The organism is Tistrella bauzanensis (genome assembly GCF_014636235.1).
Taxonomy (GTDB): Bacteria; Pseudomonadota; Alphaproteobacteria; order Tistrellales; family Tistrellaceae; genus Tistrella; species Tistrella bauzanensis.
The window spans coordinates 57,672-161,032 of record NZ_BMDZ01000003.1; the positions used below are offsets into that span (position 1 = coordinate 57,672).

A 103,361-nucleotide genomic window follows, 5' to 3' on the forward strand; every position below is an offset into this window, starting at 1 on the left:
GCGAGGTCGATGCCGTCGAGCACCCGCCGTCCCCCCAGATCGGCGGCGATGCCGCTGGCCATCATCTGTGGCGCCCGGTCGGGGCTCACCATGTGCCACGCTCCGCCCGTGCCCGGGTCAGCAGAATGTGCAGGAACACCGGCGCGCCGATCAGCGCGGTGGCGACGCCCACCCGGATCTCGGTGCCGTCGCCGATCAGCCGCCCGGCCAGATCGGCCAGCGGCAGCAATGTGGCGCCGCCAAGCATGCTGGCCGGGACCAGACGGCCGGGGCGATGGCCCACGAACGGCCTGAGCGCATGGGGCACGATCAGGCCCACGAAGCCGATGCCGCCGGCGATCGCCGTGGCGGCACCGACGCCGATGGCGGTCGCCGCCACCACCTGCAGCCGCAGCCGGCCCAGCTTCACACCCATCGACCGGGCGGTGCGTTCACCCAGGCCCAGGGCGTCGAGCCCGGTGCCGCAGCCGATCAGCAGCACCAGCGACAGCGCCGCGAAGGGGCCGAGCAGGGCGGCATCGGCAAGGGTGCGATCGGCGACCGACCCGATCAGCCAGTCGATCATCTCCAGCGTCGCATAGGGGCTGGGTGCGAAGGTCAGGGCCAGCGAGATGAAGGCGGTGGCAAGTGCGCCGACACCCACCCCGGCCAGAATCAGCGACAGCCCGCCGCCCCGGCCCAGCGCCAGCACCAGGCCAAGGCCCAGGCCGGCGCCCAGCAGGCCGGCGGCAGCCGGGGCAGGGCCTGCCCCGGCACTGCCGGCATGGCCGAAATAGATCGCGGCCACAGCCCCCAGGGCGGCGGTCGACGAGGCACCAAGCGTGCCGGGTTCCGCCAGCGGATTGCGGGTCAGACCTTGCAGGGCGGCGCCGCAGGCCCCTAGCACCGCGCCGATCATCATCGCGATCAGGGTGCGTGGCAGGCGCAGTTCCAGCATCACGATGCCCGATGCGGTGTCGGGCGCGCGCAAGCCCAGCAGCACGCTGGCATCGGGCATGATCCAGCCGCTTGGGCCATAGCCCAGCGACAGCCAGCCGACCAACAGCGGCAGCAGGATCAGCATGGCCCAGCTTGCGCGCGCACCCCAACGCGTCCGGCCGCTCACGACTTGGCCTCCTCACGCGTCGCGGCGGCCGGCGGCGGTGCGGCCAGCCGTGCGGCCACCGGCAGCAGGCGTTCGGCGATGTCCAGCGCGTCGGGCAGGCCGCAGACCAGCAGATTGCCCGGCACCTCGATGATGTCGGGCGCCGTGCCGCCCAAGGCCGTCAGCCGGGCCAGAGCCGGATGGCGGGGCAGGCGATGGACCAGCGCCGGTGCGGCGCCGGGCATGGTTTCGACCAGAATCACATCAGGGGCGGCACGGATCGCTGCTTCCAGCTCCACCCGCCAGTCGCCGCCCCGGCGTGCGCGGCCGTCGGGATTGAAGCGCTCGGCCATGATATTGCTGAAGCCGCCCAGGGTGAGCATGGCATGGGCAAGGCCGCCGGGGCCGACCATGCTGCCATCGGCGCGTAGCATCAAGGCCCGCAGCCGGTGGGGCAGGGCGGCGGCCAAGGCTTCCAGCCGTGCGGCATGGGCATCGAGCCGGGCGATTTCGTCGGCGGCGCGCCGTTCGGCCTGTGGCCCCAGCAACTGCCCGGCGCGGATCAGGCCGGCGCGGATCGTGGCAACGCTGTCGGCCGGGCGGAAGCGTTCGACCCGCACGCCCAGCCGTTCCAGCGCCGCCGCCGCCGCTGTGGCGCCGAACCGGCCGGCCAGAACCAGATCGGGCTTGAGTGCGTGGACGGTTTCGGCGCTGGCGCTGACCTGCGGCACCAGGGCGGCGTTTGCGGATTCCACCGACAGCTTCGGATCACGGGCCAGGGGCCCGATGCCGGCCACCTGACCGGGATCGGCCAAACGCAGCAACAACTGGTCGGTGCACAGGTTGATCGAGACGACACGCCCGGGCCGGACGGGCGCCGGCGCGGCCGGGTCTGCGCGCGCAGCCATGACCGGGGTGGCCATGAACAGCCCCGCCATGATCACGACGGCACGGCTGAAGGGCGATGGGCTGGGCCGGAACACGGGTTGTCTGGCATCCTTCGGGCACGAGTCATCCATGCCGCCCTGAAACTGCGCCGGGGCGGAAGGCGCCGATGGTGACGCAAGCCCCCGATCAGCGCAAGCGTGCGGACAGATGCGTAAACTGCTTGACGAGCGGCCCGGCCGCGAATATGAGTACGCCCCGTGGACGGCAGCAACGCCAGACGGCGCAACGCCACCGGCCACGAGGACATACGGTTTTCCAGCTATGCCCCTATCGTCTAGAGGTTAGGACACCGCTCTTTCAAGGCGGAGACACGGGTTCAATTCCCGTTGGGGGTACCATTTCCAGGCGCTGGCACACAGGCGCTTCCGCAGGCCGGTCCGGGTTCGGGCCGGCTTTTTTCATGCCTGGAAACTTTCCTGCCTGGAAGCTCTCGTGTCTGGAAACGGCCGGCGTGACAGCAGGCGATCAGGCGCCGTCGGCGAGGGGATAGACCTCGTTCGGCCCGCGCCCCCTGGTCCGCAGGGTTTCCAGAGACGCAGACACCAGCATGTCATCCCGCCCCCAGACCACGCGGTCACCGGCAATCGAGGCATTGACCATGGCGCCGGTGCGCACCGTCACGGTTGTGGCCGCGGGAAATTCGGCGGTCACGTCATAGGGCAGCCGGAAGGTCGAGATGTCGGTGGCGGTGGTATCCGCCGGCTCCAGGATCTTGTGCCAGCGCCCGGCGGCGGTATAGAGCCACCGGCCCTGATAGTCCGTCTTGGGGAAGGTTGCCGCCACCGTCACTGTGGTGTAGCCGGTGGTGGCGTCATAGCTTGCCGACGAGACGGTGGCGGTCAGCAGGGTGGCGAAGATCGGCAGGCCAAATTCGAACTGCCGAGGATCGAGCCGCACGTCCAGCCCGTGATGGGGCGCATGTTCGACGAAGACGTCATCGTTCACACCCATACCCAAGGCCGAGGCAGTGACACCTGGAAGCGTGTACCAGTGCTCGGTCGTGGTGGTGTAGTCGGTCCAGATGAGGGCACGCCCCGTGTGACCGTTGGTCGCCGACGCGACCGTGCAGCGATTGTCATAGTTGGCACCGGCATTGATGTCGCTGAGGGTGCCGACATGGATGTTCCCGGCCGAGGCAACAGTGACGGTGCCCTTGCGCTTGAGCAGGTTCGGCATCCGGGCGTCGATGAAACAGGTGGCGAACTGGTCGGTGTTGCCGCCCAGATAGCCGATGCCGCCCATCCAGGCGATCTTCGGCCAGGTCGGCCGCAGCGAGGCATAGGTGGCGCCGGTGGTGCCATAGCTGCCCTCCAGCACGATCTGCGGGGCATTGCCGGCGCCACCCATATGGCACGTGCTGTCACCGGTCAGCGATGCTGTGCCCTTCATGATGATGCGCGGGCTGGCAATGCCCGCCAACAGGAAGTTCGACAGCTTGACCGAGCCGCCGTCGATATGGAAGCCGCCTTCCGTGGGAGAGCGTGACGCGTCGCCGAAGCAGTCGATCTTGCCTTCCTGGATGGAGATCTCGGCGCCGCCCGCCACATAGACGCCACAATATCGTGGCTGTTCCAGATGCAGGCCGTCGATATTGAGGTTGTTGGTGCCATTCAGAAAGATGACGGCGGCATCGGTCTGCGGTGTGGGCGTGACAGCAGGGCGTGCCTCCGGCCAATAGATGTCGATATCGGCCCAGTTCATGTCGTAGACGCCATCGACCACGATGGCGGGGCCCTTCTGCGACCAGAAGCGAAGCTTGCGCAGCATCCAGAGATGCGCGCCGTTCTGGATCTCGCCGACCGGATAGGTCAGGCAGATCGCGCCCCTGGTGACGCAGTTCTTGAAACCGACATTCTCGATCAATCCCGAATGTCCGCTTTCGGCATAGAGGATGTAATCTTCGGGAATGTCGGCCTGAAGCGCGCTGCCTGGGCCTGTGCCGATCAGATTGGTGCGGCCGTACATGGTGATGCGCCGGGTCAGCTTGTAGGTGCCGTCGCTGACATGGACCGGGCCATAGAAGCAGGCCGCCTCGAAAGCATCGCTGTCATCGGTGGTGCTGTCGCCCCTGGCGCCGAAACAGCGGACGTTCAGCCGTTCCTTCGCCGCCGCGACCCGGCGCCAGAGACCTGGGCCGCTGGTCTGGCCGGTGGGCACGATGCGGGTGCCGCCGTCATCCGGTGTGGTGTGGCCGGCGATGATCTCGGTGGATTTCCAGGCCGATGCGTCCCACTGGAACAGGCCGCCGGCGCCGTCGCCGGCTGTGTGATAGCCAAGCACCCGGGCCATGGTCCAGGGGCCGGTGGTGGGCAGGCCGCGCAGGTCGGCGATGGTGTCGACGATGGCCAGTTCATCGATGTCGTGGATTGCCATGGATCTGGTTCCCTCATAACGGGCGCCGGCAGGTGGTGCCGGACCGGTTTGCAGGACCAGGGTAGGCAGGCATCCCTGCTCTGTATCCAATGGCGGTGCGGCCGCATTGCGGCCACATCGAGCGCCTTGACCCGACCTCGCCACTTGACCTGTCGCCTGCGAAGCGGTTTGAGTAGGGCCGAGCGCGGGAGCGCGGCCGGAAGACGCCGTGCCCGGCGTCGCGGTCGGTACAGATCGGCGGCAGTTCGTGGCTCCGCCACAGGCGCTGCCCGCTGAACACCCATAGCGGACGCTGACGAGGAACGAACACGGCATGTCTCTGGGCCTGAATGCCGGGCGCCGTCGCGAGAAGCGGCGGCGGCGGCTGATGATGCTGAAATGGCTGGCGGCGCTGGCGATCATTGCCGGCGCCGGCGCCTATGCCTATCGCACCGGCGCGATGCTGGCGGAAGGCGAGGTCCGGCGGCTGGAACAGTCGCTGGCCGATCTGAATGGCCGGCTGTCGACGCTGGGCGCCGAAAACGCCCGGCTGCGCGAGGCGCGGGAAAGCGCGCTGATCGAGGTTGAACAGTGGCGCCAGCGCTATGAAAAGGACGTCCCCACAGGCCAGCTTGCCGAGATCTTCGGTCGTGTGCAGAGCCGTATGGCCGATGGCGTGAAGCCCGAGCGGCTGAATTTCGTGATCGGCGCGGTCAGCAATGAGCGCGATTGCGAGGGCAGCCCGGTTTCGAAGCGCTTCATCCTGCCGACGTCGCTGTCGACCGGCAGCAATGATGCGGTGACCTTTGCCGATGGGCTGATCACCGTCACTGGCCGGGGCGAGACCTCGGTCAACGACAAGGGCGACCGTGAGGCGTGGTTCGACCCCGCGAAGCCAGTGACGATGCGGTTCATAGAGATCGGCGGCCGGGCCACGGAAGCCGTCGGCACATTGCCGCTTCAGCACACCATGGTCATCGGCGACCGCGAATACCGCTTCGCGGTCAGGGCCAGCAATCGCAGCTTCGTGGAAGTGTCGTCCGACGTCTGCGCCTACCCATAACGATATCGGGCCCGTAACGACCCGGACCCGTAACGCCACCGGGCCGCGAGGAACCGTGCGGGTCTATGATCCCGCGTCATGGAACCATCATGACGGGGTCATCCGTCTGACATCGGGCCGCGGCATGGTGATGCCGGCTTCCACGAGCGGCCTCGTCGCCTTAACGGGGGCGGGGCCATCGCGGAAGCGGCGATTGCATTCACGGAAAGGCCGACCTTTGCCCCGGGCTCGCCCCCGGGGCATTTTTTTGCCCGCTGGACGTGATCCATCCGCCCATGCTACCCGCAGGGGGCCGGATGGCGGGCGGCTTTCATAACGGACAGGGCGGGGCGATGATGCGGACAGGCTGGCGGGCATTGACCCTGAATGATCTGCCGCAGGTGGGGGCCCTGGCCAATACGGTGCATCAGGCCTATCCTGAACGGCCTGAGGTGGCGGCCGAACGTCTGCGCCTGTTCCCGGCCGGCTGTTTTGTGGCTGAGGTCGATAGCGCCTTCTGCGGCTATGGCCTGACCCATCCATGGATCGACGGCGCGCCGCCGGCGCTCGACAGCCTGCTCGGAGGATTGCCTGCCGCGCCCGACTGCCTGTATGTCCATGATGTGGCACTCAGCGCGGCCACGCGTGGCCGCGGGCTTGGCCGCGCCCTTGTCGGTCGGCTGAAGGAACTGGCGGCGGCCCAGGGGCTGCCGCGGCTCAGCCTGATCGCGGTCGGCGGATCGGCGCCCGGCTGGCGCGCGATGGGATTTCACGAGGTGCCGGTCGAGCCGGCCTCGGCACTGGCGGCCAAGCTCGCAAGCTATGATGCCGATGCGGTGTACATGACCTGTCCGGTCAATGCGCCGGCCGTCCGGTAACGGTGCTGGATGGAGGGCGTGCCCATGAGTGGCGATGATGCGGCCGAACGGCTGATGGCTCTTGAGGAACGCCTTGCTCATCTGGAGCGGGCGCTCGACGATGCCTCGGCCGAAATCATCCGGCAGGACCGGCTGGTGGGCGCGCTCAGCCTGCGGTTGCGGCGGCTTGAACGGAGCATGGCCGAGGGCGGCGGCGGTCATGATGGCGGCGGCCACGGTGATGATGACCACGACGACGCGCCGTCTCCATTCATGCCGTGAGGCCGCGCTCCGGGTGCACGATGTCGGGAGAACCAGCCGCGGCGATTTGCCGCAGGGCCGTGGGCGGCTGCGGTTCCTCAGCCTCATCTTCTCGTCCATCACGGCGCACCGAACCAGTTTTTCCTTGAAGCGAGGATGTCTGGGCAACAAGTGATTTATATCGGAGCCGGGCGTGATGCGCCGTCGCTTCGGCCGGGGGCGTTCGGCAAGTCTCCGGGTGCACGAGATCGCGGGGCAACCGCGACGATCGCCATCGACCTCTGCGTCTGCCGGCGTTCGACCGAGCCGTGCCCGTGATGAGAGCGATTGCTCGGTCCCGCGCATGACGAACGCGACCCGGCGGCAGGGATCTGGCTGACCCCCGCGACAATCGCTTCAACGGACGGGAAGGGCGATCATGGAGCAGCCCAAAACCTCTTTCGCCAGTCTGATCGAAAAGGATCGTGAGGAACGGACCTCTCACGACTGGTCCGGCACATTCCTCGATTATCTGGAAAAAGTGCGGGACACGCCTGAGATCACGACACTGTCGCATGCCCGTATCTACGACATGATCATGAAAAAAGGTGTGGATCTGATCGGTGGTGCCGATGATCCGCGCCTGCAGCGCCTGTTCGGCGATGAGCCGGTCAAGACCTACCGGTTTTTCTCGGACGAGTTCTTTGGCATGGAACGCACGATCCAGCAGTTCGTGCGTTATTTTCATTCCGCGGCCCTTCAGGGCGAGGAAAGCCGTCAGGTGCTGTACCTGATGGGGCCGGTGGGATCAGGCAAGAGTTCACTGGTCGAGCGGCTGGAGCGCGGGCTTGAGGAAGCGCCGCCGATTTTCGCCATTGATGGCTGCCCGATCCGCGAGGAGCCCCTGCATCTGATCCCGCGTCATCTGCGCCGGGAATTCGAAAAGATGCTGAACGTGCGCATCGACGGCGATCTCTGCCCGGTGTGTCGCTGGCGGTTGAAGGAGGAATTCGGCGGTCGCTACGAGGAAATGCCGGTGCACACCGTTTCAATCTCGAAACGGGCCCGGCGCGGCATTGCTGTCGTGCCGCCGGTCGATCCCAACAACCAGGACACCTCGGTGCTGATCGGATCCGAGGATATCTCCAAGCTCGACCGCTTCTCGGAAGGCGATCCGCGGGTTCTGGACCTGAATGGCGCCTTCAATGCCGGCAATCGCGGCATTGTCGAGTTCATCGAGGTCTTCAAGAACGAGACTGAATACCTGCACGCCATCCTGACTGCAACCCAGGAGAAGTTCGTGCCCGCCCCCGGCCGCCATGGCACGGTTTATGTCGATGAGTGCATCGTCGCCCATTCGAATGAGGCCGAATGGCAGAAGTTCAAGTCCGATCACACCAACGAAGCAATCCTCGACCGCATCGTGATGATCCGGGTGCCATACAATTTGCGCTTGTCGGAAGAGGTGAAGATCTATTCGAAGATCCTCGGCAAGTCGGGATATCGTCATCACATAGCGCCGCATACGCTTGATGTGGCAGCCATGTTCGCCATTCTGTCGCGTCTGGCGCCGACGCCCAAATGCGACCTGATGACCAAGCTCCGGCTCTATAATGGCGAGGAGGTGGTCGAGAAGGGCCGCGCCAAGAAGATGGATGTCGACGAGTTGCGCGACGAGTCGATGTCGGAAGGCATGAGCGGGATCTCGACCCGGTTCATCGTCAAGGCGCTGGACAACGCGCTGGCCGACAGCCCTGAGGGGATCACGCCGATCCACATCCGCGAGGCGCTGATCGCCATGGTCAAGGGCAGCGAGATGCCCGACGACCGCCGCAAGCACTATATGGAACTGCTGCAGGACACGATCCACAAGGCCTATCTCGACATTCTGGAAAAGGAAATCACCCGCGCCTTTGTATACGCGTATGAAGAACAGGCCGAAACCTTGTTCCAGAACTATCTGGACCATGCCGAGGCCTATATCAACCGGACCAAGGTCAAAGACCGGAACACCCGCGAGGAGTTGCAGCCCGACGAAGCCTTCCTGAAATCGATCGAAGAGCAGATCGCGATCATCGGCACCGCCGCCGAAGGCTTCCGTCAGGAGGTGATTGCTTATCTGTGGGCGGCGACCCGGCGCGGCGAGAAGGTGCATTACTCGTCCTATGAGCCGCTGAAGGACGCCATCGAGCGCAAGCTGACCAGTTCGGTGCGCGATATCAGTCGGATCATCACCAAGGCCCGGACGCGCGATGAAGACCAGCGCGAGAAATACGACCAGCTGGTCAAGAACCTGCTCGGCAATGGCTACAACGCCTATTCTGCCGATGTCGTGTTGAAATATGCCGCCAACAATCTGTGGAAGGACTGAGGTTCGCCAGTCTTATCAGACAGCTCATCAAGGACCAGTCTCATCCAGGACCGCGTGGATCAGGCCGGCCGGTCGGACACCGCCACATGGCGGAGGCCGGCCGGTGACCGGTCGTCGGGTACGCGGCAGCACGAGGACGGTACAGCTGAATGGCGACGATTTTCCGGGACTATGCTCAGAGTGAAGGCTTGCGCAGTGACCGCAGCGCCGGCGATCGGCAGCGTCACCGCGAAAAGGTACGCCGGGCGATCCGCGACAATGTCGCCGATCTGGTTGCCGAAGAGGCGATTATCGGCCAGTCGCGCGACAAGACCATCAAGGTGCCGATCCGCGGCATCAAGGAATACCGCTTCATCTTCGGCGAGAATTCCGGCGGCGTCGGGCAGGGCGACGGCGACACCGCCGAAGGCCAGGTCGTCGGCAAGGCCGGTGAGGGGCAACCCAAGCCTGGAACCGGCCCGGCCGGGGACCAGGCCGGCCGCGATGTCTATGAAACCGAGATCACCCTCGATGAACTGATCCAGATCATGTTCGAGGATCTGGAACTGCCCGACATGGAGCGGCGCAAGCTGCGCGAGGTGATCTCGGAACGGACCCACCGCCGCAAGGGCTATCGCAAGAGCGGTATCCGGGTCCATATGTCGAAACGCCGGACGGCGATTGCGCGGGTGCGCCGCAAGATGGCGACCGGTGTGCCGTCGGGCGATGATGACGAGGCTGATGTGGCCCTCGACGATATCGATGATGATGAGGATATGCTCGCGGTCGATGTCGAGGACGATTCGGGCGCCGGTGCCGCCGGCCCGCGCTTCCGGTTCCGCAAGGACGACCTGCGCTATCATCGGATCAGGCCGCAGGTCGAGCCCGAGAGCAACGCGGTCGTGCTGTGCATCATGGACACCTCCGGGTCTATGGACACGATGAAGAAGTATCTGGCACGTAGCTTCTTCTTCATGCTCTATCAGTTTGTCCGCACCCGTTATGACAAGGTGGAGCTGGTCTTCGTGGCGCATGATGCTGTGGCGCGCGAAGTGACCGAGCATGATTTCTTTCACAGAGGCGAGAGTGGCGGCACGCTGATTTCCAGCGGTTATGAAAAGGCTCTGGAAATTATCCGTGAGCGCTATCATCCGACATTGTGGAATATTTATGCCTTCCATTGTTCGGATGGCGATAACTTCCCCTCCGACAATGATCGTACCGTGGCTGCCGCCACCGAGCTGTGCGCGGTTTCCAATCTGTTCGGCTATGGCGAGATCAAGCCGAACGCCTGGCGGTTTCGCGATGCGACCATGCTCGACGTGTTTCGGCGGGTGAAGGCGGCGAACTTTCACATGCTCAGCATCGAACGCAAAGAAGACGTCTGGCCGGCTTTCCGCGCGCTGCTCAGCAAGGAGAAGCAGCCGGAACGCGAGGCCGAGGCGGCCCCTACGCCGGCCTGACGGCGTCGAGCCCCGCGCCGGCCACCGATGGTTTGATGGAAGGGTTTTTGGCCAATGGGCATGAGCTGGACCATGCGTGACCTGGAATACTGGGATGCGCGCATCCGCGACAAGGTCACGGCGTTCGACCTCGATACCTATGATCAGGAATTCGACATCTGCGATCGTGACCAGATGATCGGGTTCATGGCCTATCACGGCATGCCGGCGCATTATCCGCACTGGTCGTTCGGCAAATCCTATGAACGCCAACGCACGCTCAATGATCTGGGTGTGGCCGGTCTGCCTTATGAAATGGTGATCAACAGCAGCCCCAGCATCGCCTATCTGATGCGGGACAATTCGCTCTGTCTCCAGGTTCTGACCATGGCTCATGTCTATGGCCATAACGACTTCTTCAAGAACAATTTCTATTTTGCCCGAGGCACCCGGGCGGAACTGATCCTGGGGCAGGTGAAGATGCATGCCGACCGGGTGCGCAGCTATGCCGAAGACCCGTCGATCGGGCTGGAGGCGGTGGAGCGGGTGCTGGATGCCGCTCACGCCCTGTCGTTCAATATCGGCCGCAACCCCGCGGTGCCGCGGCTGACGCCTGATCAACAGCGCGCGCGGGCGCTGGATCGGGCGCAGGGGACACATGATCCGTATGCCGCCATCCATGCGCGCAAACCGTCGGTGCCGGCGGCCGCGGCTGCCGTCGAGTTGGAGCGGATACCAGCAGATCCCGATCCCGATCTGCTGTTGTTCATCCGCGATCATGGCGGTTATCTGGCCGACTGGCAGCGCGATCTGATCGGTATCGTCGACGAGGAGGCGCGGTATTTCCTGCCCCAGATGGAAACCAAGATCATGAACGAGGGCTGGGCCAGCTTCTGGCACCGCGCGATCATGAACAGCCTGGATTTGCCCCCCGACATCCACATGGAATTCCTGGTGCGCCACAATCAGGTCGTCCGGCGCATTCCCGGTGATGTGAATCCATACTGCCTGGGTCTTGCGATATGGGACAAGCTGGTCGCCGAGGAGGAAGGCGTGTGGGAGCCGGGACGCGGTCTGCCGGGCGCGCCATCGCCGGCCACGCGTCAGAAACTGTTCCAGATTCGCGAAAGCGAGCGCGACAGCAGCTTTCTCAGACGCTTCCTGGACGAGCCGATGATGCGGGATCAGGATCTGTTCGCCTATGAACCGCGCGGCAATGATCTCGTCGTGTCGAAAGTGTCGAACGAAGCCGGCTGGCGCGAGGTCCGCGACCGGTTGATCCGGCAGACCGGCACCAATGCCATGCCGATGATCCGGGTCGTCGACGGGGATTATGGCCGCAGCCGCGGATTGCTGCTGGAACATGTCCATGACGGCCGCGACCTTCAACTGGGCTATGCGGAAAAGACTCTGGATCACGTCTACACACTTTGGTGTCGGGACGTGCATCTAAAGACTGTGGTGAATCGTGAGACGGTCATCTTAAGTCGTGGCGCTGACGGGTTTCGGACACGGGTACTCCGCGACGAGTGACCCCGCATTGACAGACAGTCGCTTTAGTGGTTCAGTTCGCTGTCTACTTCGCGCAGGCGATAAAAAAAATCGGGAACAAACGGCCGGATCATGAGTGGTGATGCAATCGCATCGCCGTGGCATGGTTACGGCCGTTATCACCGGAGATATCCGGCTGGGGGAGGCCGCGGTGGATCGGGTGGGACATGGGGTTCAGCGCGTGGCCTGGGGAGGCTTGCACATCCGGCGCAGGCGTACCGACCGTCAACCGTTTGCCAAGGCGACGGATGAGGCGGCGTATGCCCGCGCATATCTAGGTGTCGGAGACGTGACGGCTGCGGGCTATCCGCTCGATGCCGTTGCGGCCGTTGCGGCGGGCTTGTGCCTTGCGGTTGGTGTGGCAGGGCTGTTCGACCTTCTGGGCGTCGTCACCATTCCGCCGTCGGCGCTGGCGGGCGGTCTGGTCGTGGCCGGTCTGGTTTTCGGGGCGGTGCTGGTCGTGTGGCTGCTGGCGCTGCGGCGCAGTGCCGCAACCCCGCGCAGCCTGATCGATGGCGTCGGACTGTTGTGGGACCGGATCAATGATGGCGTCGTGCTGCTCGACAGCAGCGCGCGGGTGGTGGGCTGGAATGGTGGTGCCGCCCGGATGACCGGCCTGGATGCCGGACGCGTTGACGGCTTCACCATCGATCACGTCCTGGCGGGTGACGATCTGGAGGCACGGCTGGCGATGATCCGCCAGACGGTGCGGCAGATGGGAAGCTGGCGCGGCATGCTGGATTTCCGGCGCCCGGATGGCCGGATCGGCCAGTGCGAGACCTTGGTGATGCAACTGGCGGGGCCGCAGAGCGGTGGCGCGCGGATGATGGCGATTGCCCGCGATATCACGGAGCGCGCCGAGGCCCAGCACGAGGTCACGCTGCGCGACCGCCGGTTGAAGGCCCTGATCGAGAACGTGCTGGATGTCGTGCTGATCCTGGATCGCCACGGCGGCGTCAGTTTTGCCAGTCCGAGCACCGGACGTGTCCTGGGTCTCGATCCGGCTCAGGTGGAGCAGATGGCCTTCGTCACGCTGGTTCACCCTGATGATCGTGCCCGTATCGCCGATGTCTACCGCACGGCGATCGACGATCCGCATCTGACGGCGGTGATCGAGTTCCGGGTCCGCCATCGTCTTGGCCACTGGTTGACGGTGGAGGCCATCGGCCGCAGCCGGTTCGAGGATGCGGCGGTCGGCGGCGTGGTGGTCAATCTGCGCGACGTGACCGGGCGCAAGCGGGTGGAGGTGGCGCTACGCGCCGCCAAGGAGCAGGCCGAGACCGCCAATCAGATCAAATCGCAGTTCCTGGCCAATATGAGCCACGAACTGCGGACGCCGTTGAATGCGGTGATCGGATTTTCCGAGGTTCTGACCGCCGGTTATGCCGGAGAATTGACGGCAAAGCAGCGGGAATATGTCGGTGATATCCGGGTTTCGGGCCAGCATCTGCTGTCGCTGATCAACGACATTCTGGATCTGTCGAAGGCCGAGGCGGGCAAGCTCGATCTGGTGGAAGAGGTCGTGCGTCTACCTGCCGTGATTGCCCAGACCCAGGGCATGCTGCGGGAGCGGGCCGAGGCGGCGGGGGTCGTCGTGGACATCGATCTTGTCGGGGATCTGCCGCCGATGACGGGCGACGGGCGCAAGATCAAGCAGATCGTGCTGAACCTGCTGTCGAATGCCATCAAGTTCACGCCCTCGGGCGGACGGGTGGTCATGCGGGTCGAACGCGAGGCCGGCGGCGCGCTGGTGGTGACGATATCTGATTCCGGCATCGGCATGTCGGCCGATGAACTGTCGGTGGCTCTGGAAGCTTTCGGTCAGGTCGACAGCAATCTGAACCGCCGTTTCGACGGCACCGGGCTTGGTCTGCCACTGGCCCGTATGCTGGCGGAACTGCATGGAGGCACGCTCACTCTGGCGAGCGAGAAGAATGTCGGCACCACGGCGACGCTGATATTGCCAGCGGCCCGCATCATCGCCGCGGGAGGGGACGCGAATGTCGTTTCGCTGCCGGTCACTGGTGCTGCCGGGCTGCCGGGCGGGCTGCTCGGCGGACATGACGGCATGGGTGCGGGCAATTTCGACCGCGCTGTGGCCGGTCCCTCCTGATCGCCGGCCCTCCTGATCGCCGGCCCCTCCTGATCGCCGGCCCCTCCTGATCGCCGGCCCCTCCTGATCGCCGGCCCCTCCTGATCGCGATGCACGACATGACATCTGCCGGTGATCTCTGTCAGCCGGTGCGACGGCGATAGGTCCAGACCGATGCCGGCCACAGATTGAAGGGGACGAAGCGGGTCCGGCGACCATCGATGTCGGCGCGATCGAAGGGGACCGGGCTGTCATACCAATAGGTGAACTGAACGAAGCAGCCGGCGGCCGGACGTGCCAGATCCAGCGCGTCCTGCAACAGCCGGCGGCGCAGCGCGTCGGGGCGGCCGCGCAGGGGCAGGCCGGAGACGACGCCGCGGATGCGGGGCTCGATACCGCCGCCGATTTCGGTGGTGAGCAGTCGGCGCAAATCGAAGGCGGATCCGGTCAGCACGGTGGCGCGTGGAAAGCTGCGCTGGACGTGGTCTGAGAAACTGGGGTTCAACTCGATCAGCACCAGCCGATATTCGTCGATGCCGCGGTCCAGCAGGGCGCGGGTGACGACACCGGTGCCGGGGCCCAGTTCCACCACCGGGTCGGTGCCGTCGGGATCGATCTCGGCGGCCATGGCGGCGCCAAGGGCGCGGCTGGACGGTTGCTGGGCGCCGGTGCGCAAGGGTGCGCGCAGAAATTCACGCAGAAACAGACTATCGGCCATGTACAGATCATCCGTCAGTGGTCGCGGAGACCCGGCATCAAATACCGGTGGCTCCGAACACCAGTGGTCGAAGGCCTGCGGCTCTGCAGGCATGTCCAGACATTATCATAGCGATGGTTGATGAGGGTGATCTATGACATATCTACGGCTTCGGCCGGTGACGCGTTGATGCCTGGTGACGGGTTAATGCCAGGTGACGCGCTAATGAAAGTCGCGGGATCTGAGGCGCAGGGCTGGTGGCTCTGACGGCGCGGTCGGTTCCGCGGTAATGTTCAATGCCGCCAGATGGGCGGCTGTGGCGGCATCATCGGCCCGACTGATGGCCGCGGTCAATGCCGGCTCCGCCGTATCCAGTGCCTCGACCAGCAGATGGATGACCTGCCCGCTGCGCTCGACACGGCCGCGGGCGATCAGGATGCGGCCGGTATGGACCAGCACCCGGTATCGGGCAACCATATCGGGCCGCACGATCAGGTTTGCATGGCCGGTCTCGTCCTCCAATGTGATGAAGATGATGCCCTTGGCGGTGCCCGGACGCTGGCGGGTGGTCACCAGTCCGGCCACGGCCGTGCGGCTGCCGCTTTTCGCATGGGCGAGGGATGCGACCGGCACCACACCCTGCGTGCCCAGTTCCGCCCGGATCAGGGTCATCGGGTGGTGGCGCAGGGTCAGGCCGGTTGCGGCATAATCCTCCACCATCGCCCGTGCCGGCGGGGTGGCTGGCAGAGGGGCCTCGGGCTCGGCCATGCGGCCGTCATCGCCCAATGTCGCAAACAATGGCAGGGGATGTGTCTCCAATCGTCGCAACGCCCACAGCGCCTGCCGCCGGTCCAGCTTCAAGCTGCGGAAGCCATCGGCTTCGGCAATCCGGATCAGGGTGGCAGGCGGCACAGCGGCCGCGCGCAGGGCATGGGCGGGCGAGGCATGACCCGTGGCTGGCCGCGTCGCCACCAGCCGGCGGCCATCGGCTTCGGCCAGGCCCTTCACCAGCCGCAACCCCAGGCGCAGCGCCGGCTGTCCGACCTTCCCGACCTCCCCAGGCTCCAGCGTACAGTCCCAGGCACTGTGATTGATGTCCACCGGCCGGATCTCCACCCCATGGCTGGCCGCATCGCGGATCAGCTGCGCCGGTGCATAGAATCCCATCGGCTGGCTGTTGAGCAGCGCGCAGGTGAAGGCCGCGGGATGGTGGCATTTCATCCAGGCCGAGACATAGACGATCAACGCGAAACTGGCGGCATGGCTTTCGGGAAAACCATATTCGCCAAAGCCTTCCAGTTGCTTGAAGCAACGTTCCGCGAAGACCGGATCATAGCCGTTGGCGATCATGCCGCCGATCAGCTGGTCGTGGAAGCGGTGCATCGATCCACTGCGCCGGAAGGCAGCCATCGACCGGCGCAGGGCATCGGCATCGGCGCCGCTGAATCCGCCGGCGACCATGGCGATCCGCATCGCCTGTTCCTGGAACAACGGCACGCCCAGGGTTTTCTGAAGCACCGCGCGCAGGGCCTCGGACGGGTATTCCACCGGCTCCAGCCCGGCGCGCCGGCGCAGATAGGGATGGACCATGTCGCCCTGGATCGGGCCGGGACGGACGATCGCCACCTCGATCACCAGGTCGTAATAGGTGCGCGGCCGCAGGCGGGGCAGCATGTTCAGCTGGGCGCGACTTTCCACCTGGAATACGCCCACCGCATCCGCCCGGCACAGCATGTCGTACACCGCCGGATCCTCGGGCGGCACCGTCGCCATGGTCCAGTGGCGGCCGGTGGTTTGGGCGATCAGGTCGAACCCCTTGCGCAGCGCGGTCAGCATGCCCAGCGCCAGAATGTCGATCTTCAGGATTCCCAAGGCATCCAGATCGTCCTTATCCCATTCAACGAAGGTCCGGTCGGGCATCGCGGCATTGCCGATCGGCACGGTTTCCTCCAGCGGCCGCCGGGTCAGCACGAAGCCGCCGACATGCTGCGACAGATGCCGTGGAAAGCCGAGCAGGCTGGCGGCCAGCGTCAGCGTTGCCCGGATACGTGGCGCATCCGCATCGAGCCCGGCCTCGATCAGCTGATCCCGCCCGATCGGATCGTCCGACCGGCCCCAGATCAGCCCTGAAAGCCGGCCGGTGGTGTCGTCGTCCAGGCCCAGTGCCCGACCGGCATCACGCAGCGCGCTTTTGGGGCGATAGCTGATCACGGTGGCGGCCAGCGCCGCATGGGCGCGGCCATATTTCGTATAGATATGCTGGATCACCTCCTCGCGGCGCTCATGCTCGAAATCGACATCGATATCGGGCGGCTCGTCGCGGGCCTCGCTGATGAAGCGTTCAAACAGCAGATCCACTTTCGACGGATCGACCGCGGTGATCCCCAGCAGGAAACAGACCACCGAATTCGCCGCCGAACCACGGCCCTGCGCCAGAATGCCCCGATCGCGGGCGAAGCGGACGATCTGATCGACGGTCAGGAAATAGGGCGCATAGCCCATACGGCCGATCAGATCGAGTTCGGTGCGGATACGGGCCTGTATCTCAGACGGCGGACCATCGGGCCAGAGCCGCGCCGGATAGCGCCAGGCCAGCCCCTCGCGGCAGCGCCTTTTCAGCGCGCCTTGCGGGGTTTCGCCATCAAGACCGCCTTCCAGGGGATAGTCATAGGAAAGCTCGTCCAGCCGGAACAGCAGCCGGTCCGAGATCCTGCGGCTGGCGGCGATCGCATCGGGATAGCGGGCGAAGCGGCGGATCATCTCGGCGGGCGGTTTCAGATAGCGGTCGGCATTGCGGGCCAGACGGTACCCGGCCTGATCGATCACCACATGCTCGCGGATGCAGACCAGCAGGTCGGCCAGCACCCGCCGTTCCGGGACATGCATCCGGACATCGCCGGTCGCCACCATGTCGATCCCCAGCCGGCCGGCCAGGGCGTCAATCCGGGCGATGCGGATATCGTCGTCACCGCCCAGAAGATGGCGGGCCGCCAGATGCACCGCATCGGGAAAGGCGGCGGCCAGCCGGGCTGCGGTTGCGGCATGCAGATCCCAGTCGGGGTGAGGGCCGCCGGCCGGGCAGGACATCGGCGGCAGCAGCAGGATTTCATGATCCGGCCCGGCGGCCAGAATATCGGCCAGACGCAGATCGCAGCCGCCCTTTGGCGCCCGCCGCTTGCCCAGGGTCAGCAACCGGCACAGCCGGCCATAGGCCGCCCGGTCGCGTGGATAGACCAGCATCGGCGGCGCATCGGCGGGGTCCAGTCGGGCCCCCACATGCAGCACCATTCCCAGTTTGCGCGCCGCCACATAAGCGCGCACCACCCCGGCCAGACTGGCACGATCGGCGATCGCCATCCGATCGAAGCCATGGGCCGTGGCCGTGGCCACCAGTTCTTCAGGATGCGATGCACCGCGCAGGAAGCTGTAATTGCTGGTGATCTCCAGTTCGACACATCCTGGTGCCTGCATGGGAATTGGGCCCTGATCTGAAGGAAGGGGGCCTGGAACCTCCAGGACCGTTTTGAAAGATCATGGAAAAATTCCATGGACGAACCAGCCGGGCTCTTCTGTCCCGGCCGGCGGGATATCGGCGCCGAGGCCCGGTGCGGTGCCGGCGCGGAAGACCCACAGGCGATCCCCGTCCCAGGTTTCGATGCGATAGTAATCGCGGGTCTCAGTCACCTGCCCCGGCACCTGCCCCGGCACCTGCCCCGGCATCTGCCACCAGGGACCGTGCAGCCGTTCAGGGCCATCGGCCAGTCGCACACGGTGCAGCCGGCCGCGCCAGCGCAGCTGGGCCGGCGGGTCATCGGGCAGGGCGGCGATCACGGTGACCGGTTCGGGTCGTGGCAGCAGCCGTGGCGGTCGGGGGGCGGTGGGCCGGTGCGGCCCGTCAAGCGCCGCGGGGGCGCGTGTGGGCAGATTGTCCAGCCCGATGGCCTGTCCGGTGGCGGAAACCAGCCTGGCCACGGCTTCGGGCAGGACTGCGGCATCGATCTGCACCGCCCGCACCCGGCCGCTGCCCAGCCGGGCATCGATGCGGTCGATCAGCGCGGCGATCGCCACCGGCTGGCCAGCCGGGACTGCCTGTCCGCGGCCGGACAACCCCGGCAGGGCGCAAGAGATCAGGCCCGGCAGGGCGCCAGAGACCAGCCCCGGCAGGGCGCGATCGGCCACGCCCAGCCGTTGCACACGGGGTGCCGACAGCACCATCACCTCGATTCCAAGGCCCGGATCGATCCGGTCCAGACGCTCGGCCAGCAGCCGCATCAGATGCACCGGGTCGCGGCTGGCCATGGCCAGCCCCAACTCGGCCGACCGCACGGCACCATCGACGATATGGGCCGACAGCAGCAACTGCCGGGCCCCCAGACCGGCCGTGGCCAGATCGCCGGCCAGCCTGTCGACCAGAGAGGCGGTGGCGGCGGCAATGTCTTCCGCCCGGCCGATCGGCTCGGCCCAGCTGATCCGTGCTTCCACCGCGGCCGGCGGCCGGCGCGGATGCAGCGGATCGGCCATGCGGCCATACAACCGGTCGAGTGCCGCAATCACATCGGGTCCGAAACGTTCGGCAACCGATTGCCGGGGCAGGGCATTCAGCGCATCGATCCGACGGATGCCCAGCCGCGCCAGCCCCTGCACGGCCTGCGGATGGTCTTCCACGATCGCCTCGATCGGCAGGGGGCCAACCGCATGGGCCAGGGCGGCGGCGGCATCGGCACCATCCGGCGTGATGATCAGCGATGGCTGTCTGTGGCGGGCCAGGACCGAGGCGGCAAGCGGTCCGGGGGCAATGGCGGTTCTGATCGTCAACCGCCCCTGCCGGCTCAGCAGCTGCGCGGCCCGTGCCGCCAAGGCCGCCTCGCCGCCGAACAGATGGGCGACGCCGGTGATGTCGAGCAGCAGCCCCCGGCCGCCATCCAGGGCGACGGCTGGTGAAAAGCGATCGGCCATATCGGCCAGCCGGGCCAGAAGATGGCGGTCTCCACGCGGATCGGCCGGTACCAGGCGGATCGCGGAGAGCCGGGCCCGGGCCTCGGCCAGTGTCATGCCTGGCCGCACGCCCTGGTCGCGGGCGGTCTGGCTGATTGCGGTCAGCACCGGCCCGCGTGGGCCGGAGACATGACAGGCGGCCGGGCCATGGCGCCAGTCGCGGGCCGCCTGATCGTCCCCGGCCGCTGCGGCAAGGGCTGCCTGCCGGTCGAGGGCGAGGTTTGGCAGAGACAGGGCCAGCACGCGTCGGGGCAGGATCTGCCGCCGCCGGGCGGGAACGGGGATGTCTGGCATGGCGGGAACCGGATTGACGAACGGGGGGCGAGAAGCCGGCCGCCGGAGATCCGGTGACCATTCAGCCGGTGGCGCCGGGGCGGATGCCGTTCAGGCCGCCACGTCCAAGCCCGAACCAGCCGCGCCGGGGCAGGGCGTCACCGGTGGCCTGCGGCATCCTGGCCATGGCCGGTTGGGGCGCTGAGGCCGGCGCCATGCCGGCCTCGGGTGATGCCATCGACAGCCGGCCGGGCTGGTCGGCAGACCAGCCGACCATCAGCCGCGCGGGCAGGCTGCCGCGCGCGCGCAACAGGTCCAGCTGCCAGTGCAGCCGGCCGATCGGCCGGGTCCGGTAACCGGCGGCGGCCGGCCAGGATGCCGCGGCGGCGGGCGCCGCGGTGACGGCCCAGCGGCTGGCGGCGGCGCTGGGCGGCAGACGGGCGAGCAGGGCTGCCGGATCGTTGCCGTCATCCCGCCCGGCTGCATCGCGGGGGGCTGGCCTGAGCAGGCTGTGTGCCACCGGCCTGATCAGCAGGACCATGCCACCACCTTCCGCCGCGGCCAATTGCAGGCGCCGGGTCGCCAGAGGATCGACATCGGCCACCTCACCGACCACGGCTGCGACCGCACCGCTGCGGATTGCTTCCTCCATCACCCACAGCCGCTCGGCACTGCGCCGGGCCGGCACCACCAGCAGCCGCGCCGGGTCCAGGCCGAAATCAGCCAGGCCGGGCGCATAGGGTGCCGGCCAACCGCCGACCCAGAGCACCGGACCACCGGATCCGATGCCCTGATCGGCACCCTGATGGCCGCCCGCGACCGTGGCGGCCCAGAGGGCGGCCAGACCCAGCCCTGTGCCATGGGCGGTGCCGGCTGCCGGATAGTCACCGGCTTCGGCCGTGATGATTTCGTGCAGCCGGCCAAGGGCCAGACCGCCATCGCCCAGCAGGCCGTCGATCTGGTCACAGCCGGTGCTGATCACCCGCACTGCCGGATTATTGTTGTGTCCCGAGGGCAAGCGGGCCGGGGTGGTCTGGCCTTCGATCCGGGCGATGGTGGCCTTCAACTGAGCAATCTTGTCGGGGCGTGTCGCCGGCCGCCCGCCTTTGGCGAGTGTCTCGTTCACAAATGCCTCGTCCACAGGGACGTCATCGACAGGGGCGTCGTCCACTGCCCGCGGATCGGTCTCGCGCAGTGCCGCTTCGGCGGTGGCCATCGCGGCTGCGGCCAGAAGCCGCGACGGTCGCACGCGGATGCCCGGATCGCGGGTCTGCGGAATGCTGCGCGGGCTGGCAAGCCGATCGGCACGTGGCATGGCATCCTCCGAGTGTTGCAGGCATGATCCAGCCTTGGCTTCCGTCACCATGCGGGCCAGATCGGCCAGCATCGGTGCGGGCGGCAGGCGGCCGCCGCCGGTGCCGGACACCCGGTCATCGCCCGGCAGCCGGCGCATGACCGGTCGCGCCGGCCTGACCCGCCATCCCGCGGCGGGCAATCCGGCCGCGGCCGGCAGCACGGCCGGGGTGGTGGTGGTGGCGACGATGCTGAACGGCCTGATCGGCGGCATGGTATCGGTCCCCCTGGAGCGCGCCCTGGAGCGGTTGATCGGGCCATGCCGGAGGCCGGCGGGCAGATCATTTTGTTCTCTTTTTGTTCTAATCCCGGACCGGGATGGAGTCAAGCCGGAGTCTGAGACCGGCATCCGGAGCGGCGGCTCCGTGCCGCTGTCATCGTCTTCTGTCCACGATCGTGGATGCGGTTTCCCTTGCGTCGTCGCCTGGAGCGCGCGAGCATGAGTAATCGACCAGATCGAGCCGGAGCCACCTGCCGCAGACAGGCACCCCGCATTGCTGCCGGGGGGTTCCGTGACAATCGGAAAGGGACGGATCGCGGACCCGCGTCGCGGGGGGCGATTGACATGGCGGATGCTGTGGGACGAATGCTGTCCGACCGGTACCTGCCACGCACCCCGACGACCAGACCACGTCCCCATCACGTCCCGCGCACCCGGCCGGGACCGTGCGGCCCAGTTGGCCGACCGCGGCCTTGGCCCGCTGGGGAGGATGTCCATGTCCACGACCATGAATGGTACCAGGGACGGTGGGGCGGCGATGCCCGACAGAGCACCGGCGGCGCCGCGCTGCGCCGCCCTGATCGGCCCGTACGGCACCGGCAAGACCAGTCTTCTGGAAGCGATGCTGTGGATTTCCGGCACCACCGCCAGGCTTGGCCGGGTGTCGGACGGCTCCGCCCGCGGTGATGCCTGGCCCGAGGCACGTGGTCAGATATCGGGCGGATTGACCCTGAACACAGCCCGGATCGATTATCTGGGCGAGCGCTGGACGATTCTCGACTGCCCGGGCGCCGCCGATTGCCGCCAGGACATGCGTGACGTGTTGAGCGTCGCGGATGTGGCGGTGGTGGTGTGCGAGCCCGACCCGGCGCGGGTGGAGGCGCTGGCGCCGATCTTTGCGCTGCTTGAACGCACGCGCATGCCGCATATGGTGTTCATCAACAAGGTCGACACCTTGAGCGTGCGGGTTGCCGAGATCCTTGATGCCCTTCAGTCGGTCAGCCGCCGGCCGCTGGTGCTGCGCGAGGTGCCGATCCGTGAGCATGGCCCCGGCGGCGGCGAACGGGTGGTCGGCCATGTCGATCTGGCCAGCGAGCGCGCCTATCGCTATCGGCCGGGTTCGGCGTCGGAAGTGGTGCGGCTGCCGGCATCGTTGAGCGCACGGGAACAGGATGCCCGGCGGGTGATGCTGGAGACTCTGGCGGATTTCGATGACGTGCTGCTGGAGCAACTGCTGGATGAGACCCAGCCGCCACGTGCCGAGATCTATCAGGATCTGGGCCGCGAATTCGGTCGCGAACATATCGTGCCGGTGTTCTTCGGCACGGCCCTGGAAGGCTTCGGCGTGCGGCGGCTGATGAAGGCGCTGCGCCATGAAACCCCGGATGTGACGGTGACCGCCTGCCGCCAGGGTATCCTCGCCCCGGGCGAGATGATGGCGGATGGTGCGAGGGCCGGGGGCGAGAGCGCCGCCGCCGGGGCGGCCGGGGCGGAGGCACCTGTCCGCGGGGTCGATGACGGACGGATGCGGGCGCGGGTGTTCAAGATCCTGCATCTGCCGCATCTGGGCCGGGTGGGGCTGGCGCGGGTCTGGTCCGGCACCGTTGCCGAAGGATGCGATTTCGCCGGCCAGCGGCTGGGCCAGACCGGCATGCTCGATGGACCGGCCCTGATCCGCCGCTCCGATCCGGCGGTTGCGGGCGAGGTGGTGGTGCTGCCGCGGCTGGAAACCGTGCCGCCGGGGGTGCTGGTCGATGCCACGGGTATTCTGGATGAACCCGATGACCGGCGGCACGTGCAGGCCCCGGCGCCGATTGCGGCGGTCACCCTGGTCGCCAGCCGCGCCGCCGACGAAACCAAGCTGGGTGCAGCCCTGTCCCGGCTGGTTGAGGAGGATCCGTCCTATCGCATCGACCCCCGCCCCGAGACCTCGGAGACGGTGCTGATGGGGCAGGGAGAACGCCATCTGGCTCTGGCGGTGGAACGGTTGCGGCTGCGGTTCGGAATCGAGGTCGAGGCCCGGCCACCGAAGATCGCCTTTCGTGAGACCCTGCGCCGCCCGGCCGGTGCCCGCGGCCGCCACAAGCGGCAGAGCGGTGGCCATGGCCAGTTTGCCGATGTCTCGATCGAGGTCGTGCCGCTCGATCGGGGCGAGGGCTTTCATTTCGAGGATCGGACTGTCGGCGGGTCGGTGCCGCGCAATTACGTGCCGGCCGTCGAAGCCGGCATTCGCGATGCCCTGACCACCGGGCCGCTGGGATTTCCGGTGGTCGATGTGGCGGTGGCGCTGCTGGATGGTCAGCATCATGCGGTCGACAGTTCCGACATGGCCTTCCGGACCGCGGCGCGTCAGGCGATGGCCGATGCCCTGGCCGAAGGCGATCCGGTGCTGCTGGAACCCTTGCGGCCCGTGAAGGTGACGGCGCCGGGCACGGCCACTGCCCGGATGCATGCGGTGCTTCAGGCCGCCCGTGGCCAGATCATGGGACTGGAGGCGGTGGCCCAGCCGGTTGGCTGGGACCGGATCGAGGCGCTGGTGCCGGATGTCGAGCTTCCGCGTCTGATCATCGATCTGGCGGCGGCAACTCAGGGTCTTGCTGAAATCACCGCCGGCGATCCCCGGCTGCAGGAGGCGCCCGGCAAGCTGGGTGAACGGCTTGCCCGCACCCATGCGGCCTGATCTTGCCGCGACAACCGGGCGGATGATGCTGTAAACATGAGGAGGTCAGAAGACACAGCATCGGCCGGATACCGGGCGGACCCGGGCGCCTGATATGGCAGAGGGCAGGACAGGGCGGGCCGATGGGAACGGCACGGCCGTCTTGCACCGGGTCTCGCGGGCTTGCACCGGGTCTCGCGGGCTGCAACACTTCCACCATGGAACATTGATGTTCCACGGAACGCCGCGGCCCGCGGAATACACAGTCCGAGACGGCTGCAGGCCCGGTCCGGTGATCCGGTGAGGAGATAGGGCGTCCGTGCGCATCGGCATCCAGCATCGCAACCGACCGGAGAACGGGCCGCCGGGCAGTCAGCTATCGAACCAGACCACAGCCGGTGGAGCCGGGCTTGCGAATGTCAGCTTCGGCAAGCTGATCCGGCCGATTCTGGGCGTGATGCTGATCGGTATACTGCTGGTCGGCGTGATTGTGGTATCGGCCGCGATCGTTCAGGACCGGGGCGCGCTGTCTGAACAGCAGCGGCTGGTGAAGGGGCTGTATGACGCCCGCGTCGACGATCTGCGGCGCACCATGATCGACTATACCTGGTGGGATGATGCCGTACGGGCGGCATCGTCACCGGTGGATATCGCATGGCTGACCGATAATTACGGGGCCTATATGCACCGGATGTTCAGCCTGGACGGCAGCATGGTGGTACGCCCGGACCTGTCGGTGGTGTATCTGGCCGTGGCCGCTGACGTGGCAGGTGATGGCGTCGAGACCGACCGGACGGCGCTGGCGCTGTTGAAGGCGGTCGCGCCGCTGGTCGGCCGCACCTTTACCGTGGCGAGCGATCCTCCCGACGCCGCCGCTGCCGTGGTGCGGCTGGGCGATCAGGCGGCTCTGGTTCTGGTCGCGCGGTTGAGTGCGTTTGGCACCGAACTGGCCGCGGCCGAGACCGACCCTGCGGCCCTGGTGGTCTTTGAATGGCTGGACGACAGTTTCATCGATCATTTCGCTGTGGCCGGTCTGGCCGATATGGTTGTAACGCCGCATAAGCCCGCATCCGACGCGGCTTTCGCTCTGGGTGACGGCGACAACTGGCCGGCGGCCTGGCTGAGCTGGGAACCGTCACGACCGGGCCGGGCACTGTTGGTGCAGACCATGCCGCTGGTCGCGATTGCGTTGCTGCTGATGATGGGGCTGGTGTGGAGTGCTGCGGCACGCGCCCGGCAGGCAGTGCGGACCATGACCCACCATGCGCGGCTGGTTGCCGACCGCAACCGCCAGCTCAGCGCGTCGGAACAGCGGTTCCGGGACGTATCGGGCATCACCACCGACTGGATCTGGGAAATCGACAATAACGGCCGCTTCACCTATGTGTCGCGCCGCATCGCCGACCGGCTGGGGCTTGCCGCCGAGCGGCTGATCGGCACCCGGCGGGCCGAATTGCCCGCCGCTGACTGGCGGGCTGCCGAGGACCGCTGCTGGCAGGCGCATCTGGCGGTGGTCGAGGCCGGGGAGAGCTTCGAGGGGATGCGCTATGAACTGATCGATGCCCAGGGTGGCCGACGGATGATCGAGGACAGCGGCCGGCCGATCCTGGACGCGCGCGGCCGGATCATCGGCTATCGCGGGGTCTCCAGCGATATCACCGACCGTCTGGAGGCCGAGGCGCGTGCCTGGACAGCCCATCGCCTGATGCTGGATGCGTTCGACAGCACCCGCGAGGGGATCGCGATCTATGATCCGGAGCTTCGTCTGGTGACGGTGAACCGGCGGATGGTCGACCTGTTCAGCATGGTCGCAGACCTGCTGGAACCGGGCGCCCGGCTTGAGGATCTGATCCGGGCCGGTGTGACACGGGGTGCCTATCGCAGCGGGACGGCGGGGACCGTTCATGCGGCCATGCGCCGTTACGCCGAGATCCAGAGCCGGCAGATCGACGGATTGATCGATGTGCAACTGGCCGATGGCCGGATGATCGAGTTGAGCGAGCGGGCCACCGCCGATGGCGGGTTGGTGGTGGTGGCACGCGATGCCACAGACATCCGGCGCCGTGAACGGGCCCTGGCCGAAAGCGAGGAACGCTTCCGCGCCATTGCCGAGGCAGCACCCCTGCCGATGCTGATCGTCATGCAGGAAACCCGCCGGCTGCTGTTCGCCAACCGCACCGCCATCGAGGCGTTCGGCCTGGATGACATGGTGGGGGGCGATATCGCCGGCGGCATCGTTTTCGACCGGCTGTTTCCCGACCCTGCCGTTGCCGGTCTGGCCCTGGCCGAATTGCAGGGCATCACGGCCAGCGAACGGTTCGAGACGCCGATGATGCGGGCCGATGGCCGGGCGTTCTGGGGGCTGCTTGGCGCCTGCGCGCTGCGCTATGCCGGGGCCGCGTCACAACTGGTGGTGGTTCATGACATTACCGACAGGCGGCTGGCCGAAGATGCGTTGCGCAGCCGCGAAACCCGGCTGCGGCGGCAGAACGGCGCCATCGCCGCGATCGCCCATGGCGGTGGCCTGTTCACCGGCGACCCGTTGAGCGTGATGCGGGTGGTGGCCGAGACGGCGGCGGAAATCATCGATGTCGGCCGGGTCACCATCTGGCTGGCAGGGGGGGATGACACGGTGGTCGACGCCGCCAGCCGCGCGGCCCCCGGCAATTTTGTCTGTGTCGACCATTTCGATGCCAGTGCCGGCGCTCATATGCCTCTGGATCAGCGGCTTGCCGAAGACAGGCGGATGATTTCGATCACCGCGATGCCGCGCTATTTCGCCGCCCTGATGCCCGAAAGGGTGCTGGTGGTGGAACATGCCATTGGCCATCCGGCCATGGCCGAGGTGATGGACCTGCCCCGCGGTGGCAACCGGCTGGGCGCGCTGATGGATGCGACCGTGCGGGTCGATGGCCGTCTGGTCGGAATCCTGTGCTGCGAACATTTTGGCGCGCCGCGCAAATGGGCGCAGGACGAGGTGAATTTCGCGGGCTCTCTGGCCGATCTGATCGCCCTGGCCCTGGTGGGGGCGGAACGCAGGCGTGCCGAGGCCGCCCTTCTGGACGCCAAGGAGGCGGCCGAACTGGCCAACCGGGCCAAGAGCGAATTCCTGGCCAATATGAGCCACGAATTGCGCACCCCGTTGAACGCGGTCATCGGATTTTCCGAAATGATCGCGTTGGAGACATTGGGGCCGGTGGGCAATCCGCGCTATCTGCAATATGCCCGTGACATCACCGATAGCGGCGGCCACCTGCTGGCGGTGATCAGCGATATTCTCGACATGTCAAAGATCGAGGCCGGCCGCCTGGATCTGGACGAGAGGCCGGTCGCCCTGGCGCCGATCGTCGTCCGCACCCGCGGTATGGTGCAGGCCCGGGCCGATGCCGCCGCCATCACCTTGGAGACCCGGCTGGCCCCGGATCTGCCCAAGATCATGGTCGATGAACGGCGGATGAAACAGGTGCTGCTGAACCTGCTGTCGAATGCGGTGAAGTTCACCGAACGCGGCGGACGGGTCACCGTTCATGCCACTCTGCCCGACGATGGCGGGCTGGACATTCATGTCAGCGACACCGGTATCGGCATATCACCCGCCGATCTGCATCGCGTGCTGACCCCGTTCGGCCAGATCGAAAGTGCGCTCAGCCGACGCTTCGAGGGCACCGGGCTGGGGCTGCCACTGTCGAAGGCGATCGTCGAACTGCATGGCGGCCGGCTGGAGATCGACAGCACCGTGGGCATCGGCACCACGGTGACCATTCATCTGCCGTCGATGCGGGTTGCGGGCCGGCTTCAGGTGATCGCGGCAAACGGGGCGCCGCCGCCTGTATCCTGATCGGGAATGCCCACCGTCAGCGCTGCCAGTGTCGATGTTCTGGGCACAAGATCGCGCAGCACCGATGGGCCGGGCTCGGGCGGCAGCGGGTCACTCAGCGGCGGTGGCGGCATGACCAGGATCGCCGCCACCGCCACAACCGCCCGCAATGTCGTGTGCTGCCGGATCACGGCATCAGCACCTGGACCAGACATGTGGCGCTGGATGTAAGGTTATAGATGTTGATGCCCTCACCCTGGCAGGCGGGGGTCTTGTTCATGACGCTGCCCGTGGCGGGCAGACCGTCATCCAGTTCCTGATCCAGTCGCCGCGCCTGTTCGACCGTCAGCAGGGGCCCGGAGTTGTCGCTGGTCGCCATGTTGCCGATCCGCAACCAGGTGCCGGTGGAATCTTGAAAGACCTGGTACTGACCGCCCAGCGGCGTTGCCGGCACCAGGACACCGGTCGCCGGGATCTTCAGATTGGTCAGGAACTGCGCCGCGGTCAGATGCTGCCAGACCGCGGCGCTTTCATCGCTGGGGCCGGTGCCGGCCAGCACGCCATCGCCATTGCCGGGCGCGACCCCCGTTCTCAGACCAGCCGCGCCGGCATAATCTCCCGGCAGGGCGCCATAGCGTTCCTGAAACTGGGAGAAGGCGGTCCGGATGGCACCGACATCCGATATGAGCGCCTGCACGCGGGTGTTGCCGACCATGCCTTGCGCCTGCAGAACCGTACCGACCAGCAGGGCGATGACCATCAGGGCAATCGCGACCTCGACCAGGGTGAACCCGCGATCGCCATCGCCCGGCCGGTCGCGCCGATGGCTGGCTGCAAGAGCGGGCTGGTCCGTGTCGGGGCGGATGGATGTGATGTCCGTCATCTCTGGGGCTCGCTTTCATCTGGGATGGGAATCGGGGGAGGGGCGTTCGAGGTGGGAGCAGGCGGAAGCGGCGCCGCCGCCGGGCGACTGCGGCGCGACGGGAATGGCAGCGGTCTGGGATCGGTGGTGAAGCCGCGATACAGGTCGATATCGGCAGGCGCCACGGTGCCGCTGCCCTGGCCCGCGCCGGGAGCGGCCAGAATGGTGGCGCGCAGAAACACGACCAGTTCCACCGTCCGGGTCTGGTCGCTGTCGGCGCGGAACAGCCGGCCCAGCCAGGGCAGATCCTTCAGCACCGGTGCGCCGCTTTCATCCAGGCGGGCGCGTTCTTCCATCAGCCCGCCCATGATCATGATCTCGCCCGACTGCATGCGCAGAACCGAGTCCAGCTCGCGCACCTCCACCACCGGCACCAGGCTTTCCACCTGGTTCTGCGACACCACCGCCACGCCGGGATCGGGCACCTCGCGGGCGACGCGGGTGATGGTCGGGCGCACGGTCATCACCACGGTGCTGCCGTTGGACGACACAACCGGCTGCACCGCCAGCACCAGACCGATCGGCACGGTGTTCAGGCGGGAATTCACCGTCAGCCGGGTGTCGCCGGTCTCGTCATCGGTCTCGCGTTCCACATCCAGCGTGAAATAGACCGCGTTCTCGGCCACCTTCAGCAGAGCGGTCTGATTGTTCAGCACCGTCATGCGCGGGCTCGACAAGGTGCGCACCGCGCCGAACCGCGCCACCAGCCCGATCAGCGCATCGATGTCGCTGCCATTGATGCCGACGCTGAACACATCATCGACGCCATTGGCGATCCGGGCGGCGGGCGCACCGAACCGGCCGCCCAGAACCACATCGCCCGACAGCACCGCCGACCAGTTGATGCCCGCCTCATAGCCTTCGTTCAGCGCAACTTCCACCACCCGCGCCTCGATCAGCACCTGACGTGCCGCCGTGCGGCGCAGGCCGTCGATCACCCGGCGGGCGGCCTCCTGCGCGCGGGCATCGCCATAAATGGCGACCAGACCGACACGGCGGTTCACCGTCAGCCGCGGGCGGGCGGGATCGGCGGCCATGACATCGGCGGATGCCAGAGCCGGAATACCCAGCACGGCCGCCAGCGAGCCTTCCAGATCGGTCCAGAAATCGCCGTCGGTGTGGTTGCGGATCGCGATCGACGATCCGTTGCGATCGGCATTGCCACCACCACCGGTGCCGACGGTGTCGAGTTCCGACGAGGCGGCAACCGCGCCCTGCACGCTGCGCACCATATCGGGCTGCTCGATGCGATACGTGCGCACCACCGGCCGGTCGCGCTCCACCACCAGAACGCCATCCTCGATCCGCGACACGAAGCCCGCCTGCCGGCCGATGGCCGCAAGGGCCCGTCCCAGCGGCGTCCGGTCCAGCGAAACCCGTGCGGCACCATCCAGCGCCGGATCGATCACCACATCGATGCCGGCCTGCCCTGCCAGTTCCGCCACCAGATCCGCGACCGGCACCCGATCGGTGGCGGTGATCGTCACCGGACGGTTCAACAGCGCCAGATCGGCGGCGGATGGCACCGCGACGGCCTCGTCATCATCGGGATCAGGCACCGGCGGTGGCTGAACCACCGGCTCCTGATCCGGCGGCGGCGTGGCGGACGGTGCGCCTGCGAGCGCGCGATAGTCGTCTCGGCTCAACCCCTGCGCCCGGTCGCGTTGATCGGCAGCCCCGCAGGCGGCCAGCATCAGGGCCGGCAGCATGATCAGAAGCATGATCAGCAGGGGCCTGATCGGCCGTGTCGGCAGGCGGGGGATCATCGGCACGCCTCCAGCGGCAGCTGCCCGACGGACCCGATGCACAGGGTCTGGCCGATCTTCAGCGCCACGGCGACACCACGACGATCGGCGGCGATACTGACATGACCGCGACCCACCGCCCGGATCACCGGATCATCCGGCGACGGTTCCGCCGCGTTGCTGATCCGGCGGCCGTTCAGCCACAGCCGCCAGCCGCCGTCACGGCCACGTGCGATGCCATCCAGTGTCACCAGCCGCGGCGGCGGGGCGGCATCGCCACCGGTGTCGTCATCCGCCGCGTCACGCTGGCTCAGCCGCCGGCGATGGTCGGCCAACGACAGCATCAGCGACCGGAAGCTGCCGTCATTGAGGCGCGCGCGATGGGCAGCGGCGGCAGGCAGGATGGCGCTTTCGGCCGCCAGAAAAGGCGCCAGCGGGTCGGCAGTGGTCATGGTCCAACCGGGCAGCGATGCCGGATCGATGGTGGTGAAGCGCAGCGCCACCCGGGCCACGGCGGTGCCTTCGGCCGGCCGGTCGCTGATGCTGATCAGCGAAGGCACCGCGCGGCCGGGCAGAACCGCCCGCATCGCCGCGACGGCCAGTCGCAGTTCCACATCCGATGGCGCGGTCAGGTCCGCTGTCACCACCACCGGCCGCAACCGTGGCAGCAGCTCGTCGGATGGTGGATAGGGCAGGGTGCGGGGGCCGGACCGCCGGCTGTCTGCCGTTACCGGTTCTGTCGGGGCGTCACTCAGCGACAGGCGGATCGCGGTGACCCCCGCCGCCGCGGCCCGGTCGCTCAACGCGCGAAGCAGCGCGCCCGGCGGTGGTGGCATGAACAGCGGTCGCGGGTCGCGTGCCAGAAGATCGCGACCCGTCTCCAGTCGCCATTGAGCTGCCTCGGCCCGGGTCCGATCGGCGGCGGCGGCATCGGTCAGCGCGGCTGCCGCCTCGGCGCGGGCCGCGGCATCGCGTACCGTCAGCGCCAGCCGCAGATCAACCGCTCCGACCATGATCACCGCCATCACCAGCAGAACCAGCGGCAGCGACAGGGCCCGCCGCCGCTTCGCATCCTGGCCGGGATCCTGCTGCATCCCGGCCGCAGGTGCTGCGGCCCCACGCGGCTGCCCCGGTCGCCAGCCAAACTCCGGTCGCCAGCCGGCCCGCGGTCGCCAGCCGGTCCGTGGTCGCCAGTCAGGCCGCAGTCGCCAGCCGGGCCGCAGTCGGCCGGCCTGAGAGGCGATGGCCGGTGACATCGGGCCCGGCATGGATGCCGGCGGCGCCGCCGTGGATTGCAGTGGCAAACCGCCCCGCCGGCAGACAGCACCTGCGGTATCGGTGGTGGCAGGTTGCTGCCTGTCCGGGATCAGAACCACTTTGCCCAGAAACGGGGCCGCCGCGTCCGGCACCGGGCTGTCTGCGGCCGCAAGCTCCATGGGCGGCCGGGTCAGCGGCGCTATGGCCTGGGCACTGCCGGCGGGGCCGTTCCGGGCCACCAGGCCAAAGGCGGCGGCATCGATCGCTTCAAGGAAATCCTGCCGCCGCTGTTCGGCGCTGGCGGCATCGGGATCGACGATCGACACTGTCAGGGCCAGCGTCAGGTCGCCGGGCTGGCGTTCGATGCCGGATATGACGATGCCGTCAGGCCGCAGCATCGCCAGTTGGTCGAGCACGCAGATCAGGTCGATGGGGTCCGCAGCCTCCATGGCGGCCAGTCCGGCCAGGGCCGCGGCCACCCGCTCGCCGGCGGCGATCCGTGCTGGAGCGGCACCGCCGGCCATGCGGATGGCCGCTTCCAGCATCGTGCGGGTGATCAGGCTGCGATGGCTGGCGATCTCGGACGCATCGACCAGCCGCGCCGCCTGTACACCCGGCAGCACCACGGCTGATGCCAGTCCCAGCGCCGCCACTGCCATGCCCAGCCGCCGGGGTCCGGTCTCACCAAGGCTGGCGGTCAGCCCGTGAGCCGCCGTCGTGCCCCGGCCGGGCGTGGTGCCGATGGTCCGCAGGTGCGGCAGTGGCGCACCATCGATCAGCCCGGCCACCGCCATCAGCGCCAGATGCCCCGGCGCGGCCCCCGTGCCGCTGATCCGCGGCGGTTCCACATGGCGTGGCGGCTGGTCGTCATCGTCCGGCGTGCCGCGTCCGGCTGTCGAGAGCCCCGCCCACAGGGTGATCTCCGGCCGGGTATCGCTGAGCAGGATGGTGTCGAGTGCCGGGGATTGATGCTGCCGCCGCAGATGTCGTCTGACAGCCCGGCCGCCATCCATCGCCGCATCGGCCGCGGACAGCCCGTCGAGCGGCCGCCGGCTGGCAAAGACCGGATGGCCGGCTTCATAGAGGATCTGGTCGATGGTGCCGGCATGACCGGCCGTGGTCTGTATCGCCACATGCAGGGCGGTCCAGCGGGTGCTGGCAACCACGGCCATATCGGTGGGAGCCGCGTCGCCGGCGGCGCTGTTGATGGCCGGGCCGGGCAGGGCGACCGGCGCCACCGGGCACAGCCAGATATCTGCGGCCGAGGCGTCGGCGATCACCTGCATCAGCGCATCATCGGCGGCGATCAGGCTGAGGCTCAGCCGTGTCGGCCGTCGCCGGGGGTCTTGCAGGGCCTGATTATCGGATGGTGGCAGTGGCGACAGACAGGCGAAGCCGGCGGTGATACCCAGCTCCTGACCGGCGGCATGGCAGCGGCGGTCTTCGATGGCGCGCCGCATCCGCCGGCCCAGTCGCGGCACGGCGATCACCGCCACCGCCGGCCGGCCGCGATCGACCACCAGCGGGATGGCGGCCCGACGCCACCAGTGACGACCGGCATCGGTTGCGAACTGCCGCCATCTGCCGGGTGTGTCGGGGCCGGGATGCGCGATCAGCCCATGCGGGTCGCCCGGCACCCGGCCGATCGCCCAAAGCCGCCCGCCCTGATCCAGCAGCAGCACGGGGCGCGGCGGCGTTCGTGGGCCGATGACCGGCGGCCTCATCCGCCGACCTCTGCCAGACCGGAATAGAGCGCGCCCAGCACCAGCCGGCCGATGCCGGCGATGACCAGAGCCAGAACCATCACCAGGGCCGGTTCCAGCAAGGCGGTCAGCCGGTCGACCGAGCGTTCGATGCTGCGATCCAGCGCCTTCACGGCGCTGCGCGCCGCCTCGGTCAGCCGGCCGGCGGCGGCGCCCGCGACCAGCGGCCCCTGGGCAACCGGTGGCCAGGGTTCCAGCATCGCCAGCGCGTCGGCGGGCGGCATGCCGCGTGCGATCAGGCGCCGGGCATCGTCGAGCCGGCCGGCAAGGTCGGGATCGGCGGCCCCAATCGCTGCCAGTGCCAGGGCATCGGTCACCGGCGCGCCGGCATCGGCCGCCAGAACCAGCGCCCGCAGGCTGCGCGCGGCCGCCAGTTGATGACGCAGCCGCATCACAGGCGACCAGCGGTCCAGCAGGCGGGCCACGCTGGGCCTGCGGCTTGCCAGCCGCAGGCCCAGAACCAGCGCTACCGGCAGGCCGATGATCAGGCCGATGGCCAGTTCGGGCGCATCGCCGATGGCGATCGCCAGCGCCAGGGTGGGGTCGTCGCTGTCCACGCCCAGTTCGGTCATCAGGCCGGCAAGTTCCGGCAAGGCGCCGCCGATCAGCGCCACCATCGATGCGGTGGTGGTCAGGCCCAGAACCATCGGATAGCGCAGCGCGCGGGTGATGCGGCCATGAATGCCGCCTTCCATCTCGTGATGGCGGGCCAGATCCTCGATCGCCCGAACCAGACGGCCCGTGCGTTCGGCCACCGCGAACACCGCCGGTGCCACCGGGCCCAGATCGGACGCGCAGGCCGCGGCGGCGTCGGTTGGCGACCGGCCGGTGCGGATCGCCCCGGCCATGGCCGCGAACGGCCGCGCCACGGTGCGGGCAAGGCCGCCGCGGCTGGCGGCGTCCAGCGCTGCCGGCAGGTCGCGATCGGCCGACAGATGCAGCGCCACCGCCGACCAGCCTTCGGCCAGGGCGGCATGGCGTTCGGCTTCACCCGCCAGCAGGCCCGACAGCCGCGCCTGCCACCGTCCGCCATCGCGGATGCGGCGAATGGCGATCGGGTCCAGTCCGCGTGCCTCCAGCCGGCCGGCGGCCGCATCGACATCGCTGGCCGATATCCGGCCACGGATCAGCGTGCCGTCGGCATCGACGGCACGGAACCGCCACAGGCCCGCCTGCGGCCCGGCTATCGGATCGGATGGTGTGGTCATGCGTCGAGCGGCCCGATCACGGCTTCGATCTCGGCCCGTGTGGTCAGGCCGCCGGCCAGCAGGTCGCGGGCATGGTCGATCAGCCGCCGGTGCCCGGCCGCGGCAAGGGCGGCCGCCAGACGCGGCCGGGGCGCATCCTTGGCCAGCAATGCCTCGAACCCCGCATCCGGCACCAGCAGTTCGCAGACCGGTATCCGGCCACGGAAGCCTTGAAAGCCGCAGGCGGGGCAACCACGCGGCCGCGCGCTCACCTCCATGCCGACGGCACCCGGATCGTGGGGGACCGGATCGGTGCAGGACGGACAGACCCGCCGGATCAGCCGCTGCACCACCACTGCCGACAGCACGCCTGCCAACCTGACGGGTGACAGGCGCAGATCGCGCAGCCGGTCGATCACCCCCAGAACGTCGCCGGCATGCAGCGTGGTGAACACCCGGTGACCGGTGATCGCGGCGCGATAGGCCATGGCGGCGGTCGCCTCGTCACGCATCTCGCCGATCAGCAGCACGTCAGGGTCCTGGCGCATCAGCGACCGGATGCCGCCGGCGAAGTCCAGCCCCGGCAGGCGCGACAGATCGGTCTGCCGAACGCCGTTGAGCGGGTATTCCACCGGATCTTCCAGTGTCGCCACCGCCAGCCGTCGCCGATCGATCGCGCCCACCAGCGCCCGCAAGGTGGTGCTCTTGCCGCTGCCGGTCGGCCCGGCCACCACGATGATCCCGTCGGGCCGCTGCACCACCCGGGCCAGTGCGGCCGAAACCGGTGTCGCCAGCCCCAGCCCGCCAAGCTGCATCAGCCGCCGGTCGGCGTCGAGCAGGCGCAGAACCGCGGCCTCGCCGTGAACCGTCGGGTGGGTGGCGATGCGGATATCCACCGGCAGGCCGTCGGCGCGGGTGGTGAAGCGGCCATCCTGCGGTTGCAGCGTGACCACGGCATCCAGTCCCGCCAGCACCTTCAGCCGGGTGATCAGGCCCAGCGCCAGGCTGGCATCCAGCACCCGATAGGCGTTCAGCACCCCGTCGATCCGCAGCCGCAACTGCATATGGCCGGCGGCGGGATCCAGATGAATATCCGATGCCCCGGCGCGCACCGCGCTGGTGATCAGCCCGTCCGCCAGCCGGGTGATGCTGCTCTCCTCCGCGGCGGGCGCATGGGCATCGCGGAACGGATCGTCGGATGCGGCAGCCTCCGCCGCCATCGTCAGGCCGTCGCCATGGCCGCGATCGGTGGCGGCGCGGATCATGGCATCGACCAATTCCGTACCGCGATGGAGATGCCCGATCAGGCCGGCAAAGGCCGTGCGGCCGATGACCACGCCCGTGATGCCGCCGCCATGCCCCAGGCGACGCCGCATGGTTTCGGCGGCCGCCAGATCGTCCGGATCGAGCATGGCAAGAACCAGCCGTCCGGCCTTCACGGTGATCGGGACCGTGCCGGCGGCGACCAGCGCCTCGGCGGGCATCCGCCGGCCCAGCGCCGCGTCGAGCGGCGGGTGGTCCGGCCCGCCATCCACACCCGTCCACACACCCAGGCGGGATTCGGCCGCCAGCACCGACACCAGATCGGCCTCGTCGACCAGCGCCATATGTTCTATGGCTCGCACAAATGAGCCACCGGGAATGCGTGCCGCCTCGCGTCGGACCAGATCCGCCGCATCCGGCGCGATCAGCCCCCGCGCCACCAGCGCATCAACCAGATCCCGGGGCCTGCTGGTGGAATTGCTACTGTTAATCATATTCATAATGAAAATCCACTACCTATAGAAATAACGCAAAAGCTGTGGAATAAGACCGTGTAAGGTGTTTTGGTTATCGAGATACCATCGTCTTGAATGAAATACTGAAGGGGTTATCACTTGTCGAGTCGGAATCGCGTGGGACGATCAAAGGCTGAGGATGGTTTCGTTCTGGTGGAGATTGCCATTGCGTTATTCGTGCTCGCCTTGCTGATCGGCAGTGTGCTGCCGCTGATGCGGGGACAGGCCGCGGCAGCCCGGGCGACTGCAACCGAAAGAAGATTGGATGCGGTGATGGCTGTTCTTGCGGCTGAACTTTCACGACATGGTCACCTGCCATGCCCGGCGCCGGCGGATGATGCAGGCGGTGGCATTGCCGCGGCCGGTTGCAGCGATGCTGCCGTGGGGCGGGTTCCGGCGGCCAGTCTGGGCCTGCCGGGCGATGCCGTGGTCGATGGCTGGCGGCGGCCCTTCACCTATGCGGTCGATGCCCGCGCAACCGCGACCGACAGCCTTGCCGACTGGTGCGCGGATGCCGATGGTTTCGATGCGCTGTCGCTTACCGGCGGCTCTCCGGCGCATCCGGTGGTGGTGCTGGTGGCCCATGGTCCTGGCGGCGGCGCGCTGCTGGCCAATGGTGACCGCGCTCCGGGTGCGACCGATGGCGCCGAGGCCGAGAATGCCGATGACGACGGCGATTTCGCCATCGCGGCTTTCGTGGCCGGTGGTCCCGACCGGTTCGACGACCGGATTCTGGCTTATGGCCAGCCGGCCTTCACCGGCGTTCACGGCATCATCTGCCCGCCGTCCTGAAGATGCCGGGTCAGGCTGAACATCGCTTCATCAAACGAGAACCGCCGGCAGTGGAATGCTGCCGGCGGTCGGGGGCGTTGCGGAGGCCGGTGTCTGCACCACGGCCGGATGGTCGGTGGTCAGCGACCCATGCTGTAGAATTCGTCGTTCGGGCGCATCCGGGTGACGTTCGCCATCCGGTTCGACAGGCCGAAGAACGCGGCGATGCCGGCAATGTCCCAGGCGTCGTCTTCCGTGAAGCCATGGGCTGCCAGGCCGGCATAGTCGTCTTCGTCCACGAGTTGCGCCTCGAAGGCCACCTTCATGGCGAAATCGAGCATGGCGCGCTGACGATCGGTGATGTCGGCCTTGCGATAGTTGATCGCGATCTGGTCGGCGATCAGCGGATTCCTGGCCCGGATCCGCAGAATGGCGCCGTGGGCGACCACGCAGTACTGGCAGCCATTGGCATTGCTGGTCGCCACCACGATCATCTCGCGCTCGGCTTTGGTCAGATTGCCGGGCTTGTCCATCAGCGCGTCGTGATAGGCGAAAAACGCGCGGAATTCATCCGGGCGGCGCGCCAGCACCAGAAACACGTTCGGGATGAAGCCGGATTTCTCCTGAACCGCCAGCAGGCGGTCGCGGATGTCCTGGGGCATGTCGGCGAGGGCCGGCACGGAAAAGCGGCTGATGGCGGTGCTGATCGGCGTGGTGGTCATCGAGGGAGACACTCCGGAGTTCGGCCAGAAGAGACGGGCCGCAAGGTACTGTCGGACAGGATATCGGGCGGACAGGATATCGGGCGGGCGGGATATCAGGCAGCAGGTCGGCGGTGGGGGGCAGGTGTCGGCGGGTCCGGTGTGGCGGCTGCGGCCAGACACCGGAAAAATCCCCGGGCGAACAGGTCGAGTGCGGCCGGGCTCCGCTCCAGCTTGGCGCGCAGCACCGCCCCTTCCCAGCCGATCCAGAACAGTGCGGCAAGCTGGTCGCAGTCATGATCGCGCGCGATCGCGCCATCGGCCTGGGCCGCGCGCAGACAGGCGGCGGTGCGGGCCTGCCAGTCGGCGAAGACCTGTTGCAACTGAGCGCGGAACCGGTCGGGCAGGGTGCCGATCTCCTGGCCCAGATTGCCGACCAGACAGCCGCGACGATAGCCATGGCGTGCCATGCCGGTGGTGGCATCGGCGATGAAATCCGCCAGGCGCGTCAGCGGTGGCCGGGTCTCGTCGGCCAGCCAGCGGTCCAGTTTGCGGGCGAAATAGGTGGCATAGGCGTCGATCAACGCGGCGCCGAACGCCTCCTTGCTGGCGAAATAGTGATAGAACGAGCCTTTTGGCACCCGGGCCGCACGCAGGATCTCGTCCAGCCCCACGGCCGAAAAGCCCCGCTCTGTCAGGGCCACGACGCCGGCACGCAGCAGCATGTCGCGGGTGTCGCCATCCGCTGCTGTCGCCTTGCGGGGGCGGCCGCGCTTCCGCTGGATGTCCGGGCTGGGTGCAATGGTCATGGCCCATTATAGACCGATCGTCTAGAAAAAGAACAGCCACAGACTGACGAGGGTGGTCACGGTCAGCTCCGTGCGGCGGCGGCATGAATTTCGGCGTCCAGCCGCTCGGTCAGCACTCCGGCCTCGGCGAGGGACATGGCTTCCAGTGAGGCGCAGAGGCTTGCGAGCCGCACGAACCCGTAATTGGCCGCCAGGCCCTTCAGGGCATGCAAGGCGCTGCGATAGGCATTGGCGTCGCCATCGGCGATTGCGGCCTGCACCTGCCGGCCGCTGCCAATCGCACTTTCGGCAAACAGTGCATACAGCATGGTCGATCGATCGGCACCCAATGCCATATCGAGTGCCGCCCGCCGGTGGTCGTCGATGACCGGCATGGCCGTCAGCCGTGCCAGGGGGTCGGCGCCTTGCCCCGGATCAGCACCGGGATCCGAGGGATTGTCTGCCGGCGCGGGCGGTGGCAGTGGGCTGTGATCGACCGGCAGCGACGGCGGCGCACCGGCGAGCAGCGTGATCAGGGTGGTCCGCAATTCGACCCAGTTCACCGGCTTGGCGACAAAGGCATCGATGCCGGCGTCGAAATAGCGTGGCCGGTTTTCAACCATCGCATCTGCCGACAGCGCCATGATCGGCACCGTGTCGCCACGCGCGCGGATCGCGCGGGTGGCGGCCACACCATCCATCCGCGGCATCTGCATGTCCATGATGATCACGTCGAAGGGCTGGCGCGCCGAGATGTCGACCGCGGCGGCACCATCCTCGACCACGGTGACCGTGAAACCCATCCGGTGCAGCGCCTCGCCCATCAGCTCGCGGTTGACCGGATTGTCCTCGGCCACCAGCACCCGCCTTCCCGAGAAACGGCCCCCGGTCAATGCGGCCGCCTCATCGCCGATCACTGGCCCGGCAATGGTGGTGGGCGGAGTGACCGGCCGACAGGGCAGATAGACCGTGAACACCGACCCGACGCCGGGCAGGCTGTCGACCGACAATTCGCCGCCCATGGCGGTGGTGAGGCGGTGTGAAATCGCAAGCCCGAGCCCCGTGCCGCCGGGCTGGCCGCTCATCGGGCCGCGGGCCTGTGTGAACGGATCGAAGATCTGCGCCAGATCCTGCGATGCGATGCCGACGCCGGTATCGGCGACGGCGATGGCGATGCGATCCGGACCGCCATGCCGACCGGCCAGAACATCCAGCCTGATTTCAATGAAGCCGCTGTCGGTGAACTTGATCGCATTGCCGACCAGGTTCATCAGCACCTGCCGCAACCGCATCGGATCGGCAAGGATCGCATCGGGCACGCCGCTGGCCCGGCGCACGGTCAGGGCCAGACCCTTCTGCGAGGCGCGGCCTTCGAACAGGCCCAGCACATCGCCCACAAGCCGGTCCAGCACCAGGGGTTCTTCCGACAGGCTGAGCCGGCCGGCCTCGATCTTCGACAGATCCAGAATGTCGTCGAGCAGCGTCATCAGACCGCCGGCGGATCGGCGCATGGCGGTGACCCAGCGCTGCTGCTTGTCGTTCAGCGGGCTTGCGTCCAGCAGATCCAGCATGCCCAGAACGCCGGTCATCGGCGTGCGCAGTTCATGGCTCATATTCGCCAGGAACATCGATTTGGCGGCGTTGGCCTGTTCGGCCGTGACCTGTGCCGCGCGCAGTTCCTCTTCGGTGCGGTGCAGGTCGGATACGTCGATCGCCAGCACATCGGCCACCCGGTCGCCATTCGCCAGGGTCTGCGGCGCCGCGACGTGAAGCATCGCCCAGCGGGTGATGCCGTCGCGGCCCACCAGCGGCAGCCCGAAACGGGATGGCCCGATGCCCAGCATGGCATCGCGGATGGCGGCCATTGCCCGGCGCGGGGCGTGGTCGGCCACCAGATCATCCAGCTGTGCGGGGTCGGCACAGATCCGTGCGGCATCGATGCCGCCGGTGATATCGCGGATGCCATTGCCGGCATAGATGATCGCCGGCGGACCGTCTGCCGGCAGCAGGCATTGCAGGAAGGCACCCGGCACGCTGTCGGCCATCGCGCGGAACCGCTGACGTTCGGCCAGCAGGGCGGTCTCGGTGCGTCGGCGCTGGCGTTCCATCAGCATCAGGCTGCCGAAGACGATGGTGCCGACGACCGAGACCAGCATGATCGGCGTGCCGATCACCGACAGGATCCGTCCGCCTTCCATTATCCCGAAGAAGGCCGGAACCACGACGACAGGACTGCCCCCGACCAGCGCACCCGCGATCGGCAGGTCGGTGAACCGGATGCCCGACGATCGCCGCCAGAGCCACCAGGCGATCGACAGCACGCCGATCACCCCGATCGATGCCAGGGCCGGTGCGACGCCCGCGCCGCCCGACAGCATCCGCCAGCCGCCGATCATGATGCCGGTGACGACGGTGGCAAGCGGGCCGCCAAACGGTGCCGACAGGATCAGCAGCACCGACCGCGCATCGAAAAACAGCCCGTCTTTGATCGTGATCGGCAGCAGCATCGAGGCGATCGACACCACCCCGAACAACACGCCCACGCACAGGCCATGGCCATGGTTGCCAAGCCGGTGCTGCCAGCGGTTCACCATACCGAAGCCAAGTGCCGCCAGAGCCAGAAGGCCGAGATTCTGGCTGAGCGGCAGCAACACCGAGATCCAGTCATTCCCGTTCATATACGGCTCATCGACAGACACGAGCTCCGCGCATGGTTCGAACGCCGGATAGCCGCCGCTCCGCTTAAGGCTCAGTGTACAGTGACGGCACGCCCCACGGTACTTGCAAGAATATTGGATGCGATTCAACTATAAATACATTTAAGGTCGGGAAACGGAACCACTGGATCCTGGACAGAGAGGGACGCGCGGCATGAGCGAGCGGCTTCACAGCACCGATGGCGGGCCATCACATGCACCCTGCAGCGGATCGACGGACAACACTGTCATGGGCGCCGGTCAATGAGCGTCGGTCAGGTCATGGATACCGGTCACGCCGTGCAGCTTCGCGCCGGACCGCGCCCGGGTATCATCCGGCTGTGGCTGCAGCGCCGGGATCGCCCGGCCAATCTGGTCGACGACCTGATGATCGACGACCTGTGCCGGGCGATCGATGCCCTTGAGGCCATGCCGGACCTGGCGGGCGTGCTGCTGCAATCGGGCGGGCGGGATTTCCTGGCCGGTGCCGATCTCACCCGGCTCGATGCGCTGCGCGATCCCGCGCGCAGCCGCGGCTTCTCGACCGCATTTCATGCAGCGACGCGGCGGCTGGAACGCCTGAATGCGCCGGTGGTGGCGCTGATCGCGGGTGCCTGCATGGGCGGCGGGTTCGAACTGGCGCTGGCGGCCGATGCGCGGGTGGCCGTGGCTGGCCGCTTCGCCATCGGCTGTCCGGAAGCCGCGATCGGCACGATGCCCGGCGGCGGCGGCACGCAGCGCCTGCCGCGCCTGATCGGCCGGCTTCCGGCGCTGGCGATGCTGGCCCTGGGCCGCACGCTCGATCCCGACGCGGCCTGGGACACCGGTATCCTCGATGCGCCACCCTTTGCCGATATCGCCGCAGCCGAGGCGGCGGCATGCCAGATCATCCAGGCGATCCATGCCGGCGACCCGTCGGTGCTCCGCCGCCCGTTGAGCGACGAACAGCCATCCGGCGCCGGAGCGACGGCAGAGGAGGCGGGGATCCTGACCTGGGCACGCGCACTGCGCCATCGCCGGCCGGGTGTCCTCGCCACCTGTGCCGCCGTGCTGGATGGCCAGTCCCTCGATCTCGATGCGGCGCTGGCCCTTGAAGCCGGGCGCTTTGCCGCGCTGATGGCACAGCCTGAGCCGCATCGGCTGGTGGCGGGCGGATTCCTGGCGGGGCGTGCCCTGGCGCGGGGAATCGGGTGGCCAGCGCAGCCGGTGCCGGCACCGGCTGCGCCGCGCGTTCATGCCGGTGATGGCTGCGCGGCGGTGGGGATCTCCGGCGATGACGGCGCGGAACCTGCCAAGGACGGCGATGTGACGCTCGTGGTGCTGGCGCCTGCTGGCCCGGTTTCTGGCCCGGTGGTGCCGGCAGCGTGCCCTGATGGAGCCATGGGGGTGGTGGTGCATGGCCCGGTCGTAAAAGGCCAGGCCGGGCGGGAGCCGGGGCGGCGGCGGATCGCCGAAGTGCTGATACCGGCGGATGCCATGCCAGGGGCGGTCATCGCCGCCATGGACCGGCTGCGCAAGTCCGGCTTCGGAACGGCCGCCGTACCGGCGGCGGCAGGATCGGTGATCTGTCGGCTTGCCGGTGCCGGGCAGGCCGGTCTTGCGGCGTTGATCGCGGATGGATGGCCGCCGGACCGTCTTCACCGCGCGCTGGCGCGGGCAGGCTTTGGCTGGCCGCTGGTTCCCGACGCGCTGGAAGGGCTGGCGGACCGGGCGGCGGACGGGGATGATGATCGCGCGGCCGGCGTGGTGGCGGCAGCCATGCGCCGTGCGGCAGCCGATCTGGTCGCGGCTGGGGTCGCACCGGCGGCGATCGACGTGTTGGCGACGCAGGGCGCCGGATGGCCCGCCCATCTGGAACCGCTGTCCCATCCGGTGGTTGATGAGCGGTCCGGCCCATCTTGACGACGCATGATCTTACATTTACGTTAACGTCAACAAACGCGGGAGGAACGATATGTCGACCGATGATCTGGTGCGCCGGATGCAGGACAAGGCAACCAAGGGCGGTGACCTTGGCGCTACGGTCAAATTCGTGCTGGAGGACGGGGTGATCTTCGTCGATGGCCGGTCGAGCCCGGCCGAGGTGTCGGATGCCGACCGCGATGCCGATTGCACCATCCGCTGTTCCGCCGAAACCCTGGACCGCCTGATGACCGGCGACTTGTCCGCGACCATGGCCTTCATGACCGGCAAGATCAAGGTCGAGGGCGACATGACGGTTGCGATGAAGCTGTCGGCGATCCTCTGAACCGAGATGCCGCGCCATGGTGCCCGCCCGCCGCCGCGAGTGCCGCGGGGGATCAGGTGGGACCGTGCCGCCAACGATGCTTCCGTCCGGGCGTGTCATCCTTCACGGATGGCTGCCGGTTCCCCCCGGAAGTCGACGGGGGATGTGGCCCTGACAGGCTGCATCCCCCATGTTCATCAGGCCCCATGTCCATCAGGCCCCATTTCCATCAGAATTGACGGCAAAGGGCGGCTTCCGCAGGAAGGCCGCCTTTTGCCGTCTTTGATCTGATCAATCAGTCTTTTTGGTCAGCCAGTCGCCATAGGCTTCGCGCAGCTTCATCTTCAGCAGCTTGCCGGTGGCGGTGTGCGGCAGCTCGTCGACGAAGATCACGTCATCGGGCAGCCACCATTTCACCACCTGGGTTTCCAGATAGTCGAGCATGCCCTGCTTGTCGAGCGTGGCACCCTCGCGCGGGATCACCAGCAGCAGCGGGCGTTCCTGCCATTTGTCATGGGCGACGCCGATGACCGCGGCTTCCTTGACGTCCGGATGGCCGACGGCGGCGTTTTCAAGGTCGATCGAGCTGATCCATTCGCCACCCGACTTGATCACGTCCTTTGACCGGTCGACGATCTGGGCATAGCCGTCGGCATCGATGGTGGCGATGTCGCCGGTGTCGAACCAGCCGTCATCGTCCAGGATCGTCTCGTCCTCGCGGCGGAAATAGGTCTTCAGCACCCAGGGGCCGCGGACCTTCAGATGGCCGAATGCCACGCCGTCATGCGGCAGGTTGTTGCCGTCGCTGTCGGTGATCCGCATGTCGATGCCATAGACCGCCTTGCCGATCTTGGTCTGAAGCTTGTACTTTGCCTCCTGGCTCAAGCCCAGATGCTTGGCCTTGAAGGTGCAGGTGGTGCCGACCGGGCTCGTCTCGGTCATGCCCCAGGCATGCAGCAGGAAGGTGCCGTGCTTTTCCTGGAACTTGCGGATCATCGCTTCCGGCGCGGCCGAGCCGCCGACCACGGCGATGCGCACGCCTTCCATCTTGACGCCGATCTCGTCCAGATGGTTCAGCAGCGCCAGCCACACCGTGGGCACGCCGGCCAGAATCGTCGGGCGTTCCATCTCGATCAGCTCGGCCAGCCCCGGACCATCCAGGCGCGGGCCGGGGAACACCAGCTTGGCGCCGACCATCGGGCAGGCATAAGGCAGGCCCCAGGCGTTCACATGGAACATCGGCACCACCGGCAGCACGGCGTCGGTGGCCGACACGGCCAGGCTGTCGGCCATGCAGATGCCATAGGAATGCAGCACGTTGGAGCGGTGCGAATACAGCACGCCCTTGGGGTTGCCCGTGGTGCCCGAGGTATAGCACAGCGATGAGGCGGTGTTCTCGTCGAACCGGGGGAACTCGAAGCTGGCGGGCTGGTCGGCGATCAGCTCTTCATAGCAGATCGCGTTGACCAGCGTCGTCTCGGGCATGTTCGCCCGGTCGGTCAGGATGACCACGGCTTCCACGGTCGGCATCTTGCCGGCCAGTTTTTCCAGAATCGGAACGAAAGTCAGGTCCACCAGGATCACGCGGTCTTCGGCGTGATTGATGATGTACTCGATCTGTTCAAGGAACAGGCGTGGATTGATCGTGTGCAGAACCGCGCCCGAGCCCGACACCGCGAAATAGGCCTCGAAATGCCGATAGCCGTTCCAGGCAAGCGTGCCGACCCGGTCGCCCATGCCGATGCCGAAGCGCGAGGCGAGGGCGTTGGTGAGCTGCTGAACGCGGCTGTACGCATCCGCATAGGTATAGCGGTGGATCGGCCCCTCGCAGGTCCGCGACACGATTTCGACATCGCCGTGAAACTTGGCGGCCGTTTCGATCAGCGGTGCGATCAGAAGCGGCGTGTCCATCATCTGGCCGCGCATGAATCCTCCCTTGGTCTCAGCATAGGAACGCGGTCCCGTTCGGGGCGCCGCGGCGATGGCGCCCGTCGCGCCATCGGAAAGCGGATGAAGACATTTCGTCGGGTGCCGCTCCCCCCGAAGCGACCCGCCGGTCACGAGCGCCGGCGCGGCCAGCCTAGCGTGTCGACCGGGCTTTGTGAACCGGCATACGCTGCCGTGAAGCCCGCAGAAAACCGCGGTTTCGGGATATATCGCACAGGCTTTATGGCGCCGGGGTTCTTCGCGTATTCGGGGCAATCATTCCCTGGTCGACCTCCTGAAGGCGACCGCCATGGCCGTGCCTTCCGGGGTGGGTCGCGGATTGATGCACAAAAAAAGACCCTCGCCGCATAACGGCGAAGGTCTTTTTTGAAGTGGCTCCCCGAGCCGGACTCGAACCAGCGACAAGGTGGTTAACAGCCACCTGCTCTACCTACTGAGCTATCGGGGATCAGTGATAGCCTTCGTCTGTGGGGCGTGCTTTTATCACCATCTGGCCGTCATGTCCAGATCGATTTTCATCGATCGTCCCTGATCAATGTCTGACGAGAAGATGGAGGCCGGGGGCGGAGTCGAACCGCCGATCGGGGATTTGCAGTCCCCTGCATTACCACTTTGCTACCCGGCCACCGGGCTTGTCGTCCAACATGATCTCTGGCGCCGTACCATCTCCGGCATGACGCCATCTCTGGTACTGAACAGGCAGACCGTGCTGATGTTCCAGGCTCTGCCGCCTGCGTTTCCGCAGTCCGCAGCACCCCTCGACGGATCGGGTTTATAGAGGCGTCTCAGGGTGTGGTCAACCCCTGCTTCGTCATCGGATCATCACGATCCGCGAAAACAGTGTAACCGTGCGTGGCGTCACAGTCACGGCCCATGCCATGTGCCCATGATGCCATCGTGGCCGGGATTGTTCGTGCTGGAAGAGGCCTTCGCAGGGTGTCCGGTGACAAGCTTGTGTCCCCGTCATTGTCATCCCCCCGCGCCCCCGGTATAAGTTGCGGGCGATGCGCCACCGTTCGCGCAGCGCCGCCGGACCGACCGGAAGCAGCCGAGAGCCGAAGCATGCACGACTATAGCGATGCCCGCCGTAACATGGTGCTGACCCAGCTCCTCCCGAACAGGGTCACCGATGACCGTGTGCTCGATGCCATGGGCACCGTGCCGCGGGAGCGGTTCGTGCCTGTCAGCCACCGCGCCGTCGCCTATGTCGACGAGGATGTGGCCATTGGCTATGGCCGGTTCCTGATGGAGCCGATGCTGTTTGCGCGTCTGCTTCAGGCGGCCGATATCCGGTCCCACGAAGCCGTGCTCGATATCGGCTGCGGTGCCGGCTATTCGGCGGCGGTTCTGGCGCGACTGGCGTCGGCCGTGGTCGCGGTCGAGGAACAGACCGAACTGGCCGAACAGGCAGGCGAGTTGATCGAGCAACTGGGCGTTCAGAACGCTGCCGTGATCACCGGCCCGCTGGCCGAGGGTTATGCCGCCCAGGCACCCTATGACGTGATCGTCGTCGAGGGTGCGCTTGAGGTGGAACCCAAGGCGCTGCTCGACCAACTGGCCGATGGCGGCCGTCTGGTCGCGGTCATGAACGACAAGGGCCGCGTCGGCCATGCGACCCTGTTCACCAATTATGCGGGGGCGATCGCGCGGCGGACATTGTTCGACGCGGCGACGCCGGTCCTGTCGGCCTTCCGCAAGACGGTCGGCTTCGTTTTCTAGGCCACTGGCCGCCGAACGCCGGGGGAGAGCGCGCCTTCGGGCGTGTCCGGAGGCGGGCGGTCCCGATCATGGTGTGCCATCTGCGCAAGCGAGGGATGGGACGGTGAGACGATCGATACTTGCAGCGGTGCTCGCTGCCGGCACGATGCTGGCCACGCCGTTGGCTGCCATGGCGGAAACGCTTCAGGATGCGCTGGTCGCGTCCTATGTCACCAATCCCCGGATCGATGCGGCGCGCGCCCAGTTGCGGGCGGTTGACGAGAACGTGCCCACCGCCCTGGCTGGTCGCCGGCCGCAGGCGCAGGTGCAGGGCAGCGCCGGCCGTGCCGGGACGTCGGCGGGGGACAGCAAGACTTACGGCACGGATCCCCGATCCGTCACCCTCCAGGTCACGCAGCCGGTGTGGACCGGTGGCCGGGTCGATGCTCAGCTCGGTCAGGCCGAGGCACAGGTGATGGCAACGCGGGAGCAGGTCCGCAGCATTGAGCAGGACGTGCTGCGCGAGGCGGCGACCGCCTATGGCGACGTCTATCGCGACCGGTCTGTAGTTGAGCTGAATGTCAATAACATCAAGGTTCTGGAGCGGCAACTTCAGGCGACGCGCGATCGTTTCGAGGTGGGCGAGGTGACCCGCACCGATGTGGCGCAGGCCGAGGCGCGACTGGCGTTGGCCCAGGCCGATCTGACCCGCGCGCGCGGCGCACTGGCCAGTTCCGAGGCAACCTATATGCGGGTCGTGGGGCAGGCGCCCGAGGCGCTCGAAGTCCCGCGCGCCTTTCCCGACCTGCCGATGTCGCGTCCCGATGCCATTGCGCGGGCGCGCGATGACAATCCATCGGTGCGCTCGGCCCGCTTCACGGTCGAGGTGGCCGAGCAGCAGGTGCAGTCGGCCCAGGCGACCCGCATGCCGCAGGTCTCTCTGGTCGGCAGCCATCAGCGCGAGCGCGACAGTTCCTATGCGCTCGACCGCACCGAGGACAGCCGGGTCGTGGCCCAGCTGACCGTCCCGCTCTATCAGGGCGGCAGCGAGTTTTCCGGCATCCGTCAGGCCAAGGAGACCCGTGCCCAGCGGCGCGGCGAGTTGATGACCGCCGAGCGCCAGGCCGTCGAGGGCGCCACCGCCGCCTGGGAGACGCTGCAATCGGCGCGGGCGTCGATCGTATCGATCGACGCCGCCGTGCGCGCGGCCGACATCGCCCTGGAAGGTGTGCGTGAAGAGGCAGCCGTCGGCGCCCGCACCACGCTGGATGTGCTGGATGCCGAACAGGAGCTGTTTCAGGCCCGGGTCAATCTGGTCGGCGCCCAGCGCGACGTGATCGTTGCCGGCTTCCAGCTGGCGGCGGCGATCGGCGCCCTTGACATCGCCGCGGTGTCGGCGACCACGCCGGTCTATGACCCGCAGGACAACTACCGCAAAGTTCGCGACGCCTGGTGGGGCACCGGCGACTGAGCGGCGGCAACCACACCGGATCCAGCCAGCGAGCCGGCCCCGTCACAGGCGGGGCCGGCTCGTCGTCGCTGGCATTCATCCGCCGACTGCCTTAGAGTGGCGGCAACCGGACACGCGTGAGGAGCCCCAAGGGGCCGATGACCGACAGGACTCAGAACCAGGAACCGTCGATGGAGGAAATTCTCGCCTCCATCCGGCGTATCATCGCCGAAGAAGACGGTGAGGAGGGTGGCGCGGCGGCACAAGCCGCACCGGCGGCCGCACCCGCACGCCGGGATGACCGTGAGGATGTGCTCGACCTGATCGATGTGGTCGAGCCCGATCCCTTCGATGATCCGGCGCCTGAGCCGGAACCGGACCCGGGCGATGACATGGCCGCGGATGACGACTTCGACGACGACTTCGCGCGCGGTCCCAGCTTCGCTGCCAGTGCGGATGACGACATGTTCGATGACGAGCCCAAGCCCAAGCCCAAGCCTGCGTCCGCCAAGCCGGCGGCGGCACCTGCGGCCGAGGATCCATGGGATATGCTGAATGACGCCGATGACGAGGCGGCATTCGACGATCCGGAGCCCGAACCACAGCCCGTCCCTGAACCCCGGCCCGCACCCCGGCCGCAGCCGGCGGCAGCCCCGTCGGGCGAGGGCCTGATGTCGCAGGCGGCAAGTGCCGCGACGGTCGCGGCCTTCGCCAGCCTGGGGCAGGCTCTGGTGGGCGGCGGCGGCGATCAGCGCCGGCCTGAAGCGGCCTTCGGCGGCCGCACGCTTGAGGATCTGGTGGCCGATATCCTGCGGCCGCTGCTGAAGGACTGGCTGGACCACAACCTGCCGCCGATGGTCGAACAACTGGTCCGCGAGGAAATCCAGCGGCTGGTAGAACGCTCGCTGCGCCCGTGAGCGCGGCACCGGTGTCTGGCGGGCGCGGTTCCGCCGCCACCTCTCTGATATTCCGCCGGGCCTGATGGCCTGCCACCGGCCCGGATCATGGCCTGTGGCAGGCCGGGTCCGGCCCCGCATCGACTGCGGATGCATCGATCGGCGGATGGGCCGCGTCATCGCTCTGGCCTGCCGCCCCAGAAGACAGCGGAACGGAACGGTATGCTGGACAAGACCTTCCGGCCTCAGGACACCGAGGCCGAGATCTATGAGGGCTGGCGCCGGAGCGGCGCCTTCCAGGCGGACACGCAGGCCGATGGCGCCCCCTTTACGATCATGATGCCGCCGCCGAATGTGACCGGCAGCCTTCATATCGGCCATGCGCTGACCATGACCATTCAGGATGCGCTGACCCGCTATCGGCGGATGACCGGCCGCGATGCGCTGTGGCAGCCGGGCACCGACCATGCCGGCATCGCCACTCAGATGGTCGTGGAGCGTCAACTGGCCGAGCAGGGGATCACCCGCAACGACGTCGGCCGCGACGGGCTGATCGAGCGGATCTGGGCCTGGAAGGAACAGTCCGGCGGCCGCATCCTGGATCAGTTGACCCGGCTCGGGGCCTCGGCCGACTGGCCGCGCGAGCGTTTCACCATGGACCCGGCCTTCTCGGATGCGGTGCGCAAGGTGTTCGTCACCCTGCACAAGCAGGGGCTGATCTATCGCGACAAGCGGCTGGTCAACTGGGATCCCAAGCTCAAGACCGCGATTTCCGACCTTGAGGTCGAGCCGCGTGAGGTGAAGGGCCATTACTGGCACCTGCGCTATCCACTGGCCGACGGGTCCGGCCGTCATATCGTGGTCGCGACCACCCGGCCCGAAACCATGCTGGGCGACACGGCGGTTGCGGTGCACCCCACCGACGAGCGCTATACCGACCTGATCGGCTGCGAGGTGCTGCTGCCGCTGACCGGCCGGCGGATTCCGATCGTCGCCGACGAATATTCCGACCCCGAGAAGGGATCGGGCGCGGTCAAGATCACGCCTGCCCATGACTTCAACGATTTCGAGGTCGGCAGGCGCCATGATCTGGCGATGATCAACGTGCTCGACGCCGACGGCCGGATCGTGACCGATGCGGTGATCCCCGCCGCCTATCGCGGGCTCGACCGCTTCCAGGCGCGCGAGCGGATCGCAGCCGACATGGAGGCCGCCGGTCTGCTTGAGGCGATCGAGCCGGTCACCCATACGGTGCCTTACGGCGACCGGTCGGGCGTGGTGATCGAGCCGTGGCTGACCGATCAGTGGTATGTCGATGCGCCGAAGCTGGCGGGTCCGGCGATCGAGGCGGTCGAAAGCGGCAAAACCGTCTTCGTGCCCCGGCAGTGGGAGAACACCTATTACGACTGGATGCGCAACATCCAGCCGTGGTGCGTGTCGCGCCAGATCTGGTGGGGACATCGGGTGCCGGCCTGGTACGGCCCGGACGGTGCGGTGTTCGTCGAGGAAACCGAGGCCGAAGCCCGTGCCGCGGCGCTGGCCCATTATGGCGAGGCGGTAACGCTCAGCCAGGATACCGACGTGCTCGATACCTGGTTCAGCTCGGCGCTCTGGCCGTTCGGCACGCTGGGCTGGCCCGAACAGACGCCTGAGCTTGCCCGTTATTATCCGGGTGACGTGCTGGTCACCGGCTTTGACATCATCTTCTTCTGGGTCGCCCGGATGATGATGATGGGTCTGCACTTCATGGGCGACGTGCCGTTCCGCACCGTCTATATCCATGCCCTGGTCCGTGACGAGAAGGGCCAGAAGATGTCGAAGTCGAAGGGGAACGTCATCGACCCCATCGATCTGATCGACAAATACGGCGCCGATGCGGTGCGTTTCACCCTGTTGGCCCTGGCGGCTCAGGGCCGTGACGTCAAGCTGGCCGAGGCCCGGGTCGCCGGCTATCGCAATTTCTCGACCAAGCTGTGGAATGCCGCCCGTTTCGCCGAAATGAACGGCGCCGAGAGCATTGAGGGGTTCGATCCCTCGGCCGTGACCCATGTGCTGAACCGCTGGATCGTGGGCGAGACCGCGCGCGCGGTTGCCGCGGTCACCGAGGGGTTGGAGGCGTTCCGCTTCAACGAGGCGGCGCAGGCCGCCTATCGCTTCACCTGGGATATCGTCTGCGACTGGTATGTGGAACTGGCGAAGCCGGTTCTGCAGGGCGGCGACAGTGGTGCCGTGCAGGCCGAAACCCGCGCGACGCTGGCCTGGGTGCTGGACCAGATCCTGTTGCTGCTGCACCCGATGATGCCGTTCATGACCGAGCAGCTGTGGGCGACGCGGCCCGGCAGCCGTGTTGGCACCGCGATCAACGGCCAATGGCCCGCGCTCGATCCGAAGACGCTGTCCGATCCGGCCGCCGATGCCGAAATCGGTTGGCTGATCGAGGTGGTGTCGGCCGTCCGCAGCGTGCGCTCGGAACTGAATGTGCCGCCTGCCGCCCGCGTGCCGGTGCTATTCCGGGCCGCATCGGACGTCACCCGCGCCCGTGCCGCCACCCATGGTGACGCCATCGGCCGGCTGGCCCGTGCCGAGGCGGTCGATTTCGTCGAGGGCGAGGTCGCCGGCACCGTCGAGACGCTGGTCAGCGGCGAGGTCGTGCTGCTGCCGATCGCATCGGTGATCGACGTCGCGGTCGAGGCCAAACGGCTGGACGGCGAAATCGCCAGGCTGGATCGCGATATCACCGGCATCGACAAGCGGCTGGACAATCCGGCCTTCGTCGCCAAGGCGCCGGCCGAGGTGGTGGAGGAGAATCGCGAGCGCCGGGAGCAGGCCGTGGCCGATCGTGCGGCTCTGGTTGCGGCGCTGGCACGGGTTCAGGCCATGCGCCAGGCGTGATCATCCGTCAGATCTGAATGCGGTCACGAACGGCCGCCGCCCACAAGGGTGGCGGCCGTTCGCATGTCTCAGCGCGCGTCGTGCCAATGGACCATGGGCAGACCCGCCACAGGCGCGCGAAAGAACGGGATCGTGGTGCCTCTCAGGCTGCCCAGATACACTGTCCGCAGATCCGGACCGCCGAAGGTGACGCTGGCCATCCACGGCGCCAGGGTGCCCTGCGCCATCATCATGTCGTCGACCGTGGCGGTCCCCTGGTCGATCTTTGCCATATAGGTGCGCGATATGTCGGGATCGCCGTCATCCAGCAGGATGCGCAGATCGCCCTCGGGCGTGATGGCGACCAGACGGTCGACCATGATCAACGTGCACCACAGATTGCCATAGGCGTCGAAGGCGATGCCGTCGGGCGGTCCGCCGAGATGGCCGGGGCCGAAGATCTCGCGGTCGGTGAGCGTCACCCCTTGCGGGGTTTCCACCACCCGCATCTGGCTGATATGCGGCCCGGTCGTTTCCACGACATACAGCCAGCTCTCTGTGGCATCGAACCGGATCTCGTTGGTAAAGGCGAAGCCATCGGCCACGACCCGCAGACCGTGTTCGTCCATCACCGCGATATAGCCGTCGCTGACACGGCTCAATGCTGCCGTGGTCCATGGATTGACCCGGGTCGAGACCGTCAGCCAGACGCGGTCCTTCGTGTCGCGCAGAACGAAATTCACCTTGCCGATCGGCTGGCCGTCGATCTGGTCATGGAGCGTGCGCACCATGCCGTCGCGGGACATCACTTCCAGCAGATCGGTGCCGAAATTGGCGATCAGGATGTCGCCATTGCGGGCGAAGGCGAGGCCATTGGGCAGGGTGCCCTGGGTGAACTTGGCCTCCAGTGCCGCTGTCGACGTCTGATCGGCCGTGGCGAAGCGAGCATCGGCACGCTGGCTGATGAAGTGCTGGCTGCCATCGGCGGCGATGCGCGTCACACCGCCGCGGGCATCCGCCGCCCACAGCGTGCCGTCGGGTTCGGCCAGAATGCATTCGGGGCGCTGCAGATCGTGGCCGATCGTGTCGATCAGGGTACGATCGACCGTGAAGTCGTCGAGGGGATTGCGGGGCATCGGGTCGTCCTCCCGGGCGTGGTGCATCGGCGGCCGGCGCCAGGGCCGATGCGCTTTTCTGGACGACCATCATGCCATCGCGCGGGGGATGCGCTGCAACATCCAACTGTCGGGCAGGGTGAAACCCGGCATGTCGCCACGCACGACCGCCAGTGCCACGGCCGCGATGTCCTGGTCATAGCAGCGCCCGTCATTGCGCGCCAGTTCAGCTTCCACCGCCGACAGGGTCAGATGCCGGCGATAGGGCCGGTCGGTCAGCATGGCGTCGACGACATCGGCGACCATCACGATCCTGACCGGCAGCGGGATGTCGCAGCCGGCAAGGCCGCACGGATAGCCACTGCCGTCCAGCCGTTCGTGATGGCTTGAGATGATCAGACGGACCGTCTGCGGCAGGTCCAGATTGCCGGTCATGTCGGCACCGATACGGGCATGGGCGCGGATCAGGGCCAGTTCCTCGTCGATCAGCCGGCCGGGTTTCACCAGCAGGCTGGTCGGGATGCCCAGCTTGCCGACATCGTGCAGCAGCGCGCCCAGCCTGATCATCTCGCGGGTTTCCTGGTCGATCCCCAGTGCCACCGCAATGGCGACCGACAGTTCCGACACCTGATGCTGGTGACCGGCGGTATAGGGGTCGCGGGTCTCCACGGCGGTTGCCAGGGCATCGACGGCGGTGCGCAGGGTTCGGGTCAGGCGTGCCTGAAGGGCATCCTGATCGGCCGAGAGCCGGCGCGCCCGCTCTTCCAGGTCATGCAGGGGCGTGATGTCCAGCGCCGAGCCGAAGATGCGCCTGATCGAACCGTCCGGTGACGGCACCGGAATCAGGGTGGTGCGCCACCAGCGCACGCCGTTCGGCATCGTCAGGCACTCGTCATAGGTCTGGATCTGCCGGGAGGTCATGCAGATCCGGTAATTCGGCACGACCTGTGCCGAGATATCGGCCATCAGCGGCATGTCCATGCGCCGGCCCATCATCGTCGCGCGGTCCATGCCGGTCGCCTGCTCGTGCAGGCTGTTGCTGGCCCGGAACACGAAGCCATCGGCCACGGCATCGATCACGAAAGCCGGTGTCGCCACCAGTTCGACGAAGTCGACCAGATCCTGATCCGACGCGTCGAGCAGCAGTCTCGCGACCGTGCTGGACCGCCTTTCCTCATCAATGCCGCCCTGGCCTGCCACGATGGGTTGTGTCCGCCGCTGTGATACTCAATGGGGCATGCATAGCGGAACATCATTGAGAAATCGTTTACAGTGCGGGTGTCTGCGGTCGATCAGCCGACATCGAGACCAAGGTCGAGGATCGGCGCGCTGTGGGTCAGCCAGCCCGCCGAGATCAGATCCACCCCGCTTGCGGCGACAGCGGCGACGGTGTCTCGGCTGATCCGGCCCGATGCCTCGGTCATCGCCCGGCCGGCGGTGATCGCCACGGCGTCCGCCAGCATGCCAGGGGTCATGTTGTCGAGCAGCACGGCGTCCACGCCGGCCTCCAGCGCCAGCATCAACTGGTCCAGCCGGTCCACCTCCACCTCGATCTTCACCAGATGGCCGATGCTGCGGCGGGCGCGGGTGATTGCCTGTGTCACGCCGCCGGCGACCGCGATGTGGTTGTCCTTGATCAATACGGCGTCATCCAGGCCGAAGCGGTGATTGGCGCCGCCGCCCGCCCGCACGGCATATTTCTCCAGCGCCCGCAGGCCCGGCGTGGTCTTGCGGGTGCAGGTGATGCGCGCCTTGTGGGGCCGTGCGGCATCGACCAGCCCGGCGGTGGCCGTGGCGATGCCCGACAGCCGCGATGACAGGTTCAGCGCCACCCGTTCCGCCCCCAGCACCGACCGGGCGGGACCGTCGATGGTCAGCACGACATCGCCGGCCGCGACCCGCGTGCCGTCGGGCCGTTGGATGTCGACGCGGATGGCCGGATCGAGCAGACGGAAGGCCAGCGCCGCGATGCCGGCCCCCGCGATCACGCCCGGCTGGCGGGTGGCGATGGTGCCGCGCAGGCGGGCATCGGCCGGTATCACCGCCATGCTGGTGATGTCGCCGGCCCGGCCCAGATCCTCGATCAGCGCTGCCCGCACCACCGGTTCGGTCAGGATGTCGGGCAATGGCGGCAGGTCGATTTCGGTGGCGATGCTGGTCTGGTTCATGGGGCTCGCTTCCCGCGGCTTATGGATGGGCATGCTGACTGATGATGGCGGAACGCTTAAGGGGCGGCTGCCATGCGGGGGCACTGTCATCGCCGGCACCGCTATCGCGGCGATAATGGGCACCGATGCTGATTGGCCGGTTGCGGGCCGCCTCGGCGATCAGCCGGCAGACCAGCGCACGGTCGTGCAATGTGCCGGGCAGGGTCGGATCATCGATCACCGCATCCGCCTGGGCGATCATGCGGTCGAGACCGTCCCGGTCGCGGATCGTGCCGGTGGTGGCGGTCATCATCCGGCGCAGTGTTCGGGCGATCATCCGACTCCGGCTGGTCGGGGCGGCCATCGACGCACTGGCGGATACCTCCATGGCGCCGGATGGCTGATCTGCGGGCAGCCGTCCCGCAATGTCCTCGGCTGCCCAGCCCCCGCAGACCAGGGCTTCGAGCAGCGAGTTCGACGCCAGGCGATTGGCGCCGTGCAGCCCGGTGGCCGCCACTTCACCCACCGCCCACAATCCATCGATCGAGGTCCGGCCGCGACCATCCACGGCGATGCCGCCCATATGGTAATGGGCAGCGGCAGCAACCGGGATCGCCTGCCGCACCGGGTCCAGCCCCACGGCCACGCATGCGGCATGGGCATTGGGGAAGCGTCGGGCGAAATCGCGCCCGATGGCCTTGGTGCCGTCCAGGAACACCCGCCGGCCCTGGGCGGTCGCGGCGGCGACCGCACGTGCCACCACGTCGCGCGGCGCCAGATCGCCGCCATCGACCCCGGCCATCAGACGGTGGCCCCGGTCGTCGATCAGCACCGCGCCGGCCCCGCGCAGGGCTTCCGAGGCCAATGGCATCGGGTCGCGGCCAATATCGATCGCGGTCGGGTGCATCTGCACGAATTCCAGGTCACGCAGCCGGGCACCCAGACCTGCGGCCAGGGCGAGCCCGCTGCCCGTGGCACCGGGTGGATTGGTGGTCGCGGCATAAAGACCGCCGATGCCGCCGGTGGCGAGCACCACGGCCGGTGCGGCGATGGTGGCCGGACGGTCGGCGATGGTGACACCCAGCCCGGCGATACCGCCCGCGGCATCGCGGTACAGGGCCGTGGCCCTTGCGTGTTCGATGATCTGGATCGAGGGTGTGGCGCGGGCGCGGACGAGCAGGGCGGCCAGGATCGCGTGTCCGGTGGCATCGCCGCCGGCATGCAGGATGCGGGGCCGGCTGTGGGCCGCTTCCAGGCCGGGGGTCGGGCGTCCGGATGCATCGCTGTCGAAACGGGTGCCGATCGCCATCAGCCAGTCGATACAGGCAGGTGCTGCGGCGGTGATCCGCGCCGCCATCGCCGGATCGACCAGTCCGGCGCCGGCGGCGATGGTGTCGGCGGCATGCAGGCCCGGATGGTCGTCCGCGTCGATCGCGGCGGCGATCCCGCCCTGTGCCCAGCCGGTGGCGGCACTGCCTGCCCCCGGCTGGTCTGCCAGGATCGGGCCCGCCGACAGCACCAGAACCGGCAGCGGCGCCAGTTTCAGCGCCGTGGCGAGCCCGGCGGCACCGGCCCCGACGACGACCACGGCCTGTGGCGTCGATGATCCGCGAAGGGATGGGCCGGTCATCACCGCACCGCCAGCATGCGGTCCACCGCCCGCCTGGCGCCGGCGGCGATGGCATCGGGCACTGTCACTTCATGGGTCAGGGTTTCCAGCGCATGGCGGATGCCGGGCAGGGTGATGCGCTTCATGTGCGGGCACAGATTGCACGGCTTCACGAAACTGATCTCAGGAAAGCCGGCCGCGACATTGTCGCTCATCGAGCATTCGGTGATCAGCGCCACCCGCTTCGGCCGGTCGCGGGCGACGAAATCGATCATCTCGGCGGTCGATCCGGCGAAATCGGCCACCGCCACCACTTCGGGTGGGCATTCCGGGTGGGCAACGACGGCGACACCGGGATGACCGGCGCGGATCTCGGCGATATCGGCCGGGGTGAAGCGCTCATGAACCTCGCAGGCCCCCTCCCAGGTGATGATCTCGACCGATGTGCGGGCGGCGATATTGCGGGCCAGATAACCGTCGGGGATCATGATCACCCGCGGCACGCCCAGGCTTTCCACGATCTTCAGCGCGTTGCCGGAGGTGCAGCAGATGTCGGATGCGGCCTTCACCTCAGCCGAGGTGTTGACATAGGTGATCACCGGCACGCCGGGATGGCGCGCGCGCAGATCCGCGACATCGGCGGCGGTGATCGAACTTGCCAGGGAGCAGCCGGCGCGCGCGTCGGGGATCAGCACCGTCCGGCCGGGATTCAGGATCTTCGCGGTCTCGGCCATGAAGTGCACGCCGGCCAGAACGATCACCGAGGCTTTGGCGGTGACCGCCTCACGCGCGAGCGCCAGGCTGTCGCCGACGATATCGGCCACGCCATGAAAGATTTCGGGCGTCTGGTAGTTATGGGCCAGGATGATCGCGTCGCGATCCTGCTTCAACTGCCGGATCGCCGCGACATCTTCGGCATGAACCGCCCATTCGATCTCGGGCATCACATGGCGCAGCATTGGCGGCATCGGGATGGGACGGGCGGCGCGGGCGGGCTGAAGGCTGGCCATCGGGCATCTCCTGTCGCCGTCCGGCTGTGGGACGGCTGACGTTTATGCTCAAATCGAGCATTTATATGGACCGGAAAAACCGGCCGAAGCCGGTGTCCCATTAATATAGTCAGAATGAGCTTAAGCCGGTCAAGCACGATCAGCCGCTGCGGGGCGACGACGGCAATCCGCCCAGCGCCACCCAGGGCAAGGCATCCTCCGTCCAGACATGCATGCTGGGCGCGAAATCTGCGGCGTCGTCCAGGCTGGCGGTCAGGATGTGAACCTCGCCCGGCCAGCGCCGGCCGCGCAGCGTCAGGGTGGTGCCACAATTGGCACAGAAATCGCGCACCGTACCGTTGCCGCCGTCATGGCGGCACGGCCGGCCGGCCAGCAGATCGAACTGCCGTTCTGGCCAGCAACCATAGGTGGAGAATGGCGCGCCCGTCGACCGGCGGCAGCTGTTGCAATGGCAATTGACCACCCACCACGGGCGACCGCGCACGGCATAGCGAACCGCGCCGCAGAAGCAGCCGCCTTCGAATTCGCTGCCAGACATTGTCTCTCCCGCATCACTGGGTGCCGCATCACAGGGCGCCCCATCACAGGGTGCCCCACTACAGGGCGATTGGCGGGTGATCATATGCCATTTCTGCGACAGAGCGAAAGCGGCTGGTTCAGCCGGCGGCGGCGGTTTCGATCAGTTCATCCGGGGGGCCATAGGGCGCGCCGGCGGGCATGCTGTCGGCGAGCCGCACCCAGACCGGCGTGTGGTCCGATGCCTTCTCGCGGCCACGCGGGCTGCGGTCGATATCGCTGGCCTCCAGCCGGTCGGCGGCTTCGGGCGACAGCAGAAGATGGTCGATGCGCAGACCATGATCCTTCTGCCACATGCCGGCGCGGTAATCCCACCAGCTGTAGCGGCCGGCTTCGGCATGCAATGCGCGGAAGGCGTCGGTCCAGCCCTGATGCAGCACGGCGCGATAGCGGCGGCGTTCCTCAGGATGGAACAGCACATCGCCGGCCCAGCCCTTGGGGTCATAAAGATCAACTGCTTCGGGCGCGATGTTGAAGTCGCCACCGATCACCGCCGGCCGCGCGGCATCGGCAAGCATCGTCCGGGCATGAGCTTCGAAGGCATCCAGAAAGCGGAGCTTGTAGGGGAATTTCTCCGAGGTCACCGACTGGCCATTGGGCAGATACAAACTGGCGACCCGGATATCGCGGTCGCCCAGCGCCACGGTTCCCTCGATCCAGCGGGCCTGGTCGTCGTCGAAGCCGGGCAGGCCGCGGGTGACGTCGCGGATCGGTGCGCGCGCCAGGATGGCGACACCATTATAGGTCTTCTGGCCATGCGCCACGGCGTGATAGCCGGCAGCCTCGATCTCGGCGGCCGGGAAGCGGTCGGTTTCGAGCTTCAGTTCCTGAAGCAGAACGATGTCGGGTTTCGCCTCGCCCAGCCAGTCGAGGACATGGGTCAGGCGGGCCTTCAGGGAATTGACGTTCCAGGTGGCGATGATCAACCGGGGGCCCGCCGCTCAGAACACGCTGAACGAGGTGCCGCAGCCGCACGAGGCCGTGGCGTTGGGATTGGTCATCGCGAAGCGCGAACCGGTCAGATCCTCGGTGAAGTCAAGCTCGGCGCCCAGCACGAACGGGATCGAGGCCTCGTCGATCAGGGCTTCCGCGCCATCGCGGGCGATGACCACGTCATCGGCGCCGACCGCGCCCTTGTCGATCGAGAATTCATACTGAAAGCCCGAGCAGCCGCCGCCGGAGACCGCGATGCGCAACCGCACCGGCGCGCCTTCCTTGTCGGAAATCCGCCGGATATGGCGCGCGGCCCGCTCGCTCAGGGTCAATGGCGGCAGACCACCCGCGGGCGCGCTGCTGCTGACCAGGGTATCGGTGGCGTCGGAAGCGGCCATGGATGACCTCCTGACAAAATCTGGACCGGCGGCCGGAACTGTCGCCGCGTTGCCCCATCATGTAGGCAAGGCGGGGGGGCAGGTCAACCAGATCGGGGGCAGGGCTGTTCTGCGCGGGCTCTGGGTGCCAGCACCCGGAGGCCGTCGGTATTCGGGGCCGTGGTTGAAGCAGGCCGGTCTTGGGGGTAGCCTTGGCGTCGCGCACCCGCTGACCGCATCTGCCCGCCCGCTCTGAACCGCATCTGCCCGCCCACTCTGAACCGCATCTGCCCGAAGGTCGCTGCCTTGCCTATCTCCGACGCCGACCATCTGGCCCCCTATGCCTGCCGCCCGGCCCGCGGCCGCCTGATCGATGAACCGGAAAGCCGGATCCGATCGCCGTTTCAGCGCGATCGGGACCGTGTGGTGCATGCCCGATCGTTCCGGCGGCTGATGTACAAGACCCAGGTCTTTGTCAGCCATGAGGGCGACCATTACCGCACCCGCCTGACCCACAGCCTGGAAGTCGCCCAGATCAGCCGCACCATCGCGCGGGTGCTGCGGCTGGACGAGGATCTGGCCGAGGTGGTGGCGCTGGCCCATGATCTGGGCCATCCGCCCTTCGGCCATGCGGGCGAGGACGCCCTGGCGCAGGCGGCGGCGGCCTTCGGCGGCTTCGACCACAATGTCCAGGCGCTGCGCGTTGTCACGATGTTCGAACGCCGCTATGCCGCCTTCGACGGCCTGAACCTCACCTGGGAGACGATCGAGGGTCTGGCCAAGCATAACGGCCCGTTGACCGGTCCCCATGCCGCACCCAGACAGCGCCCGCCCGTCGTGTCGGAAACGCTGGCGGCGATCGCGGCTGTGAAGCCGCTCGACCTCGACGGCTGGCCGTCGATCGAGGCGCAGGTCGCGTCTCTGGCCGACGACATCGCCTATATCGCCCATGACATCGATGATGGCCTGCGTGCCGGGCTGCTGTCGATGGACCAGGTGGCGGGACTGCCGCTGGTGGGGCCGCTGCTGGCAGGGCTGATCACCGAGTATCCCGGGCTTGAGCAGCGCCGGTTGATCGGCGAGCTTCTGCGCCGGCTGATCGACCGTCTGGTGACTGATCTGATTGAGGAAACCCGCGGTCGGATCGCTGCCGCGAAGATCGACCATGCCGATGATGCACGCCACGCCGGCGCGCCGACGGTTGCGTTTTCCGCCCAGATGGACCAAGACAGGCGCGCGATCCAGTCGTATCTGTTCGGTGCTGTCTATCGGCATGTCCGGGTCAACCGGATGACGTCGAAGGCACGTCGGGTGGTGCGCGATCTGGTGGCGCTGTTTCTGGCCGAACCCGAATGCCTGCCCGATGGCTGGCGTGAGCGGACCGACGGGCCTGGAACCGCTGTGACGGCCCGTGTGGTCGTGGACTATGTGGCGGGCATGACCGACCGTCTTGCCCGCGACGAATATGAAACCTTGTTCAACCCATTCGTCAGGACGTGATGTTGAGCGTCTTCGAAGAGTTTCGCGCCAGGATCGTCGGCATCGTCGAAGCACTGGGCGCCGAAGGGCTGCTGCCGCAGGGCCTTGCCACCGCGGCGATCGCGGTCGAGCCGCCGCGCGACCCGGCCCATGGCGACCTTGCCACCAATGCGGCCCTCGTACTGGCCAAGCCGGCCCGGATGAAGCCCCGCGACATCGCGACCCTGCTGGCCGGACGGCTTGCCGCCGATGGCGATGTCGAGGGCGTCGAGGTGGCGGGGCCCGGCTTCGTCAATCTGCGTCTGCTGCCCGCCTATTGGCAGGGGCTGGTGCGCGACGTGCTCGCCGCCGGGACCGGCTATGGCACGCTCGCCATCGGCGCCGGACGCCGGGTGAACATCGAATATGTCTCGGCCAATCCGACCGGACCGATGCATGTCGGCCATGCTCGCGGTGCCGTGGTCGGCGATGTGCTGGCCAGCCTGCTGATCAAGGCCGGCTATGACGTCTGTCGCGAATACTACATCAACGACGCCGGCAATCAGATCGAGGTTCTGGCCCGGTCGGTTCATCTGCGCTATCGCGAGACGCTGGGCCAGACGATCGGCGAGATCCCGGCCGGCCTGTATCCGGGCGATTATCTGGTACCGCTGGGGCAGACGCTCGCCGCCGAATTCGGCGACCGGTTCCTCGATGCGCCGGACGCCGACTGGCTGGGGCTGTTCAAGGCCCGGTCGGTCGAGGCGATGATGACGCTGATCCGTGAGGATCTGGCGGCGATGGGCGTGGTTCATGATGTGTTCAGTTCGGAAAAGGCGCTGCATGACGGCGACGCCATCGACGCCGCGCTGAAGACGCTGACCGATGCCGGCCATATCTATGAAGGCGTGCTGGAGCCGCCCAAGGGCAAGCTGCCCGATGACTGGGAGCCGCGACCCCAGACCCTGTTCCGCGCCACCGCCTTCGGCGATGACGTCGATCGGGCGCTGAAGAAATCGGATGGCAGCTACACCTATTTCGCCGCCGACATCGCCTATCATTTCGACAAATACCGGCGGGGCTGGCCTGAGCAGATCGATGTGCTCGGGGCCGACCATGGCGGCTATGTCAAGCGGATGAAAGCGGCGGTCAAGGCGATTTCCGGCGGCCATGCGGAACTCGACGTCCTGCTCTGCCAACTGGTCAATCTGATGGCCAATGGCCTGCCCGTGAAGATGTCGAAGCGTGCCGGCACCTTCGTGACCCTGCGTGAGGTCGTGGACGAGGTCGGCCGCGACGTTGTCCGCTTCATCATGCTGACCCGCAAGAACGACGCTTCGCTGGATTTCGACATGGCAAAGGCGGTGGAGCAGTCGCGCGACAATCCGGTCTGGTATGTGCAATACGCCCATGCCCGCGCCCGCTCGGTTCAGCGCAATGCCGAAGAGCAGGTCGGCGTGGCGGTGCCGGCGGCCGGAACGGCGCCGCTGCACCGGCTGACCCATGACGCGGAGCTGACGCTGATCCGCCGGATCGCCGAATGGCCGCGGCTGATTCAGGGGGCGGCCGAGGCCCATGAGCCACACCGGATCGCGTTTTATCTCCAGGATCTGGCGGCGGATCTTCATGCGCTGTGGACGCGCGGCCGCGAGGATGACAGCCTGCGGATCATCGTCGCCGGCGATCCGGAACTGGTCGCCGCCCGTCTGGCGTTGATCGAGGCGGCCCGCCTGGTCATCGCATCGGCGCTGGAGGTGATGGGTGTCCAACCGGTCGAGGAGCTGCACTGATGGCGCAACCGCCGCTCAACGGTGACGACGACGAAGGCGGGCTTCGCGCCGAGCCGCGGCGGCCCGCCGGCGGGCCGCGACCACCGCGGACCGAGGCGTTCGAACCGGCCACCCGGCTTGCGCCGCGCCGGCACCGGCTGCGCCCCTTCGCCGTGGCGGCGGCGGCGCTGCTGTTCGCGGGCCTGGTCTGGTACGCCTTCGACCAGCGCGACGCCTCGATGCGTGACGCACCGCCGCCGCTGATCGCCGCCGATTCGACGCCGATGAAAACACTGCCCAAGGAACCGGGCGGCATGGATGTGCCGCATCGCGACAAGACCGTTTATGACGCCCTGGGTGGCAGTGGCACCGCGCCGTCGTCGGAACCCGAGCGGGCGCCGGTCGAACGCCTGCTGCCGCCGCCGGAAGAGCCGATCCTGCCCGAGCCGTCCGATGACGAGGCGGCGCTGGCCGATGCGGGCGAGGCCATGGCGCCTGACCCGATGCCGGATCAGACCACCGGGCTGCCGGCAGAGCCGCAGGCAGCGGCGCCATCTGAAGCTGCACCCGCGCCGGTGGCGCCAGAAGCCGCGACACCAGCACCGGCCACACCAGCACCGGCCATACCAGCGCCGGCCACACCAGCGCCCCAGGCGGTGAAACCCACGCCGGCGCCGGTCGAGACGCCAAAGCCGGTCGACGTCCCGAAACCCGTCGAGCCGCCAAAGCCGGTCGAGCCGCCCAAGGCGCCGGATCTGCGCGATGTGCGCACCGGGGCCGATGCCACCGCGGGCATCGCCGGATGGAAGATCCAGCTGGGCGCGTTCAGCGACGAGGCCGCGGCCCGCAAGGGCTGGGACACGCTGCGCGCCCGCAACAAGGAACTGGTCGCCGGGCTGCAACCCGCGATCGTTCCGGTCAAGGTGAAGGACAAGGGAACCTTGTATCGACTCCAGGCCGGCCCGCTTGCCGATGGTGGTGCCGCCAAGGCGCTGTGCGAGCGGTTCGCCAAGGCCAAGCTCGCCTGCTTCCCGGTGGCACCATGAGCGCCGCCTCTCCGAGCTGTCCGCCCGGCGTGAAGCCGGTGATCATCGGCTGCCAGGGGCACCGGCTGACGGCTGACGAGCGCGCGATGATCGCTGGCGAGCAGCCGTTGGGGCTGATCCTGTTCGCCCGCAATGTCGACACGCCGGAACAGGTGGCGGCTCTGGTCGCGGAATTCCGCGACGCGGTGGGCAATCCCTATGCGCCCGTGCTGATCGATCAGGAAGGTGGGCGGGTCCGCCGGCTGAAGCCGCCGCTCTGGCATGCCCTGCCACCGGCGGGGGCGATCGGCAATCTGCACCGCAGGGATCCCGCGGCTGGGCTGACCGCGGCACGGCTGGTGGGCCGGCTGATCGGTGCCGATCTTCTGGCGCTTGGCATCGACGTCAATTGCGCGCCGGTGGCCGATGTCCGCTTCACCGGCGCCCATGAGGTGATCGGCGACCGCGCCTATGGGACCGACCCGGTCAAAGTGGCGGCACTGGCCGGCGCTATGGCTGCGGGATTGGGCGAGGCCGGCGTGCAGCCGGTGGTGAAACACATCCCCGGTCATGGACGCGCGGCGGCCGACAGCCACGCGGAACTGCCGGTGGTCGATGCGTCGCTGGACGATCTGCGGGCGGCCGATTTCGCGCCCTTCGTGGCCTTGAACCGGCTGCCCTGGGCGATGACCGCCCATGTCGCCTATCCGGCGATCGATCCAGACCTGCCGGCGACCCTGTCACCCGCGGTCATCTCGCAGATCATCCGCGGCGAGATCGGTTTCGACGGCGTGCTGCTGTCGGACGATGTCTGCATGGATGCCCTGGATGGCGACATGCCGTCGCGCGCTGTGGCGGCGTTGACCGCCGGCTGCGATGCGGTTCTGCATTGCAGCGGTGCCACCGCCGAGACCCGTGCCGTGCTTCAGGCCGTGGCGCCGGTCGCCGTCGAGGCCCGGCGCCGGCTGGATGCCGCGGCGGCCTGGTCGGCCAGGCGCCGTCAGCCCCGCATCGATTCCGCCGCCGACCGCAAGGCGCTGAGCGGGTTGATCGGCGACTGAGGGATGACGGATCCAGGCATCGCCGACACTGCGGCGCCGGGCGCCGGACGGCCGATGCAACTGGTGCTGGACCTCGACGGCTTTGAGGGGCCGATCGATCTTTTGCTGTCGCTGGCCCGCGACCAGAAGGTCGATCTGGCCCGCATCTCGATCACCCGTCTGGCCGATCAGTATCTGGGCTTCATCGCGGCCGCCCGCCGGATGCATCTGGAACTGGCGGCCGATTATCTGGTGATGGCCGCATGGCTGGCCTATCTGAAATCGCGGCTGCTGCTGCCCGATGCCAATGCCCCCGGCGACGAGGACGAGCCGAGTGCCGAGGAGATGGCCCAGGCGCTGGCCCAGCGCCTGCGACGGCTGGAGGCGATGCGGCGGGCGGGCGAGGCGTTGCGCGGCCGTCCGCTTCTGTGGCTGGACCGCTTTCCCACCGGTGGCGCCGACACGCCCGGCCGGATCGTGCAGCGCCAGGCAACCGACGGGTTGGGCGATCTGATCGCGGCCTATGCCCGCATCGCCGAGCGCCGCTTCCGCAGCGTGCTGACGGTGACGCCATCGCGGCTGATGACCATCGATCAGGCGATCGAGCGGCTTCAGGCGATGCTGCCGGGCCTGCCAAGGCGCTGGGTGCCGCTGATCGCCCTGCTTCCGGCCCTGCCGGTATCGGCCGGCGCATCGTCATCGGCGGGTGATGACGGGGCGGATGAACTGACGGTTGCGGCGGGGCAGGCGGCAGCGGCCCGGGTGCGCCGGCTGGAACGCCGCGCGGCCCTGGCGGCCAGCTTCGTGGCGGTGCTGGAACTGGCGCGGCAGGGCCAACTCGCCATGTCGCAGGCCCGGCCAGGGGCCCGGCTGATGATCCACCCGGACCGTGATGCCACATCCGCGCCTGTCGATGGGGAGGGGCCGCATGACTGACGACCAGCCACCCATGATGGCCGATGACGCTTCTTGTGATGACGCGCCGGGTCGTGATGACGCGTCGGGGCACCGCCATGCCATGCGGGTGATCGAGGCCGTGCTGTTCGCGAGCCCCGATCCGGTGCCCCGTGCCCGTCTGGCCGAATATCTGCCGGCCGGTGCACCGGTGGATATGCTGCTGCAACACCTGGCCGCCGATTATGCCGGCCGCGGCATCGAGCTGGTGCGCCGCGACGATGCCTGGGCGTTCCGCACCGCACCCGATCTGGCAGCCCATCTTCAGGCGCGGGTGATCGAGCCCCGCCGGCTGGGTCGTGCGGCGCTGGAGGTGCTGGCGATTATTGCCTATCACCAGCCGGCGACCCGGGCCGAGATCGAGGATATCCGCGGCGTCGCCCTGGCACGGGGCACGCTGGACCTGCTGGTGGAGGCGGGGTTCGTGCGGCCGCGCGGCCGCAGGCAGGTGGTCGGCCGGCCGCTGGAATGGGTGACGACCCCGCATTTCCTGGACCATTTCGATCTGGCATCGCTGGCCGATCTGCCGGGTCTCGACGAGTTGAAGGCGGCGGGGCTGATCGGCGGTGCGCGTGGCATCGCCGACTATGCGGCCGAGCGTGACCAGCCGCAACTGCCGCTGGTCTTGCGATCGCGCGGTCGGCTGGACGGCTTTACCGCCGGCACCGACAGCGGCGCCGCGCCGGATGATGGCGGGAAGCCGGGCTGATCGCGGCCCGGATGCGATCTTTGCAGCCATGATGACGGCCGCCATGGACAGGGGCGGGCGGTTGCCGCTAGCTTCTTTCCGAGTGCCGATACCGCGTGGCGGGTATCGTCACTGCATCCGCCCCGCCGGCCATCCGCTCCGGGGCTCCCGACGATCAGAGGCTGTGTCCGTATCAGATGAGTGCCAGCGGTATCTTCCGAAAGGCGGCGCTTGAGCGACTGTCGTCCCCGGAACAGCTTGATCAGGCCTTGACGGTCGCCACGCCGCGCGGCTGGGCCGCGACGGCGTTCGTGGCTCTGGCACTGTGCGGCGTGGTCGTCTGGTCGGTGGTGGGCCAGATCCCCAACCGCACCGCCGGCCAGGGCCTGCTGATCGCGGAAGGTGGCCGGCTGCTGGATGCGGTGGCGCAGGGCGACGGTGTGTTGTCCGAGGTGCTGGTCGATATCGGCGGGGCGGTGACCGCGGGCCAGCCCGTGGCCCGGATCGCCAATCCCGATCTGGCGTTGCAGCTTCAGAACCAGCAGGCGGTGGTGGCCGAGCGTGAAGCGGCGCTCATCGGCCTGACGGCCGATCTGGCGCGCGAGGCAGAGCTGCGGCAGGCGGCGATGGCCGCCCGAACCGAGGCGCTGCGCACCCGGCTCGCGGCGGCACGGGTTCGTCTGACCTATCAGGAACAGCGGCTAGCTGATCTTGAGGCCCTGCCGCCGCAGAGCGTGGCGTCGCGTGACGCGCTGGCGCGTGCGCGCGACGACGTGGCCGCAGCCCGCCAGGATCTGGCCGAGATCGAGACCGGCGCTGCCGATCTGCGGGCGCGGGAACTGGATGCGCAGCTGGATGGCGAACGCCGCCGCAACGAGTTGCAAGGCCAGATCGCCGAGGCCCGGCGCCGTGTCGGCGAACTTCAGGCACGGGCGAGCCGGGGTGGCGTGGTGCTGGCGCCGGAAACCGGGCGGGTGACCGAATTGAAGCAGCTTGCCGGTGCGCGGGTCACCGCCGGCCAGTCGATTCTGGCCCTTCAGACCGGCGGCGACAGCCTTGAAGTAGTGCTGTTCGTGGCCCCGCGGGACGGTAAATCGGTGAAACCGGGCATGCCGGCCCAGATCAACCCGTCTTCGGCCCCGCGTGAGGCTTTCGGATCGCTGAAGGGCGAGGTGGTGTCGATTTCCGATTTTCCGGTATCGATGGAGGGCATCCGTGCCGTGGTCGACAACCCGTCGCTGGCACAGAGCTTCGTCACCGCCGGACCGCCCTTCCTGGCCCGGATCCGGCTGGACCGCGATCCGGATGCGCTGTCCGGCTATCGTTGGACCTCGTCGAAGGGCGCTGATCTGGTTCTGTCCGGCGGCACGCTTGCCACCGTCGAGGTCGAAACTTCGACCAGCCGGCCGATCGACATGGTCGTGCCGCTGCTCAAGGAATGGACCGGGCTTTGACCACCACCGCCGGACCCGGCCCCGCCGCCCAGCCCGTCACCGACCCCCTGATCCGGCCCAATGCTCCCAAGGGCGGACGCCGGTTCCGTGTGCCCACCGTCCTGCAGATGGAAGCCACGGAATGCGGGGCGGCGGCACTGGCGATGGTGATGGCCCATCATGGATTGTGGCTGCCGCTGGAAGTGCTGCGCGGCGAATGCGGCGTGTCGCGCGATGGATCGAAGGCTGCCAACCTGCTGAGGGCCGCCCGGCGATATGGCTTTGAAGCCAAGGGCTTCCGGCGTGAACCCGAGACGGTGACCACGCTGCCGTTCCCGATGATCATCTTCTGGAACTTCAATCATTTCGTGGTGCTGGAGGGCATCGATCCCAAGGCCGACCGGGTGTGGATCAACGATCCGGCCATGGGGCCGCGGCGGATGACGATCGAGGAGTTCGATCTGGGCTTCACCGGCGTCTGTCTGGTGTTCAAGCCGACCCCCGCCTTCAAGCGCGCCGGCCGGCCGCCGGGGCTGTGGGCGGCGTTTTCCGAACGGTTGCGGGGCAGCGGCCCGGCGCTGACGCTGGTGCTGCTGATCACCCTGATGCTGGTATTGCCCGGTCTGGCGCTGCCGGTGTTCTCGAAGCTGTTCGTCGACGGGGTGCTGATCGGCCATGAACAGGACTGGCTGAAACCGCTGCTGATCGGCATGGGGATCACGGCACTGGTCCGCGCCGCGCTGACCTGGGCGCAGATGCGCTATCTGGCGCGGCTGGAGTTGAAGCTTGCAATCGCGGGCTCCGCCAAGCTGTTATGGCATGTTCTTCGCCTGCCGGCGGCGTTCTTCTCGCAACGTTATCATGGCGATGTCGCCATGCGGGTGGACGCAGGCGATCGGATCGCGCAGATCCTGTCGGGGCAGTTGGCGGTCAATGCGGTGGGTCTGATCACCATGGGCTTCTATGGCCTGGTGATGCTCAGCTACTCGCCCCTGCTGGGTGCCGTCGGCATCGGTCTGGCGGCGACCAATGCTGTGGTGCTGAAACTGGCCCAGCGCGCGCGGGAGGATGGCGGCCGCCGGTTGGCGCGAGAGCAGGGGGCGCTTGCGGCCACCTCGATGAGCGGCATTCAGATGGTCGAGACCCTGAAGGCCAGCGGCGGTGAAAGCGACTTCTTCGCCCGCTGGGCCGGCGTGCATGCCCGCTATCTGAACGCCCTTCAGCAGGTCGGCCGGATCACCGCCTGGGTCAATGCGGTGCCCGCCTTCATGGCGGCATTGAGTGCCGCGGTCGTTCTAGGCATTGGCGGGTTGGAGGTGATGTCGGGCGCGATCACGGTGGGTGGTCTGGTTGCATTCCAGACCCTTATGGCCAGTTTCTCAGCACCGGTCGCAGGTCTGATGCAGTTCGGCGGCGAGCTGCATGGCGTCAAGGGCCAGGTGGCGCGGATCGACGACGTGCTGCGCTATGATGTCGATCCCTCGCTTGCCAGCACCGACAGCGTGCTCGCGATCGACCGTCCCGATGGCCGGCCGCTGCCGCGGCGGCTGCGCGGCGAGGTGCGGATCGAGAACCTGACCTTCGGCTATAACCGGTCGGAGGCGCCCTTGCTGAACGACATCTCGCTGACCATCCGTCCCGGCCAGCGTGTGGCCCTGGTCGGCGGATCGGGCAGCGGCAAATCGACAGTGGCCCGGATTGTCTGCGGTCTGTATCGCCCCTGGAGCGGCCGGGTGCTGTTCGATGGCGTGCCGGCCGAAGCTCTGCCCCATGCCTATTTTGCCGGCTCGATCGCCTCGGTGGATCAGGATATCTTCCTGTTCGAAGGCAGCGTGCGCGAGAACGTCACCATGTGGGACGATACCATCGACGAGGCGGCGGTGACCCGGGCGCTGCGCGACGCCGCCCTGCTCGATCTGATCGAGGCGCGTCCCGGCCGCTATGACAGCCCGGTCGCCGAGAACGGGGTGAATTTCAGCGGCGGCCAGCGTCAGCGGCTGGAGATCGCCCGCGCCCTGGTCAACGATCCGGCGGTGCTGATCCTGGATGAAGCCACCAGCGCGCTGGATACCCAGATCGAGAAGCAGATCGACGAGCATCTGCGTCATCGGGGCTGCACCTGCCTGATCGTCGCCCATCGTCTGTCGACCATTCGCGACTGTGACGAGATCATCGTGCTGGAGCGTGGCCGCATCGTTCAGCGCGGCCGGCACGAAGACATGATCCGCGACGACGGCCCCTATGCCCGGCTGATCCGGTCGGAACAGACGGCGGTGGACGCATGAGCCCGCCGGTCGCCATGACCGATGCCGACGACCTGCCGCCGATCGATCCGGCACTGGTCGAGGCCAAGGCCGAACTGCTGGCCAAGATCAGCGGCGTGCGGCGCCAGGTCGGCTATCACAACCCGTTCCTGCTCGACCGGCCCGATCTGATCTGGCTGGTGCTGGAAGGCGCGGTCGACCTGTATGCCGTGCCGGTGCGCGACGGCGAGGTGATCGGCGTCGGCCAGCATGTCTGCCGGGTGCCGGCGGGCGAACTGGTGTTCTCGCCGGGACGGGTGCCGGCCGGAGGCGCGCTGGTCGCGACCGATGAGGGCGCCGAGCTGACCCTGCGGGCGGTGGCGGTGATGGGCACCGAACTGTTCGAGGCGCGGCGTGCCGATCTTGAGGATGGCGATCTGGATCTGATCGTGGTCGACTGGCTGGACCGGTGGATCGCCCATATGGCCGAGGTGGCGCTGCCCGGCGCCGGTGCCCGGGCCGCCGACCTGCTGGAGGCCGAGCCCGGCCAGGATGTCCCGGAAGGCCGGATTCTGGGGCCCCAGCCCGAAGACGTGATCTGGGTGCAGAGCAATAGCGGCCGATTGCGGCTGATGGGCCTGCCGGCGCTGGAGTTCGGCCGCAACGATCCGCCGGTACCGATCGCCCGCCAGTTGTGGGTGGAGACGGTCGAGCAGGTGATCCTGTCGCCGGCCTACACACCCACCGCGGTCTTCCGGGGATCGGCCTGGGAAGGCCTCGCGCAGTTTCACCGGATGGTGCTGATCGCCCTGGCCCTGCGGCTGTCGCGGGTGGCCGATAGCGGCAGCGGCCGGCTGGAAGCCCGACGCGACGCCAGCCGGCGGCGTTTCGAGGGCGCGCTCGGCCGCATCGGCCGCCTGCTCGATCCGCCGGGGGCACCGGCATTCGGCGCGGCCGAAGACGGGGCGACGCCGCTGGTGATGGCGGTTGATCTGGTGGCACGCGCGACCGGCATCGATCCCACCACCCGGGGCGCACGGCCGCGCGGCCAGAGGGTGATCGACGTGGCGCAGAGCCTGCGGCTGCGCTGCCGCCGCATCACCCTGTCGGGCGCATGGTGGCAGGCGCCTGGCGCCGCGTTCGTTGCCTTCGTCGGCGAACCGGGCACCGACGAACAGATCGGGCGGGGTCATGAGCAGGGCCGGCCGGTGGCTGTGCTGCCCGATGGCCGGCGGCGCTGGCGGCTGGTCGACCCGGCACAAGACCCGCCGGGCAGCACCGGCCGGCTGGTCACGGCCGCGATCGCCGACGGGCTGACGGGCGAGGGCTGGATGCTCTATCGGCCGTTCCCTGCCCGGCGGATGTCTGTATCCGAGGTCTGGCGCTTCGGCCTGAAGGGGCTGGAGGACGATGTGTCGACGGTGGTGACCACCGGCCTGTTGGCCGGGCTGATCGGGCTGTTGACCCCGATCGCCAGCGGGGCCTTGTTCTCGACCGTCATTCCGCGCGCCGATGTCGTCACCCATCTCTGGGTGGTGCTGGCATTGCTTGGCGGCGCGCTTGGCATCCTCACTTTCGCGCTGGTCCGCGGCATCGCCTTGTTGCGGATCCAGGCCAATATGGACAGTGCGGTGCAGTCGGCGGTCTGGGACCGGCTTCTGGCCCTGCCGGCGCCGTTTTTCCGGCGGTATAGCGGCGGCGATCTGGCCGACCGCGCCAACAGCGTGTCGGCGATCCGCGAATTGCTCACCGGTTCGGCCCTGCAGGTCGGGCTGGATGCGGTGTTTTCGGTGGCCAGTCTGGCGCTGCTGTTCTGGTACAGCTGGAAACTCGCCATCGTCGCATTGGGGGTGGTGCTGGTGCAGGTGCTGGTGACCGCGCTGCTGCTGCGCCGCCAGTTGCCCGATCAACGCGCGCTGATGAGCCTGGGCGGGCGGATCGAGGGGCTGGTCTTCCAGTTGCTCACCGGCCTGTCCAAGATCCGGATCTCGGCCAGCGAGCCACGCGCTTTCAGCCGCTGGGCCGGCGCCTTCGCCGAAAAGAAGCGACTGACCTATCGGGTGCGGCTGAACAGCGCGCTTCAGGCATCGCTGGCCGAATTCTTCCCCGTGGCGGCGATGCTGGTCATCTATATGGGTGTGGCGGTGCTGCTGGTGGGCGGGCCGGGCGCGGACGCCTTTGGCATCGGCGATTTCATGGCCTTCACGGCCGCCTTCGCACAGTTCTCGACCGCCCTGGCCTCGCTGATCACCACGGCGGGCGTGCTGCTGGCCGTGGTGCCGCTGTATGAACGGGTGGCGCCTCTGCTTCAGGAAGAGCCGGAAGTGACCCCCGATCGGGCCGATCCCGGCGACATCACCGGCCGAATCGAGTTTTCCCGCCTGACCTTTCATTACGACCCGGACGCGCCGCCGGTGCTGTCGGACCTGTCGCTGACCATCGAGGCCGGCGGCTATGTCGCCTTTGTGGGGGAAAGCGGATCGGGCAAATCGACCCTGCTGCGCCTGCTGCTGGGGTTCGAACAGCCGCAGGCGGGCGGCGTCTATTTCGACGGCATGGACCTGGCGGGGCTGGACCTGACCGCCGTGCGCCGGCAGTTCGGTGTGGTGTTGCAGAACGGCCGGCTGATGGCCGGCAGCATCTTCGACAATATCGTGGGATCGTGGCCGCTGACCCATGACGACGCCTGGGCCGCGGCACGGCTCGCCGGCCTGGAAGACGATATCCGCGCACTGCCGATGGGCATGCACACCATGCTGTCCGAAGGCGGCAGCGCCTTGTCGGGCGGTCAGCGTCAGCGGCTGATGATCGCCCGCGCCCTGGTCCACCGCCCGCGGATCCTGATCCTGGACGAGGCGACCAGCGCGCTCGACAACCGCACCCAGGCGATCGTCAACGAGAGCATTTCGAAGCTGAACATGACCCGGATCGTCGTCGCTCACCGGCTGTCGACCATCCAGGATGCCCACCGCATCCATGTGATGAAGAACGGCCGGCTGATCGAACAGGGCGACTATCGCAGCCTGATGGACATGGATGGCGAGTTCGCTGCCCTTGCCCGCCGGCAGTTGCTCTGACGCCCGGCCGCATGGCCGTGTGGCGCCGATCCGGCGGTCAGGTGGGTGGCCTCAGGCGGGCGGCGTCAGTCAGGCGGCGTCAGTCAGGCGGCGTCAGGCCGGCATCCTCGGCGGCGGCGGCCTCGATCGCGCTCCGCAGGCTGCCGCGGCTGGCGAAATCCCAGGTGCCGCCATAGACCACGTCATCGATCCGCCAGCCGTCGTCGGTGCGCAGCAGGGTCAGACGATCGGTCCAGCCGGTCTGTGTGGTGCCCTGGGCATAGCGATAATGCAGGACCACGCCGGCCGTGTGCCGACCCAGCGTTACGGCACCCGCCTGACAGTCGGTGGCGCCTTCGAACAGGCTTGAGAACAGATCGCCATCCACGAAAGGCGGTTTGTCACCAGGGGCATGCCTGATCGCCCGGTCACGCAGATGGCCGGCCGCGTCCAGCGCGCCGTCGAAGGCGAGCGTCAGCAGCGGTTCCAGCCGCATGCGCGGTTCAGGGCCGGGCAGGCCGCCGCCCCGGATATCGGGATAGACGTCGCAGAAAGTGGCGCCCATGGCGGCCACCGCCACGCCATCCTCGGCCGCAGCCGCGCGGGCGGCGCGTGCCTCGGCGTCGCGGGTGGATCCATATTCCTCCTGCGCCCTGGCACCACCGGCACCGGCGGCCGTCAGCGCCAGGGCCATCAGCATCTGCGCGCGGGTCATCTGACCGGATCGGCGCGCGGAAACAGCCCCGATGCGAAGGCGGCCTTGCCCACGGTCACGATATCCTCGCCGGCATTGCCCTCATCGATATCATCATAGGCCATCAGCGGCGACGGCAGCACCAGATGCATCAACTCGGCCCGGTCTTCCAGCACGGTCACCTCGCATCCCTCTGGAACGTCCAGCCCGGCATCGGCAAGGGCCGCCAGCGGGTCGTGACGCAGCCGCGCGCGCAGGTCGGCATCGGATGCGGCCTGGCGCAGCAGGTCGGCGAGACGCTGGGTGACATCAGCCATTGGTTCAACGTCCTCCCGATGGGCCAAGGGTCGATGGGCCAAGAGTCAGGCCGGAAGAGCCCAGGATCAGCAGGCCGTTATCGCTGACGGCGGGCTGTCCGCCGGTACCGCCCGCCACCTGTTCCAACGCGTCATCCGCCAGCGCGCCGTCGTCATGCGCTGCCTGCGCCGCGGGCGGGATGACGAGGTGAACCTGATCGGGGGTGTTTTCCACCACCACCAGAGTCAGATTCTCCGGCACCTCAACTCCGTGGGCTGCAAGGGCACGGCGCGGATCGGCCTGGCACAAGGCACGGAAATCCGCATCCCGCCACGCATGGTCGATGATCTCGCCGATACGCTTGCGCAATTCGTCAGTCACCCGTTGGTTTGAAGCTGTACCCTTATCGCTCATCATCTCGTCGCCATGGGCCCTCAGCGTGCGGAATGGCCCACTCGCACAGCCATTCAACGACATCCGCCGGGTGTTTGGTAATTGCCGGCACGGCTGCGGTCAATGGTCGTTTATGAGGCATCCGATATATTTACGCAGGGGGGGCGGAATGCAAGCCGGACCGGCCTGTGACAAAGCGTCTCGTATGATTGCCGCGGGGTGGCGCTGCCGCTCCAGCCGACGAAGGCAATACCCTGAACAGAGCACCACCTTTTCAGGATGCAACCAGTTGGCAATCGGTATATAAGGCGATGTAACAAGCATTCCAAGGGTAGGGCCGGCGGAGTTAACCGCCGTCCGGAGTGGATCGGGGGCAGAGGCGTGGCTCTGCGGCAGAATGGGGTGGCAATGCCGCCTGAACCCAGAGACCGTGTTGCCGTCTTGTCGGAAGACATTGGCGAAGCCCGCAGGATATCGGACCATCTCAAAACCTCCGGTTTCATTACGACGGCCTTGATTGCCACTGGGGGTTCCGTCGACCTGCTTGTCGAACGGCCGGTCGATCTGGTGGTGCTCGACTGCGATGGCCGCACGGTCGACGGGCTTGCTCTCGGGCGGCGCATCTTGTCGCAGGGACAGCCGGCCCTGGTCTTGGTCAGCAAGCGTGACGACGAGGTCGAGCGGGTGATCGCGCTCGACATGGGTGCTGACGACTTCCTGGTGCGACCCTTCAGCTTGCGGGAACTTGCCGCACGGGTGCGGGCGGTCCAGCGCCGCCGCCGGATGATGCCGGAATCGATCGGTGCCGATGTCCGCCATGTCCGTGGCTGGACCATCGATCTGACCCGGCGGGAAATCAGCGATCCGTCGGGAGAGGTCGTGCGCCTGACCCGTGGTGAATTCGATCTGCTGGCGGCCATCGTTCAGGCGGGCGGCCGGGCGGTGACGCGGGAATATCTTCTGGAAGTGGTGTCGAAGCGTGCCGATGCCGTCAGCGACCGCACAGTGGTCACGCTGATCAGCCGCCTGCGCCGCAAGCTCGACCGTGGCACCGGCGAACTCGACCTGATCCGGACCGAGCCTGGCGTCGGGTATCGCATCACCGCCGACTGATCGGGGTTCCTTTATCATCCGGAATGCAGCGTATTGCGCCCCAGGCCGGGTTGCCGGCCCGGGGCGTTCTCGTCAATGGGCGAAGTGCAGGCTCAGAACCTGCCAGCCATTGTCTTCTGTGATGGTCAGCTTGTCGGCATAGCGCTGGATCAGCGCGCGGGCCAGCGCCGCGTGATCGCCGGCTTCGGCGGCGCTGAGCGGATCGATGCCGGACGCCGCCGTGAACGGTCGCCCCTGCCATGACAGAACCGCATCCAGGTTGAACTCGTCGAAGCTGAGCCGCAATCGTGCGGGCGCCTTGTCCGGGCCGGCGCCATGGGTCAGCTCGGGCATCAGTTCCAGTGTTTCCATCAATGCCGAGGTGGCACGGTGCACCACGTCGCGCCGGGCGCCCCAGCTGCCGCCCTGTTGTTCCATGAACGTCTGCAGGCGGTCGGCCATGTCGATGGCGGTGCCAGAACCGGGCGCACCGGCCGCGGTCGTGCTGGCCGGTGGCGTCGTGGTGATGTCCAGAACGGCGCTGCGGCGGACGCCGATGCGGAACAGCGCGTTCAGTGCCAGCACCGTCAGCACGCCCACCACCAGCGATGACGACAGCAGGGGCTGCACGACGGCGGGGACGTCGTCGAAGATGTGCGGATGGATATCATGGGCCAGCGCCATGACCAGCCCGATGCCCAGGGTGATGATCCGCCGGCTGTCGAGCATGCGCTGGGTGATGATCTGGATGCCGCTGAGGATGATGAAGGCCGAGGCGAAGATCAGTGCGCCGCCCATCACGGGTGCCGGCATGGCCGCAATCAGCTGCGGCACGCCGGGCACCAGCGCCAGAATGATCAGCGTGATGCCGGTGGCCGTGCCGACGCTGCGGGCGGTGACGCCGGTCGCGCGCGACACCCCGATCGATGCCGAATAGGTATTCAGCCCCACGGTGCCGATCAGGCCGGCAATGATCGTTCCGATACCGTCGGCGACGATACCCGACCGGATCGATGTGGTGTTCGGGCGCACCCAGTCGGTGGCATTGATCTTCTGGGCGGTGATGATGTCGCCGGTTGCCCGCAGCATGCAGGCGATCGCACCGATGGTGAACGGCACCACCATCAGCAGATCGAAGCGCGGCGCGGCGACCGGCCAGCTCAACTGCCAGAAGGGCGTGGCGGTGATGGCGGTGCTGCGGCCCAGAGCCTCGGGCGCCAGGATCGCGACCAGCGCATAGCCGGTCACGATGCCGATCAGCGCGCAGAACATCCGGAACGGGCCACGGGCCCAGATGTTCAGCCCGATCGTGATACACAGCGTCGCGACCCCGGCCAGGTGTTCGATCGCCAGCCCCCGGACCGCCGGGGCGTCATAGGGCAGGGCGCCGAACAGCTGCGCCACCCCCAGTTCGCCAAGAATGATGCCGATCATCACCACCACGAAGCCCGCGATTTCGCTGGGCAGGAAGGCGCGCAGGCGATGCACGGCGCGCGACAGCAACAGGGTCACACAGCCCGCGAAAATGGTCATGCCCAGCACCAGTCCCAACCCGCCCAGTTCTGCGGCGGCGAGGCTGGCCGGCAGATAGGCGGCGGTAAAGGTGCAGGGGATCAGATAGCCCGAGCCGATGCCCATCCGGCCGCGCAGGCTCTGCAGGATCGATCCGATACCCAGAGCGGCCAGAGACACGGCGACCACCGTCGCCAGAAGATCGGGGCGGTCCGACGCGGCGACGACCAGAATTGGGAAAACCAGACCCACGGCCTGAAGGCTGACATGCTGGAGCGCGCAGCCGATCCGGGTGCCCAGTGGCGGCTGATCGTCCACGCCGAAGAAAATGCCTTCAGGTTTCATCGGGGCGCCAAATCCTTTGTCAAAGCGTCGTTTCCGGTGAGCTGTTCATCCTAGGTCGTGTGTCCATGAAAAGCCAAATTATCTGTGTCAATGGTATGACTGGACATCGACCTATATCATCTGCGGCATCGGGCTTCATGCTCACAGGCGTCCTATCTTTGCTTCACGCCAAGCCGGACTGTTCGCCCTATGTTGTTGGCATGTCGATGGCGCGGACCAAACCGCGCCTCTGATCGTCGCACCCCCGGGCGCCATACGGCGTCGGCCGCTCTTGCATCCCTGAACGTCAACGGCAGGAAGCGCGGCGACGGTCCCCAGCTTGAGGAGCACCGATCCATGTCCGCCATGAAGCTCAAGACCAAGACCCTCGCCGCGGTCACAGTCTGCGTCGCAGCGCTTGCCCTGGCCGCGTGCGGCAACTCACCGGAACGCCGCGGGCTGACAGGTGCCGGCATCGGCGCCGGCGCCGGTGCGGCCGTGGGTGCGGCGACCGGTGGCGACGTTCTGGGCGGTGCGTTGCTCGGTGGTGTCGCCGGTGGTGCGACCGGTGCCCTGACCGACAAGGACGACATCGATATCGGCGACTGACCCGGTTGATGACGCCGCGGCCGCGGCGTCGTCGTAGAAACATCACGGGCGGTGAGGTCGACGCGGCCCGCCGCCTTTCCTACATATAGCCCTGTGGTTTCGTATGACACGAGGCCCCTGGCATCAGGCCGCGATCACCCGCCCGAGGTGAAACGGCCATCAGTACGGAGGTTATCCATGGAGGGACGTCAGGACAGTTTTCTCGGAGATCTGTTCAGAATCATTGTGGCGGTGATCCTGCCGCCACTGGGCGTGTTGCTGGAAGTTGGCCTGACCAAGCATTTCTGGATCAACATTCTGCTGACACTGCTTGGCTGGCTGCCCGGTATTATCCATGCCGTGTGGATCATCACCCGTCGCTGATCCCGGCCGTCGCTTGCGGGCGATGGCCATGACCGACACGCGGAAAGCCCCGGATCTGGCTATCAGGTCCGGGGCTTTCTGTTGACGAGGGGCCGGATCGGGGTACTTCGGTCACCATTCGGGATCGGGCAGATCCAGATAGGCCGCGCGCAGAGCTTCAGACCAGCGCTGGCGGATGGTCAGAAAATAGGGGTCGGTTTCGTCGATCCGTCGCTCCAGATCGTATTCGAAGGTATCGGCGCGGATCACCGTCAGGTCGATCGGCATGCCCACCGACAGATTACTGCGCAATGTGCTGTCCATCGAAATCATCGCCAGCTTGATCGCATCGTGAATACGCGTATCCGGCCCCATGACCCGGTCCAGGATCGGCTTGCCGTATTTGTGCTCGCCGATCTGAAGATAATGGGTATCGCTCATCGCCTCGATGAAATTGCCGGCCGAATAGATCTGGAACAGCCGCACGCTCTCGCCGCGCATCTGGCCGCCCAGCAGGAATGTGACGTTGAAGGCCGTGTCATGGGCCTCCAATGCCGGGCCGTCGGCGCGATGGACGGCGCGGATCGACTCGCCCACGATTTCGGCGGCAGTCACCATGTCGGTGGCATCGTCCAGGTGCCGGCCATCTTCCAGGCCGCGCCGCAGCCGGTTCACCACCGCCTGGGTCAGCGCCAGATTGCCGGCCGCGGTCAGGCAGAGCACCGATTTGCCCGGCCGGCCCCACAGGGTGGTTTTGCGATAGGTCGAAATATTATCGACGCCGGCGTTCGTACGGGTGTCAGCCAGCATGACCAACCCGGCACGCATCTTCAATCCGACGCAGTATGTCATGGGTTTGGGAATCCGTCTTACAGGGGCGCTGTCGAAAGGCTGGCTCATGGGGGGCCGCGGCCGCGGCGGCTTCACTGCTGTGCCTGTTCTGTGACGTGGACGCGGACGGCCAGCTGTTCCTGGTCGCCGCTGACACGGATGCCGCGCACGGGTGCTGCATCCAGGTAATCGAGGCCGTGGGCCAGCCGGATGTATGAACCGGTCGGGCTGATGCCGTTGCTGGGGTCGAACCCCACCCAGCCCAGCCCGGTCAGCCAGGCTTCCGCCCAGGCATGGCTGGCTTCTCCGCCGGGACCGGCGGCATTGTCATCTTCGTAAGGCGACAGATAACCGCTGACATAACGGGCCGGCAGGCCGAGGGCACGGACCACGGCGATGAACACGTGTGCATGATCCTGGCAGACGCCGCGGCCATGATCGAGCGCCTGTGCCGCGGTGGTCCGTGCATCGGTGGCACCCTTGACATAGGCCACCCGGCGGGCGGTTTCCTTCATCACCGCATGCATCGCGGCAACCGGGCCGTCGGCATCCAGGATCGGGGCGATGTCATCGGCGAAGGCCTGGACGGCGCCGCTGCACGTGGTGAGCGGTGTCTCGCGCAGGAACACGGCCGGCAACAGCCGATCGGGCAGGTCGGAGCCGACGATGCCGGCCGTGTCGCGCGTGTTGACCACACCGCGAACCGTGACCGCCAGACGGTTATGCTCGCGATCCAGGCTCAGCTGATGGACCCGGTTGCCGAAGCCGTCGACCATCACCACCATGTGCGCCGCCGGCTCCACATCGATCCGCCACGACACCACGCGCTGGGCATCGATGTCGGGCGGGGTCAGCCGCAGGGCCTGGATGGCATAGCGGGCGGGCCGGCCATAGGTATAGATGGTCTGGTGCTCGACGGTCAGGCGCATGGGGTTACCTCAGAGCATCGTGAAACCCGTTCACGACAGATAGCAGCGCTGAATCTCGTCGCCCAATCGTGCATTGCGCATGATGAAGTCTGTCAGGAACTCGTGCAAGCCCGCCTGGAAGATGTCTTCGGTGCGGCCATAGGTCAGCTGCGCGTGCAACTGGCCGGCCAGGCGATGACATTCCGCCCGACGTCCATACAGTTTCGCCAACTGGTCCAGCTGATGATCCACCTCGCGCACGCAGGCGATCAGCGACCGCGGCATTTCGGGGCGCAGGATCAGGAACTCCGCCACCAGCCAGGGCCGGACATTGGTGCGATACAGCCAGTGGAACGACCGGTTGGCCGATACCGCCCGTAGAATCGACATCCACTGATATTCGTCGACCGCGCCGCCGACGGCTTCCTCTGGCGGCAGCAGGATGTTGTATTTCACATCCAGGATGCGGGCGGTATTGTCACCCCGCTCGACATAAGTGCCCAGCCGCATGAATGAGAAGGCGTCGTCGCGGATCATCGTGCCATAGGCGCTGCCGCGGAACAGGGTCACCCGTTCCTTGATCCAATCCAGGAAGTCGCGCAGCGACGTGCCTGAAATATCGGCTGGATTGATCTTGTTCAGCTCCATCCAGGTGCTGTTTATGCTCTCCCACATCTCGGTGGTCAGCGCCGTGCGCACCGACCGGGCATTGCGGCGTGCGGTCTCGATGCAACTGCGGATGCTCGACGGGTTCTCACGGTCGAAGGCGATATAGTCGACCACGCGGGCCTGATCGACGCCGTCGGACCCATGCCTGGCCACGAAACTGGCGAAGACGCCGGCACTGATCAGGGCTGATGGCCACTCGTCATAGCCGCCATCACCCGATGACGGCAGCAGGGCCATGCGATGGGCGGCTTCCAGGATACGGGCCAGATTTTCGGCCCGCTCCATATTTCGGGAAAGCCAGTAGATGTTGTCGGCGGTACGGCTCAGCATCAAAGGTCGTCCCGGAAAGAACTTCGGTCGGCCCGGCACGCGGGCCCGGCATGCGGCAGGTGGCGCGGATGGCCGCGCATCCGCCCGGTCAGTGGTTCAGCACCCAGGTGTCCTTGGTGCCGCCACCCTGGCTGGAATTGACCACCAGCGAACCTTCCCGCAGGGCCACCCGCGTCAGGCCGCCGGGCACCATCGACACGCCATTGCTGCCGACCAGCAGGAAGGGGCGCAGATCCACATGGCGCGGTGCCACGCCTTCATCCACCAGGGTCGGGCAGGTGGACAGAGCCAGGGTCGGCTGGGCGATGAAGTCGCCTGGATTGGCCTTGATCCGCTCGGCATAGGCGGCCTGTTCGGCGCGGGTCGATTTCGGCCCGACCAGCATGCCATAGCCGCCCGAACCGCGAACCTCCTTCACCACCAGCTCACCCAGATGCTCCAGAACGTATTGGCAATCGTCGCGCCGGCCGCACCAGCGGGTCGGCACGTTGTTCAGCAGCGGCTCCTCGCCCAGATAGAACCGGATCATGGCGGGAACGAAGGTATAGATCATCTTGTCGTCGGCGATGCCGGCACCGACCGCGTTGGCCAGCGTCACATTGCCGGCGCGATAGGCGTCGATCAGCCCGGGCACGCCCAGCGTGCTGTCGGGCCGGAAGACCAGCGGGTCGAGGAAGTCGTCGTCAAGCCGGCGATAGATGATGTCGACCCGTTTTGGCCCCTCGGTGGTCCGCATGAACACCTTGTTCTCAGCCACGAACAGATCCTGGCCTTCCACCAGTTCCACGCCCATCTGATCGGCCAGGAAGGTGTGTTCGTAATAGGCGCTGTTATAGATGCCGGGTGTCAGCAGCACCACGGTCGGCTGCGCGCCCGCCATGTTGGGCGGCGCCACCGAGCACAGCGTGTCGCGCAGGCTCGACGGGTAATGGTCGACCGGCCGCACCTGATGCGCCGACAGCAGGTCGGGGAACAGCCGCATCATCACGTCGCGGTTTTCCAGCATGTACGACACGCCCGAGGGCGTGCGGACATTGTCTTCCAGCACGAAGAAATCATTCTCGTCGGTGCGGACCAGATCGATGCCGGCGATGTGGGTATAGACATTGCCTGGCACATGCAGGCCCTGCATCTGCGGCAGATAACCCACATTGCGCAGCACCAGATCCGACGGAATTACACCCGCCTTCAGAATGTCCTGAGCGTGATAGATGTCGGTGAGAAAGGCGTTCAGCGCCCGCACCCGCTGGGCCAGCCCCCGGGACAGCGTCGACCATTCGTCGGCGGTCACGATCCGGGGCACGAGATCGAAGGGCAGGATGCGTTCCGGATCGCCGCCCTCGCCATAGACCGCGAAGGTGATCCCGATACGCCTGAACAGAACCTCGGCCTCGCGGCGCTTCAGGTGCAGGCGGTCATGGGGCGTTTGTGCCAGCCATTCCCTGATCCCTGCATAGGCGGCGCGCAATGCGTCGGGGTCCGTGCCGGCCCAGCCGCTCATTTCGTCGAAGATCCGGGTGTCAGTCGCATCGCTCAAGAGCGCATCCTCCGCCGTGTTGATCATCGACCGGCAGACCAGCAAATGTCATGCCATCGATCTCTCGGCCAGCATTTCCGCCGATGCCGGCCGCCCCCTGACTGAATCCTGCCCATCTTTTCGGCAGAGAACAACTGTGCTGCGCAGGCATGCGGCGTTCCGGGCGCTGTTTCGAGCGACAGGCCGGAATGGGCCGTGGTCGAGCCGGCGGCGGTTCCGTCCGCGTCGTGAAACCGGTGGCCGATCAGCCGGCCGCGGTGATGCGCTTGCGCAGGGTCACGACATTACGGCCGGCCTCGCGGGCATAACTCACGTCATCCATCATGGTGCGGACCAGATGCACGCCCAGGCCGCCGATCGGCCGATCGTCGATATCGCCCTCCAGAACCGGCGGCGGTGCCTCGGCGAACGGATCGAAAGCGGGGCCGTTGTCGCTGATCACCACGCTGACCTCGGCCCTGCCGGGGGCACCGGCCGACAGCGACACGGAAATCGGCAGGCCTGGCGCTCCGTCGGGAAAGCCATAGCTGATGACATTGGTGATCAGCTCGTCAGCGGCCAGGGTCAGTTGATAGGCCACCGCCGGCGGCACCTCATTGGCCGCACAGAACTCTTCGATCCTGTCGGCGAGACGGGTCAGTTCGCTCAGGTCGGCCGCCAGGGCCATCTGGGTTGCAGCGGTCATCGGGCCGTTCCCTGGGTCCAGTGGCGGTCGCGCCTGATGCGATGGGCCGGCGACTGATCAGCCGAAGGTCGCCACCGCCTCGTCGCGGGTCGCGAAGATCGCGAAAATGGCACTGAAGCCGCTGATGTCAAAGACTTCGCGGATTTCCGGCCGCATGCCCGACAGCACCACCTTGCCGCCGCTTGCCTTGGAGCGCTTGGCGGCGATCAGCAGCACGCGCAGGCCGGCACTGCTGATATAGTCGAGCCCGGCGAGATCGACCGCGAGACGGCCCGACGCGGCGTCGAGCGCATCGAGCACCTCGGCCTCGAAGGCCGGGCAGCTGGTCCCGTCCAGGCGGCCTTTGGGCCCTAGAATGACAACCGTTCCCGTGGACTGACGCTCGATCTGCATCTTGGCTCCCGTCACATATCCGTCGAGGGGCGGGGGCGCCATGGATCGCTGAAACCGCATCGCGGCTGCCAGTCGTCACCGGATTGCGCTCCCCAGCCCGAAACCCGTTCCGGATTCCATATCAGGTGAACGGAGTTTGCCCAAGGGTTTTGTCAGCCGGTTGTAAGCGGGGGCGTCATTCGCAGATGCAGCATTGTCAGAGGGGGCCGGATTGGGCAAGGTCGGCGCCGACAACCGATGCCCCCTGGCCGGTGATCACAACTGAAGAAGCCGCCGGATGCTGACGGAACTGACCATGATGGCCGCTGGGCTGGGGCTTTTTTTCCTGGGTGGGCGCTTTCTGAACGATGCGCTGACCCGGCTGACGGGACGGCGGGCGCGTGCCTTTGTGGTCCGTCACACCCATCATGCCGGCCGCGCCTTCGGCATCGGTGTCGGCATTGCGGCGGTCACCCAGTCGACACAGGTCACCACGTTTCTGATGGTCGGCCTGATCAAGGCCGGTCTTATCCGCCTGCGGCGAGCGATGATCGTGTTGTCTGGCACCAATGTCGGCGTCTGCGGTCTGCTATTCGTCGCCTCGTTCGACATGCAACCCCTGGTTCTGGCGATCCTTGGCATCTCGGGCATCGCCTATGCGCGGGCGACCAGCCCGGCGCTGCGCAACCCGATGGCGGCGGTGGTGGGCGGCGCATTGCTCATCTATGGCCTGGGGCTGTTGCGCCACGCGGTCGCGCCGATGGCGGAGGTGGCGATCGTCACCGATCTGCTGGTGATCGCCGGCCGCCATGATGTCCTGATCTTCGGCCTATCGGTGGGGCTGGTCGTGCTGCTTCAATCGGCCACGGCGGTGGGGATGCTGGGCGTCACACTCGCCGGCGCCGGGTTGTTCGGCATCGAACAGGCGATGCTGGTGGCCTTCGGTGCCAATCTCGGCAACGGCCTGAACATGTTTCTGCTCAGCCGCCATCTGACCGGCCGGGCGCGCCAGATGGCGGCCTTCCAGGTATCGCTCGGACTGGTCGGCACCGCCGTGGTGATACCGCTGCTGATGATCGAGCGGGTGGCATCGCTCCCCCTGGGGCCTGCGGCGCTGATCACGACGATGACCCAGGATCCCGGCCGTGGCGTCGCATGGTCATATCTGCTGTTCAACCTGCTTGGCGCCGGCAGTTCGATGCTCTTCCTTGGTCGGATTTCGGACACGCTCGCCCGGCTGTGGCCGTCGACGGCGATCGAGTCGGACGCGCAGCCGGTGTTTCTGGACGATCTGGCGCTCGGTGATCCGGAAGGTGCGCTGGACCTGGCGATCCTTGAACAGCGCCGCCTGATCGGGCAGGTCGAGCATCTCACCGCGGTGCTCACCCGGGACGGGGCTCTGGCGCAGCGCCGCCGGGTCATCGCACTTCGTCAGGACGGCTTGCGGCAGCTCATGGTCCGCATCGACATGTATCTCACCGAGATTGCCGGCGGCCGGCTGTCGCCGGGCGGATATGAGCGGCTGAACGTCGCCGTCGCCGGCCAGCGCCGTCTGGATGCGGTGGTGGGCACGCTCGGCGATCTGGTCGATCTTCTGGTCGACCAGATGGATCGCCCCGACGCCATTGGCCGGGTATCCATGGCCATCATGCATGGTGTCGACGCGGTCATGATGACCCTTGGTGCCGCGGCGCGCAGCGGGGACGCCGACGAGCGCGCCATGCTCGCCGCCGTGGCCGGCGACCGGGGCGAAATCATGACGCGGCTGCGACGGCAGTATCTGTCGGCCGAGGCGGAGATGCCGCCGGCCGATCGTGCCCGACTTCTGAATGCGACCAATCTGTGCGAGCGCCTGTTCTGGCTGCTGGCCAGTCTGGTCGAGGGTCTTGAGGCCACGCTGTCGGATGCGGCGGCCAATGGCATGGTGGCGCCGCTTTCCGCCGCCGGCGAGGGATGACCATACCCACTGTGACTTTCGGGTCATGACACCGAAATTCGACAGCCGTGCCGCGAATGGCTGCACATACCGGGCGCGCGCCCGGGTTATCCTGTGTTTCCCTTGTTCACGTCGTCGCACGCATACCCATTGCTCAGGAAGGCCCGCCATTCATGCTGGATCTGCTCACCGATCCCCAGGTGATCGTCAGCTTTCTGACCCTGGCCCTGCTCGAAATCGTGCTCGGCATCGACAACCTGCTGTTCGTGCAGATCATTGCCGGGCGGGTGGCCCCGGAACGCCGTGACGCTGCCCGCCGTGTCGGCCTGGCGCTGGCGCTGGTCACCCGGCTGTTGCTGCTGGCCGCCATTTCGTGGGTGGCGGGGTTGACGGCGCCGCTGGTCGAGATCTTCGATTTCGTGCTGTCGTGGCGCGATGTCATCCTGATCGGCGGCGGCCTGTTCCTGCTCGCCAAAGCCACGACCGAGATCCACCACACGGTCGATGGCGCGGAAGATCATGCCGCGACCACCAAGACGGTGTTTCTGGGCTTCGGGGCCGCTGTCGCCCAGATCGCGCTGCTCGATATCGTGTTCTCGCTCGACAGTGTGATCACTGCCATCGGCATGTCGCAGCATCTGCCGGTGATGGTGGCGGCGGTGATCGCCGCCATGATCGTGATGATTGCCGCCGCAGCACCGGTGGGACGCTTCGTCGACCGCCACCAGTCGGTCAAGATGCTGTGCCTGTCGTTCCTGCTGCTGGTCGGCGTGGCGCTGATTGCCGACGGGCTGCATTTTCACATTCCAAAGGGCTATCTGTATTTTGCCATCGCCTTCTCGGCACTGGTCGAGGGGCTGAACATCATGGCCCGCAACCGCCGGAACCGGAAGGCGGCAGCAATCCGGCCGGCAACGCCGCGTGAGGCCGCGCACCGGCCGTGATCGTGGAAATCCTCATCGTTTGCGGACTGATCCTGCTCAATGCCGTTTTCGCCATGTCGGAGATGGCATTGGTCTCGGCACGCCGGCCGAGACTGATCGAGCGGGCCGCCGCCGGCGACCGCTCGGCCGCGGCGGCCCTGCGGCTGGCCGAGGATCCGACGCGTTTTCTGTCGACCGTCCAGATCGGCATCACCCTGGTGGGCGTGCTGGCCGGTGCCTATTCCGGGGCCACCCTGGCCGGACCGATCGCGGATCTGCTGGCGGCGGTGCCGGCGCTGGCCCCCCATGCGCGGCCGATCGCGGTGGCGCTGGTGGTGGCCGGGGTCACCTTCGCCTCGCTGGTCGTGGGCGAACTGGTGCCCAAGCGGCTGGCGCTGGCCAATGCCACCACCATCGCCATGCTGGTGGCCAGGCCGATGTCGGTGCTGGCGACCATCGCGACACCGGCAGTGTGGCTGTTGCGGATGTCGACCGATGCCATCCTGCGGCTGTTCAGGATCGACATCGCCAGTGCCGATGCCGTGACGGAGGATGAGATCCGCGCCATGGTGCGCGAGGGCGCCGACAGCGGCGCGATCGAGCGGGCGGAACAGAGCCTGATCAACAGTGTGCTGGCGCTGGACGACCGGCCGGTGCGCACGGTGATGACTCCGCGCCACGAGGTGATCTGGCTGGATGCGGATATTCCGTTCGCGGACCAGTTGCAGAAGATCACCGGCAGTGCCCGGTCGCGCTATCCGGTGGCACGCGGCAGTCTGGATGAGCCGATCGGCATCGCCGCCAGCCGCGAGATTCTGGACATCGTTCTGGCTGGCGGCACACCCGACCCGGCGGCACTGGCCCGGCCGGTTCTGGTGGTTCATGAAGCCGTGCCGCTGCTGAAGATGATCGCCCTGCTGCGCGACGAGCGCGAGCCGATGGCGCTGGTGGTCGATGAATATGGCGGGGTCGAAGGCGTCGTGACCGCCACCGATATCCTGTCGGCGATCGCGGGCGAGACGGCCCTCGGCTGGGATGACGACCGGCCATCGGCGGTGGCGCGGCCGAATGGCGGCTGGCTGGCCGACGGACGCATGGCGATCGGCGAGATCGAACGGCTGCTCGACCGCGACGATCTGCGCGGCGCCGGCGACTATGCGACCCTGGCCGGCTTTCTGTTGTGGCATATGGAGCGCGTCCCCGCTGCGGGCGATGTGCTCGACTGGCAGGATATCCGCTTCGAGGTGGTCGACATGGATGGCCGCCGCATCGACAAGATCATGATCACCAACCGGCCCACCGACGAGATTCTGCCGGGCGGGGGGATCTGAGGCACGGCTCGTCGGTCGTCGGTGCGGGCCGGCGGTCCGACATGGTGCATCTTGAACCGGGTCAGCGGGTCGGAGAGGGGGCGTGGGGTCGGACAGGCCGGGTGTGGCGACCGGCGGTCAGCGCAGGATGCCGCCGCGCAGATCGGGCGCCAGACGGCGGATACCGGCATCCGCTTCCGCCATGGCGCGGGCGTCCTCATTGCCGTCGCAGGCGCGGTTGGCGCGGTCGAGATGCTGGCGCGCGGCGATATAGTCGGCGACACGACGATCGCGTTGGGGTGGATCGGCCACAAGCTTGGCCAGCGTCTGCACCGCCGAGCGGCAGGACGATCGCTGCGTGGTGGTGAAGGTTTCAGCCGCCGGGGCCGTCAGCGGGGCAAGCGATGCCGTGGCGGTCATGGCCATGAACAGCACTGCCGCGGCTGCGCTGCGGGGCAGGGAGCGATGGCGGGCATGCGCGAGCGAACTGATCATCCCGGAAGGCGGCCTTGATGGGCGCAGGGCCGTTCGTACGGCGAGGCGCGTATCGGGCAAGGGCGAGCGGATGGCCCCGATCGCCGGAGGCGATCGGGGAGGCAGGGGGGCGGCGGTCTGGACCAACCCCTCTGAAACGACCATTCCGCGGCGCAGTATCACCACGCATGGGTCGGGTGTAAACCGGTCATCGCAGCTGATGCGCGTCCCGCTCTGTTCCCGTCAATGGTGCAAGTCACTCGCAATCTCGCTTGAAGCCTGATCGATACGGTGTTACCCAGATATTGAGAAGGAGTCGCACTCGCGGCGCCGTCCGGCTGTGCCCCCACTTCATGGGACGCGGCCCCCTCAGATGCCCCGCTATCGCGCCCGGTATCCCGACCAGCAATCGAGATCGTCATGACTGAAGCCTTCCGTCACCAGTCCCCCGCCGGTCGCGGGCGTCTGTTCAAGCAGCTCGGCGGTGCCGCTGCTGCCGCGGCCATGCTGGTTGCCTCGCAGGCGGCCGCCGCGGCCGAGGTCAATCTGTATTCGGCGCGTCAGGAGCAGCTGATCCGCCCGATTCTGGATCAGTTCACGGCCGAGACCGGCATCAAGGTCAATCTGCTGTCCGATGGCGGCGACAAGCTGCTGGCCCGGATCCAGGCCGAAGGTGCCAACAGCCCGGCGGATATTCTACTGACGGTGGATGTGGCGCGTCTGGAACAGGCCAAGGATGCCGGCGTCTTCGTGCCCGTGCAGTCGACGGTTCTGGAAGAGGCGATCCCGGCGCATCTGCGTGACAGCGACAATCAGTGGTTCGGCCTGTCGAAGCGTGCCCGGGTGCTCGTTTACGCCAAGGATCGGGTGAAGCCCGAGGAATTGTCGACCTATGAAGCGCTGGCGGATGATGTCTGGCAGGGGCGGATCGCGGTGCGGTCGTCGAGCAACACCTACAACCAGTCGCTGACCGCATCGATGATCGCGGCCAATGGTGTCGAGGCGACCGAGGCCTGGGCCAAGGGGCTGGTCGAGAATTTCGCCCGCAAGCCGCAGGGCGGCGACCGCGACCAGATTCAGGCGGTTGCGGCCGGCGAGGCGGATATCGCCATCGTCAACACCTACTATCTGGGCGGCATGCTGGCCGGCAATGATGCCGACCAGAAGGCGGCGGCCGACAAGGTCGCGGTGTTCTTTCCCAATCAGGACGGCCGCGGCACGCATGTCAATGTCAGCGGTGCGGGCGTGCTGAAGACCGCCCCCAATCATGATGACGCGGTCAAGCTGATCGAATTCCTGACCTCGGACGAGGCGCAGAAATTTTATGCCGAGGTCAACCAGGAATATCCGGTGCGGCCGGGCGTGCCCGCCTCTGACATCGTCAGCGCCTGGGGGCCGTTCAAGGAAGACACGGTCGCCATCACCCGCCTGGGTGAGCTGAACCGCGAAGCCGTCGAGGTGATGGACCGCGCGGGCTGGCGCTGATCCCGATCGCGCCGGAAACCGGAGCGACGTTGCGGGCGCGGGCGGCTTTCGGAAGCGGCCCGCGCCCAGCGCCGTTTGGGACCTGTCGGGGTGACGGCACCGAAAGCCTTGATCTCTGGCCGGGGCCGCGTGTACCCATCATCGGCCACATGACGACGATCACCAGCGAATGAAAAGGGCGGGCGCCGATCAGATGGCGACCATCGACGCAGACAGCGCCAGACCGACACCGCCGCAGATCCGCGCTGTTGTGCCGCCGCGTCGCCGTGGCCGCATGGGCGGGCATCGCGGCGGCGCGTGGCCGCTGGGGGCCGGGCTGCTGGCGCTTCTGGTCGCGGTGCCGGTGCTGATGGTGCTGGCGGCAGGGCTCAACCCGGATGTCGACGTCTGGTCGCATCTGGCGGCCACGGTTCTTCCGCGCTATCTGGCCAACACGCTGTGGCTGTCGGTGGGCGTGGGCGCCGGCACGCTGGTGATCGGCGTCGGCACGGCCTGGCTGGTCACCATGTGCAGCTTTCCCGGCCGGCGGCTGTTCGAATGGGCGCTGCTGCTGCCAATGGCGGTGCCGGCCTATGTCATCGCCTATACCTATGCCGGCCTGCTGGATTATGCCGGACCGGTGCAGGAAGTCCTGCGCTGGCTGATCGGCGCCACCAGCCGGCGCGACTACTGGTTTCCCCAGGTCCGCAGCCTGGGTGGCGCCATCGTGGTGATGACGCTGGTGCTGTATCCTTATGTCTATCTGCTGGCGCGCGCGGCCTTTCTTGAACAGTCGGTCTGCGTGATCGAGATCGGCCGCACACTCGGCAACGGACCCTGGGCCTGTTTCCGGCGGATCGCGCTGCCGCTGGCGCGACCGGCCATCGTCACCGGCGTCACGCTGGCATTGATGGAGGTGCTGGCCGATTTCGGCACCGTCGACTATTTCGCCATCGATACCTTCACGACCGGCATCTACCGGACCTGGTTCGGGTTGGGCGAACGGGCGGCGGCGGCACAGCTGGCGGCGGTGCTGCTGTCGGTGGTGCTGGCGCTGATCCTGATCGAGCGGGTCAGTCGTGGCCATGCGCGGTTCGACCAGACATCGCGCCGCTACCGGCCCCTGCCGGGCTATCCCTTGCGTGGCTGGCGGGGTGCTGGCGCGCTCGTCGCCTGCGGTCTGCCGATCGGGCTTGGCTTTCTGCTGCCGGCGTCCGCGCTGGGCTTGTGGGCGCTGACATCCAGCCTCAGCTCGGGCGACGGATTTCCGCGGCTGGTGTTGACCAGCCTGTCGCTCGCGGCCTCTGCCGCCATCCTGGCGGTGGCGGCGGCCCTGGTCGTGGCTTATGCCCGCCGGCTGGCGCCGGGGCGGCTGTCGGCGGTGTCGGCGCGGATCGCGGCGCTGGGCTACGCCGTGCCGGGTGCCGTGATCGCGGTCGGCATCGTGGTGCCGCTCGCCTTCATCGACGGGATGATCATCGATGGCGTGCAGGCCCTGGGCTTCGGCAATCCGGGCCTGGTGCTCACCGGGACCATCGCCGGTCTGCTCTATGCCTATATGGTGCGCTTTCTGGCGGTGTCGCTGAACACGGTCGAGGCCAGTCTCGGCAAGGTGACGGCCTCGATGGACGATGCGGCAAGGGTCTTCGGCCTGGGCCCGGGGGCCACGCTGGTGCGTGTGCATGCGCCGCTGGTGTCGGGCGGGCTGCTGACAGCCGGGCTGCTGGTGTTCGTCGACGTGCTGAAGGAACTGCCGGCGACATTGATCCTGCGGCCGTTCAACCTGACCACCCTGGCCATGCGTACTTATGAACTCGCTGGCGATGAACGGCTGGCCGATGCCGCGGCGCCGGCGCTCGCCATCGTTGCCGCCGGCATTCTGCCGGTGATCCTGCTGTCACGGGCCATTGCCCGATCCCGCCCCGGTGCCCAGACCCGATGACCTTCACAGCAATCTCCGTTCCGTCGCACCAGCCCCGTGATGCCATGCCTGAGGACGCGGCGGCCCGGCGTCTGGCCTTCGACGACGTCTCCCACAGCTTCGATGGCCGGATGGTGGTCGATCACGTCTCGATCGGCATCGCCGCCGGCGAGATCCTGTGCCTTCTGGGGCCGTCCGGTTGTGGCAAGACCACCTGCCTGCGATTGGCGGCGGGGCTTGAGAGCATCCAGAGCGGCCGGATTCTGATCGACGGCCAAGTTGTGGCGATGCCCGGCCGGGAGATGAAGCCCGAGGCGCGCGGCGTCGGCCTGGTGTTTCAGGATTATGCGCTGTTCCCGCATCTGTCGATCCGCGACAACATCGCCTTCGGTCTCAGGCGGCATGCCGTGACGACGCGGCGGCGCCGGGCCGATGAGCTTCTGGATCTGGTGGGGTTGAGCGGGCGCGGCGACGATTTCCCGCACATGATGTCGGGCGGCGAGCAGCAGCGCGTGGCGCTGGCCCGGGCGCTGGCGCCGGAACCGCAGGTGCTGTTGCTGGATGAACCGTTTTCCGGCCTCGACATCGCCCTGCGCGACCGGCTGTGCACCGACACGCTGGCGGTGCTGCGCGATGTCGGCGCCGCTGCGCTGATGGTGACCCATGACCCCGACGAGGCGCTGAGGATGGGCGACCGGATCGCGGTCATGCGCCAGGGGCGGATCATGCAGTCGGGGTCTGCGGCGGCACTTTATCAGGCGCCGGCAACCCCTTTTGTGGCAAGGCTTTTCGGGGAATTGAACACGATCGCGCTGACGGTCGCGGCCGATGGTTTTGTCGATACACCGCTGGGCCGGCTGAACGCTGCACCCTTCGCCCCCGGAACCGCCGTGTCGGTGCTGGTCCGGCCGGAGGCGCTGATCGAAGCGGCCGATGGCGGTATTGCCGCCGAGGTCACCGAGGTGCGGGCGCTGGGGCCGGTCACCGCATTGCGTGTGAGGGTGCCGGGCTGGCCGGCGACATTGGGCCTGCGCCTGCCGGGGCCGCCGCGCCATGGGCGGGGCGACCGGATCGCGTTGAGACTGGCGCCGGAGCAGGCTTTCGTATTCGCGGGCGACGCGGCCTGATGGGCGCATTGCACAGGTGCCAGGCTTCTGCCATCATGCGCCGCACGTTTGGGCAGTCCGTCGGACTGCGGAGGAGGGACACCCGATGAGTATCGGTATTTGGCAGATCGTTCTGATCCTGGTTCTGGTCCTGATCCTGTTTGGAGCAGGCAAGCTGCCGCGGGTGATGGGTGACGTCGCCAAGGGGATCAAGAGCTTCAAGTCGGGCATGAAGGACGACGACGGGGACACGACCACGACCACGTCTGCCGACCCGAAGGTTCTGGGCAAAGGGCATGACGCGCGTATGGCCGACGAGGTCCGTCGCGACGAGCCCAAGGCTTGACCTTAAGGCAACCTGAGGAGCGGGGGTGGCTTGCCGCCCCCGGCAGCGTGACCGCATGTTCGAGATCGGCTGGGCTGAACTCGCTGTCGTGTTCGTCGTCGCCCTGCTTGTAATCGGCCCCAAGGATCTTCCGGTCGCGATGCGGACGGTGGGTGTCTGGATGGGCCGCTTGCGGCGTATGGCGCGCGAATTCCAGTCGAGCGTTGACGACGTTCTGCGCGAAAGCGAGCTGAAGGAGCTGCGCGAGCGCGCCGAGAAGGCGTCACGCTTCGACATGGGCGAGGCGACGCGACGCGCCATCGACCCCGATGGCGCGCTGGCGCGGGCGACCAGCCCCATCCGCATCGATGACGACGCGCCGGCAGATGACGCCAAGGTGCCCGCTGACGCCAAGGCATCGGCGAAGACGGCCGATGCGCCGGCATCTGCCGACGGCGTGCTGCCCGCCGGCCAGCCGGCGCCGGCCGTCACCGCGACGGCGGCCGGGCCGTCAGCGGCACCTGCCGTCTCGCCGCCGCCCGCCGCTGCGCCTGGGCCATCGTCCAGTCCGGAGCCTTCACCTGCGGCACCTGCCGCAGAGACCACCCCGCCCGACAGTGCGACCCCGAAGGCCTGATTCTGCATGGCGATCCGCGACGAGCACGAGGAAGACGAAGTCGAGAACGCAAAGGCGCCGCTTCTCGAACATCTGATCGAGTTGCGCAACCGTCTGATGTATTCGGTGGGTGCACTGCTGATCGCTTTCGCGGTCTGCTATCTGTTCGCCCAGGATATCTTCGGGTTCCTGGTCGAACCGCTGGCGCAGGTGCTGGGGCATGATCGCCGGCTGATCTATACCGGGTTGACCGAGGCCTTCTTCACTTATGTGAAGGTGTCGTTCTATGCGGCGCTGTTCATTGCCTCGCCGGTGATCATCACCCAGCTCTACATGTTCGTGGCGCCGGGGCTCTATCGCAACGAACGCAAGGCCTTTCTGCCATTTCTTGCAGCGACCCCCTTCCTGTTCATTCTGGGGGCGGCGCTCGCCTATTACTTCGTGTTCCCGCTTGCCTGGGGGTTCTTCGCCGGCTTTCAGACCACCGGCAATGAGACCACCATGGCGATCGAGCTTGAAGCCAAGGTCGATCAGTATCTGTCACTGGTGCTGGCCCTGGTCTTCGCCTTCGGTCTGGCCTTTCAGTTGCCGGTGGCGTTGAGCCTGCTGGTACGGGCAGGGCTGGTCAGCGCCGATGCGCTGGCCAAGAAGCGCAAATTTGCCGTGGTCTTCGTGTTCGTGGCGGCGGCGGTGATGACGCCGCCCGACCTGATCAGCCAGATGTCGCTCGCGGTGCCGTTGCTGATCCTGTACGAAATCTCGATCTTCATCGGACGCCGGATCGAGAAGGCGCGACGCGAGAAGGAAAAGGCCGAGGAAGCGGCTCTTGCAGCGGCCCTTGCCGACACCAAGGACGATAGCGACGCTTGACCCGGAAGGGGAGGGGCCGTTAGATGGGCGCGCTTTGGGCCGGGCCGGTGATGGCGGGCAGGGGACGGCGCCTTGAACGGTGGTCCCCTGATCCATGTCGTCACCAGCGGCCGCAAGCCGCCCGATCACCGACCGCCGCCGATCCCGACCGCCATCTTGCGAGCCATTCCGATGCATGACATCCGCCTGTTGCGCGACGCCCCCGAGGCCTTCGATGCCGCTCTCGGCCGCCGGGGCATCGCGCCGTCGTCCAGCCAGCTTCTGGCGATCGACGAGGCGCGCCGCGCGCTGATCCGCGAGCTTCAGGAGCTTCAGGCCCGCCGCAATGTCGCCTCGAAGGAGATCGGCCAGATCCGGCGGAACGGCGGTGACGCGGCCGCGCTGACCGCCGAGGTCCAGGCGATCAAGGAGCGGATGCCGGCGCTGGAGGCCGAGGAGGCCGAGCTTGGCCGTAAGCTCGATGCGGCCCTGGCCAGCCTGCCCAATCATCTGGATGACGCGGTGCCGGCCGGCGCCGACGAGGCCGACAATGTGGAGCTGCGCCGGTGGGGCACACCGCGCAGCTTCGATTTCGAGCCGCTGCCGCACTATGAACTGGGCGAGCGGATGGCCGCCGGCCCGGTCTTGCGCGGGATGGATTTCGAACGAGCGGCCAAGATCGCCGGCGCGCGCTTCGTGGTGCTGGCCGGGCCGATGGCGCGGCTGGAACGGGCGCTTGCGCAGTTCATGCTGGATCTGCACACCACCGAACACGGCTTCGTGGAAGTGCAGCCGCCCTATCTGGTCGGCACGGATGCGGTGTTCGGCACCGGGCAACTGCCGAAATTCGCCGACGACCTGTTCCGCACCACCGATGATCGCTGGCTGATCCCGACATCGGAAGTGCCGCTGACCAATCTGGTGGCGGGGGAGATTCTGGATGAAGCGGTCCTGCCGCTGCGGCTGACTGCCTGCACGCCGTGTTTCCGCTCCGAGGCCGGATCTGCCGGACGCGATACCCGCGGTATGCTGCGCCAGCACCAGTTCAGCAAGGTCGAAATGGTGTCGGTGACGGTGCCCGAGGCCTCAGGCGACGAACAGGATTATATGACCGCCTGCGCCGAAGCGGTGCTGCAGAAGCTGGAACTGCCCTATCGGGTGGTGGTGCTGTGTTCCGGCGATACCGGTTTTTCGGCGGTGCGCACGCATGACATCGAGGTCTGGGTGCCGGCGCAACAGACCTATCGCGAGATTTCCAGCGTGTCGAACACCCGCGATTTCCAGGCCCGCCGCATGCGCGCCCGCTGCCGCAAGGCCGGCGAGCGCGATACCCGCTTCGTTCACACCCTCAACGGGTCGGGCGTGGCGGTGGGCCGGGCCTTGATCGCCCTGGTCGAAAACCATCAGCAGGCGGATGGCAGCATCCGCATTCCTCTAGCACTGCGGCCATATCTTGGCGGAGCCGAGGCCATCGGCGCCGCCTGAGCCCGGCCGGTTGGCCACCATCGGACCACCTCTCCCCCGCGATATTGACCTGAAGGCCCGACCAACGGGCCGCGTGATCTTGAAGGAGTTCGGCACGTGCGCATCCTGATCAGCAACGACGACGGCATCAACGCCCCCGGGATCGCGATCCTGGAGCAGATCGCCCGCGAATTGAGCGATGATGTCTGGGTCGTGGCGCCTGAGACCGATCAGAGCGGCGTGTCGCATTCGCTGACGATTCACAACCCGCTGCGGGTGCGCAAGATCGCCGACAAGCGCTATGGCGTCAGCGGCACCCCCACCGATTGCGTGCTGATCGCCACCCGCCGGCTGATGCAGGAGACGGCGCCCGATCTGGTGCTGTCGGGCGTGAACCGCGGCGCCAATCTGGCCGAGGACGTTCACTATTCAGGCACGATCGCCGCCGCCAAGGAGGCGACGCTTCTGGGCCATCAGGCGATCGCGATGAGCCAGGTGTTCGTCGATCCGGCCGATGTGCCGTGGCGTACCGCCCGCGCGCATGGGCCGGCGCTGGTCGAGAAGCTGATCGCGACCAAATGGCCCCGGGGCGTGGTGGTCAATGTCAACTATCCGCCCGTCGAGCCCGAGGCGGTGACCGGGGTCGAGGTGGTGTCGCAGGGGCAGCGCGTTCTGGGCGAGATGATCGTCGAGGGCCGCGACCCGCGCGGCGTGCCCTATTACTGGATCGGCGGCCTGCGTCGCGATGGCCACGAGACCGAGGGCACCGACCTTTCGGTGATCCGCAAGGGCAAGATCGCGGTCACGCCGCTGCATATCGACCTCACCGCGCGCAGCTTCATGCCGGCGCTTGAGGGCATTCTGGAGGCGTGACGATGGATGTGCTCGCCGAGGCAAAGATCAAGCTGTTGATGCAGCTGCGTTCGGCGGGCATCACCGACACGCGCGTGCTGAAAGCGATCGAGACCGTGCCGCGCGAAATCTTCGTGCCGCCGCCGCTGGTGCCCAAGGCCTATGCCAACCGGGCGCTGCCGATCGGGCAGGGCCAGACCATCAGCCAGCCGGAAGTGGTGGCGCTGATGACTCAGGCGCTGAATCTGGGCGATCGGCACAAGGTGCTGGAGGTTGGCACGGGGTCGGGCTATCAGACGGCCATCCTCTCGCGCCTGGCCCGCCGCGTGTACACGGTGGAACGCCATCGCAGCCTGGCGCGCGAGGCTCAGGCCCGCTTCGCAGAACTTGCCATGCATAATGTGGTCAACCGGGTCTCCGACGGCATGCGCGGCTGGCCAGAACAGGCGCCCTTCGACCGGATCATCGTGACGGCCGCCGCCGACGAGGTTCCCGAGGAACTGCTGGATCAGCTGGTCATCGGCGGCATTCTGGTGATGCCCGTCGGCGCCCATGGCCGCGAACAGCGGTTGATGAAGCTGATCCGCAACGAAGATGGCGCCGATGACGTCGAAATTGCCCGCGTGCGTTTCGTGCCGCTGATGCCGGGTGTCCCGCGTGAGGAAGATCCGGGCCCGGTGGTGGGATAGGTGATGGTCGGGCGGCATATCCCGGGACGGCGCATTGCCAGGGATGGCGCGGATTGCGGCCGCAACCGGCGGTCGATGGTGACGCATGCATTGCCGCAGTGCGGCACGGAGCATAGACTGGGGCGGCCATGAACGGGGCATCCATGACCAGAGCCAGCCTGTCGTCGTCACGCCGCTTCGCCCTTGTGGCGACGCTTCTTGTCCTTGCCGGCTGTGCCGGTCGCGATCAACCCGCCCCGGTCGAATTCCGGGGCGATGCGCCCGCGATCGCGCTGCCGGCCGGCGCGCGGGAGATCGTGGTTGAGCGCGGCGACACGCTCTATGCCATCTCGCGCCGGAACAACGTGCCACTCAGGGCGCTGATCGAGGCCAATCACCTTCAGCCGCCTTATACCATCTATCCCGGCAACCGGCTGGTGCTGCCGGCGCGGCGGGTCCATGTCGTGCGACAGAACGAGACGCTGTACGGCATTTCGCGTGCTTATGACGTCGAGATGAGCGCGCTTGCCCAGGCCAACGGCCTGAAGCAGCCCTTCATCGTCACCCCGGGCATGCAACTGGTGGTGCCGGAAGGCCAGGGTGCCGCCACCGACGCCGCGGCGGCGGCCGTGGCTGCGGCCGGACCTGAGGGGCGGCCGCCCTCGACCCGTATCGGCGAGCCCGAGATCCTGTCGGTATCGCCCGCCGTGGGGGGGCCGCCGTCATCGGTTGCGGCAGCCAGCGGTACCACCACAGTCAGCGGCGCCGGCATCACCGCCACGACCCTGCCGCCACCAGACATCGATGCCGGCACCACCATTTCCGAGGCGGGGTCGCCTGCGGGCGACACGATGCGTGCTGCCGGTGAGGGGCCTGTGGCGCTGACCCCCGCCGTGCCGCCTTCGGCCGCACCGGGCACAGACCCGTCGACAACAGTGCCGCCGCCGGTGACGGTGCCGGCGGCACAGGATGTTCCGCCGGCCCAGCCCTCCCCGACGGCAACGGATTTGACCGCGACGGAGCCGGCCGCGCCCGCAACCGCGCCGGCCGCAGCCACGCCCCCGGTGCCGGAGAAACCGGCTGAGGTCGTGGCCCCGCCGCCGGCAGCCACAGCGCCACCGATCAAGGCCAAGCCAGTCGATGTCGGCGATCTGGGGCCGGCGCCCAAGCGCTTCGTCTGGCCGGTCAATGGCCGGGTGGTGTCGGGCTATGGCGACAAGGCCGGCGGTCTGCATAATGACGGCGTCAATATCCAGGCGCCGCGCGGCACCCCGATCCGCGCCGCCGCCGATGGCGTGGTGGTCTATTCCGGCAGTGATCTGAAGGGCTTCGGCAACATGCTGCTGATCCGCCATGGCGGCAACTGGCTGACAGCCTATGCCCATGCCCAGGCGGTGCTGGTCGATCGCGGCCAGCGGGTGAAGCAGGGCGAGGTCATCGCCCGTGTCGGCTCCAGCGGCAATGTCGATCAGCCACAGCTGCATTTCGAACTGCGCCGGGGCCGCGAGGCGGTCGACCCGGAACGGTATCTGCCGCGGCGGTAAGCCTCGACCGCCGGCCGGTAAGCGATCGGCACACAAGAAAATGCCCGATCCGGCACTGTGTCCAGATCGGACATTCTGCTGTTGAAGCACATGTGGCTGCGGGTCAGGTCATCCGGCTGAAGATCACGGAGGCATTGACGCCGCCGAAACCGAAGCCGTTCGACAGCACATGATCGACGGTCTTGCGCCGGGCTTCCGGGCCGATCAGGTCCAGCCCGCCGGCCGCCGGATCGGGATCGGTCAGGTTCAGGGTGGGAGGCAGCATGCCGTCACGCAGGGCCATCAGCGAGAACATCGCCTCGATGGCGCCGGCGGCCCCCAGCAGGTGGCCGGTCGCCGATTTGGTCGACGAGATCGACACGCCACTGTCGGTGCCGAAAACGGCCCTGATCGCTGCCAGCTCGCCCGCGTCGCCGACCGGTGTCGACGTGGCGTGCGCATTCAGATAACCGATCTGTCCGGGCTGAAGGCCCGCTGCCGCCAGCGCCGCGCGCATGGCGCGCTGGGCGCCTTCGCCGTCTTCCGGGGCCGCGGTCATGTGATGGGCATCGGCGCTGGTGCCATAGCCGGTCACCTCGGCGATCGGGACCGCACCGCGGGTGAGCGCATGATCCAGCGCCTCGATCACCAGCATCACGGCGCCCTCGCCCATCACGAAGCCGTCGCGGGCAGTGTCGAACGGGCGCGACGCTTCGGTCGGCCGGTCGTTGAAGCCGGTCGACAGGGCACGGGCGGCGGCAAATCCGCCCAGGCTGACACGGTCGATACAGGCTTCGGCGCCGCCGACCAGCGCGATATCGGCCTCGCCCGCGCGGATGATCCGGGCGCCGTCGCCGATCGCCTGAACGCTGGCGGCGCAGGCGGTGACCGGCGCGCCCAGCGGCCCGCGCAGGCGGTGGCGGATCGACACCTGGCCTGCCGCCATATTGGGCAGGAAGGACGGCACGGTGAACGGCGACAGCCGGCGGGGACCGCGGGTGTCGGTGATACGCACCGCCTCGGCCATGGCCGGCAGGCCGCCGACGCCGGTGCCGATCACTGTGGCCGTGCGCGCCCGTTCCACATCGGTGGCGGGCGCCCAGCCGGCATGGGCCATGGCCTCATCGGCGGCGGCCATCGCCAGCAGGATGAAGCGGTCCATCTTTTTCTGGTCTTTGGGCGACACCGCGGCGGCGGCATCGAATCCGCCCTCGGCATCCTCGACGATATCGGGCACGACGCCGGCGACCTTGGCCTGAAGATCGGCCACCATCGCCTCGGGCAGCGCGCGGATGCCCGAGCGCCCTTCCAGCAGCCGTTGCCACACGCGTTCAGTGCCGCAGCCAAGGGGGGAGACCGTTCCGATACCGGTGACGACAATACGTCTCATGAGGGCGTCTTTCCTTCGCGGACAGGCAGCACGGCCTGAAGATCCTGGATGGCAGCGGCAATTTCCGACCGCATCATGGCCGGATCGCCGAAACTATGGGCCAGCACGCTGCTGCCGGCCCATCTCGCAACAAACTGTCTCGACCGGTTGATCGCCTCTGTCTCCGACAGGCCGGCGCCGGTCAGCTCCGCTGTCAGCCTGTCGATCAACCGGTGCACGACCTGCACCGTCAAGGCGCGCGCCTCGGCCTCGTCGGCATCGCCGCCGGCCAGATCCCGCAACAGGCGCTGCATCGGGCAGCCATAGGCGGCGGCGTCGTCGGACCTGCCGGCAAGCGCGTCACCAAGCCGGTCCAGCCGCGCAGCCACGGTGTCCGCCGTCTGCATGTCGTGGATCACCTGATCCATCCACGCGAGTTGGGCGCGCGCCGCAGCACATGCAAGGGCAGCTTTCGTGGGGAAATGATAGAATACCGCGCCCGCCGGCACACCGGCTTCCAGGGCGATATCCCGCAAGGCCACGCCATGATAACCCCGTCGATGGAACAGGACCGCCGCCGCCTGGGCCAGCCGGTCGCGTTTGAGGGCAGTGGAAGGGCGCATCGATCGGAAGCCCGTGGCAAAGATAAAGTCAGTTGCCTGACTTAAATAGAATCATGCCGGCACCGCGTCAAGCGCGGTTGCCGGTGGTGAGGGGAGAGGGCGGGGTGGGCGCGCCGGTTGTCAGGCGCTCTTGGTTTCCAGCCGTCGGCCCAGGCGGCCAGCCAGATCCTGAATATATTGCCACGCGACGCGGCCCGAGCGTCCACCGCGGGTCTGTGCCCAGACGATGGCCTCGCGATCCAGGGTCTCATCAGCCATCTCCAGCTGATAGGCCCGGGCATAGCCGCGCACCATGGCCAGGTAGGTTTTCTGGTCGCAGGCATGGAAGCCCAGCCACAAACCGAAGCGATCCGACAGCGACACCTTCTCTTCCACCGCTTCAGATGGATTGATCGCGGTGGAGCGTTCATTGTCGATCATGTCGCGCGGCATCAGATGGCGCCGGTTCGATGTCGCATAGAACAGAACCTCGTCGGGCCGCCCCTCGATGCCGCCATCCAGCACCGCCTTCAACGATTTGTAATCGGTGTCGTCGTGGTCGAAGGACAGATCGTCGCAGAACAGCAGCGCCCGGTGTGGCCCGCCACGCAGCACCGCCAGCAGATCGGGCAGTTGCGAGATGTCCTCGCGGTGGATCTCGATCAGCTTCAGCGGCTTTTCGCCGGCGGGGGTATCGGCGACGATGCGGGCATGCACGGCCTTGACCAGAGAGCTTTTGCCCATGCCGCGGGCGCCCCAGAGCAGGGCATTGTTGGCGGGAAGTCCGGCGGCGAAGCGCCGGGTGTTGGCGATCAGCTGATCGCGTGCCAGATCGACGCCTTCCAGAAGGCCGATATCCACCCGTGACACCCGGACCACCGGCACGAGGCTGCGGTTCGACGACTGCCAGACAAACGCATCGGCTGCATCGAGATCGGTCTTGACCGCGGCGGGCGGCGCCAGCCGTTCAAGGGCCGAGGCGATCCGGTCGAGCACGGGGATCAGCATGGCGGCGGTGGAGGTGCTGTCGGTCATCGGCTGGTCCTGTCGGGTTCCTGTGGTGTGCGCGGTTGGCAAGTCTGCCGCAGGTTATAGCGTCTCGCGCCGCCCGGCCAAAGCCCGGGGTCATCATGGGGACCATTGGCGATCGGCGCCACGGCGACCATATCGGGTCGGGCAGGGGGCAGGGGAATCGGGTGAAAATTTTAAGCTGCGATGATGCTTGCGAGGAAGTCGTCGTCCCAAGCGGCGACCTTGCGTCG

At 67.4% G+C, this 103,361-nt stretch carries 81 protein-coding genes and 3 tRNA genes (1 of these 84 only partly in view); 42 read left to right on the plus strand and 42 right to left on the minus strand.

The genetic code is table 11. The features are described from left to right. The 3 genes in view from IEW15_RS02440 to IEW15_RS02450 are tightly spaced (at most 38 nt apart) and all read right to left on the minus strand, a layout consistent with a single transcriptional unit that may run on beyond the window. Nucleotides 1-92: the start of an ABC transporter ATP-binding protein gene (locus tag IEW15_RS02440; protein ID WP_188574539.1), read on the minus strand. 709 nt of this gene lie to the left of the window's left edge; only the first 92 of its 801 coding nucleotides appear in the window; the start codon lies at nt 90-92; the stop codon falls past the left edge of the window. After that, complete coding sequence (locus IEW15_RS02445; protein WP_188574696.1) at nt 86-1,063, minus strand: FecCD family ABC transporter permease; 978 nt, start codon at nt 1,061-1,063, stop codon at nt 86-88. The genes IEW15_RS02440 and IEW15_RS02445 overlap by 7 nt, the downstream gene beginning before the upstream one ends. 38 nt (nt 1,064-1,101) lie before the next feature. Next, a complete protein-coding gene (locus tag IEW15_RS02450) occupies nt 1,102-2,067 on the minus strand; it encodes an ABC transporter substrate-binding protein (RefSeq protein WP_188574540.1) in 966 nt (321 codons plus the stop codon). 228 nt (nt 2,068-2,295) lie between these two features. On the opposite strand from IEW15_RS02450, the gene IEW15_RS02455 reads away from it, so the two are divergent. Continuing rightward, nucleotides 2,296-2,370: transfer RNA gene (locus IEW15_RS02455), tRNA-Glu, on the plus strand. Nucleotides 2,371-2,497: 127 nt separating this feature from the next. On the opposite strand, the gene IEW15_RS02460 is transcribed toward IEW15_RS02455, so the two are convergent. Then, the gene (locus IEW15_RS02460) at nt 2,498-4,405 is read right to left on the minus strand and encodes a glycosyl hydrolase family 28-related protein (protein ID WP_188574542.1); all 1,908 of its coding nucleotides are present in this window, start codon (nt 4,403-4,405) and stop codon (nt 2,498-2,500) included. Between the two features lie 313 nt (nt 4,406-4,718). Between IEW15_RS02460 and IEW15_RS02465 the strand changes: the two genes are divergently transcribed. The 7 genes from IEW15_RS02465 to IEW15_RS02495 all read left to right on the plus strand — a co-directional run bounded on the left by IEW15_RS02465 (nt 4,719) and on the right by IEW15_RS02495 (nt 13,979). After that, the gene (locus IEW15_RS02465) at nt 4,719-5,447 is read left to right on the plus strand and encodes a hypothetical protein (RefSeq protein ID WP_188574544.1); all 729 of its coding nucleotides are present in this window, start codon (nt 4,719-4,721) and stop codon (nt 5,445-5,447) included. Between the two features lie 332 nt (nt 5,448-5,779). Continuing rightward, complete coding sequence (locus IEW15_RS02470) at nt 5,780-6,304, plus strand: GNAT family N-acetyltransferase (protein WP_188574546.1); 525 nt, start codon at nt 5,780-5,782, stop codon at nt 6,302-6,304. Between the two features lie 24 nt (nt 6,305-6,328). Continuing rightward, nucleotides 6,329-6,565, plus strand: a complete 237-nt coding sequence (locus tag IEW15_RS02475) for a SlyX family protein (protein ID WP_229707759.1) — start codon at nt 6,329-6,331, stop codon at nt 6,563-6,565. Nucleotides 6,566-6,962: 397 nt separating this feature from the next. Next, on the plus strand, nt 6,963-8,894 hold the full coding sequence (locus IEW15_RS02480) for a serine protein kinase (protein WP_188574548.1): 1,932 nt from the start codon (nt 6,963-6,965) through the stop codon (nt 8,892-8,894). Nucleotides 8,895-9,043: 149 nt separating this feature from the next. After that, complete coding sequence (locus IEW15_RS02485) at nt 9,044-10,336, plus strand: YeaH/YhbH family protein (protein ID WP_188574550.1); 1,293 nt, start codon at nt 9,044-9,046, stop codon at nt 10,334-10,336. Between the two features lie 72 nt (nt 10,337-10,408). Further along, nucleotides 10,409-11,848 (plus strand): SpoVR family protein, encoded by a 1,440-nt coding sequence (locus IEW15_RS02490; protein ID WP_229707760.1) that lies wholly within the window; start codon nt 10,409-10,411, stop codon nt 11,846-11,848. A gap of 307 nt (nt 11,849-12,155) precedes the next feature. Next, on the plus strand, nt 12,156-13,979 hold the full coding sequence (locus IEW15_RS02495) for a PAS domain-containing protein (protein WP_188574553.1): 1,824 nt from the start codon (nt 12,156-12,158) through the stop codon (nt 13,977-13,979). A 121-nt stretch (nt 13,980-14,100) separates the two neighbouring features. On the opposite strand, the gene IEW15_RS02500 is transcribed toward IEW15_RS02495, so the two are convergent. The 4 genes from IEW15_RS02500 to IEW15_RS02515 form a co-directional block, all read right to left on the minus strand. Next, nucleotides 14,101-14,676, minus strand: a complete 576-nt coding sequence (locus IEW15_RS02500) for a class I SAM-dependent methyltransferase (protein ID WP_188574555.1) — start codon at nt 14,674-14,676, stop codon at nt 14,101-14,103. Nucleotides 14,677-14,877: 201 nt separating this feature from the next. Next, nucleotides 14,878-18,126 (minus strand): error-prone DNA polymerase, encoded by a 3,249-nt coding sequence (locus tag IEW15_RS02505; protein WP_188574557.1) that lies wholly within the window; start codon nt 18,124-18,126, stop codon nt 14,878-14,880. Between the two features lie 60 nt (nt 18,127-18,186). Then, a complete protein-coding gene (locus IEW15_RS02510; protein WP_188574559.1) occupies nt 18,187-19,944 on the minus strand; it encodes a Y-family DNA polymerase in 1,758 nt (585 codons plus the stop codon). 61 nt (nt 19,945-20,005) lie between these two features. Further along, entirely contained in the window at nt 20,006-21,490 is a 1,485-nt protein-coding gene (locus IEW15_RS02515) for an ImuA family protein (protein ID WP_188574561.1), read from the minus strand. A 502-nt stretch (nt 21,491-21,992) separates the two neighbouring features. Here IEW15_RS02515 and IEW15_RS02520 point away from each other — a divergent pair. Together IEW15_RS02520 and IEW15_RS02525 are read left to right on the plus strand one after the other, a co-directional pair. After that, nucleotides 21,993-24,176 (plus strand): elongation factor G, encoded by a 2,184-nt coding sequence (locus IEW15_RS02520; protein WP_188574563.1) that lies wholly within the window; start codon nt 21,993-21,995, stop codon nt 24,174-24,176. Nucleotides 24,177-24,474: 298 nt separating this feature from the next. Beyond that, complete coding sequence (locus tag IEW15_RS02525; RefSeq protein WP_188574565.1) at nt 24,475-27,993, plus strand: ATP-binding protein; 3,519 nt, start codon at nt 24,475-24,477, stop codon at nt 27,991-27,993. Here the strand turns inward: IEW15_RS02525 and IEW15_RS02530 are convergent. Genes IEW15_RS02530 through IEW15_RS02555 form a run of 6 tightly spaced genes read right to left on the minus strand, consistent with a single transcriptional unit; the run spans nt 27,951 to nt 36,609 of the window. Continuing rightward, entirely contained in the window at nt 27,951-28,163 is a 213-nt protein-coding gene (locus tag IEW15_RS02530) for a hypothetical protein (protein WP_188574567.1), read from the minus strand. The genes IEW15_RS02525 and IEW15_RS02530 overlap by 43 nt on opposite strands. Continuing rightward, the gene (locus IEW15_RS02535; RefSeq protein ID WP_188574569.1) at nt 28,160-28,855 is read right to left on the minus strand and encodes a type II secretion system protein; all 696 of its coding nucleotides are present in this window, start codon (nt 28,853-28,855) and stop codon (nt 28,160-28,162) included. The genes IEW15_RS02530 and IEW15_RS02535 overlap by 4 nt, the downstream gene beginning before the upstream one ends. After that, a complete protein-coding gene (locus tag IEW15_RS02540; protein WP_188574571.1) occupies nt 28,852-30,660 on the minus strand; it encodes a type II secretion system protein GspD in 1,809 nt (602 codons plus the stop codon). The genes IEW15_RS02535 and IEW15_RS02540 overlap by 4 nt, the downstream gene beginning before the upstream one ends. Continuing rightward, on the minus strand, nt 30,657-33,620 hold the full coding sequence (locus IEW15_RS02545) for a hypothetical protein (protein ID WP_188574573.1): 2,964 nt from the start codon (nt 33,618-33,620) through the stop codon (nt 30,657-30,659). Before IEW15_RS02545 ends, IEW15_RS02540 begins: the two co-directional genes overlap by 4 nt. Continuing rightward, a complete protein-coding gene (locus IEW15_RS02550) occupies nt 33,617-34,867 on the minus strand; it encodes a type II secretion system F family protein (protein ID WP_188574574.1) in 1,251 nt (416 codons plus the stop codon). Before IEW15_RS02550 ends, IEW15_RS02545 begins: the two co-directional genes overlap by 4 nt. Further along, a complete protein-coding gene (locus tag IEW15_RS02555; protein WP_188574576.1) occupies nt 34,864-36,609 on the minus strand; it encodes a GspE/PulE family protein in 1,746 nt (581 codons plus the stop codon). Before IEW15_RS02555 ends, IEW15_RS02550 begins: the two co-directional genes overlap by 4 nt. A 168-nt stretch (nt 36,610-36,777) precedes the next feature. Here IEW15_RS02555 and IEW15_RS02560 point away from each other — a divergent pair, with 168 nt between their 5' ends. After that, nucleotides 36,778-37,416, plus strand: coding sequence for a hypothetical protein (locus tag IEW15_RS02560; RefSeq protein ID WP_188574579.1), 639 nt, complete (start codon nt 36,778-36,780; stop codon nt 37,414-37,416). Between the two features lie 119 nt (nt 37,417-37,535). On the opposite strand, the gene IEW15_RS02565 is transcribed toward IEW15_RS02560, so the two are convergent. The 3 genes from IEW15_RS02565 to IEW15_RS02575 form a co-directional block, all read right to left on the minus strand. Beyond that, entirely contained in the window at nt 37,536-38,117 is a 582-nt protein-coding gene (locus IEW15_RS02565; protein ID WP_188574581.1) for a peroxidase-related enzyme, read from the minus strand. A 95-nt stretch (nt 38,118-38,212) separates the two neighbouring features. Beyond that, nucleotides 38,213-38,905 (minus strand): acrylate utilization transcriptional regulator AcuR, encoded by a 693-nt coding sequence (gene acuR / locus IEW15_RS02570; RefSeq protein ID WP_188574583.1) that lies wholly within the window; start codon nt 38,903-38,905, stop codon nt 38,213-38,215. A gap of 62 nt (nt 38,906-38,967) precedes the next feature. After that, nucleotides 38,968-41,562 carry an ATP-binding protein gene (locus IEW15_RS02575; RefSeq protein WP_188574585.1) on the minus strand — a complete coding sequence of 865 codons (2,595 nt, stop codon included), beginning with the start codon at nt 41,560-41,562 and terminating at the stop codon, nt 38,968-38,970. 300 nt (nt 41,563-41,862) lie between these two features. Between IEW15_RS02575 and IEW15_RS02580 the strand changes: the two genes are divergently transcribed. Then, a complete protein-coding gene (locus tag IEW15_RS02580) occupies nt 41,863-43,482 on the plus strand; it encodes an enoyl-CoA hydratase/isomerase family protein (RefSeq protein ID WP_188574587.1) in 1,620 nt (539 codons plus the stop codon). 52 nt (nt 43,483-43,534) lie between these two features. Next, complete coding sequence (locus IEW15_RS02585) at nt 43,535-43,828, plus strand: SCP2 sterol-binding domain-containing protein (RefSeq protein ID WP_188574588.1); 294 nt, start codon at nt 43,535-43,537, stop codon at nt 43,826-43,828. A gap of 270 nt (nt 43,829-44,098) precedes the next feature. Here IEW15_RS02585 and IEW15_RS02590 read toward each other — a convergent pair whose 3' ends face one another. From IEW15_RS02590 to IEW15_RS02600, 3 genes are all read right to left on the minus strand, one after another. Beyond that, nucleotides 44,099-45,733, minus strand: coding sequence for a 3-(methylthio)propionyl-CoA ligase (locus IEW15_RS02590; protein WP_188574590.1), 1,635 nt, complete (start codon nt 45,731-45,733; stop codon nt 44,099-44,101). 393 nt (nt 45,734-46,126) lie between these two features. After that, nucleotides 46,127-46,202: transfer RNA gene (locus tag IEW15_RS02595), tRNA-Asn, on the minus strand. A 103-nt stretch (nt 46,203-46,305) separates the two neighbouring features. Beyond that, nucleotides 46,306-46,379: transfer RNA gene (locus tag IEW15_RS02600), tRNA-Cys, on the minus strand. 437 nt (nt 46,380-46,816) lie between these two features. On the opposite strand from IEW15_RS02600, the gene IEW15_RS02605 reads away from it, so the two are divergent. The 4 genes from IEW15_RS02605 (at nt 46,817) to IEW15_RS02620 (ending at nt 52,690) form a co-directional block, all read left to right on the plus strand. Further along, nucleotides 46,817-47,473: a protein-L-isoaspartate O-methyltransferase family protein gene (locus IEW15_RS02605; protein ID WP_188574593.1), complete on the plus strand. Its 657-nt coding sequence runs from the start codon at nt 46,817-46,819 to the stop codon at nt 47,471-47,473. A 103-nt stretch (nt 47,474-47,576) separates the two neighbouring features. Next, nucleotides 47,577-48,923, plus strand: a complete 1,347-nt coding sequence (locus tag IEW15_RS02610; protein WP_188574595.1) for a TolC family outer membrane protein — start codon at nt 47,577-47,579, stop codon at nt 48,921-48,923. 137 nt (nt 48,924-49,060) lie between these two features. After that, the gene (locus IEW15_RS02615) at nt 49,061-49,819 is read left to right on the plus strand and encodes a DUF2497 domain-containing protein (protein WP_229707761.1); all 759 of its coding nucleotides are present in this window, start codon (nt 49,061-49,063) and stop codon (nt 49,817-49,819) included. Nucleotides 49,820-50,020: 201 nt separating this feature from the next. Next, entirely contained in the window at nt 50,021-52,690 is a 2,670-nt protein-coding gene (locus IEW15_RS02620) for a valine--tRNA ligase (RefSeq protein ID WP_188574597.1), read from the plus strand. A gap of 68 nt (nt 52,691-52,758) precedes the next feature. Here IEW15_RS02620 and IEW15_RS02625 read toward each other — a convergent pair whose 3' ends face one another. From IEW15_RS02625 to IEW15_RS02660, 8 genes are all read right to left on the minus strand, one after another. Beyond that, nucleotides 52,759-53,805, minus strand: a complete 1,047-nt coding sequence (locus IEW15_RS02625; protein WP_188574599.1) for an SMP-30/gluconolactonase/LRE family protein — start codon at nt 53,803-53,805, stop codon at nt 52,759-52,761. Nucleotides 53,806-53,874: 69 nt separating this feature from the next. Continuing rightward, nucleotides 53,875-54,984, minus strand: coding sequence for an HD domain-containing phosphohydrolase (locus IEW15_RS02630; protein ID WP_188574601.1), 1,110 nt, complete (start codon nt 54,982-54,984; stop codon nt 53,875-53,877). 92 nt (nt 54,985-55,076) lie between these two features. Beyond that, on the minus strand, nt 55,077-55,952 hold the full coding sequence (nadC, locus tag IEW15_RS02635; RefSeq protein ID WP_188574603.1) for a carboxylating nicotinate-nucleotide diphosphorylase: 876 nt from the start codon (nt 55,950-55,952) through the stop codon (nt 55,077-55,079). A 19-nt stretch (nt 55,953-55,971) separates the two neighbouring features. Then, complete coding sequence (locus IEW15_RS02640) at nt 55,972-57,561, minus strand: L-aspartate oxidase (protein ID WP_188574605.1); 1,590 nt, start codon at nt 57,559-57,561, stop codon at nt 55,972-55,974. Then, nucleotides 57,561-58,550 (minus strand): quinolinate synthase NadA, encoded by a 990-nt coding sequence (gene nadA, locus IEW15_RS02645; protein ID WP_188574607.1) that lies wholly within the window; start codon nt 58,548-58,550, stop codon nt 57,561-57,563. Before nadA ends, IEW15_RS02640 begins: the two co-directional genes overlap by 1 nt. 139 nt (nt 58,551-58,689) lie before the next feature. Next, a complete protein-coding gene (locus tag IEW15_RS02650; RefSeq protein ID WP_188574608.1) occupies nt 58,690-59,088 on the minus strand; it encodes a GFA family protein in 399 nt (132 codons plus the stop codon). 118 nt (nt 59,089-59,206) lie between these two features. Then, nucleotides 59,207-60,052: an exodeoxyribonuclease III gene (xth, locus tag IEW15_RS02655; RefSeq protein WP_188574610.1), complete on the minus strand. Its 846-nt coding sequence runs from the start codon at nt 60,050-60,052 to the stop codon at nt 59,207-59,209. 15 nt (nt 60,053-60,067) lie between these two features. Further along, a complete protein-coding gene (locus IEW15_RS02660) occupies nt 60,068-60,457 on the minus strand; it encodes a HesB/IscA family protein (RefSeq protein WP_188574611.1) in 390 nt (129 codons plus the stop codon). A gap of 285 nt (nt 60,458-60,742) precedes the next feature. Here IEW15_RS02660 and IEW15_RS02665 point away from each other — a divergent pair, with 285 nt between their 5' ends. The 9 genes from IEW15_RS02665 (at nt 60,743) to IEW15_RS02705 (ending at nt 74,123) form a co-directional block, all read left to right on the plus strand. Further along, nucleotides 60,743-61,936, plus strand: a complete 1,194-nt coding sequence (locus tag IEW15_RS02665; protein WP_188574613.1) for a deoxyguanosinetriphosphate triphosphohydrolase — start codon at nt 60,743-60,745, stop codon at nt 61,934-61,936. A 2-nt stretch (nt 61,937-61,938) separates the two neighbouring features. Then, a complete protein-coding gene (gene argS / locus IEW15_RS02670) occupies nt 61,939-63,684 on the plus strand; it encodes an arginine--tRNA ligase (RefSeq protein WP_188574615.1) in 1,746 nt (581 codons plus the stop codon). Continuing rightward, nucleotides 63,684-64,709: an SPOR domain-containing protein gene (locus IEW15_RS26280; RefSeq protein WP_188574617.1), complete on the plus strand. Its 1,026-nt coding sequence runs from the start codon at nt 63,684-63,686 to the stop codon at nt 64,707-64,709. The genes argS and IEW15_RS26280 overlap by 1 nt, the downstream gene beginning before the upstream one ends. Beyond that, nucleotides 64,706-65,749: a beta-N-acetylhexosaminidase gene (nagZ, locus tag IEW15_RS02680; RefSeq protein WP_188574619.1), complete on the plus strand. Its 1,044-nt coding sequence runs from the start codon at nt 64,706-64,708 to the stop codon at nt 65,747-65,749. The genes IEW15_RS26280 and nagZ overlap by 4 nt, the downstream gene beginning before the upstream one ends. A gap of 3 nt (nt 65,750-65,752) precedes the next feature. Beyond that, nucleotides 65,753-66,664 (plus strand): segregation and condensation protein A, encoded by a 912-nt coding sequence (locus IEW15_RS02685; RefSeq protein ID WP_188574622.1) that lies wholly within the window; start codon nt 65,753-65,755, stop codon nt 66,662-66,664. Then, a complete protein-coding gene (gene scpB / locus IEW15_RS02690; protein ID WP_229707762.1) occupies nt 66,657-67,391 on the plus strand; it encodes an SMC-Scp complex subunit ScpB in 735 nt (244 codons plus the stop codon). Before IEW15_RS02685 ends, scpB begins: the two co-directional genes overlap by 8 nt. A gap of 176 nt (nt 67,392-67,567) precedes the next feature. Further along, the gene (locus IEW15_RS02695; protein WP_188574623.1) at nt 67,568-68,824 is read left to right on the plus strand and encodes an NHLP bacteriocin system secretion protein; all 1,257 of its coding nucleotides are present in this window, start codon (nt 67,568-67,570) and stop codon (nt 68,822-68,824) included. Further along, nucleotides 68,821-71,088: an NHLP family bacteriocin export ABC transporter peptidase/permease/ATPase subunit gene (locus IEW15_RS02700; RefSeq protein WP_229707763.1), complete on the plus strand. Its 2,268-nt coding sequence runs from the start codon at nt 68,821-68,823 to the stop codon at nt 71,086-71,088. Before IEW15_RS02695 ends, IEW15_RS02700 begins: the two co-directional genes overlap by 4 nt. Continuing rightward, nucleotides 71,085-74,123 (plus strand): NHLP bacteriocin export ABC transporter permease/ATPase subunit, encoded by a 3,039-nt coding sequence (locus IEW15_RS02705; RefSeq protein WP_229707764.1) that lies wholly within the window; start codon nt 71,085-71,087, stop codon nt 74,121-74,123. Before IEW15_RS02700 ends, IEW15_RS02705 begins: the two co-directional genes overlap by 4 nt. 79 nt (nt 74,124-74,202) lie before the next feature. Here the strand turns inward: IEW15_RS02705 and IEW15_RS02710 are convergent, their stop codons facing one another. From IEW15_RS02710 to IEW15_RS02720, 3 genes are read right to left on the minus strand one after another with little or no spacing between them, the layout of a single operon-like run. Next, on the minus strand, nt 74,203-74,817 hold the full coding sequence (locus IEW15_RS02710; protein WP_188574627.1) for a hypothetical protein: 615 nt from the start codon (nt 74,815-74,817) through the stop codon (nt 74,203-74,205). Further along, nucleotides 74,814-75,113 carry a hypothetical protein gene (locus IEW15_RS02715; protein ID WP_188574630.1) on the minus strand — a complete coding sequence of 100 codons (300 nt, stop codon included), beginning with the start codon at nt 75,111-75,113 and terminating at the stop codon, nt 74,814-74,816. The genes IEW15_RS02710 and IEW15_RS02715 overlap by 4 nt, the downstream gene beginning before the upstream one ends. Nucleotides 75,114-75,117: 4 nt before the next feature. Then, entirely contained in the window at nt 75,118-75,510 is a 393-nt protein-coding gene (locus IEW15_RS02720) for an NHLP leader peptide family RiPP precursor (protein WP_229707765.1), read from the minus strand. Between the two features lie 384 nt (nt 75,511-75,894). On the opposite strand from IEW15_RS02720, the gene IEW15_RS02725 reads away from it, so the two are divergent. Continuing rightward, nucleotides 75,895-76,599, plus strand: coding sequence for a response regulator transcription factor (locus IEW15_RS02725; RefSeq protein WP_268237130.1), 705 nt, complete (start codon nt 75,895-75,897; stop codon nt 76,597-76,599). 72 nt (nt 76,600-76,671) lie between these two features. Here the strand turns inward: IEW15_RS02725 and IEW15_RS02730 are convergent, their stop codons facing one another. Beyond that, nucleotides 76,672-78,435 carry a uracil-xanthine permease family protein gene (locus IEW15_RS02730; RefSeq protein ID WP_188574634.1) on the minus strand — a complete coding sequence of 588 codons (1,764 nt, stop codon included), beginning with the start codon at nt 78,433-78,435 and terminating at the stop codon, nt 76,672-76,674. A gap of 336 nt (nt 78,436-78,771) precedes the next feature. Here IEW15_RS02730 and IEW15_RS02735 point away from each other — a divergent pair, with 336 nt between their 5' ends. Together IEW15_RS02735 and IEW15_RS02740 are read left to right on the plus strand one after the other, a co-directional pair. Beyond that, nucleotides 78,772-79,023, plus strand: coding sequence for a hypothetical protein (locus IEW15_RS02735; protein ID WP_188574636.1), 252 nt, complete (start codon nt 78,772-78,774; stop codon nt 79,021-79,023). Between the two features lie 177 nt (nt 79,024-79,200). Continuing rightward, on the plus strand, nt 79,201-79,386 hold the full coding sequence (locus tag IEW15_RS02740; RefSeq protein WP_188574638.1) for a YqaE/Pmp3 family membrane protein: 186 nt from the start codon (nt 79,201-79,203) through the stop codon (nt 79,384-79,386). Nucleotides 79,387-79,497: 111 nt separating this feature from the next. Here the strand turns inward: IEW15_RS02740 and IEW15_RS02745 are convergent, their stop codons facing one another. From IEW15_RS02745 to IEW15_RS02770, 6 genes are all read right to left on the minus strand, one after another. Continuing rightward, nucleotides 79,498-80,217 carry a peptidase gene (locus IEW15_RS02745; protein WP_188574640.1) on the minus strand — a complete coding sequence of 240 codons (720 nt, stop codon included), beginning with the start codon at nt 80,215-80,217 and terminating at the stop codon, nt 79,498-79,500. A gap of 71 nt (nt 80,218-80,288) precedes the next feature. Beyond that, entirely contained in the window at nt 80,289-81,125 is an 837-nt protein-coding gene (locus IEW15_RS02750) for a transglutaminase family protein (protein ID WP_188574643.1), read from the minus strand. Between the two features lie 30 nt (nt 81,126-81,155). Continuing rightward, a complete protein-coding gene (locus IEW15_RS02755; RefSeq protein ID WP_188574645.1) occupies nt 81,156-82,103 on the minus strand; it encodes an alpha-E domain-containing protein in 948 nt (315 codons plus the stop codon). An 88-nt stretch (nt 82,104-82,191) separates the two neighbouring features. Continuing rightward, nucleotides 82,192-83,667: a circularly permuted type 2 ATP-grasp protein gene (locus IEW15_RS02760; RefSeq protein ID WP_372402832.1), complete on the minus strand. Its 1,476-nt coding sequence runs from the start codon at nt 83,665-83,667 to the stop codon at nt 82,192-82,194. Between the two features lie 217 nt (nt 83,668-83,884). Next, entirely contained in the window at nt 83,885-84,325 is a 441-nt protein-coding gene (locus tag IEW15_RS02765) for an ATP-binding protein (protein ID WP_188574648.1), read from the minus strand. A 57-nt stretch (nt 84,326-84,382) separates the two neighbouring features. Then, nucleotides 84,383-84,718, minus strand: a complete 336-nt coding sequence (locus IEW15_RS02770) for an STAS domain-containing protein (protein ID WP_188574649.1) — start codon at nt 84,716-84,718, stop codon at nt 84,383-84,385. A gap of 277 nt (nt 84,719-84,995) precedes the next feature. Between IEW15_RS02770 and IEW15_RS02775 the strand changes: the two genes are divergently transcribed. The 3 genes from IEW15_RS02775 (at nt 84,996) to IEW15_RS02785 (ending at nt 88,887) form a co-directional block, all read left to right on the plus strand. Further along, on the plus strand, nt 84,996-86,654 hold the full coding sequence (locus IEW15_RS02775; protein ID WP_188574651.1) for a Na/Pi cotransporter family protein: 1,659 nt from the start codon (nt 84,996-84,998) through the stop codon (nt 86,652-86,654). A gap of 152 nt (nt 86,655-86,806) precedes the next feature. Next, nucleotides 86,807-87,577: a TerC family protein gene (locus IEW15_RS02780; RefSeq protein WP_188574653.1), complete on the plus strand. Its 771-nt coding sequence runs from the start codon at nt 86,807-86,809 to the stop codon at nt 87,575-87,577. Then, the gene (locus IEW15_RS02785; RefSeq protein WP_188574655.1) at nt 87,574-88,887 is read left to right on the plus strand and encodes a hemolysin family protein; all 1,314 of its coding nucleotides are present in this window, start codon (nt 87,574-87,576) and stop codon (nt 88,885-88,887) included. The genes IEW15_RS02780 and IEW15_RS02785 overlap by 4 nt, the downstream gene beginning before the upstream one ends. 117 nt (nt 88,888-89,004) lie before the next feature. Here the strand turns inward: IEW15_RS02785 and IEW15_RS02790 are convergent, their stop codons facing one another. Beyond that, nucleotides 89,005-89,361, minus strand: coding sequence for a hypothetical protein (locus IEW15_RS02790; protein WP_188574657.1), 357 nt, complete (start codon nt 89,359-89,361; stop codon nt 89,005-89,007). A gap of 483 nt (nt 89,362-89,844) precedes the next feature. Here IEW15_RS02790 and IEW15_RS02795 point away from each other — a divergent pair, with 483 nt between their 5' ends. From IEW15_RS02795 to IEW15_RS02840, 10 genes are all read left to right on the plus strand, one after another. Continuing rightward, nucleotides 89,845-90,825 carry a Fe(3+) ABC transporter substrate-binding protein gene (locus IEW15_RS02795; RefSeq protein WP_322111477.1) on the plus strand — a complete coding sequence of 327 codons (981 nt, stop codon included), beginning with the start codon at nt 89,845-89,847 and terminating at the stop codon, nt 90,823-90,825. 193 nt (nt 90,826-91,018) lie between these two features. Continuing rightward, on the plus strand, nt 91,019-92,746 hold the full coding sequence (locus tag IEW15_RS02800; protein ID WP_188574661.1) for an ABC transporter permease: 1,728 nt from the start codon (nt 91,019-91,021) through the stop codon (nt 92,744-92,746). Then, nucleotides 92,743-93,852, plus strand: a complete 1,110-nt coding sequence (locus IEW15_RS02805) for an ABC transporter ATP-binding protein (protein ID WP_229707767.1) — start codon at nt 92,743-92,745, stop codon at nt 93,850-93,852. The genes IEW15_RS02800 and IEW15_RS02805 overlap by 4 nt, the downstream gene beginning before the upstream one ends. An 85-nt stretch (nt 93,853-93,937) precedes the next feature. Further along, on the plus strand, nt 93,938-94,177 hold the full coding sequence (tatA, locus tag IEW15_RS02810; protein WP_188574663.1) for a twin-arginine translocase TatA/TatE family subunit: 240 nt from the start codon (nt 93,938-93,940) through the stop codon (nt 94,175-94,177). A 25-nt stretch (nt 94,178-94,202) separates the two neighbouring features. Continuing rightward, nucleotides 94,203-94,793: a Sec-independent protein translocase protein TatB gene (gene tatB, locus IEW15_RS02815; protein WP_188574665.1), complete on the plus strand. Its 591-nt coding sequence runs from the start codon at nt 94,203-94,205 to the stop codon at nt 94,791-94,793. Between the two features lie 6 nt (nt 94,794-94,799). After that, nucleotides 94,800-95,642: a twin-arginine translocase subunit TatC gene (tatC, locus tag IEW15_RS02820; protein WP_188574667.1), complete on the plus strand. Its 843-nt coding sequence runs from the start codon at nt 94,800-94,802 to the stop codon at nt 95,640-95,642. A gap of 171 nt (nt 95,643-95,813) precedes the next feature. Next, a complete protein-coding gene (gene serS, locus IEW15_RS02825) occupies nt 95,814-97,106 on the plus strand; it encodes a serine--tRNA ligase (RefSeq protein ID WP_188574714.1) in 1,293 nt (430 codons plus the stop codon). Between the two features lie 96 nt (nt 97,107-97,202). Then, the gene (gene surE, locus IEW15_RS02830; RefSeq protein ID WP_188574670.1) at nt 97,203-97,958 is read left to right on the plus strand and encodes a 5'/3'-nucleotidase SurE; all 756 of its coding nucleotides are present in this window, start codon (nt 97,203-97,205) and stop codon (nt 97,956-97,958) included. Between the two features lie 2 nt (nt 97,959-97,960). Next, nucleotides 97,961-98,626: a protein-L-isoaspartate(D-aspartate) O-methyltransferase gene (locus IEW15_RS02835; RefSeq protein WP_188574672.1), complete on the plus strand. Its 666-nt coding sequence runs from the start codon at nt 97,961-97,963 to the stop codon at nt 98,624-98,626. Between the two features lie 143 nt (nt 98,627-98,769). Next, nucleotides 98,770-100,149 (plus strand): peptidoglycan DD-metalloendopeptidase family protein, encoded by a 1,380-nt coding sequence (locus tag IEW15_RS02840; RefSeq protein ID WP_188574674.1) that lies wholly within the window; start codon nt 98,770-98,772, stop codon nt 100,147-100,149. 103 nt (nt 100,150-100,252) lie between these two features. On the opposite strand, the gene fabF is transcribed toward IEW15_RS02840, so the two are convergent. The 3 genes from fabF to IEW15_RS02855 form a co-directional block, all read right to left on the minus strand. Then, nucleotides 100,253-101,518: a beta-ketoacyl-ACP synthase II gene (fabF, locus tag IEW15_RS02845; RefSeq protein ID WP_188574675.1), complete on the minus strand. Its 1,266-nt coding sequence runs from the start codon at nt 101,516-101,518 to the stop codon at nt 100,253-100,255. Further along, entirely contained in the window at nt 101,515-102,120 is a 606-nt protein-coding gene (locus IEW15_RS02850) for a TetR/AcrR family transcriptional regulator (RefSeq protein ID WP_188574678.1), read from the minus strand. Before IEW15_RS02850 ends, fabF begins: the two co-directional genes overlap by 4 nt. A 120-nt stretch (nt 102,121-102,240) precedes the next feature. Further along, the gene (locus tag IEW15_RS02855) at nt 102,241-103,134 is read right to left on the minus strand and encodes an ATP-binding protein (protein WP_188574679.1); all 894 of its coding nucleotides are present in this window, start codon (nt 103,132-103,134) and stop codon (nt 102,241-102,243) included. Between the last annotated feature and the right edge of the window lie 227 nt (nt 103,135-103,361).

Coding starts and splice junctions, on each gene's coding strand:
- IEW15_RS02460 (WP_188574542.1), bottom strand. CDS start 4,405: ATGGCAATCCACGACATCGATGAACTGGCCATCGTCGACACCATCGCC.
- IEW15_RS02590 (WP_188574590.1), bottom strand. CDS start 45,733: ATGCGCGGCCAGATGATGGACACGCCGCTTCTGATCGCACCGCTGATC.
- IEW15_RS02750 (WP_188574643.1), bottom strand. CDS start 81,125: ATGCGCCTGACCGTCGAGCACCAGACCATCTATACCTATGGCCGGCCC.
- IEW15_RS02840 (WP_188574674.1), top strand. CDS start 98,770: ATGACCAGAGCCAGCCTGTCGTCGTCACGCCGCTTCGCCCTTGTGGCG.
- IEW15_RS02565 (WP_188574581.1), bottom strand. CDS start 38,117: ATGACCACCACGCCGATCAGCACCGCCATCAGCCGCTTTTCCGTGCCG.
- IEW15_RS02765 (WP_188574648.1), bottom strand. CDS start 84,325: ATGACCGCTGCAACCCAGATGGCCCTGGCGGCCGACCTGAGCGAACTG.
- IEW15_RS02760 (WP_372402832.1), bottom strand. CDS start 83,667: ATGATCAACACGGCGGAGGATGCGCTCTTGAGCGATGCGACTGACACC.
- IEW15_RS02660 (WP_188574611.1), bottom strand. CDS start 60,457: ATGGCCGCTTCCGACGCCACCGATACCCTGGTCAGCAGCAGCGCGCCC.
- IEW15_RS02545 (WP_188574573.1), bottom strand. CDS start 33,620: ATGAGGCCGCCGGTCATCGGCCCACGAACGCCGCCGCGCCCCGTGCTG.
- IEW15_RS02445 (WP_188574696.1), bottom strand. CDS start 1,063: ATGCTGATCCTGCTGCCGCTGTTGGTCGGCTGGCTGTCGCTGGGCTAT.
- IEW15_RS02720 (WP_229707765.1), bottom strand. CDS start 75,510: ATGATGAGCGATAAGGGTACAGCTTCAAACCAACGGGTGACTGACGAA.
- IEW15_RS02555 (WP_188574576.1), bottom strand. CDS start 36,609: ATGAATATGATTAACAGTAGCAATTCCACCAGCAGGCCCCGGGATCTG.
- IEW15_RS02640 (WP_188574605.1), bottom strand. CDS start 57,561: ATGACCGGCCCATCCCTTCGCGGATCATCGACGCCACAGGCCGTGGTC.
- fabF (WP_188574675.1), bottom strand. CDS start 101,518: ATGAGACGTATTGTCGTCACCGGTATCGGAACGGTCTCCCCCCTTGGC.
- IEW15_RS02775 (WP_188574651.1), top strand. CDS start 84,996: ATGCTGACGGAACTGACCATGATGGCCGCTGGGCTGGGGCTTTTTTTC.
- IEW15_RS02480 (WP_188574548.1), top strand. CDS start 6,963: ATGGAGCAGCCCAAAACCTCTTTCGCCAGTCTGATCGAAAAGGATCGT.
- IEW15_RS02580 (WP_188574587.1), top strand. CDS start 41,863: ATGGATACCGGTCACGCCGTGCAGCTTCGCGCCGGACCGCGCCCGGGT.
- IEW15_RS02520 (WP_188574563.1), top strand. CDS start 21,993: ATGTCCACGACCATGAATGGTACCAGGGACGGTGGGGCGGCGATGCCC.
- serS (WP_188574714.1), top strand. CDS start 95,814: ATGCATGACATCCGCCTGTTGCGCGACGCCCCCGAGGCCTTCGATGCC.
- IEW15_RS02805 (WP_229707767.1), top strand. CDS start 92,743: ATGACCTTCACAGCAATCTCCGTTCCGTCGCACCAGCCCCGTGATGCC.
- IEW15_RS02465 (WP_188574544.1), top strand. CDS start 4,719: ATGTCTCTGGGCCTGAATGCCGGGCGCCGTCGCGAGAAGCGGCGGCGG.
- nadA (WP_188574607.1), bottom strand. CDS start 58,550: ATGGCCAGCCTTCAGCCCGCCCGCGCCGCCCGTCCCATCCCGATGCCG.
- acuR (WP_188574583.1), bottom strand. CDS start 38,905: ATGACCATTGCACCCAGCCCGGACATCCAGCGGAAGCGCGGCCGCCCC.
- IEW15_RS02510 (WP_188574559.1), bottom strand. CDS start 19,944: ATGCCAGACATCCCCGTTCCCGCCCGGCGGCGGCAGATCCTGCCCCGA.
- IEW15_RS02735 (WP_188574636.1), top strand. CDS start 78,772: ATGTCCGCCATGAAGCTCAAGACCAAGACCCTCGCCGCGGTCACAGTC.
- IEW15_RS02850 (WP_188574678.1), bottom strand. CDS start 102,120: ATGCGCCCTTCCACTGCCCTCAAACGCGACCGGCTGGCCCAGGCGGCG.
- nagZ (WP_188574619.1), top strand. CDS start 64,706: ATGAGCGCCGCCTCTCCGAGCTGTCCGCCCGGCGTGAAGCCGGTGATC.
- IEW15_RS02475 (WP_229707759.1), top strand. CDS start 6,329: ATGAGTGGCGATGATGCGGCCGAACGGCTGATGGCTCTTGAGGAACGC.
- IEW15_RS02730 (WP_188574634.1), bottom strand. CDS start 78,435: ATGAAACCTGAAGGCATTTTCTTCGGCGTGGACGATCAGCCGCCACTG.
- scpB (WP_229707762.1), top strand. CDS start 66,657: ATGACTGACGACCAGCCACCCATGATGGCCGATGACGCTTCTTGTGAT.
- IEW15_RS02470 (WP_188574546.1), top strand. CDS start 5,780: ATGATGCGGACAGGCTGGCGGGCATTGACCCTGAATGATCTGCCGCAG.
- IEW15_RS02745 (WP_188574640.1), bottom strand. CDS start 80,217: ATGACATACTGCGTCGGATTGAAGATGCGTGCCGGGTTGGTCATGCTG.
- nadC (WP_188574603.1), bottom strand. CDS start 55,952: ATGAACCAGACCAGCATCGCCACCGAAATCGACCTGCCGCCATTGCCC.
- IEW15_RS02605 (WP_188574593.1), top strand. CDS start 46,817: ATGCACGACTATAGCGATGCCCGCCGTAACATGGTGCTGACCCAGCTC.
- IEW15_RS02800 (WP_188574661.1), top strand. CDS start 91,019: ATGGCGACCATCGACGCAGACAGCGCCAGACCGACACCGCCGCAGATC.
- IEW15_RS02855 (WP_188574679.1), bottom strand. CDS start 103,134: ATGACCGACAGCACCTCCACCGCCGCCATGCTGATCCCCGTGCTCGAC.
- IEW15_RS02770 (WP_188574649.1), bottom strand. CDS start 84,718: ATGCAGATCGAGCGTCAGTCCACGGGAACGGTTGTCATTCTAGGGCCC.
- IEW15_RS02575 (WP_188574585.1), bottom strand. CDS start 41,562: ATGAACGGGAATGACTGGATCTCGGTGTTGCTGCCGCTCAGCCAGAAT.
- IEW15_RS02790 (WP_188574657.1), bottom strand. CDS start 89,361: ATGATCAGTTCGCTCGCGCATGCCCGCCATCGCTCCCTGCCCCGCAGC.
- tatC (WP_188574667.1), top strand. CDS start 94,800: ATGGCGATCCGCGACGAGCACGAGGAAGACGAAGTCGAGAACGCAAAG.
- IEW15_RS02650 (WP_188574608.1), bottom strand. CDS start 59,088: ATGTCTGGCAGCGAATTCGAAGGCGGCTGCTTCTGCGGCGCGGTTCGC.
- IEW15_RS02715 (WP_188574630.1), bottom strand. CDS start 75,113: ATGGCTGATGTCACCCAGCGTCTCGCCGACCTGCTGCGCCAGGCCGCA.
- IEW15_RS02740 (WP_188574638.1), top strand. CDS start 79,201: ATGGAGGGACGTCAGGACAGTTTTCTCGGAGATCTGTTCAGAATCATT.
- IEW15_RS02705 (WP_229707764.1), top strand. CDS start 71,085: ATGAGCCCGCCGGTCGCCATGACCGATGCCGACGACCTGCCGCCGATC.
- IEW15_RS02615 (WP_229707761.1), top strand. CDS start 49,061: ATGACCGACAGGACTCAGAACCAGGAACCGTCGATGGAGGAAATTCTC.
- IEW15_RS02835 (WP_188574672.1), top strand. CDS start 97,961: ATGGATGTGCTCGCCGAGGCAAAGATCAAGCTGTTGATGCAGCTGCGT.
- IEW15_RS02500 (WP_188574555.1), bottom strand. CDS start 14,676: ATGGCCGATAGTCTGTTTCTGCGTGAATTTCTGCGCGCACCCTTGCGC.
- IEW15_RS02620 (WP_188574597.1), top strand. CDS start 50,021: ATGCTGGACAAGACCTTCCGGCCTCAGGACACCGAGGCCGAGATCTAT.
- IEW15_RS26280 (WP_188574617.1), top strand. CDS start 63,684: ATGGCGCAACCGCCGCTCAACGGTGACGACGACGAAGGCGGGCTTCGC.
- IEW15_RS02685 (WP_188574622.1), top strand. CDS start 65,753: ATGACGGATCCAGGCATCGCCGACACTGCGGCGCCGGGCGCCGGACGG.
- IEW15_RS02625 (WP_188574599.1), bottom strand. CDS start 53,805: ATGCCCCGCAATCCCCTCGACGACTTCACGGTCGATCGTACCCTGATC.
- IEW15_RS02755 (WP_188574645.1), bottom strand. CDS start 82,103: ATGCTGAGCCGTACCGCCGACAACATCTACTGGCTTTCCCGAAATATG.
- IEW15_RS02725 (WP_268237130.1), top strand. CDS start 75,895: ATGCCGCCTGAACCCAGAGACCGTGTTGCCGTCTTGTCGGAAGACATT.
- tatA (WP_188574663.1), top strand. CDS start 93,938: ATGAGTATCGGTATTTGGCAGATCGTTCTGATCCTGGTTCTGGTCCTG.
- IEW15_RS02710 (WP_188574627.1), bottom strand. CDS start 74,817: ATGACCCGCGCGCAGATGCTGATGGCCCTGGCGCTGACGGCCGCCGGT.
- IEW15_RS02695 (WP_188574623.1), top strand. CDS start 67,568: ATGAGTGCCAGCGGTATCTTCCGAAAGGCGGCGCTTGAGCGACTGTCG.
- IEW15_RS02535 (WP_188574569.1), bottom strand. CDS start 28,855: ATGACGGACATCACATCCATCCGCCCCGACACGGACCAGCCCGCTCTT.
- IEW15_RS02505 (WP_188574557.1), bottom strand. CDS start 18,126: ATGCAGGCACCAGGATGTGTCGAACTGGAGATCACCAGCAATTACAGC.
- IEW15_RS02515 (WP_188574561.1), bottom strand. CDS start 21,490: ATGCCGCCGATCAGGCCGTTCAGCATCGTCGCCACCACCACCACCCCG.
- IEW15_RS02550 (WP_188574574.1), bottom strand. CDS start 34,867: ATGACCACACCATCCGATCCGATAGCCGGGCCGCAGGCGGGCCTGTGG.
- IEW15_RS02485 (WP_188574550.1), top strand. CDS start 9,044: ATGGCGACGATTTTCCGGGACTATGCTCAGAGTGAAGGCTTGCGCAGT.
- IEW15_RS02795 (WP_322111477.1), top strand. CDS start 89,845: ATGCTGGTTGCCTCGCAGGCGGCCGCCGCGGCCGAGGTCAATCTGTAT.
- IEW15_RS02540 (WP_188574571.1), bottom strand. CDS start 30,660: ATGATCCCCCGCCTGCCGACACGGCCGATCAGGCCCCTGCTGATCATG.
- IEW15_RS02780 (WP_188574653.1), top strand. CDS start 86,807: ATGCTGGATCTGCTCACCGATCCCCAGGTGATCGTCAGCTTTCTGACC.
- IEW15_RS02490 (WP_229707760.1), top strand. CDS start 10,409: ATGCGTGACCTGGAATACTGGGATGCGCGCATCCGCGACAAGGTCACG.
- IEW15_RS02585 (WP_188574588.1), top strand. CDS start 43,535: ATGTCGACCGATGATCTGGTGCGCCGGATGCAGGACAAGGCAACCAAG.